Raw genomic sequence first — 115,343 nt, forward strand, 5'->3', positions numbered from 1 at the left:
CGGCCTTGAGCACGGCGGTCAGTTCCGCCTCGTCGCGGCAGCGGACCAGGATCGACGATGCGCCGAACACTTCATGGCCCAGTGCCTCGTCGGCGAGGAATGCCTCGGCCGTGGTCTGGAAGAAGGCGGCGCGACCGGCGGTGATGCCCTCGCCCACCTTGCCCTGCGCGATCGTCTCGACCTTGTCATGGCTGGCGAGCGACTCGGTGCCCTTGGTATAGGCGGCGTGGATGCCCGGCGTCAGCATGGTCTGCGCCGCCGCCTCGGGCAGCGCGGTACGCGCCGCCTCGACGAATGCGTCCAGCCCCTCGCCCTCGATGGCGAGCAGCAGGCCGGGATTGGTGCAGAACTGCCCGGCGCCCATGGTCAGCGAACCGACGAACGCGGTGCCCAGCGCCGCGCCGCGCGCCTTCAGCGCCTCGGGCATCAGCACGACCGGGTTGATGCTCGACATTTCGGCATAGACGGGGATCGGAACGGCGCGTTCCTGCGCGATCTTGACCAGCGCCAGGCCACCCGCGCGCGAACCGGTGAAGCCGACCGCCGCGATGCGCGGATCGCGGACCAGCGCCGCACCCAGTTCGTTGCTCGGGCCGGTCAGGTGGCTGAACACGCCCTTGGGCAGGCCGCAGGCTTCGACCGCCCGCTCGATCGCGGCGGCGACCAGCGCGCCGGTCTGCGGATGGGCGGGATGGCCCTTCACCACGACCGGGCAACCGGCGGCCAGCGCCGACGCGGTGTCGCCACCGGCGGTCGAGAAGGCGAGCGGGAAGTTCGACGCGCCGAACACCGCGACGGGACCCAGCGGCACCATGCGCAGGCGCAGGTCGGGGCGCGGCAGCGGCTGACGGTCGGGCATGGCGGGGTCGATGCGGACCTGCAGATAGGCCCCGGCGCGCAGCACCTTGGCGAACAGGCCCAGCTGGCCGACGGTGCGGCCACGCTCGCCCTCCAGACGCGCACGCGGCAGGCCGCTCTCACGCATCGCCGCCTGGATCAGGTCGTCGCCGATCGCCATGATCTCGGCACCGATCTTGTCGAGGAACGCGGCGCGCTCCTCGCGGCTGGTGGCGCGATAGACGTCGAACGCCTCCTCCGCCGCGGCGCAGGCCGCCTCGACATCGGCCGGTCCGTGCACCGCAAAGGCGTCGCCCACCGGCTGGCCGGTGGCGGCGTCGATCGAACGGAAATCGGTCATAGGGGAAGCTCCTTTATATTACTCCGACATATTAGTTTGACGGAGCGATGGCAATGTTAAAGGTTGTGGGTAAGGATGGGGGCGGAGAGGTACGATCGATGAGTGACAGCATGACGAACGGCGACGCGCCGCCCGAAACCGTCGGAGAGATGGGGTCTGACGAGGCCGCCCCCAAGGCCCGGCGCGGCACCGGCCGCCGCCTGCATGGCGCGATCGCGCACAAATTGGGCGCGGCGATCGTCTCGGGCGAGTATCGGCCCGGCGACACGCTGTCGGGGGAAGTCGCCTTTTCCGAAGCGCTCGACGTGTCGCGCAGCGCGTACCGGGAAGCGGTGCAGGTGCTGAGCGCCAAGGGGCTGGTCGAAAGCCGGCCCAAGACCGGCACGCGTGTCCTGCCGCGCAGCCGCTGGAACCTGCTCGACCCCGATGTGCTGGCCTGGGCCTTTTCGGGCGAGCCGGACATTCACTTCGTGCGCAGCCTGTTCGAACTTCGCGCCATCGTCGAGCCTGCCGCCGCCCGACTGGCGGCCGAGCGTCGCGACAAGACCGACCTGAAGGACATGCGCGACGCCCTGGGGGCGATGCGCCGCCATACGCTGGCCACCGATGCGGGGCGGGCCGCCGACCGGGACTTCCACAATGCGGTGCTCTCCGCGACGCGCAACGACGCGCTGGTCGTGCTGTCCGCCAGCATCGGCGCGGCGGTCGCCTGGACGACCCAGTTCAAGCAGCGGTCGCGCGCGCTGCCCCGCAATCCGGTGCCCGACCATGTGAAGGTCTATGACGCGATCGCCGCGGGCGATGTCGAGGCGGCGGGAGAGGCGATGCGGCTGCTCGTCGATCTGGCGCTGGAGGATACCCGCAGCGCGATGGAGGGATAGAAGGCCCGCCCCCGTAAAGGGAGCGGGCCACCCGAGACGCCGGGTTCGGGAATGAGAGTTTTCCGGCCGAATCGCCATTCTGTGATGCTTTTCCCTCCCTCGCCCCTCATCGAGGGGAGAGGGTTGCGCAGACTTGGTCTTTGCGAAAGCAAAGGCTTAGTCGGAGCTGGGTGAGGGGTGTGCGTTCGCGGGACGCGAGCGCGCGAGCCTTTGGCTCGCTCAACCCCTCACCCGAGCTGCGCTAGCCAGCACGCTGGCAAGCTCCGCTAACCCTCTCCCCTGTCCAGGGGAGAGGAGAAAAAAGGATTCAAATCGCCGCGCGGTGGACCGGCTTGGCGGGAACGGTAACCCGGAAGGTGAAGATGTCGCCCGCCTGGGTCTGTTCTTCCAGTTGCTCTTCCGACAGGCCCTGCCGCGCGGTGGTGGCATAGGCGGTGCGGCCATCGGGGCCGCCCAGCGCGATCTTGGTGATGTTGGACACGGGGAAGCGCACCTCGTCGGTCAGCACGCCGTCCGGGCCGTAGCGCCGCGCGGCCCAGCCGCCGAAGAAACCGACCCACACGCCGCCCTCGGCATCGCAGATCGCGCCGTCGGGATGGCCGTCCGCATCGCCGAAGCGCGCGAACTCGGTCGCGGGGCCGAGCGTACCGTCACCCAGGATCGGATGCGCCAGGATCACCTTGCCCAGCGTATCGACATGATAGAGCGTCGAGTCGTCCGGCGAGATGGCGGGACCGTTGGTGATGCACACCGCATCCGCACTAGTCGGCGTGACCAGTCCTGCGGCCCATTGGAACAGGCGGCCCGACAGCGAGGTCTCGTCATTGTCCATCGTGCCGAACCAGATCCGCCCCTGCCCGTCGACACAGGCATCGTTCAGGCGATTGGCGGGCAGATGCGTGTCGACCTCGGCCAGCCGTTCGAAACCGCCGGTCGCGGGGTCGAAGTGATGCGGCCCCGACTTCAGCCCGGCGACGAAACCACCGCGCTGCGCCGGGACGATCCAGCCGACCATTTCGGGCGAGGCCCATTGATCGAGCGTGCCGGCAGCCGGATCATGGCGGTAGATGCGCTGCTGCTTGATATCGACGAACCAAAGCGCGTCATCGACCCAGATCGGGCCTTCGCCCAGCGTCGCACCCACGGTCAGGCAATGTTCGGCCTGCTGCATCACTCTCTCCTTGCTCTCGCCCGGTTTGTTACCGCCAACCGGCGTCGATGAAATAGTCGTGACCGGTACACATCTTCGCATCGTCCGACGCGAGGAACAGCACCAGCGCCGCCACGTCCGACGGCTGGATACGCCCGTCGAGGCACTGCGCCGCGACGATCTCCGCCTCGCCTTCGGGGGTGTACCATTTTTCCTGGCGCGGCGTCTGCACATTGCCCGGCACGATGGTGTTCACGCGGATATTCTCGCGCCCCAGATCGCGCGCGAGGCTGCGGGTCAGCCCCTCGATCGCGGCCTTGCAGGTCTGGTAGAGGACCAGGTCGTTCAGACCCAGATGCCAGCTGATCGATCCGAAGTTCAGGATCGCGCCGCCGCCTGCCCGCTTCATCGCGGGGATCACCGCCTGCGCGGCAAAGAACTGGTGGCGCAGATTGACGTTCAGCCGCTCGTCCCAATAGGCCGGGGTGACGTCCTCGATGCTGTGGCGATCGTCATTGCCCGCATTGTTGACGAGGATGTCGACACCGCCCAGCGCCTCTTCCAGATCGACGAAGATCGCCTTCAGACTGTCGAGGTTGGTCAGGTCGCAGCGGCGCTGGATCGGCGCATGACGCGCATCGGGGGTCAGCCGGTCGACGAGCGCCTGGGCCGCATCCTCGGCAATGTCGACGAACGCGACGCGCGCGCCCTGCGCCACGAACGCCTCGACCAGCCCCTCGCCGATCCCCGAGCCGCCGCCCGTCACGATGACGCGCTTGTCGATCAGGCTGGGGTAGCGCGCGACCATGTCGGTCGCGGCACTGGTCTTCTGCAACATGGAAGTCTCCGTCACAACAGGCCGCGCTTGGCCAGGTTGCGCATCAGGTCGCCCAGACCGAAGGTCCAGGCGGGGGCATCGGCCGAGGTCATCACCGGATTGACCAGCGTGCCGAGGCGCGGATTGGTGATGACGACCGTGTCGCCGACCTTGTGGGTGAAACCACGCCCCGGCTCGTCACGGTCCTGGGTCGGCGCGAACAGCGTGCCGAGGAACAGGACGAGGCCGTCCGGGTAATGATGCTCGCTGAGCGCCTGACCGAGCAGATCCTCGGGGTCACGGCTGATCTGGTCCATCGAGCTGGCGCCCTCCAGCACATAGCCGTCGGTGCCGGTGATGGTCAGCTTGACCTCGCTCGACCGCACATCGTCCATGGTGAAGCCGTCGTCGAACAGGCGGACGAGCGGGCCGAGCGAGCAGGACGCGTTATTGTCCTTCGCCTTGCCGAGCAGCAGCGCCGAACGCCCCTCGAAATCGCGCAGATTGACGTCGTTGCCGAGCGTCGCGCCGACCGCCTTGCCATGGGCATCGGCGACCAGCACCACTTCCGGCTCCGGGTTGTTCCAGGTCGAGTCGGAACGGACGCCGACCGGCATCCCCCATCCCACCGTCGACAGCACCGGCGACTTGGTGAAGATCTCCGCATCCGGGCCGATCGCGACCTCCAGATATTGCGACCACAGACCTTCGGCGATCAGCGCGTCCTTCAGCTGCGCGGCCTCGGGCGAGCCGGGCACGACCGAGCGGATGTTGCCGCCGAGTGCCGCCTCCAGCGTGTCGCGAAGCCCCGCCGCCTTGGCATGGTCGCCGCGCGCACGCTCCTCGATCACCCGCTCCAGCGCGGATACGGCAAAGGTCACGCCCGCCGCCTTCACGCATTGCAGGTCGATCGGCGACAGCAGCCGATGGGCCGCGCCCGCTTCCGGCGACAGGTTCAGATCGGCCAGTTCGCCCAGCGCCTCGCCCTGCGATGCCTCGACCGTGCCGCTCGCCAGCAGCGCCGAGACGGTGGGGGCCACGCGGCTCATGTCATAGACCTGGCCGTTCTCGACCAGGATCGGGCAAGGCCCCTCACCCCGGTCGATCCGACCGACAAAGCGTCCGTCCCGCCAATCGTCCGGCAAAGCGCCCATCAGGTCGGTATGATTGCTGGCCATAATTCCTCTCCGAAGATTTGTTAGCGGTATCGATTGCTGTCCGGTTCAGGTCAAGAGGCCCCCGGGTCGGCCGCCCCGTTCTGGGGCGTTCCACAAATGCAGGTTGTTCAAATCCTGCCTCTACCCGTCTAGAACCAAAGCAACGGCCCCTGCCCCTCGGCAGCGGCCAGTGAACAGGAATCGCATGCGCATCGAAGATCCCGCGTTCACCGTTACGATGGACGATCGGTACATCATCCACGTTCGCGCACATGGCCAGTGGTCTCCCGAGATCGCGGATCGCTACTGGCTGGCCTTCCAGCCCTTTCTCGACGAATCGCGCCGCCAGTTGGGATATGCCAAGGCGCTGATCGACCGGCGGGGCGCCCCCATCATGTCGATGGCCATGGTGCAGGCCATGCGCGACGGGATCATGGCCCATTACAATCCCGACGATCGCCTGGCCCTGGTCGTCGATTCCAGCCCGCTGAAATTGCAGGTTCGGAAAAACTACCCGCTCGAGCATCTCGACGCCTTCCTGTCGTACGATGCCGCCCTGGCCTGGCTGCAGAATCACTGACGTCGGCGGGTCGACCGGCCGGGCGGGATGATCCGCCCGACCGGTCGCCATGATCGTCAGTGCCCGTATCAGTGGTTGTCGCGCGGCAGGCCCTGGGTCTGGGCGATGCGCTGATACTTCTCGGCGCCTTCCAGGATCGCGCCGGTCGACATCTGACCGACCACCGAACGCTGGATTTCCTGCCATGGGGTCTGCGACGCCGGGTATTTGTACCCGCCCGCCGCCGCCAGGGTCTTGCGACGCTCGGCCAATTCTTCCTCGGAGATGAGGATGTTGGCGCTGCCGGTGTTCAGGTCGATACGCACCCGGTCACCGGTCTGGATCAGCGCCAGGCCGCCCATCGCCGCCGCCTCGGGGCTGGCGTTCAGGATGGAGGGCGAACCGCTCGTACCCGACTGGCGCCCGTCACCGATGCAGGGCAGCGAATGCACGCCCTCGGTGATCAGATAGGCGGGCGGACGCATGTTGACGACTTCCGCCGCGCCCGGATAGCCGATCGGCCCCGCGCCGCGCATGAACAGCAAAGTCTCGGGCGTGATGCCGGTCGCGGGATCGTCGATCCGGTGATGATAATCCTCCGGCCCGTCGAACACGACCGCCGGACCTTCAAAGGCGTTCAGGTCGTCGGGGTTGGACAGATAACGCTCGCGGAATTCGGGCGAGATCACGCTGGTCTTCATGATCGCGGCGTCGAACAGATTGCCCGACAGCACGATGAAGCCCGCTTCCTCGACCAGCGGCTGCGCGAAGGGACGGATGACCTTTTCGTCCTCGATGGCGACGCCACGGCAATTCTCGCCCATGGTCTTGCCGTTGACGGTCAGTGCGTCCTCGTGGATCAGCCCCTGCTCGATCAGCTGGTTGACCACGGCGGGCACGCCGCCCGCACGGTAATAATCCTCGCCCAGATACTCGCCCGCAGGCTGCAGGTTCACGAGCAGCGGCACCTTGTGGCCTTCGCTTTCCCAGTCCTGCACGGGCAGGTCGACGCCGATGTGACGCGCGATGGCGGCGAGGTGGATCGGCGCGTTGGTCGAACCGCCGATCGCCGAGTTGACCTTGATCGCGTTGTGGAACGCGTCCTTGGTCAGGATCTCGGAGGGCTTCAGATCCTCGTTCACCATCTCGACGATGCGCTTGCCGGTGAGATAGGCGACTTCCTGGCGATCGCGATACGGCGCGGGGATCGCGGCCGAACCCGGCAGCGACATGCCGAGCGCTTCGGCCAGCGAGTTCATCGTGGTCGCGGTGCCCATGGTGTTGCAATAGCCGGTCGAGGGGGCCGACGACGCGACCAGGCGGATGAACTCCGCATCGTCGATCTCGCCCGCCGCCAGCATCTGGCGCGCCTTCCACACGATGGTGCCCGAGCCGGTGCGCTCGCCCTTGTGCCAGCCGTTGAGCATCGGCCCGACCGACAGCGCGATCGCCGGGATGTTGACCGTCGCGGCCGCCATCAGCATCGCCGGGGTCGTCTTGTCACAGCCGATCGTCAGCACCACGCCGTCGAGCGGATAGCCGTACAGCACCTCGACCAGCCCCAGATAGGACAGGTTGCGGTCGAGACCGGCGGTCGGACGCTTGCCGGTTTCCTGGATCGGGTGGACCGGGAATTCCAGGACGATGCCGCCCATCTCGCGCACGCCTTCGCGAACGCGCTCGGCCAGCACCAGATGGTGGCGGTTACAGGGCGAGAGGTCGGAGCCGCTCTGCGCGATGCCGATGATCGGCTTGCCCGACTGAAGCTCCTCCAGCGAAAGGCCGAAGTTCAGATAACGCTCCAGATAGAGCGCGGTCATGTCGATATTGTCGGGATTGTCGAACCAGGCGCGGCTGCGCAGCTTCTGGGTGGGCGTGTCGGTCATGTCAGGCTTTCGGTCAGCGAACGGTGGAGAAGCGATAGATCATGGTATGCCGGTAGGGCTTACCCGGATCGACGCGCGGGGAGACGAAGGACGGCTTGTTGGGCGAATCCGGGAATTTCTGCGGCTCCAGGGCGATGCCGTCACCCATGCGGTACAGATGGCCCTTCTTGCCGACATAGGTGCCGTCGAGGAAATTGCCCGTGTAGAATTGTACGCCCGGCTCGGTCGACAGCACTTCGAGCACGCGGCCCGAGGCGGGATCCTCCAGCCGCGCCGACAGCTGCGGCGTGGCGGTCAGGCCCTTGTCCAGCGCGAAATTATGATCGTAACCCTGGCCGTAGCGGATCTGCTGGTCGTTGCCGTCGCGAATGCCGTCGGCGACGACGCGGGCCGCGCGAAAATCGAACACGGTGCCCGCAACCGGCTTCAGCTCGCCGGTCGGGATCAGCTTGGCATCGACCGGCGTGAAGGCGGCGGCCGGAATGGTCAGCTTGTGGAAGGTCGCGCCCAGCGGCGAACCTTCACCGTTCAGGTTGAAGATCGCGTGGTTCGTCATGTTGATGACGGTCGGCTTGTCGGTCTTCGCCTCGAACGCGATGGTCAGCGACCCCGCCTCGTCCAGCGAATAGGTGACGGTGGCGTCGACCTTGCCGGGATAGCCCTGGTCGCCGTCCGCGCTGGTCAGCGCCATCACCACGCTGGCGGTGGCGCCGTCCTTCATCGACACGATCCTCCACAGATTCTTGTCGAAACCCTTGGTCCCGCCGTGCAGCGAGTTGACCTTGTCGTTCAGCGGCAGCTGATAGCTCTTGCCGTCCAGCGTGAAGCGCCCCCCCCCGATGCGGTTGGCGAAGCGGCCGACCGTTACGCCGAAGAAATTGGGATGATTCACATAATCCTCGGCCTTGTCATAGCCGAGCAGGACGTCGGCCAGCTTGCCGTCGCGATCCGGGGCCATCACCGACTGAAGCGTCGCGCCATAGGTCAGGACGCGCGCCGACAGCCCGGCCTTGTTGGTCAGGGTCACCGTTTCGATGGCACCACCCTCGGCCGCATAGCCGGCGGGGGCGCGCTTTGCCTCGCTCGCGAGAGCGGCCGTGGAAGTCATTGCGGAGGTTACCGCTACCAATGTAAGAAAGCTCTTGATTGACGCCATCGACATGCCTCATCCCTCCGTCGCCAGACGCCATTGACGCGCCTTTTGCGTCACTATAGTCAGACAAAATATCAGGAGCAAGCCGGTCAACGAACATCTTTTGATGATGTTCGCCGGCGCGAAGGAGAGGATTTCATGGCCGCACCACCCGTCACGTCCCGCGCCAATGGCGCAACGCCTGTCGGGGGAAAGGCCGCGAACTACACGTCGGCGCTGACTCTCCTCGCCAGCCTGTTCTTCATGTGGGGCTTCATCACCGTCATCAACAACGTGCTGCTGCCGCATCTGCGGTCGGTGTTCGAACTTGATTACGCCCAGACCACGCTGATCGAGTCGGTCTGGTTCATCGCCTATTTCTTCGCCTCCATCCCCTCGGCCAAGCTGATCGAACGCGTCGGCTATCAGAAGTCGATCGTCATCGGCCTGCTGATCATGGCGGCGGGTGCGCTGGGCATGACGTTGGCCGCCAGCCTGCCCTCTTACGGCGTGACGTTGGTCATGCTGTTCGTCATCGCCAGCGGCATCACGCTGCTCCAGGTGGCGGCCAACCCTTATGTGACCGTCATCGGCCCGCCCGAAACCGGCTCGTCGCGCCTCAACTTGGTGCAGGCGTTCAACTCGCTGGGCACCACGTTGGCGCCGCTGTTCGCCGGTTATCTGATCCTCGGCCGCAGCCGCAGCGGCACCGCCGAGGCGGGCGCCGCGCTGACCCAGGCGCAGCGTTACGCCGATGCCCAGTCGGTCATCCTGCCCTATGCGCTGGTCGCCGTGGTGCTGGTCGTGCTGGCCATCATCATCGCGCGCTTCCCCCTGCCCGCCCTGGGTTCGTCGACGCAGCGCGCCGCCAAGGCCGAGCGCAAGCAGCATTCGCTGTGGAAGCATCGCAACCTGACGCTCGGCATCCCGACGATGATCGCCTATCTGCTGGCCGAAATCGGCGTCGCCAACCTGTTCATCAACTTCGTGTCGCAGCCCAACATCGCCGCCGTCACGCATGACCAGGCGTCGCGCTATCTGTCGCTGCTGTGGGGCGGCATGATGGTCGGTCGATTCTTCGGCAGCTTCGTGATGCAGAAGGTCGCGCCGGAACGCGTGCTGACCGTCTTCGCCTTCGGCGCGCTCGTCGTCGTCGCGATCGCCACCTTCACCACCGGCCCGATGGCGATGTGGGCGCTGATCGCGGTGGGCCTGTTCCATTCGATCATGTTCCCGACCATCTTCACCCTCGCCATCCGTGGCCTGGGTCCGCTGACCGAGGAAGGCTCGGGGCTGATGATCATGGCGATCGCCGGTGGCGCACTCGTCGTGGTGCAGGGCTGGCTGGCCGATCATTACGGCCTGCAGAACTCGTTCTTCCTGACCATGGCCTGCGAGATCATCGTGCTCGCCTATGCGCTGTGGGGGTCGAAGCCCGCCAACATCTTCCCGGATGAAGACGCCGCGTAAACCGGCCCGTCGGGAGTAAAACCAAGGGGGGCGGTGCCGCGAGGTGCCGCCCCTTTTGCATGAGAGGCACCCGGGGTTTCGTCATCATATCCGATCTGGTAATGTTACACCGTAACACGAATGATCGAAGATGATGTACATGATCCCCATGGCCGACACCGCCCCGCCCCGTCCCCTGTCCCTGCCCGATCATGTGCGGATCGACAGCGACTCCACGATACTGGCGACGATCGACCAGCCGCAGGTGACGCTGGCCGTCTGGGAGCGTCCCTCGCCCCTGCCTGCGCCCGCTCTCACCGATTTTCCGACGATCCGCTTTGCCGCGAACACGCAGGGCGTCGCCGCCAAGGTCCTCGAAGCGGTGGCAGCCCTTTCCCCTGAGCCGTGGCACGAAACGCTGGCCGCCGATGTCGCGCGACTGGCGATGCTCTATGCGACCTGGACCGGCGAGGAGCGGGTGGAGGTACGGATCGAGCGTGTCACGGGCAATGGCTGCTGGAAATTCCACGCCGATTATGTCGGCCTGCGGTTGATCACCACCTATTGCGGACAGGCGACCCAGTGGTTGCCCCAGGATGCGCCCGACCAAACCGCGCCGCGCGCCCTGTCGGCGGGCGATGTCGGGTTGTTCAAGGGACGCGAGCGTGCGGGCGACCGGGCGATCATCCACCGCTCGCCGCCGATTGCGGGGACCGGCGAGGACCGGCTGCTGCTCGTCATCGACGCGCCCTGGCCGGAGGCGGATGCGTGACCAGCCTGACCCTGCCCCATGACGCCGTGCGCCGGGCTACCCCGCCCGTCTCCGCCGCCGCGCGGCTGGCGAGCATCGATGCGGTTCGGGGGCTGGTCATGGTCATCATGCTGCTCGACCATGTGCGGGATACCTTGTGCACGCATTGGGCGGTCGGCGACCCGATGGATGCGCGCCTCGTCGCGCCTGCCCTGTTCTTCAGCCGGACGCTGGCCTCGCTCTGCGCGCCGACCTTCATCGCGCTGACCGGCCTGTCGGCCTGGCTTTATGGCCAGACGCACAGCCGCGCGGAGACCCGCCGCTTCCTCCTGACGCGCGGCCTGTTCTTGATGCTCCTGGAACTGACGCTGGTCGGCTTTGCCTGGTCGGCGCGGTTCCCGCCGCAGACCATCTGGTTGCAGGTGATCTGGGCGATCGGCGTGTGCATGATCGCGCTCGCCGGATTGATCCACCTGCCGCGCGGCGCGGTTGCGGCGATCGGCTTGGGGATCGTGGCGGGGCACAATCTGCTCGACCCCATCGCCTTCGCGCCCGACAGCCCCTGGTTCAAGCCCTGGGCGCTGATCCACAAGCGCAGTGCGTTCGAATGGATGGGGATCACCATCAAGACGACCTATCCGGTACTGCCCTGGATCGGGGTGATCGCGCTGGGCTTTGCGATCGGACCGTGGTTCACCCGCCCGGCCGGGGAGCGGCGACGCTGGCTGGCGGCGCTTGGGCTGGGGCTGATCCTGGGTTTCATCCTGTTGCGGACGATCAACGGCTATGGCGATGCGCCCTGGGCCATGGTGCCGGGCGACCCGCTGCGCAGCGTGATGAGTTTTCTGGCGCTGACCAAATATCCGCCGTCCTTGCTGTTCCTGCTGTCCACCCTGGGCGTCGCGGCGCTGTTGCTCGCCCTGTTCGAGGGGCGGAGCGGGCCGGTCGCGCGCAAGCTGGCGGTGATGGGCGGCGCGCCGATGGGCTTCTATCTGCTCCACCTCTATGTGTTGCGCGGCCTGTATCTCGGCGCGGTGGCGATCTGGGGCACCAATCAGGGGCAGGTGTTCGGCCTGCCCTCGGTCGGGGCGATGTGGCTGGTCTATCTGCTGCTGATCGTGCCGCTCTATTACCCGACCCGATGGTTCGCCGACCTGAAGCGTCGCCGCCGCGATCTGCGCTGGCTGCGCTATTTCTGACCCATGATTCCTCCCCGGAAGGGGAGGAGTGGTCAGAACCAGGTCCGGATGCCCAGCGCCAGCGCGGCCCCGCCGCCGCTGGCGGGACCATAGCGGCGTTCCCAATGGACCCCGACATAGGGCGCGAACTCGCGCGCGATCTCGTAGCGCAGGCGCAGGCCCAGTTCGAGGTTGGAGACGCCCGCCGCGATCTGCTGGTCGGCTATGTCCTGCGCGGCGAAGTTCACCTCGATGCGCGGTTGCAGGATCGCACGCTGGGTGAGGCGCTGGTCGACCCAGGCTTCGGTGCGGGCCAGCAGCTCGCCCTTGTCCGACAGGAACAGCGCGCCCTCGACATCGAACCAATAGGGGGCCAGCCCCTCGACCCCGACCACGGCATAGGTCCGCCGCGCAGGCCTACCCACATCCTGCCGCACGCCCGCCTGCAAATTCCAATAGGGATCGATCGCCCTGGAATAGAGCGCCTGCACCTCCGCCGCGCCGATCCGGTCGCGGAACGCCCCCTCGCCCTCGGTCTTGACGACCAGCCGGTGGATGTCGCCGCCGAACCAGCCCTCCCCGTCCCAGCGATAGCCGTCGCGCCCGTCACGGACCTGCACCTCGGCCAGGTTGAACAGGATCTGCGAAAAGCGCATGCCGCCATGCTCCATCCGCATCTGCCGGTTGGCGGCGGCCATGGCGGCGGGATCGTAGAAGCGGTCGGCGGCGCGATCGGTCGGAGCGGGAGGTGGCGGCGCGGAACCGACGGCTTGCTGGGACATGGCGCCATGCCCCATCGTTCCATGGTCCATCGCCCCGTGGTCCATCGCCCCGTGGTCCATCGCCCCATGGTCCATCGCCCCATGGTCCATCGCCCCATGGTCCATCGCCCCATGGTCCATCGCCCCATGGTCCATCGCCCCATGGTCCATCGCCCCATGGTCCATCGCCCCATGGTCCATCGCCCCATGGTCCATCGCCCCATGGTCCATCGCCCCATGGTCCATCGCCATGCCCTCCGACATGGATTCCGTCTCCGGCTTGACCTGGCAATGCCCCATGGCGGCATGTTCCGCCGGGCAGGCAGGGGCAGTTCCCTCCTTCGGCATCGGGGCCATGCCGGGCATCGGGTCGGGCTTGCCAAGCGCCGGGGTGCAATGCCCCATCGCCGTATGTTCGGCCGGACAGGCCCGCACAGTCGCACGAGCCTTTTTCCGCACGGGCTTGACCACCCGGCGCTTGGCCGCTTTGCGCGGGGCCGCGGCGGGTTTGGCCGGAGCCATGGTCATGCCGGGCATCGTCATGCCGGGCATCATGTGATGATGCTGCCCCGTCGGATCGGCGAGCAGCAGCAGCGCAAAGGGGATCATGCCGCCGCTCCCGTGTCCGCGTCACGCCGGACGGTGACGACCTGCATCATGCCCGCATGCATGTGATAGAGCATGTGGCAGTGGAACGCCCAGTCGCCCTCGGCATCCGCCGTCAGGTCGAAGGTCGCGGTGCCGCCCGGTGCGACATTGACGGTGTGCTTGCGCGGGGCATGGTCGCCATGCCCCGTCACCAGCTCGAAGAAATGGCCGTGCAGATGGATGGGGTGCGCCATCATCGTGTCGTTCACCAGAGTCACGCGTACCCGCTCGCCCAGCCGGAACGGGATCGGGGCGGTCACCGCGTTCAGCTTCACCCCGTCGAACGCCCACATATAGCGCTCCATATTGCCGGTCAGATGGATGGTCAGCGCGCGCGACGGCGTGCGGGTGTCGGGATTGGCCTTGGCACTCATCAGATCGCGATAGGTCAGGACGCGGTGGCCGACATCGGCCAGCCCCTGCGGCGGTTCGCCGGTGCGGTCGACCGGCATCGGCGCGACCGTCTGGACGACGGGCGTGCGCGGCAGGCCGGGGGCGTTGGCGAAGTCGCGCATCTTGTGGCTCATCTGGCCGTGGTCCATCTGGCCATGATTCATTTGGCCATGATCCATCCGGAGCGCGGCATTCGGCTGGCAATGCCCCATCGCGGCATGTTCGGGGGAACAGCCGCCCGACATGGCGCCGTGCTCCATGCCCCCCATCCCCATATCCTTCATCGTCGCAAGCGGAAGGGGACGCAACGCAGGCACGGGCGCGGCGATGCCCATCCGGGGCGCGAGCGTCCCCCGCGCCATGCCCGATCGATCCCAGGTTTCGGCGACCAGCGTATAGGCGCGGTCCTCGGTCGGCGTGACGATCAGGTCATAGGTCTCGGCCACCGCGATCTGAAGCTCGTCGACCGTCACCGGCCGCACATCCTGCCCATCGGCCTGTACGACGGTCAGCGTCAGGCCGGGGATGCGGATGTTGAAGTTGGTCATCGCCGAGGCGTTGACCAGCCGCAGCCGTACCCGCTCGCCGGGCGTGAACAACCCGGTCCAATTGTCCGTGGGTCCATGGCCGTTGACCAGATAGCGATAGGTCGAACCCGTCACGTCGGACACATCGCTGGGGTCCATCCGCATCCGGCCCCAGTCCAGCCGTTCGCGCAAGGGCTGGTCCTTGCCCGCCAGCAGCCCGGCCAGCGTCTGCTTCTGATAGTTGAAATAGCCGCCCTGCATCTTCAACCGGCGAAAGATCGCATGGGGGTGAAGCGGGCTGTGATCGGACAGCAGCACGACATGCTCGCGGTCCGATGCGATGGGATCCGCCCCGGCGGGATCGATCACGATCGGGCCGTACAGCCCCTCCTGCTCCTGCAACCCCGAATGGCTGTGATACCAATAGGTCCCGGCCTGGACGACGGGGAACTCATAGGTGAAGCGCCCGCCCGCCGGAATGCCCGGAAAGCTGATCCCCGGCACCCCGTCCATCTGAAAGGGCAGCAGCAGCCCGTGCCAGTGGATCGAGGTCTCTTCGTCCAGCGCATTGACCACGGTGATCCGCACCCGCTGTCCCTCGCGCAGGCGGATCAGCGGGGCGGGGGCGGATCCATTGATGCCGATCGCATGATAGGGCTTGCCGTCGATCGTCATATGCTGGCGCGCGATGGTCAGGGTGATGTCGGGACCGGTCAACTCGGCCCGCGGCCCGGTATGGGCCGACAGGCCATGACCCTGCGCCCAAGCGGGCAGCACGGGCAAAGCGGCAAGCGAGGTCAGGCCGACGCCCCCGGCCAGAAGGTCACGGCGGCGTATCGCGGTCGTCGGGTCGATCATGCCCCCTTATACGCATGTAGGCGGCCCTCCCCTCACCTGGCCCCTCACCCGGTCTGCTCGCGCAAGGCGGCACGGGCGCGGCGGATGCGAAGCTCGACCGCCTTGCTGCTCAGGCCCAGCGCCTCGGCCGCCTCGGCCTGGCTCAATCCCTCCACCGCGCACAGGATCAGCGGCTCGCGCAATGCGGCGGGCAAGGCATCGAGCGCGGCCAATGTGCGCGCCAGCGAATCGCGCTCGATCGCCGCCGCCTCGCCCCCGATCCGGTCGTCGGCGACCTCTGCCGCCGCCTCGACCGGCAGCACCCGCGCCAGCATCGCGCGCACCCGCCGCCGCCGCGCCCAGTCCCGGCATTTGTTGAGCGCGATCCGGCTGAGCCAGGCGCGCAAGGACCGCGTCTGGTCGAACCGGCCCAGCGCGCCATGCGCCGCGACGAAACTCTCCTGCACCAGATCCAGCGCCTCATCGGCGTCGCGGACCTGCGCCAGGATCAGGCGATACAGCGCCGCCTTGTGCCGCGTGACGATCGCGGCATAGGCGCCCGGCCGCCCGCCGATCGCCAGCGCGACCAGATCGCCGTCCGCCAGCCCCGCCAGATCGCGCTCCCCCACGCGCCCGGCTATCGGCCTGTGTCGGTCAGCTTGGCCGCCACCAGCCGGTCGAAAATCGCCGCCTGATCGGGGCGAAGGAGGCGACGCATCGCAAAGACATGCGCCAGCGTCGCCTTTTGCAGATCCCCCATGCTGTGATGGACCGCGTCGATGGCTTGCGAGACCTGCGGCCCGTCGCGATGCTCGGCCTCGATCGCGGCGGCCAGCCGGGCATTGTCGCCCCGCAACCGCGCCTCCAGCCCGGCGCGCCGCGCCGCGAACTGCGCCTCCAGCCGGTCGAGCGCGACCCGCTGCCCCGGGTCGAGCGCGATGTCGCGGTGGACCAGCATGTGGATGTCGCTCGCCCGTGGCTCGGCGGGCATCAGCAATCGGCACCCGATCGCCACCCCCGCCAGCGCCGCGACGAACGCGATCACCAGGGTCAGCAAATTCCGACGCATCGCCCCGCTCATCGGCCGAGCAACAGGGTCGAGGGCGCCAGTCCCGTATCGAGCGCGGCGACCTCCACTGGCCGGTCCCGCGCCTCGCTCCGCCCGGCCACCACCCCGCCGCCGACGATCCCCAGCATCAGCGCCGCGCCGCCCGCCAGCGCCAGTCCCCGAACCGACAGACCGCCTGTGTCCGCCCCTCCCGCATCGATCGCGGCCGCCACCCGTCGCTCCAGCGTATCCAGGGTCGCGGGCGGGGTGCTGTGCGCCAATCGGGCAAGATCGCGGTCGAACGGGTCGGTCATCATGAAACCATTACGCAAAAACGGTGGCCGTCCCTCATGGGGCGGATAGGATCAGCATATGGACATGGCCACGCTTCGCAACATCGCCGCTTTCGCGCCCATCCTGGCCGCGCCCGATTTCGTGACGGGCGCATGGACCGAGCCTCGGCGATCCGCCGAGGGGGTCATCACCATGGCCTGGTTCGACCTCTCCGAGCCCGCCTCCGCCTTCGTCGCGGCCATCGCGACCGAGGATGTCGCGGCCCATTACCGCAGACCGGTGGACGAAGAAGCACGCGCCGCGCTGATGCACATGGCCGAGCATCCTTCCGCGATCGCCGATGCGAGCATCGAACAGATCGCCTGGATCCTGACGTTCCAGCTGCGCGCCGACCGGTTCTCGGAAGGGTCGCTGGCACGCGCGTTCGAAACAGGGCTGATGCGCGCCATCGCCGAGCGTGCGGCGGTTCTCGGCGAGATAGACCGGAAAAACCAAAAACCCCGCTAAGCCGATTGGCCTAGCGGGGTTTTCGATGGTGGGCGTGGCAAGGATTGAACTTGCGACCCCTGCGATGTCAACACAGTGCTCTACCACTGAGCTACACGCCCGCCGGAGGCCGGGCAATTAGCAGTTTCGGCGGGGCTGGCAAGCCCTAAATCGCACCATCCGCCGATTCTTTTGCAAAAAGTCGATCCACCTCCATCACCAGGTCGCGCAGGTGGAAGGGCTTGGACAGGACGCGGGCGTTGGGAACCGCCTGCCCCGCCTTCAGCGTGACCGCCGCAAAGCCGGTGATGAACATCACCCGCAGGTCGGGGACCAGCGAGGCGGCGCGCTGCGCCAGTTCGATGCCGTCCATCTCGGGCATGACGATGTCGGTGAGCAGCAGGTCGAACCGCTCGCTTTCCAGCAAAGGCAGCGCCGCCGTGCCGCGATCGACCGCCGTCACCCGGTAGCCGGACCGCGTCAGCGCCCGTGTCAGATATTCGCGCATGACCTCGTCGTCTTCGGCCAGCAGGATATGGAACATCGCGTCATCCCGATTCATGTTGAGGGCCAGCTTAGCGGCCGCGCGGTTAAGATTTCCAGACCATTGCCCACATTGGATTGCCGCCATAGGATCGCCGCCAATGGCCAGCCCGAGCTTCGGCGCATCCTTTCAGAGTTTTGGCGATCCGGTGCCCTCGGGGCCGGTGGTCATCTCGGTTTCGCATGGCGGGCGCGCCTATCCGCCGGAGCTGGTCGCGGCGCTGCGGGTGCCCGTCGCCGCCGTGATGGCGCTGGAGGACCGGTTGATCGATCTGGTCGGCATGGCGGCGCGCGGCGACGAGCCGATGCTGGTGCAGGATATGCCGCGCGCATGGATCGACCTGAACCGTGACGAGCGCGAGCGTGATCCGCTGATCGACGAGGGCGCGCGGATGGCGCCCCGCGCTTCGGCCAAGCTGCGGAGCGGGCTGGGCCTGGTGCCGCGCCGGGTGACGGGGCATGGCGATATCTGGACGCGGCGCTTCACCGATGCCGAGATCGTCGCGCGGATCGAAAACGACCACCGCCCCTATCACCGCACGCTCGCGGAGCGGCTGGCGGCGGCGCGGGCGCGGTTCGGGGTGGCGGTGCTGCTCGACCTGCATTCGATGCCGCCGCTGGGGGCACCGGGACTGGTACCACGCATCGTCATCGGCGACCGGCATGGCACGACGGCGGCCACCCGCTTCGTCCGCCGGATCGAGGCGGAGACGCGCGGGGCCGGTTTCGCCGTCACCCGCAATGCGCCTTATGCCGGGGGCCATATCGTCGAGCGGCATGGCGATCCGCGACGCGGCATTCACGCCATCCAGCTGGAGCTCGACCGCTCGCTCTATCTCGATGCCGCGCTGGAGGCGCCGGGGCCGGGTTTCGACGCCATGGTCATGCTGGTCCGCCGAATCCTGTCTGCGCTGGCCGCGGAAGCGCTGGGCCAGCCGGCCGCGATGGCCGCCGAATAAAAAACCGCCTCGCGCAAGGGGGAAGAGCGCGAGGCGGCCAAGGTTCAGGGAGGAGACACGCTGAAAGCGTGTCATACGACATCGCGAAAGGGGGGACACGACGTCGTACAGGATATAAATAAGAAGGGGCCTATTTGGTTCAACCCCCGCCCCCACAATTCGTCATTTTTTCGTAATGGGTGGTGGCGGAGCGGGCGTGCGGCCAATCCTGCGAGACTCAGTTCTCGGTAAGGTTGTTCAATAAACTGGCGCGCTGCGATCGCTCACGCTGGGCCGTTCAAACTCAAGCTTTGGCTTCCCCATACCGCTGGTCGACACAAACCACCGTTTTGATCCACCCGACATCTCTCAACATGCATTCCAATGGGGAAGTCGTAAGGCCGTCATTGCGCTGTCGTCGTCGACACGTACGATCCTCGGCATGACCCCGACGAACCTGCTCGTTCCGACCTATCGGAATATGCTGCAAACCCTCTCCGGCTTGCTCGACAAGGCACAGCAGCAAATGTCGGCCAGGTCGGAAGCCATGCCGGCAGCGCGGCTGGTGGCCGACATGTTTCCGCTAGCAGCCCAAGTCCGCTTCGCAGCCTTTCAAGCCCAAGAGGCCGTGTTCCGGTTGCGTGATGAGCGCGTGCCCGATTGGCTGAATACCGTCGCTGCCGAAGGACGGAATGCCAGCAGCGCCCCAGGGACGATTGCCGATGCCAAGGCACGGATCGACGATGCCCTCACCTTTCTCGCGGATGTGCCGGGCGACGCCCTCGATGCTGGCCGGGACTTGCCGATTACGATCGAATTGCCGGGGGGCATGACGTTCGACATGACGGGCGAGCAGTATCTGCGCGACTGGGCTTTGCCGCAATTCTACTTCCATGTCGTCACTGCCTACGCGATTCTTCGCAGTCATGGCCTGGAAATCGGCAAGGCAGATTATGTGCCACACATGTTCGCCTATCTGTGCCCCGGATCGATGATAGAGGCGTAGACGACAACGGGCTCACCCCCGCCGGAAACTCATCCGCGCGAGCAGGCCGTCGCGCAACAGGAAATGGTGGCGCAACGCTGCGGCAACATGGATCGCCACCAGCACCAGCATCGCCCAGCCGAGAATCTCATGCGCCTCGTGCCCGACACCGGCGGCGGCCTTGCCGATGGGGAGTGGCGGCACGTCGAACAGGCCGAACCAGCTGACGGGCCGCGGCACGTCGCGGCCGGAGCCCATCGCCCAGCCGGTCATCGGCATGGCGATCATCAGAACATAGAGCGTGGCGTGGAGCGCATGGGCGCTTCCGCGCGCCCAGACCGGGATTTCGGCGGGCAGCGGCGGCGGGCGATGGCCCAGGCGCCAGGCGATCCGTGCCGCCGTCAGCGCCAGCACGGTCAGGCCGATCGCCTTGTGCAGCGGAATGGTGCCGGGCAACAGGCTCTCATGGAGCAGCCCGATGGCGAGGTTCGCCACGACCAAGGCCGCGATCGTCCAGTGAAAGACGATCGCGACCTGGCTGTAGCGCGGACTGGCGGAAACGACCGGCCCGCGCATCGGATCAGCCGACCGGCTGAAGCTGCGGCTGCGGCATCTTGCCCAGCTGCGCCTGACGGGCGAAGATGTCGCGCATCAGCGAGAGCGAGAAGAGGTGCGCATAGAGCAGCGGGAGCATGCCCGACTGGCTCATCTTGCGCAGCTGGTCCCCGCGCAGGTCGACCAGCTTTTCCTCGTTGATCATCTGGAAACCGCGATAGACGAAGGGCTGGTCCGCGCCGTCCGGCTGGATCGAGACTTCGCCGTCCATCAGCAGACCCATTTCGCCCAGTTCCTTCATGAAGTTCTGGGTGCGCGCGCCCGCCTGTTCGAACGATTCGTTGAACTGGAGGATGTTCTTGGTCAGCTCGCTCGGCTGGTTGCCGTCGAACAGCGACTCGCCGTCGTCGAACGCGCCGATGGTCGGCGAGGTCGGGTCGAAGCACAGCGACAGCTCTTCCGATTCCGGGCGCAGCCGCGCCAGCATGTACGGATAGCGGCGAATATAGGCGGGAACGTAGAAGTTCGTCTCGGTCAGGCGGCCTTCGTCATCGACGAAGACGTTCACGCCCTCGTTCAGGCCCATCAGCGCCAGCGGGATCGGCTGGTCGCCGACCGAGAAGACGATCGGCATGAAACGCTGCACCAGCGGGAATTCGTCCACGGTCACGGGAATGGCGTGCTGGCCGACCAGGAAGGGCGCGGTCTCCTGCGGGCGAACCTTGTAGTTCGCATGAGCCTCGCTCGAAAGCGGCTCCAGGCCGTTGTAGAAAAGCGGAAGGGACGGCGCGCTCGCCATGATATTCTCCAAAAAACGCGATCCACGCGAGCCCCCCGGCCGCGTGTCCTGCGTCCGTGTCTATGGGCCTAGCGCCTCATGCGCAAGCGACGAGCTTGCCCGGATTGAACAGACCGTGCGGATCGAGCGCCGTCTTGATGGCGCGGATCGCCGCGACCCGTTCGGGCGACAGGCGGGCGAGTTCGTCGCGCTTCATCTGGCCGATGCCGTGCTCGGCCGAAATGGTGCCGCCCGCCGCCATGACCAGATCATGGACGAAGCGGGTGATGGTCGCGGCATCCTCGGCATAGAAACGGTCGCGATCGGTGCCGGGCGCGGCGCGGACATGGAAATGGATGTTACCGTCGCCCAGATGGCCGAAGCCCGAGGCATGGGTGCCGGGGAAGCGCGCGTCGCAGGTCGCCGCCGCCTCGACCATGAAGCGCGGCATGGCATCGACCGGCACGGCGATGTCGTGCTGCACCGCCGGACCCAGCGCGCGCTCGGCATCGGACAGCGAGTGGCGGAGCAGCCAGAAGGCCTCGGATTGCGTATCCGAGGCGGCGATCACCGCGTCGACAACGACTCCATCCTCCAGCGCACGGGCCAGTTGCGTCTCCAGCATCGCGGCGGGATCGGCCTGGGCATCGCCGGTCACCGCCTCGATCAGGACATGCCAGGGATGCGTGCCCTCCAGCGGCGAGCGCGCGCCGGGCAGATGCGCGACGGCGGCGGCCAGGCTTTCGGCGGGCATGATCTCGAAACTCTCGATCATGTCGGTCGCCGCCTGCAACCGGCGCAGCAGGGTCAGACCGGCGCCTGGATCGGACAGCCCGACCCAGGCGGTCGCCGAGCGCGCGATGCCCGGCGCCAGCCGCAGCGCGGCGGCGGTGACGATGCCCAAAGTCCCCTCCGCGCCGATCAGCAACTGGCCCAGATCGTAACCGCGATTGTCCTTCTTCAACGCCGACAGCCCGTCATGGAGCGTCCCGTCGGGCAGCACCGCCTCCACGCCCAGCGTCAGGCCGCGCATGGTGCCGAAACGGAGCACCTGCGTACCCCCCGCATTGGTCGAGACGAGACCGCCGACCGTCGCATTGCCCTTCGCTCCCAGCGTCAGCGGAAAGCGCACGCCCTCCGCCTCGGCAGCGGCGTGAAGGTCGGCCAGGATCACCCCCGCCTCGGCCACCACCATGCCCGCACCCGTATCGATCCGCCGGATGCGGTTCATCCGCCGGGTGGACAGGATCAGCGCCGATCCGTCGTCAGGCGGCGTCGCGCCCCCGACCATCGAACTGTTCCCCCCCTGCGGCACCAGCTTCACCCGGTGTTCGGTCGCCGCGCGCAGCACCGCCTGCACCTGTCCCGTATCGGCGGGAGCGAGGATCGCCGGGGCGTGGCCGGAAAAGCGCCGCCGCCAGTCCACTTCCCATGGCGCGATCAGCGCGGGGTCGGTGACGATGCCCTTGTCGCCCAAAATGGGGGTCAGGGCCTGGAGCAAAGCGGTCTGGGCGGGAGTCATGACGGGGTTCGCCTAGGCCAGGTTCATAAAGCGTTCAATCATCGGGCCTATGAAGGGATCCTGCTGACATGCTGCGCCGCCATCGAAACCTTGCCGCCATCGCGCTGATGACGCCCGCCCTGCTGGGTGCGGCCGATCGGCGTGAGCCCGTGCATTATGCGCAGGTCGTCATCCGCGAGCGTGTCGTCATCCGCGTCCCCCGCGCCGCGCCAGCGCCCGTCACCCCGATCCGGTGGAAGGAGCGCAAGGGCCCCCGCTGCATCCCCGCCCAGGACCTGGCGGGTGCGCTGCCCGCCGAGGAAGGTGCGGTCGACATCGTGCTGACCGGCGGCCGGCGGGTGCGCGCGCGACTGGTGCGAGCCTGTCGCCAGCTCGATTATTATTCCAGCTTCTATATCCGCCCCGGCCCCGACGGCCAGATTTGCGCCGACCGCGACCCGATCCGCACCCGCGCGGGCCGCACGTGCGAGATCGAGCGGTTTCGATCGCTGGTCCCGGCGCGCTGACTTCTCTCCCGGGCATGGGGAGCATAGGAAATTCGTGCGAATTAAATTTCGACCTAGCCGCCAGCACGCCCCTCCCGCAGGCGAGTTTCAGGTCGGTCATGCCCCCAGCATGACCTAAACGATGCGGGGCATCGTTTACCTGAAACTGGGATGGGGGAGGGAAGCGCCACAAGCGATGCTCTCGGTGAGACTCCTTGCCCTCCCCCGACCCCTCCCGCTTGCGGGAGGGGGGAAGAAGGGAAGATGACGTCGGGATTCGCAAGGTATCGCCCCCTCCACCATGTGGAAAACTTGACATTCGCCACCAAATCCGCAAGCGGCATAGGCTGCTGGGCGAGTGCGGGGCGATTCCCATTCCGCACCAAATTCCGGAAAATTGCATGAGCTTTGCCGATCTCGGCCTCTCCGACGAACTTCTCAAGACGGTCACCGACGCCGGCTATACCGAGCCGACGCCGATTCAGGCCTCCGCCATCCCCTCCGTGCTGATGATGCGCGACATCATCGGCATCGCGCAGACGGGCACGGGCAAGACCGCCTCCTTCGTGCTGCCGATGATCGACATCCTGGCGCATGGCCGCAGCCGCGCGCGGATGCCGCGCAGCCTGATCCTGGAGCCGACGCGCGAACTCGCCGCGCAGGTCGCCGAGAATTTCGAGAAGTATGGTGCCAACCACAAGCTCTCCATGGCGCTGCTGATCGGCGGCGTGTCGATGGGCGACCAGATCAAGGCGCTGGAAAAGGGCGTCGACGTGCTGATCGCGACTCCGGGCCGGTTGATGGACCTGTTCCAGCGCGGCAACATCCTGCTGACCGGCTGTTCGATGCTGGTCATCGACGAGGCGGACCGGATGCTCGACATGGGCTTCATCCCCGATATCGAGGAAATCTGCACCAAGCTGCCCAAGCAGCGCCAGACCCTGCTGTTTTCCGCGACCATGCCGCCGCCGATCAAGAAGCTGGCCGACAAGTTCCTGGAAAGCCCCAAGACGATCGAGGTGGCACGTCCCGCCTCGACCAACACCAACATCACCCAGTTCGTCGTGCCGGTCGCACCCCAGTCGTTCGAGAAGCGCAAGCGCCTGCGCCAGTTGCTGAAGCAGGACGAGGTTCGCACCGCGATCATCTTCTGCAACCGCAAGACGACGGTGCGCGAGCTAAACAAGTCGCTCAAGCAGCACGGTTTCCGCTCGGGCGAGATTCATGGCGACATGGAACAGCCGCAGCGCCTGGCCGAACTGGAGCTGTTCAAGCGCGGCGATATCAACATCCTGGTCGCCTCGGACGTCGCGGCGCGCGGGCTGGACATCAAGGGCGTCAGCCACGTCTTCAACTTCGACGCCCCCTGGCACCCGGACGATTATGTCCACCGCATCGGCCGGACGGGGCGTGGCGGCGCGACCGGCACCGCCTATACCTTCGTCGCGCCCGATGATGCCGAGAATCTCGAGAATATCGAGAAGCTGACCGGCCAGACGATCGACCGTCTCGAACTTCCCGCCCCGGTGGAAGAGGAACGCCCGGCCCGCCGCACGCGCCGCGACCGCGCGCCCCGCACGGCCGAGGTCGAGGCGACCGCCCCCGTGGCGGAAACGGTCGAGGAAGCGCCCCGCGAACGCCCTGCCCGCAGCCGTCGCGAGGAACCACGTCGCGAACAGGCTCCCCGCGAACAGACCCCGCGCCAGGAACCCCGCGAAGCGCGGGGCGACGATCGTCGCCGCGACCGCCGCCGCTCGCACACTGACGAGACGCCCGATGACGGCGGCTGGAACGGCCCGATTCCGGACTTCCTGAAAGTCTCGTTCGGAATCTGACGCCGCCCATGTCGCTCGACATCATCAGCTTTGTCGAACCCCAGCCGGCCAGTGTCGCCAGCCCGTGCGTCCTGGTCTGCACCATGGACAAGGCGACCGGCTGGTGCCTGGGCTGCGCGCGCACCATCCGCGAAATCTCGAACTGGAGCGCGAAGCCCGCCGAGGAACGCCGCGCGATCCTGGCGGCCCTGCCCGCGCGTCAGGCCGAACTGGCGGCACGCAAGGGCTGAGGCGTCCCGCCTCGACGTCCGTTCAGCCTGAATGAAGGGCGGGTGTGCGGGACGCTACCGCCCCGCAAAGCGCCCCGGCCGCCGCTCGGTGACCGCACGCACACCTTCGGCAAAATCCTCGGTCCGCATCAGCTTCGCCTGCTCGGCCAGTTCATGATCGGTCGCCGCCTCGACCAGCGCGCGCAAATCTCCCCGGATCGTGCGCCGTGTCGATGCCACCGCCAACGGCGCGGCGGCGGCGATCTCGTGCGCCAAGGCCAGTGCGGTCGCCTCCAGCGCATCGGGCGATACCAACTGGTCGACCAGCCCCCAGCGCTCCGCTTCCTCGCCCCGGATGCGCCGCCCGGTCAGCAGCATCATCGCCGCGCGCTGGCGCCCGATCACCCGCTCCAGCACCGCCGAGATGCCGAAGCCCGGATGCAGCCCCAGTTGGACGAAGTTCGCCACGAACCGCGCCTCCGGCGTCGCGATGCGGAAATCGGCGACCAGCGTCAGCCCCAGTCCGGCACCGACCGCCGCGCCCTGGACCGCCGCGACCACCGGCGTCGCCACCCCGAACAGCCGTGCCGCCGCCATGTAGAAAGGGCTGCGCTCGCCCGGCGGCAACGGCTCTGCGACCGGGTTCGCATGGACCAGGTCGGCACCCGCACAGAATACCCGACCCTCGGATCGAAGCAGGATGGCGCGAATCGCGGGGTCCGAATCCGCGTCGTCGAACGCTTCCGCCAATTGCGAAATGGTTCCCAGCCCCAGATGATTATTTGGCGGATTCCGTAGGGTCAGGATAGCGACGGCCCCGTCATGGCGGATTTCGATAGTCATGCCCTCCTATTAACCCGGCTTCGACGCCAGTGGCCAGCACCATACCCGTTGCTCGAAAGACACAGCGGCAAGGCATAAAGCGGCCGAGCGTAAACAGGTGCTTGAGCCGGTCGCCCCGCTCGGACTAGACAATGGCCATGTCAGGTGATCGGCCGATAACGGGACGACGCCTAGGCATCGGGAGCCCACGGGCTCCGTGCCGGGAGGGGATGCCGGGCGGCCTGGAAAACGGGCCGCCCTTTCCCCCTTCATCATCCCGCCCAATCTTCCCCATGCGATCCGGTGGAACCCGTCCGCCCGATGCGGATTGCTAAAGACCTGGATCGAACGGCGGCTGGCCGAAGGGATGGCCGCCCCTTTTGGGGATATGGCGATGCCCGACACCATCCTGATCACCGGCGCCTCCGCCGGGCTGGGCGCGGATTTCGCGCGGGCGCTGGCCAAGAAGCCAGTGACGCTGGTGCTGACCGCGCGGCGCACCGACCGGCTGGCGGCGCTGGCGCAGGAACTGGGCACGCGGCCGGATGTCGAGGTGCATGTCATCTCCGCCGATCTGGGCCGACCCGAAGGGGTGAAGACGTTGCTCGACGGGATCGCCGACCGGGGTCTGCGGATCGACACGCTCATCAACAATGCCGGCTATGGCGCGCTGGGTGACTTTGCCGACAGCGATCTGGCGACGCAGACGGGGATGATCGACCTCAACGTGCGGGCGCTGGTGACGCTGACCCATACGCTGCTGCCGCCTATGCTGGCGCGAGGGCGCGGGCGCGTGCTGAACGTCGCCTCGACCGCCGCCTTCCAGCCGGGGCCGTACATGGCGGTCTATTATGCCAGCAAGGCGTTCGTGCTGCACTTCTCCGAGGCTTTGCACGAGGAGGTGAAGGGGCGCGGCGTGACGGTGACGGCGCTGTGTCCCGGGCCGACCAGGACCGAGTTCGCCGATGTCGCGGGCATGGCAGAGACGCCTTTGTTCGAGCGCTTCGCCTCCGGGTCGGAACAGGTGGCGCGCGACGGCCTCGCCGCGCTGGAGCGGGGACAGGCGGTGATGGTGTCGGGGCTGCTCAACCGGCTGACCGCCGCCAGCACGCGGGTGGCACCGCGCGGGGTGCTGCGGCGGGCGGTCGCCAAGCTTCAGAGTGGACGGCAATAGGTGTTTTTCGCGCGGAGGCGCGGAGACGCGGAGGTGTCTGGACGTGACGGACTGGCCTCCTCCCTTTCGATCGGCAGACAAAGCCGAACTGTGGCGAGAATAGGCAGCCTGCGGCTGGGCGATCCCCCTCCGCGTCTCCGCGTCTCCGCGCGAACCTATTCCGCCGTCACCGGCGTCCGGCTGCCCCGCACGCTGTCGAAGGCGTAGAGTGCACAACCGGCCCAGATCAGCACGAAGGTGACGATGTGGACGGGCTTGAGCGGCTCGCCGAACAGCAGCACCGCCTGCGCGAATTGCAGGGTCGGGGCGATATATTGCAGCAGCCCCAGCGTCGCGTACCGCATCCGCCGCGCCGCCGCCGCGAACATCAGGAGCGGCGCCGCCGTCACCGCGCCCGCCAGGATCAGCAGCATGTCGAGATGCCGGTCCACCCCGAACGCCGCCGTGCCATTGCCGCTCGCCTGGAACAGCACGAAAAGCGCGGGGGCAGCGAGCAGCAAGGTCTCGACCGTCAGGCCACCCAGGGCATCGATCGCCGCGATCTTGCGCACGAAACCGTAGAAACCGAAGGACAGCGCCAGTGCCAGCGAAATGCCGATCGCCCCGCCGCCATTGATCGCCAGCACGACCACGCCGATGGCGGCGATGCCCACCGCCACCGCCTGCATCCGGCGAATCCGCTCGCCGAGAAGCGCGACGCCCAGCCCGACATTGACCAGCGGGTTGATGAAATAGCCGAGGCTCGCCTCCAGCACATGGTTGTTTTGGACCGACCAGATATAGACCAGCCAGTTGACCCCGATCAGCGCCGCGCTGGCGCAGAGCAGCAGCAAGGTGCGGCCTCGCGCTGCCGCGATAATCGCCTTGCCCCGCCGCGCGACGAGCACCACGACTATGAGCAGGAGGAGCGACCAGAGGATGCGGTGCGCCAGCACCTGAAGCGCGGGCACGCCCTTCAACAGCTTGAGATAGAGCGGCAATATGCCCCAGCTGATATAGGCCCCGATGCCGAGCAGAAGGCCGGTGCGGGCAGATGAAGCGGTCGTCATGCCGCCCCCTGTTCACGCTTGGGGTTAAGATGGCAAGCCGGGCGTCACCCGGCGACCATTCCCCTCACCTCGACCGCGCCGCCCAGATTGACGACCCGGCCCGATACCATGCCGGTGATCCGCACCGAGGCGCCGCGCTCGACGATGACATCGCCTGCGACCATGCCCTTGATGGTCGCATGGACACCGGAGGCGACGAGGACGTCACCACCGACCATTCCGCGCACCGTCCCGTCCGACGTCACTTCCAGCGAACCCGCCGTCATTCCGCGCATGGCATCCTCCTGTCTCGAAGACAGGACGCTGGGGGCGGGATTTGGTTCAAGGCCACGCCCCCGCCCGGCCGCAGCCTCAATCCGCGAACAGCATCACCGGCGTTTCCAGCAGCCGCTTCAACGCCTGGACATAGCTTGCCGCATCATAACCATCGACGACCCGGTGGTCGCAGCTGATCGACAGGTTCATCAGCTTGGCCCGCACGATCGTCTCGCCGCCGCGCCCGTCGGAGCGGAAGACCGGGCGTTCGACGATGCGGTTCGGGCCGATGATCGCGACCTCGGGGCGGTTGATGACCGGGGTCGTCGCGATGCCGCCCAGCGGCCCCAGCGAGGTCAGGGTGATCGTGCCGCCACCCATGTCGGTGCTGGCGATGCTGCCAGCGCGCGCAGCCTCGGCAAGGCGGCCGATCTCCGTCGCCAGCTGCCAGACATTGCGGCTCTCGGCATTGCGGATGACGGGGACCATCAGCCCGGCGGGGGTCTGCGTCGCCATGCCCATATGCACCGCACCCGAACAGTTCACCACGCCCGCCTCGTCATCATAACGCGCGTTGAGCATCGGAAAGTCGGGCAGCGTCTTGCAGATCGCGACGATCAGCAGCGGCAGCATGGTCAGCTTGGGCCGATTGCCGCGCCCGGCGTTGAGCTGCGCGCGCGTCTCCTCCAGCGCGGTGACGTCGATTTCCTCGACATAGGTGAAGTGCGGAATGGCGCGCTTGGAGGCGGCCATGTTCTCGGCGATGCGGCGGCGCATGCCGATGACGCGCACGGCTTCGTCGGCGCGGGGGCTGCGGGCGGGGGTGTAGCCCTGGCCCGAACCATAGCGAAGAAACGCGTCCAGATCCGAATGCCGCACCCGGTCGCCCTCCGCGGGCTTCACGCTGGCGAGGTCGACGCCCAAATCTAGCGCCCGTGCCCGAACGGCGGGCGAGGCCAAAACCTTCTTCTGCTCCCTCTCCCCTCCGGGGAGGGGGTCGGGGTGAGGGGTAGCCGCAGGCGATTCGTCAGAGGGGGCAGCTTGCGGCGCCCCCTCACCCCGCCCCTCTCCCACAAGGGGAGAGGGAGTTTGCGCTTCTTCGACGCCGGGGTTTTCGGCTTCCAGCACGGCCTCTTCCGTCGCGGGCGAGGCGGCTTCCTCCACCGCATCGGTCTCGATCACCATCAGCGCCGATCCGATCGGCACCTGATCGCCGACTTCGCCCGCCAGCTCGACGATCGTACCCGACACGGGCGACTCCATCTCGACGGTCGCCTTGTCGGTCATCATGTCGGCGACCGACTGATCCTCCTCCACGCGGTCGCCGAGCTTGACGTGCCAGGCGACGATCTCGGCCTCGGAGATGCCTTCGCCGATATCGGGTAGGCGGAAGGTGAAACGAGCCATGTCAGGCGTCCTTCAACAGGGTCTTGAGCGCCTGGCCGATACGGACCGGGCCGGGGAAATAGGCCCATTCCAGGCTGTGCGGATAGGGCGTGTCGAAGCCGGTCACGCGCGCGATCGGCGCTTCGAGGTGATAGAAGCAGCGTTCCTGGACCAGCGCGGACAGCTCCGCGCCGTACCCGCCGGTCCGCGTCGCCTCGTGCACGATCATGCAGCGGCCCGTCTTCTTCACCGACGCCTCGATCGCATCGATGTCGAGGGGCACGAGCGTGCGCAGGTCGATGATCTCGGCATCCACGCCCATATCGGCGACCACCGCGGCACAGACATGGACCATCGTGCCGTAGCACAGGATCGTCACCGCCTCACCTGCGCGCACCGTCGCCGCCTTGCCCAGCGGGATGCGGTAATAGCCGGTGGGCACCTCGCCGCCGGGATGCTTGGACCAGTTCTCGGCCGGGCGATCCCAATGGCCGTTGAACGGGCCGTTATAGATGCGCTTGGGCTCGAAGAAGAGGACGGGGTCATTGTCCTCGATCGCGGCGATCAGCAGCCCCTTGGCGTCATAGGGGGTCGCCGGGATCACCGTCTTGATGCCGGAAACGTGCGTGAAGATGCCCTCGGGCGACTGGCTGTGCGTCTGACCGCCGAAGATGCCGCCACCAAAGGGCGAGCGCACGGTGATCGGCGCGGTGAACTCGCCCGCCGAGCGATAGCGCAGCCGGGCCGCCTCGCTGACCAGCTGGTCGAGCGCGGGGTAGATATAGTCGGCGAACTGAATCTCGGGCACCGGACGCAGGCCATAAGCACCCATGCCGACCGCGACGCCGATGATGCCGCATTCGGTGATCGGCGTGTCGAACACGCGGGTCTTGCCGTATTTCTTCTGAAGGCCAGCGGTGGCGCGGAAGACGCCGCCGAAATAGCCGACATCCTCGCCCATCACGACCACATCCGGGTCGCGCGCCATGACCACGTCCATGGCGGAGTTGATCGCCTGGATCATGTTCATGCGGGTGGTTTCGCCCGCTTGCTCAGTCTCGGTCATAGTGTCGCTCACTGTCCCTCTCCCATCGGGAGAGGGAGGGAGGCGCAAAGCGCCGGGAGGGTGAGGGCGGGACGCGCGGCGAGGACACCCTCACCCTCCCACTCGGCCTTGCCGAGCGGGCCCCTCCCTCTCCCAGTGGGAGAGGGGAAATTCATTTCCGCGCCCATGGCCGTCCGCTCGCTTCTTCCTCGTCGAGCATCTGCTGGCGCTGCTCGCGTAAGTGCCAAGGCATCTCCTCGAACACACCGTCGAACAGGCTGTCGAGCGGCTGGTGCAGGCCGTGACCCAGGATACCGTTCGCCTCGGCCGCCTTTTGCGCGGCGCGGACCTCCTCGGCGACTTCGCGGTCCTGCGCGGCGTGGCGTTCCTCGTCCCATTCGCCCAGGCCGATCAGGTGATCCTTCAACCGCCGGATCGGATCGCCCAGCGGCCAGGCGGTCGGCTCCCCCGCCGAGCGATATTGCGTCGGATCGTCCGAGGTCGAGTGCCCCTCGGTGCGATAGGTGAAATGCTCGATCAGCGTCGCGCCCTGATTGGTCCGTGCGCGCTCGGCGGCCCATTGGGTGGCGGCATAGACCGCCAGCGCGTCGTTGCCGTCGACCCGAAGGCCCGCAATGCCATAGCCGATCGCACGCGCGGCGAAGGTCGTCGCCTCCGCGCCCGCGAAGCCCGAAAAGCTGGAGATCGCCCACTGGTTGTTGACGACGTTCATGACCACCGGCGCCCGGTAGACGGCGGCGAAGGTGCAGGCCGAGTGGAAGTCGCCCTCCGCCGTCGAGCCTTCACCGCACCACACGGCGGCGATACGGGTGTCGCCCTTGGCGGCCGAGGCCATCGCCCAGCCCACCGCCTGTGGGTACTGCGTCGTCAGATTGCCCGAGATCGAGAAGAACCCGGCTTCCTTCGCCGAATACATGATGGGCAGCTGCTTGCCGCCCAGCCGGTCCGCGCTGTTGGAATAGATCTGGTTCATCATGTCGACCAGCGGCCAGTCGCGCGCGATCAACAGCCCCTGCTGGCGATAGGAGGGGAAGCACATATCCTCATAATCCAGCGCATGGGCGGCGGCGACGGCGACCGCCTCCTCGCCCAGCGCCTTCATGTAGAAGCTGGTCTTGCCCTGACGCTGGGCACGAAACATGCGCTCGTCGAAGGCGCGGAGCAGCACCATGTGGCGTAGCATGCGGCGGAGGCGATCGGGCGAGAGCCGGGGGTCCCAGGGACCGACGGCGCGGCCCTCGTCATCGAGCACGCGGACCAGCGTATAGGCGAGTTCGTGGAAGCTGTCGGCGGGCGCGGCGGTGTCCGGGCGGCGCTGGGCACCGGCGGGCGGAACCTCGACACTGGCGAAGTCGACCGCATCGCCCGGCCGGAATTTCGGCTCAGGGACATGCAGCTGCAACGGGGCCAGGTTGGCGCGCGAAATGCCTTCTGGCGGCACGGCCATGCTCTCTCCTCAACGCTTCGCCCGATTCATGTCGGGTCGTTGCTATCTTTCAACCGGATGACATTTTATTTCAAGCGCCTTTTGGGGGCGTTGGTCGGTCGAACGCGTCGAGTGGTGGGGTTTTTCCTCGTCCACCTCAATCACCCTCACCCTTCCGGCGCTTCGCGCCTCCCTCCCTCTCCCACCGGGAGAGGGAAGGGGCCCGCCCGCTGCAAGCGGGTGGGAAGGGTGAGGGTGTTACAGATCAATTCCCCGTGATCACCGCCTCGAACGGCACCACCGGATGCGGGGCTTCGTCGTAAAGGTTGACGACCGGCGCATCGGCCCAGGCATAGCGCACGCGGACATCGCCTGGCCGCGCATCGGCCAGCCGAGCCTCCGCCCCGTTCACGCTTGCATTCGCATACCGACAAGCGCTCGCATCGCACAGCTCGAACCCGATCGGTGCGGCGGCACTCCACGCATGAAGCGCGCCCTGCACCCCGTCGAAGTGCAGCACGACCTCGCCCCCCGCGCGGGTGGCCGAGGCGATCATCGGTCCGGACGCATTGGCGCGGTCGCCCGCCTCCAGGTGGCCTTGCGCAAAGACCAGCCGCTTGGCGAGTTCGTTCTTGTCCGCCGGGTGGATGTCGTTGCGCACGCCGATGTCGATCGTCGTCGCGAGCGCCGCATGCGCATCACGCAGCACCGCCAGACGCTGCGTCTCGCGCAGGGCCGCCCAGGCGCTGTTCTCGATCTTCACCGGCGGCGCACCGAAATTGGCGAGCTGGACGATCAGGAACGGCAGTTCGGGGCTCTGGAACTGCCGTCGCCAGCCGGTCATCAACGCGGCCAGCCGGTCGCCATAATCGGCGCGGCCGACATCGGACTCGCCCTGATACCAGGCGACGCCCTTCAACCCGATCGGCCCCAAAGGCGCGATCATGCCGTTATAGAGCGTTCCCAGCCCCGCATGGCTCTCCCAGGGGCTTCGTGGATAACTCTGGTCGTTCGCCTTGTAGACCGAATAGCGCCAGCCGGTGCCGAGCGGGATCGGCTGGCCGCCTGCGGGGGTAAACTGGATCTTGTCACCGGGGCCGAACATGCCGCCCGGACCATAGGTGTCGCCCAGCCCGATAACGATCTCGTTGCGGCCCTTCTTCAGGGCCGAGCGCGGCACGGTGTAACGCCGCCAGTCGCCCCAGCCGAAGGTCGCGCCGACGACCATGCCATTGACCCACACGGTGTCGAGCTCGTCGATCCCGGCCAGCTCGATTACGCCGTCGCCGGTCGGGGCTTGGGCCAAGTCGAAACCCTGCCGGAACCACACCAGCCCGTTATAGTCGGCCAGTTCGGGCACGCCCCATTCCTCCCACGGGCCGAATTTGGGCACCGGGGTCCAGTTCAGCCGGTCGGGGGCGTTCCACGGCTCCTGCCCGCGTTTCGTCCCGCTCGCCTTGCGCCACCAGTCGCCCCAGCGATCGCCGAACGCGCGCAAGCCCGCCGCATGGTCGCGGGCATAGAGCGCCAGCAGGTCGGCATCGGCGGACAGGCCGGGCAGCTTGCGCGCGTCGGTCGCGTCGATCCAGGGCAGGATCTTGGTCCCACCCCAGCTCGAATCGATGGCGCCCATCGGCACATTCGCCTTGGCTGCCAGATCCTTGACCATCAGATAGCAGGCGGCCGAAAAGTCGGCGACGCTGGCGGGCGAGACGGCCGCCCAGACCGGGCGCTTCTCCAGCGGCTCGTCGGCGGACAGGCCGACATGATGCGCGATATCGAGCAGGCGGATATGGTCATTGGCCGCGCCCTTGACCAGCCCCTCGCCATTCAGCGCCTGCTTGGTCGGATATTCCATGTTGGACTGGCCCGAACACAGCCAGACATCGCCGACCAGCAGGTCGTCCATGGTATCGACAGCGCCGTCCTTGCCGGTCGCGGTCAGCGTCAGCGAGGTGGCGGTCGCCGCCATGGCGGGCAGGGTCGCGCGCCAATGGCCCTTGGCATCGGCGGTCGCGGTAGCGCTGGCACCGCCCAGCGTCACGGTGACGCCCTCGCCCGCATCGGCCGCGCCCTCGACGATGATCGGGCGGTCGCGCTGCAGGACGGCATGGGCGCTCATCGGGGTCAGGATGCGCGGTCGCGCCTCCGCCATGACGGGCCAAGCCGCCGCCGTGCCCAGCAGCAACGCCAAACCCACACGCCGCCCGGCGCCGGACCATGAATGCCCCATCCGCATGTCATCCCTCTCCTATGCCCGGCGAAACCACCATTCCGTGCCGCCAAGGCTCGTTTCGCGATCATAGGAGCGGGCAAATGATAACGCTATCGGGAAACGCGGTGCCCGTTCCCTCCCCTGGAAGGGGAGGAACAGATTTGGTCAGCGCGTCTCATCCTTAAACGTCAGCGTCGCCGCGACCGGGAAATGGTCCGAGGGATAGGTCGTGCCCCGGTGATAGCTATCGGTCGCGATCGCCTGCGGGCGGAAACCGCGTACAAACAAATAGTCGATCCGCCGGTCGGGCGTGCCGGTGAAGTCGTGAAAGGTCATCTCCGGCCCCTCGCGCCGTGCGGCGGCGGGCCAGGCGTCGGTCAGCGTCGCCGCGAAGCGGCGATAGGCCGCCGTGTCGGGCCGCGCGTTCATGTCGCCCGCCACCACCACCGGCAGGTCCTTCGCCAGCGCGGGCAAGCGCGCCAGGATCAGCGCCGCCGCCTTGTCGCGCGCTTCGGCATCCTCGTCGCGGTGGGCCAGATGCGTGTCGAGGAACAGGAAGCGATGCGGCTTCTTCCCCTTGGTCTCGAACACCGCCCAATTCGCCATGCGCGGCAGGTCGGTGCCCCAGCTCTGGCTGCCGACGACGTCCGGCGTCTCGGACAGCCAGAAATCGCCATGTTCGACCAGGGTCAGCCGGTCGGGACGATAGATTATGCCCATATGCTCATTGTCATGCCCGCCCCGCCGGTCACGCCCGAACCAGCGATAGCCGGGCAGCGCATGGGTCAGGTCGTCGCCCTGCCGCTGAAGCAGTTCCTGCGTCCCGATCACATCGGGCGCGGCGCGGCGGATCAGTTCGACCATCACCGGCCGCCGCACTGCCCAGCGCGTCGCACCCTCGTCCGAGGCATAGCGTACGTTAAAGGTCATGACCCTGATCGGTTCTGGGATCGGTTCGGGGATCGGTTCGGCCATCGCCCCCGTCGCCGCCAGCAGCCCCGCCGCCGCCAGCGCCACAGCCCGAATCGTCCGCCGCACCACCATCATTTCGATTATTCCTCATAGACTTACACCATGGCGCAACGCCGCCTGCGGGTCATGGCTGCATCACATGACATGCGCGTGACACGCTTCGTCATCACGCCGCCAAAACCAAAACAGGTCCAATTTCCGATTGAGAGTTATTAGCATTATCGATATTGGCCGCGCCGAAATCGATTGGGGGGCCGTATATGTCGAAGGTGATCTGGCGCGCGATTCTGCTCGCCGGAGCGGCGATCAGCCAGGGTGCGGTGGCGCAGACGCCGGCCGCCCCGGTCGATGGCGGCAGCGACGCGCAGCAGGATATCGTCGTCACCGCCTTGCGTGACGCCAATGCCAGCATCACCGGCACCGACACCGCGCCCAACCGCTATCCCCAGTCCCTGCGCGTCATCGATCGCGCAATCATCGACCGGACCGGCGCGACGCGGCTGGACGATACGATCGACCTGGCGGGCGGCGTGTCGCGGCAGAACGACTTTGGCGGGCTGTGGGACAAATATGCCATTCGCGGCTTTGCGGGGAACGAGAATAGCGGCCCCGACATCCTCATCAACCGCTTCAGCAGCAATCTGGGCTTCAACGCGCCGGTCGATGTCGCCACGGTCGAACGCTTCGAATTCCTGAAGGGCGCCGCCGCCGCGCTGTCGGGACTGGGCGAGCCGGGCGGGTCGCTGAACATCGTCACCAAGGCGCCGACGCCCACCCGCCAAGGCGAGGCCTCGCTCAGCTATGGCAGCTGGAACCGGGTGCGGGCGACCGGCGATATCAGCGGCCCGGTAACGAGCACCCTGTCCGCGCGGCTGATCGGCGTGGCGGAGGAAGGCGACAGCTTTCGCGATACCGTCCACACCGACCGGCTGCTGGTCGCGCCGTCCTTGTCCTTCACGCCGAGCCAGGATCTGCGCTTCCTCTACCAAGGCGAGTTCATGCGCAACCGCGCGCCGATCGACCGCGGCGTGGCGGCGATCAGGGGTAACGCGCGTGCGATGGACCGCGACACGTTCCTGGGCGAGCCCGCCGATGGCCGCATGACCCAGCGGATGCTGTGGCAGCAGGGGAGCGTCTTCGCCGCGTTGAGCGACCGCATCTCGCTGGAGGCCGGACTGTCGAGCCGCGACGGCTTCCTGACCGGCTATGCGACCCAGGTCGATTTCGGCGCGCGCGGGGTGCAGGCCGATGGCCGGACGATCGGCCGGTCGCGGCGTTTCCACGACTTTCGCTGGCAGGACCTGACGGCGCGGGCGGAACTGACCGCCAAGGTCGACTGGCTGAGCCTGTCGCACGACATCCGCGTCGGGGTGGACCGGGTGCGCCATGGCCTGGACTTCCGCATGGACCAGGCGCGCGGGCGGCCGGGCGCGCCGATCCTGACCATCGACGCCTTCAACCCCGTCTACGGCCAGCCGCTGCCGGTACCCACGGCGTTTCAGGATCGTCACCACGCCTTCCGCAGCGAAAGCGTCTATGCGCAGGACCTGATCCGCTTCGGCGACTTCACCGCGCTGATCGGTGCGCGCTGGAACAATTTCCGTGAGACGATGACCAATTATGGGCGCGGCAATCTGGTCCTCGACACGGTCGATCGCGGCATCACCCCGCGCGCCGCGCTGACCTGGGCGGCGAGCCCGCAATTCTCGCTGTTTACCAGCTGGGGCCAGTCGCTGCGGCTCAACCCCTCGGACGGGGTCAGCAGCTTCGATGCCGAGCGCAGCAGCTCAACCGAGGTCGGCGCGAAATACAGCCTCTTCGGCGGCGCGCTGACCGGCCAGACCGCGCTGTTCACCATGACCAAGCGCAACGTGCTGAACCCCAATGCCATCGACGTCTTCGTCAAGACGCAGATCGGTCGCCAGCGGTCGCGGGGCGTCGAGACGGTCGCCGACCTGCATTTGGCTGGCGGGCTGACCGGCACCGCGACCTATACCTATACCGACGCAACGGTGCGCAACGACAAGAATGCCGCGCTGATCGGCACGATGCTGTCCAACGTGCCCAAGCATCTGGCGGCACTCGATCTGCATCAGCGGCTGGGCACGGTGACGCTGGGCGGCGGCATGACGCATGTGGGTGCGCGCAACGGCGATCCGTTCGCCAGCGGCTATCGCCTGCCCGCCTATACCGTCGCGCGGCTGGATGCGAGCTGGGCGGTCAACCCGCGCTTCGACGTGCGGCTCGACCTCGAGAACCTGTTCGACACCTATTACATCGCCAGCAGCTATGCCGATGTGTGGACGATGCCGGGCGCGCCGCGCAACGTTCGCGTGACGCTCAAGGGGCGGTTCTGAACTGATCCTGTTCCTCCCCTTGCAGGGGGAGGAAGGTTAGGCGATCAGCGCCCGAAGAGGCTCGGTCAGAACCTCTTCCACCCCGTCACCCCGACGAACCAGGATACGGGCGGCGACCTGCATCGGCGCCAGCGCCGACAGGTCGGGGAACAGCACCGCGACGGCGGTCGCCAGCGCATCGGCCAGCATCGCGGTTTCGGCGATGACATGGACCGCGATCACGCCGTTGGTCGGCGGGTACCCGGAACGCGGGTCCAGGCCGTGTTCGCCCTTGCGATAGGTCCCGCTGCCCGCCACCGCCATCTTATGCAGCGCCACGCGCATCGGCGGCAGATCGACGCCCGGCGGGGTTTCGAGATCGACCCACCAGGGATCGCCATCGGGCCGCATGCCGCGCCCGACCAGTTCGCCGCCCACCTCGACCAGACAATGGCGGAAGCCCAGCCCCGCCAGCATGTCGGCGACCGCATCGGCGGCATAGCCCTTGGCGATGCCCGACAGGTCGAGCGCGACGCCGCCCGGCTGCCACAGCATCGCCCCTTCGGCATTCCAGCGGAGACGCCGCCAGCCGCTGTTGGACCGGGCCTGCTCGATCGCCGCCGCATCGGGCTCGGGTTGCGGTCCCTTCGGCCCATGGCCCCAGAGATCGACCAGATGGCCGATCGCCGGATCGAAGGCCCCGCCGCTCAGCGCCGCGACGCGCAACCCCGTGTCGATGACCGCCGCGAAATCGGGCGGCAGCCTGCACCAGCTATCCGGTGCCGAACGGTTGAATCGCGAAAGCACGAAATCCGGTGCCCAGTGACTCATCTGCGCGACCAGATCATCGAGCCGCGCCTGGACGGTCGCGCCGACGCCCTGCGCGCCGGGTACGTCGCACGTGGCATAGAGCACCCGCCACATCGTCCCCATCGTCTCGCCGCCCAGCGTGACGATGGCCGCCGGATCGCCGTTCGCCACGGCGTTCGGGTCGATCCGGGGCGGCAGGACGATGCGCATGGTTACGGCGTCATGACTTCAAGGGTGGTGGTGTAGCTCATCCGCCGCTGCGTCGCGCGCGGGGCGGTCGGCTTGTCGTCGATCAACGTCGCGTTCAGCCAGTACATGCCCGCCGCCGGCCAGGCGTAGGACAGCACGCCTTGCGCGTCGGTGGTCACCTCCCTGGCACCCTCGGCATCGCGGTAGCGCTTGCCGCCGGGGACGATCGTGACCTTCAGGTTCGGCGCGGGCTTGCCGTCGACCAGGAAGCGGAACTTCGCGGTCTCGCCCGCGACCAGTTCGTCCGGATGAGTGACGGGATCGAGCTCCAGCCCCTTGCCCTCGGGTTTCAGGACGGTGCGGGTCGGTTCGCCTGCGGTCACGAAAATCTCGTTGCGCGCGCTCGTCTCGGTCAGCGTCACGTCGGTCGCATTGGCGGGAATGTCGGCGACGGTCAGCGGCGGCTGGCGCAGGCCGTTCGGCCCCGGCGGACCGCCGCGACCGCCGACGCGCTTCTCGACGCCGTCGACCTTGAAGCTCCCCATGATGCCCGACATGGCGCTGCCGATCTTCCAGGTGCCGGGCTTGTCGAGCTGCACGTCGAAGACCGAGCGATAGCGCCCGGTCGAGCCGTTCTGAATCCGCCCGGGTGTGCCGTCGGGCTGCCACACCTTCACCCATTCGATCCGGCCGGGCTGGTGGTCGGCATAGAACAGGTCGTTGGAGACGGCACTGTCGACCGTCACCCAGCTATCGGTCCCCGAAAAGATCGTGCCCGAGGGCAACAGCCACATGCGATGCGCCGAGGCGAGGCCGGGGATCGCCAGCAGCGCGGCGGCGGCGAGCAGCTTGATGCGATGGTTCTTCATGATGATCCTCCCCTGTGTCAGCGTGCCGAGACGGTCACGGCGCCCAGTTCATGGCTGCCGCTCGCCCGCGCGTTCGGATTGGGTATGGTCAGCGGCACCTGCACCAGTTCGCGCCCGCCGGTCTCGCGTGCGGCCTCGACGTTCAGGACATACTGGCCGGGCTTCAGGTCGGCGGGCAGCGGGATGGCATGGGTGCCGGGCGCGCGGGTCGCGCCGCTGATGCCGCTGGCGGGCATCGCCATGCTCCGCCCGCCTTTTCGCCACCAGGCGCGCAGGTCGGACAGCCATTTGGTGCCCGGCTCGCCGCCCGTCTTCTTGACGTCGTACCAGATGGCGAGCGTGCGCGCCGGACCACCAGTGGCGGGCTCCAGCCAGACCGCGACATAGGGCTTGTGATATTCGGCGACGTTGAGGCGCGGAATGGTGACGTTCACCGTCGCGGCGCTCGCCGCCCCCGGCAGTGCCACCGCGCCCAGCGCCAGGATAGCGGTCGATCGCATCGTGATATTCTCCATCAGTGCAGGACAAAGACGGCGATCGCCGCCGGGATCAGGAACCCCGCCGCCACCAGCGGCCAGGTCGAGGGCCGGTGCCGCGCGTGCATCTGGAGCAGCAGCAGCCCGGTCAGGGTGAAAACAATGCAGGCGACCGCGAAGACGTCGATGAACCAGAACCAGGCGGTCCCGGCATTGCGCCCCTTGTGCAAGTCGTTGAGGTAGGAGACCCAACCGCGATCGGTCCGCTCCGAGGTGATGGCACCGCTTGCCCGGTCGATGCTGACCCAGGCATCGCCGCCGGGGCGGGGCATGGCGACATAGACCTCGCCGTCCGACCATTCCCCCGGCCGTCCGGCGGGGTTCAAATCGACCGCCCGCTCGACCGCTTCCGCCACGCGGGGCGGCAGCGGTGCGTCGGTCGCCGCCGGATTGGCCAGCAACGGCCGCAGGCCGGGGGCGAGCAGCCCGCTCTTCTGAACCGTCTTCGGGCTGGCCGAGATGCTGGCGGCGTGATTCAACGTCAGCCCGGTGATCGCGAACATCATCATGCCGACCAGCGACACCGCCGCGCTGATCCAGTGCCAGGTATGGAACTGCTTCAACCACCAGCTTCGCCATTTGCGCTTCCTGGGCTTGGGAAGGGTCGCGGCGGCGGTCATGCGTCGGCCCAGCGGCGCAGCAGATTGTGGTAGATGCCGGTCAGCTCGACGACCGAGCGATCCCCCTGCCCCTTGTCCGCGCCGACCCGCTGCACCGCGCGGTCCAGGTCGAACAGGATGCGCCGCTCGCCATCGTCGCGGACCATGGATTGTATCCACAGGAACGAGGCGACGCGCGTGCCCTTCGTGACGGGCTCGACCCGGTGGAGGCTGGAGGCGGGGTAGAGGACCGCGCTTCCGGCGGACAGCTTCACCCGCTGTTCGCCGTACAGATCCTCGACCACCAGCTCGCCGCCGTCATAGGCGTCCGGGTCCTCGAGGAAGAGGGTCAGCGACAGGTCGGAGCGCATCCGGAAGTCGCTGCCCCGCTTCAGCCGCACCGCATTGTCGACATGCACGTCGAACGCCTGTCCGCCCGCATAGCGGTTGAACAGCGGCGGATAGACCTTGAGCGGCAGGGCGGCCGCCACGAACAGCGGCGACCGCCCCAGCGCATCGAGAACCATCCGCCCCGCCTCGACCGCCGCCCCCGAATCCTCCGGCAGCTGCTCGTTGCGCTTGGCGAGCGCCGCCTGCGGGCCGGAGGTGGCGTTGCCGTCCGCCCAAGGCCCGCCGTCGATGACGCGGCGGACCTGGGCGACCCCGGCGGGATCGAGGATATCGGGAAGGACGATCAGCATCGGCGAAGGCTAGTCCGATCAGAAGTTGTAGAACAGGCTCAGCGTCGCCTGACGCCGGTCGCCGGGGACTGCCCAGCCGCCGGTGATGTTGCCGGTCGTCGCGTTGATGTTGTTGCGCACGCCCGTGACATATTTCTCGTCGGTGAAGTTCTGGACGTTGAGCTGCATCGTCCAGCGCTGGGCGATGGTATAGGCCAGGAAGGCGCGGTGGATCAGATAATCATCCACATGGAACTGCACCCGGTTGCCCGCGACGGGGACGTTGGTCGCGAACGATCCCTGATAGGTCAGGCCGTAACCGACCTCCAGGCCGAAGGGCAGCTTGTAGGTGGTGAACAGGCTACCCGAATGCTCGGGCGTCTGGATAAGCTGGCTGCCCGCCTGCGGATCGAGCACGCCCGCCGCCTTGTCGCGGTTGGAGATGCTTTGCAGCACCTTGCCGTCGAGATAGGTATAGTTGGCGAAGATCGTCCAGGCCGGGGTGATCGATCCCGACGCACCCAGCGCGATTCCGTCCACCCGGCTGCGCCCGTCCAGCACCTGCAAGCCCACCGGCAGCGCGGGATCGTTGGAGGGCACGCGGTAATTGGTCCGCTCGTTGCGGAAGATCGCGGCGGTCAGCTCCAGGCGACGGCCGAACAGGCCGGCCTTCACCCCCGCCTCGTAGTTCTTCGCGGTTTCCGGTGCCACGGCGCAGGGGTTCGCGGCGGTCGCGGTCGACGGCACGCCGCAGCCCAGCCGGACGGTCGTCGAGGACGGCGTCTTGGCATTGCCATAGCCCGCATAGACGCTGACATTCTCGACCGGGTGGAACACCGCGCCCGCCCGCCAGGAGAACAGCTTCTCACGGCTGACCTGCGGCGCGGCCTGAAGCGCGGTCAGCGCAGTCGTACCCGGCGGCACGATGGTCAGCGGCAGCGCGCGGAAGCTCGCCTCCTGATACTCCCAGCGTACGCCGCCGTTCAGTTCGAAAAAGCGGTTCAGCGCCAGCGTATCGAACGCATAGACCGCCAGGTTGCGCGTCTCGCTGCGCGACTGGGCCGTCGTCGTGAAGTTGACCGGGCCGGTATAGTCGGTGTTCGGGTTGGCGATGTTGATCAGCGGCAGCGGCGACACCGCGCTGCCGTCCGCATTGCGCAGCAGCGAGCCTTGGGTGATCCGGTAACTCTCTATCATGCCCGACATGCCGATGTTCAGGACATTGTGAAAACCGCCCTTCGCGCCCACTTCGTGGCGCAGGTCGATCTGGTTGGTCAGCATCTGGTTCTGCTGATCGCGCACCAGTCCGCGCGGACCGGACGGCAGGTAGAAGCCCGCCGGAACATTGGCGGGGCATGCCGCACCGATGGTGGCGCCCGGCGTCGTCGTCACCGGCTGGCGGTTGGTCGCGGCGAGACAGAAGGTCCCCTGCGGTGCGGAGGTGACGCTATCCTGCGTCACCTGCTGCCAGCGGGTCAGGTTACGCACGCTCCAATGCTCGTCGATCTGGTGGCGGAAGGTCGCGGTGAAGCGGTCGACAATGCTGTCCTGCCGGTCGAGATTGGCGATCCCGAAATAGCTGGAGCGCTTGGCCCCCGGCACGAAGCCGTCGACCAGGCCGTTGTCGAACCAGGGAATGCCGTAGACCGGCGTGTTGCGATCCTCCTGATGGACATAGGCGAGCGTCAGGCTGGTCGGCCCGCCGATGCCGATCGTGACCGAGGGCGCGATGCCCCAGCGCTGCATCTTCTCGACATCGCGGCCGGGTACGTCGTTATGGTGGTACGCGCCGTTCAGGCGCACCGCGACCAGATCCGACACGCGGACATTGCTGTCGATGGCGCCGCGATAATAATTGTCGGTGCCGACCGAGCCCTGCATGATGGTCAGCGTCTCGGGCGTGGGTACCTTGGAGACGAGGTTGATCGTGCCCCCGACCGAGCCCGATCCGTTGAAGACGCTGTTCGCGCCGTTATAGACCTCGACCTGTTGCAGGTTGAACGGGTCGGTGCGGCTATACTGCGCACTGTCGCGCACCCCGTCGATGGTGATGTCGTTGCTGGCCGAATAGCCGCGCAGGTTGATCGAGTCGCCATAACCGCCGCCGCCCTCGCCCGCGCCGAAGGTGATCCCCGGCAGCGTCTGGAGCACGTCGCGCAGCGTCTGGAGATTTTGCTTACGGATGGTCTGTTCGCTGACCACGGTGATCGTCTGCGGCGTGTCGAGCAGCGCGGCGGTGGCCTTCGGGCTCTCCAGGGCCGCAGCCCCGGTGCCGCGCTGGCCGGTGACGATCACGTCACGCGCGCCGGTCGAATCCTGGGACTTGGCCGTAGCGGCGGGCGGCGGTGCGCTGTCGGCCCTGGGGCCGGTCTCTGCGGCGGCGACATGCGGCGCGGTGGCCAGAAAGCCCACGCATGACAATGCGATGAACGAATGCGACATGAATGTTTCCCCTTCAAGGGGACCGGCTATTGCGAAACATTCGCACTGTCAATGCAATTGCTAATGATTATCATGCCGAAGTTATCGCCCGTGCATCGACCATACCGTGGCATGTCGGATCGCCCCACCGTCACTGCCGAAAATGGCCAATGCGCCGCGTCCCCGCGCAACCTCCTTCAGGGACGGCAAAGTTCAGGAATTGCTTCTGCCGAAACGAAAATTTTACGACACGATGGTAAGATTTCCGGGATGAACGAGCAGCCGACCACGAATCGATACATCCAGATCGAGAGCCGACAGGTCACGCTCGGCATGTACATCCATGCGTTGCACTGCTCGTGGATTCACAATCCATTTTGGCGAAAGTCCTTCCTCCTGACCGAGCCGGACGATCTGGAGAAGATTCGGGCGTCGGCGTCGTCCGTCACCATCGACCTGACCAAGGGGCGCGGCCCCATGACGATCGCTGCCATCGATACGCCCGAGCCTCCTCTCGCGCCCGTCGTCGAGGCGATCACCGAACCGATCGTCACGACCCTGCGCCGGCGTCGCGCCAGGCCCGTGACCGAGGTCGAGCGGGCCAGCGCCGTATCCGCGCGCGCCGCCGCCGCCGTCGCCCAGCTGTTCGGCGAGGCGCGGCTCGGCCGCACCATCCGCAAGAGCGACCTGGTCCCGATCGTCGAGGACATTGCCGAGACGACCGCCAAGTCCGCCGCCGCGATGATCGCGGTCACGCGGCTGAAGGACCGGGACCAATATATCTATATCCACTCGGTCGCGGTCGGCACCCTGATGATGAACCTCGCGCGTCATCTGGGCCTGAGCGAGGAGGATGTGCGCGTCGCCGGTATGGCCGGACTGCTGCACGATATCGGCAAGATGCGGATCGACGCCGATGTCCTCGACAAGCCCGGCCGCCTGACCACCGCGGAAATGGTGGAGATCCGCCGCCATCCGGGCCTGGGCCACCGCATTCTGGGCGACATGGACGATCTCGACCCGCGTATCCTGGACGTATGCCGCCATCATCACGAGCGGATGGATGGCGCCGGTTATCCCGATGGCCTGCGCGGCGACGAGATCAGCCAGTTCGTCCGTATCTCGTCCGTCTGCGACGTCTATGACGCCGTGACCTCGATCCGTCCGTACAAGCGCGCCTGGTCGCCGCACGAGGCACTGGCGCAAATGCTGGAATGGGACGGCCATTTCGCCCCGGAGACGCTGCGCGCCTTCATCGCCAATCTGGGCATCCAGCCCTTTGCCGCGCTGGTCCGGCTGCGGTCCAACCGGCTGGGTATCGTGGTGCGCGAAGGGGAATGTCCGACCATGCCGGTCGTGCGCGTCTTCTTCGACATTCCCAGCCACGGGCCGATCGCGATCGAGGATGTCGCGAGCGCACACGACCCGATCCAGCGCGCCGAACGCGGCGATTACTGGTTCGGCGAACGCTGGCCCGCGCTCCAGGCCGAAATCCTGGCGGAACCCACCTTCCCCGAAACCCCGCTGAGCCACGCCGTCGGCGCGCGGTAATTCCGCCCAAGCCGCCGCCGCACAGCGCGATGGCGGGAGCGCGTGCAATTCTGTATGGCGCGCGGGATGATCCGCCTCAGTGAATTGAAACTGCCTCTCCACCATGCGGACGAGGCCCTGCCCGCCGCCATCTGTCGCCGGTTGCGCGTGACGCCGCGCGAGCTGGTCCGATTCGTGATCGCCCGGCGCGGGCATGATGCACGCGACAAGAACAATATCCAGCTCGTCTATTCGGTCGATGTGAACCTGAAGAACGAGGCCGCCGTGCTGGAGCGGTTCCGCCGCGACCGCGATGTCCAGCGCACGCCCGACACCCGCTATCACCTGCCCAGCGCGCCGCCGCCGGGCACCAAGCGCCCGGTCGTGATCGGCGCGGGCCCCTGCGGCCTGTTCGCCGCGCTGGTGCTGGCGCAGGCGGGATATCGCCCGATCATCCTGGAGCGCGGCAAGGTGGTGCGCGAGCGGACCCAGGACACCTGGGGCCTGTGGCGCAGGAGCGTGCTCAATCCCGAATCCAACGTGCAATATGGCGAGGGCGGCGCAGGCACCTTTTCGGACGGCAAGCTCTACAGCCGGATCAAGGACCCGCGCCACCTGAACCGCAAGGTGCTGACTGAGTTCGTCAAGGCGGGCGCGCCGCCCGAAATCCTGACCGAGGCGCATCCGCATATCGGCACCTTCCGCCTGGTCACGATGGTCGAGAGCATGCGCGCGACCATCGAGGAACTGGGCGGTGAATATCGTTTCTCCACCCGGGTCGACGGACTGGACGTCGAGACCGACGGGTCGGGCACCCGCCGGGTGCGCGGGCTGCACCTGAACGGCGGCGGCTATCTGGAGGCCGATCACGTCGTCCTCGCCATCGGCCATAGCGCACGCGACAGCTTCGCGATGCTCCAGGCGGCGGGCGTCTATGTCGAGGCCAAGCCCTTTTCGATCGGCGTGCGCATCGAACATCCGCAAGGGTGGATCGACCGCGCGCGCTTCGGGCATCAGGCGGGGCATCCGATCCTGGGGGCGGCCGAATATCACATCTCACACCACTGCCAGAACGGGCGGACGGTCTACAGCTTCTGCATGTGCCCGGGCGGCACGGTGGTCGCCGCCACGTCCGAAGAGGGCCGCGTCGCGACCAACGGCATGAGCCAATATTCGCGCAACGAGCGTAACGCCAATTCGGGCTTCGTCGTCGCGATCGATCCCGAACGCGACTTCCCCGGCGATCCGCTGGCGGGACTGGCGCTGCAACGCCATTGGGAGGAGCGCGCCTATGTCGCGGGCGGCTTCAACTACAAGGCCCCGGCGCAGCGGGTCGGCGACTTCCTGGCCAAGCGCCCCTCGACCAGCCTGGGTTCGGTCACCCCCTCCTATCGCCCCGGCGTGACGCCGACCGACCTGTCCGAATGCCTGCCCGATTTCGTGGTCGAGGCGATGCGCGAAGCGATTCCGGTCTTCGGCCGCCAGATCGCCGGTTACGACCACCCCGATGTGGTGATGACCGGCGTCGAGACGCGCACCTCCTCGCCGGTCCGTTTCACGCGCGGCGAGGACGGGCACAGCCTGAACACCTATGGCCTCTACCCGGCGGGCGAAGGCGCGGGCTATGCGGGCGGCATCCTGTCGGCGGCGGTCGACGGCATCAAGACGGCCGAGGCGGTCGCGCGCAGCATCGGCGCCACGTGAAGATCTTCTTCGACGGCGGCTATCGCCCCGGCGGGATGGAATATGCCGTGGTGATCGGTGGCCGCGCCCGGATCGTCCGCGACCTGGGGCCCGGCACCAGCATGACCGCCGAATGGCTGGCGCTGATCGCCGCAACCAAAGCGGCGCAGGAGGCCGGGCTGATCGACGTGCTGCTGCTAGGGGATGCGGCGGCGGTGGTGGCGCAGGCAAACGGCAAGGTGCGGGTGCCGCCCGCGCATGTCGCGCATTTCGCGGAGTGGACGGCCCTCCCCCGCCCGCCGCGCTTCCGGCTGCGTCATATCAAGCGGACGCAGAATTTGGCGGGCATCGCACTGGGTCGGGTCCATCAAGGCCTCCCTCTCCAGTAGGAGAAGAATAGCGGATCACCGCATCGCGAAGGTGCGCGACAGACCGTGGTACAGCTTCTCGCGGCACACCAGCTGGCTGACCCCGTCGGCGATGAAGGCGGTGGCGAACATCGGCAGCATCAGGCCGCGGCTGGCGGTCGTCTCGGACAGGATGATCACGGCGGTCAACGGCGCGCGGACCACGCCCGCAAAATAGCCGACCATGCCCAGGATCACGATCGCCGAGGCGGGGGAGTCCGGAAAGACCGAATGGAGCAGATTGCCCAGCCCCGCGCCCACCGACAGCGACGGCGCGAAGATACCGCCGGGCAGCCCGGCGACGGCGGTCGACAGGGTCGCGAGGAACTTGGCCGGGCCGTACCAGAGCGGCGCATCAACCCCGACGATCATCGCCCGCGCCGCGCCGTAGCCGGTACCCCAGGTCAGGCCCGTACCGACGCCCAGCCCGGCGACCACGACGCCGCACAGCGCGGCGAACAGGATGGGACGCCGCTTGCTCCACAGGGTCACGCGGTTGGTGCCGGTCGCCATCATCAGCATCAGCCGGGCAAAGCCGCCGCCCGCCAGCCCGCCGACGATCCCGGCGACGGGTGCTGCGACCAGTGCGGTGACGATCGGCATATGCGCGCCGATCAGCCCGAAATAGACATAATCGCCCTGCGCCGACTGGGCGACCATGCCCGCGATCGCGATGGCCGCGATGACCAGCAGCGTGACCTTCTGCTCATAGGCGGACGCCAGTTCCTCAATCGCGAAGAGCAGCCCGGCCAGCGGCGTGTTGAACGCCGCCGCCACACCCGCCGCGCCGCCCGCGATCAGCACCGCACCGCGGAGCGGCACGCCCAACAGGCGGTGGGTCAGCCCCATGATCGCGGCGGCGATCTGCACGGTCGGTCCCTCGCGCCCGACCGACGCACCGCCCAGCACCGCCGCCAGCGTCAGCCCGGCCTTGGCGACGACGGTGCGGATCGACACCAACCCGCCGGTCGCCCGCTCGGGATCGGCTTGTGCGGCCATGACCTGCGGAATGCCCGACCCGCGCGCGAGCGGCGCAAACCGGCGCGTGATCCAGACCAGCCCGGCGAACAACAGCGGCGTCACGACCAGCGGTGCCCAGGGATAACGGTGCGCGAAGTGATTGAAGATCTCGCCCGCCGCATCCGCCGCCTCGGCAAAGACCGTCGCGGCCAGACCGATCGCGACGGCACCGATCAGGATCGCCAGCCGGGTGCGGAACTTGACCGATCCCGGCCCCTGCGCCCGCAGCAACGCACGATAACGGGCGGGCGTCCATTTGCGGAATGACGGGAAGGGCGGACTCTGCTCGGCCATGGTCCGCCCCTACACCCTTATCGCTTCGTAAAACCAGCCATAGCGCGCCCCCCGATCAGGGCAGCGGCACCGCGCCCTTCGCCGGTATCCTGCTCGACACCGGCTTGCCCGGCACGACGATGCGGCCGATCATCCGCGCGCCCTGTTCATCGCGCTTCAGTTCGATATCGATGCTGTCGACCGTCTCGTTCGCCCGCCCGAAATTGCGGAACAGGTGCGCGGTCAGGATGGTCGCGCCATTGGGATCGATCCGGTCGGGCGCGAAGACATTGGCCTGCGCCGTATAGGTGCCCGGCGGCGCGGCACGGATCATATATTCCTCCGGCCCATATCCCTGCGTCATGTCCCGTGACAGCCGCCCGCCGATGGCGGTCCGGTTGTTGTCGTAGATCGCCCGCTCGCGCGTCGGCTCGTCGACCCACAAATCCATGTCGGAGCCATCGGTGGTCCAGTCGATGACGACGCGGACATCGACATCGAGCAGCATGACCAGGCGCGGGTCCATCTCCACCTTGCCGCCCAGCTTGCGCAAGCGCGGCAGCATCGCATTGGCCTCGTTCAGCGCGATCAGGTCAATGCCGTCCCATGCCTCGGCCTGCGGACTGGTCGCAACCTCATAGAGCAGGGTGATCGCGCGGGTCAGGTCGGCCTTGGCCTGGGCCGGACGGACGGCGGCACGGCGCGCGAGGGTCAGCGCGAGCAGGCGGCGCGGCTGCGGCCGGTCGGGGTCGAGCACCGCCTGCCGCTCGCGCAGTTCGACCGCGCGGTCCCAGTCGCCATACCGCTCCAGCCGGTCGGCGACCATGCCCAGCGTCGTGTCGTCGGCGGTCGGCAGGTCCAGCGCCGACAAGACCATCTCGCTGGCCTCGACCACACGGCCCCGCCTGGCGAGCCAGGCGGCGGTGTCGAGATAGAAGATCGGCAAGGCCCCGTGACGTGCCTCCGCCTCGCGGAAGCGTTCGGCGAAATCGGCGGGCTTGCCGTCATACAGCTCCAGATAGGGCCGATCGGGCTGCCACGCGTCGATCTGGACCGAAGGTGTCGCCGGGGTCGTGCGCGACATGCTTCCCGTCACCACCATATCGCCAGTCGCCTGGCTGACGCGCGGGGCCGGGGGAGCAGCAGGTGCCAGAGGGGCTCCAGCTGCCGGGGTGATCACGATGGCGGGCGGCAGGGTTGTCGTAGTTGGCGGGGGCGGGGGCGGGGGCGGGGGCGGCGGCGGCGGCGGCGGGGGTGGCGGCGGCGGCGGCGGCGGGGGTGCCGCTTCGGTCCGGTTGAAACTGCGCGACGTCGCGATCCGCTTGGGCTGCGCGGCTGAGTCGAACTTGGTCTTCCACCAGGCAACCTCGTCCTGCCAGCCCCTTAGCAACTGATCGAAATGGCGCTGCGCGATACGGGCGTCATCCGCCTCCATCGCCTTGCGCTGGCGGGCATAATCGTCGCGCCATTCGGAGGGCAGGGTCGCGGGCGGATCGATCTTGGCGTTCAGATAGTCGCTAACGCTCTCCAGCACGAGGAAGGACAGGCTGGGGCTGGCAATGCCATAGCGGCGACTGAGCGCCACATAGGCGTCGCGCTGCTCGGTAGCGCCCAGCGTCGCCAGCGCATCCTGCGCCAGGAGCGCCGCCGGACCGTCAAAGGCCGGAGCCTCGCCGCCGCCATCGATGGCGCGGACCAGTTCCTGCCCCGCACCCAGCCGGATCTTCACCGGCCCGAAGCCCGGCGCACGGACCAGCACCGCCCAGCGTCCCTGGGCGGCGGCCAGCGGCACGAAGGGCAAGGGGCGGTCGTCGCGGTCGGTGACGGCGATCACGCCGGGCGCACCGGCCTGCAACAGCGCCAGCGTCGCCGCCGGATCGTCGCCCAGCGAGATCAGTCGCCCGCCATGCGCGCGCGCCAGATGGCCGAGCCAGGCACGGTCGTCGCTGCCCGCACTGCTGACCACATCCAGCGGGCAGCGCGGGGTGATCGCGGCATCGCGGTCGATGGTCGCGCGGCCATCGGTGAAGATCAGGCAGCGGTCGGCGGGGCCGCCCAGCGACAGCGGCGCGAAGCCCGTCGCCCCGCGATAGTCGAGCGCGCCCAGCCACGCCGCCGCTTCACCGGCGGTGGTGACGCTTTTGGTCTGCGCCCCGCTGCTGTTGAAGGCGACCAACTCGACCTTGGCGGGGTGCCAGCGGTCGATCGTCGCGCGGACCAACGCGATCTCGCGGGCCGTGTCGGCCTTCAACCGCGAGCGCGAACGATCCCAATAGATGCGCAGATGCGACGGAGCCGCCTCGTTCCCGGTAACGGCGGGCAGGTCGCCGCCCAGTTCCAGATCCCGCTCGCCATTATGATGGGTGCTGGCGACCAGATCGGCGGCGCGAGCGGGCGCGATGGCCAGCGCACCCGACAGCGGCCTGTCCTTGCCGCTCACCGCGCCGCCCCAGCCCTCGCCGTCCGTCGTGATCGCCAATGGCGTCTCGCCCAGCGTCACCAAAGGCTTTGCCAGGGTGCCGCTGCCATGAACGCGGATCGACCAGTCGCCGACCGCGCTATCGAACCCGAGCGGCAGGCGCCAGCCCTCCGCCCCCACGGGCGCGACGAAACGCACCCGGATCGTCCGCCCACGGCCGGGCCAGATCGGATAGACGCGCGTCGAAAAGACATTGTCCGCGCTCACTTCGGCCAAGCCGGGATCGATCCGCTGGCGGACCCGCGCTTCATAGACCGCCTTGGCGCGCGGACGATCGACCAGCACGCCGTCGACCATCTGCCCCCCGATATCCAGCGCATAGCCGGTGACGACCGCGCCTTCGGGCAGGGTCAGGCGGAAATCGCCTTCCAGCTGCTCCGCCTCGGGGTTGAGGAAGGCGGCGGTGATGGTCGTCTCGACGACGCTGCCGCGCTGTTCGACCGCGATGTCCAGACGTCCCAGCGACACATTGCGCTCATGCGCGGCGTCGCGAATGCCCGCCGCATGGGCCTTCAGCATGGGGTTGGCGGTCTGCGCCCACGTCTCCTGCCCCGTCACAAGGGCAAGCCCCAGCGCCACGAGTCCCCGCCACCGTGCCAGCATCTTCGCCCCCCTCCGATCCCCGGAGGCTAACCCGCGGCCGGCCCCCGAACAAGCTAATCCAGCGAATAGCCGGTCAGGGCGGGCGCGAATCGGGCATTATGCAGCTGGCGCAACCGTTCGACCTGCGCCAGCGAGGCGGTCAGGACGGCGGCGGGGGCCAGCCGGTCGGCGCGGTGGAGCGCGATCACATCGGCATCGGGCAGCGCCTGCACCGCCGCCTCATCGATCGTGTAGAGGCCCGCCAGATCATGCGCCCCCCCATCCGCCTTGGCCAGCGAGAGGCCCAGCGGGCGGATCAGGCCATGCGCGGCCCAGGCATCGACCAGCACCTGTGCCGCCTCGACATCCGCTACCAGCCGTTCGAGCGCGCGGGCGATGTCATGCGCCAGCGGCGTCGGCTTCTCCCCCGCGAACAGCGGCTCTCCGGCATCGCCCAGGCTGGGGTCCGCCGGATCGATGGCCAGCCCCGCCGCCCCACGCGCATCGAGCCGGAACCCGCCCAGCATCACCGCGCGCGGCACATAGGTCGCCTGAAACCCGCCGCCGAAGACGAAGAGGTTGGCGGGCTCGACCAGGCTCATCAGCGCGATCAGGTTGAAGCGCCCGGTCTGGCCGTCCTTGGCGAGGCACAGGGGCATGTCGGCGGCGGCGACCGCGATTTCCGACAGGCCGATCCGGGCGAAGCGGCGCGTCCCGCCTGCGGCATGGCGGTCATAGCGCAGCCCGCGATGCGCGGCCGGGGAAAGCGGGATGATGCCGGTCATACGCGTTGCAGACCATGTTCGCGGATCGCGCGCAACAGGTCGCGGTGGCGCGGGGCGCGGGCACGCAGATCGTCCCTGGCGCGCGCCATCCGCGTGACGAAACGCTGCGCCAGCGCCGTGTCGGGGGCTGCCGCGTCGATGCGTGGCTGGCGGCTGTCGAAACCCATGCCGTGCAGGACATATTGATAGCTGGGCCAGGAAAACACTTCGCGCGCATGGTCGAAATCCTGCGGGCCGGGCGAGTGATGCCGCCACAGCGCCAGGCGCTCGGCCAGGCCGTCGGGGATGGAGGACGCCGCCACATTGTCGCGCCAGAAATCGGTATCCGTGCGCCGGGTCAGCACATAATGCAGCTTCAGGAACTCGATGATCCGCATCCAGTGATGGGTGAAGGTCGCGTTGAACTGGCGTGCCATCACATCCATCGCGGCGCGGGTGCGCGGCAGGCGGTCGGCGATCGCATCCATCGACGCCTCGATCAGCATCAGCGCCGACGCCTCCAGCGGCTCGATAAACCCGGCGGACAGGCCGACCGCCACGCAGTTATTCTGCCAGAAGCGCGTCCGGTGCCCGGCATCGATGGTGATCCGGCGCGCGCTCAGCCCCTCGGCGGCGGGACCGACATAGCGGCGCAGGGCCGCCTCGGCCGCATCGTCGCTGGTGTGGGCGCTGCTATAGACATGGCCGACGCCGCGCCGGGTCCACAGCCCGATGTCCCAGATCCAGCCCGCGTCTTGCGCGGTCGACACCGTATGACAGATGATCGGCGCGTCCTCATCCGCATAGGGTACCTGAAGCGCCATCGCCCGGTCGGCGAACAGCACATCGCCGCAGCGGCGGAACGGCACCTGATAGACGCCACCGATCAGTCGCGCGGCAAAGCCGGTGCAGTCGATGAACAGGTCGCCCGCGACCGTCCGCCCATCGGCCAGTTCCAGATGCACGATATCGCCATGGTCGCTCATCTGCGGGCGCACCACATCGCCCAGCACATGGTCGATGCCCATCGTCCCGACGCCGTGTTCGCGCAGCAGCGTGGCGAACCTGCCCGCGTCCAGATGATAGGCGTAATTCGCATGACCCGCATATTCGGGCATCACGATCGTCTTGGGCCCCAGCCCCGCGTCGCACAGCATCGCCTGGTAATCCACCCAGTCGGCGAAGCTGGCATTTTCCGCCGCCCCGTGCAGCCAGTGCGGCGCCAGATCGATCTCGGTCGCGCCCGCAGGCGGGTTGAGCGGATGGTAATAGCCGTCCTGCGGCGTCCCGTCGGTCCAGCCGACGAACCGCGCGCCCTGTTTGAACGCGGCGTCGCAGGAGCGGATAAAGTCGGTTTCGGTGATGCCGATCTTCGCCAGCGTGTTGCGCATCGTCGGCCAGGTCCCCTCGCCCACCCCGACCGTCGGCACATGGCGCGACTCGACCAGCGTGACCCGCACCCCGCTGCCGATTCGACGGGCCTGCGCCGCCAGTCGACAGGCCGCGATCCACCCTGCCGATCCGCCGCCGACCACGACGACGCGCCGAACTTCCGTCTCGCCCACCTGTGCCTCTCCCGCTCCGCTCTTCGCCTTTTATACCGAAACTTCCGATACCTAGAAGAACTGCCCACCCTTGTACTTGTCAGACATAGCTTCTAACAAGAGCGCCATAGATGCTCGCCAAGAAGCATCGGACACCGGTTTCATAGGGGAGAGCTATGCTGAAGAAAGCCCGGAATCCAAAGACCAGCGCCCGCTACGCCGCCCAGGGGCTGGCCAGCGCACTTGTCGCACTTATCGTGGCCACTCCGGCCCTGGCGCAGAGCCAGACGCCACCGGCGGACCAGACCGCCACCCTGCCCAGCCAGAGCGAAGCCGACGGCACCTCGGCCGACATCATCGTCACCGGCATCCGCCGCAGCATCGAATCGGCCGCCGCGATCAAGCGCGACGCCGCCGGTATCCTCGATGCGATCTCCTCCGAAGACCTGGGCAAGTTCCCCGACGCCAATGTCGCCGAATCGCTCCAGCGCATTCCGGGCGTCGCGATCGACCGCAGCAACGGCGAGGGCGCGTCGGTCAGCGTGCGCGGCCTCGGCCCCGCCTTCAACACGGTGTTGTTCAACGGTCGCAGCTTCGCCTCGGACAATTACAACCGCGCCTTCTCCTTCGACCTGATCCCCGCCGAACTGATCAGCGGCGCGCAGGTCTATAAGAGCTCGCAGGCCCCGCTTCAGGGCGGCGGCATCGGCGCGACGATCAACGTTCAGACGCCGCGCCCGCTCGCGCTCAAGGAATTCAAGGGCGTCTTCACCGCCAAGGCGCTGTACGAGGGCAACAGCAAGAAGGTCACGCCGCAGCTCTTCGGCCTGCTCAGCGACACCTTCGCCGACGGCAAGCTGGGGCTGCTCGCCTCGCTGTCCTATCAAAAGCGTATCGCCTCGATCCGGGCGATCAGCACCGACGGTTATATCCCCGGCACCTCGGTCGGGCCGAACAACGCGCCGCTCTACACCAATGTCTATGCGCCGCGTAACCAGGACGTGAACGAGACGCGCGACGACCGCACCCGCCTAGGTGCGACGCTGGTCGCGCAATATGCGCCGACCGACGAACTGACCTTCACCGTCGACGGCCTCTACAACCGCTTCAAGAGCGACACGACGACGCGCGGCCTGGGCAGCTGGTTCGAGCCGACCAGCTATACGGCGGCAGGCATCGATTCGAACCGCACCGTCACCTCGCTGACCACCAACGGCAATGCCGACTTCATCGCCTCGGGCGGGGTGCGCGAGACGACGACCTATGAGGCCGGATTCAACGCCGAATGGCGCCCGGCTGACAATGTCCGCATGGTCTTCGACGCCACCTATTCGCAGGCCAAGAATGCGGGCGGCGGCAAATCCTATTTCACCGTGATCGGCGTGCCGACCCAGTATTCGTTCAACGCGGCGCAAGGGAACGGCATCCCCTCGACCTCGGGTTATGCGAACGGCGTGCTGACCAACCCGGCACTGGGCCGCACCCATATCGCCGGGCGCAGCGGCAACGACGTGACCGAGAAGGTCCAGGAATATCGCTGGAACACCGAATGGAAGCCCGGCTGGGACATCGTCACCGCGCTGCGCTTCGGCCTGACCGGCACCTCGCGCGACAAGCGCAACGTGCCCTTTTCGTCCGACCCCAATATCGGCTGCCTCTATTGCGGTTATCCGACGCTGGCCGATCCGTCGCTGCTCTCGCCCTTCACCCTGGGGTCGCTGGGGCAGAAGGGCGGCAGCGTGCCGACCACCTTCCTGACCTATAATCCGCAGGCCTATTTCAACTATCTGACCAGCACCGCCGCCACGACCGCGCTCGACCTGGCGCGCGGCCAGCCGGTGGGCACGACGGCGGCGATCTTTGCGCGTACCAACGGTTATGCGGTCACCGAGCAGCCCTCGGCACGGGTGCGCGAGAAGGTCTTCGCCAGCTATGCCGATGTCGATCTGGAGGGCACGGTCGCCGGGCTGCCCTGGTTCATCAATGTCGGCGGGCGTTACGAATATACCGAGCTGGTCTCAGCCGGGCAGCAATTGCAGCTGACCGACCTGCTGCCGGTGCCGGGCGATCCGACCACCTATACCGGCGTCTTCGCCAACAACCGTGCGGCGGTGTCGGTCGACCGGCGTTCGTCCTACAGCAACTTCCTGCCCAATCTGAACGCGAAGCTGAACCTGACGCCCAAGCTGCAGGCGCGCTTCGCCGCCTATAAGACGCTGACGCGCCCCGCCATCGGCGATCTGGCGCCCAGCCTGGACATCGGCACGCTGCGCCCCGCCACGCTGACCGCCAGCGGCGGCAATCCGGCGCTGAAGCCTTACCGTGCGACCAATTTCGACCTGTCGCTCGAATGGTATCCGACGTCGACCACCACCGTGTCGGCGGCGGTGTTCCACAAGACGGTCGACGACTTCATCGTCCAGACCTTTGGCGAGGAACTGTTCACCATCGCCAATGCGGGCAATCTGCCGGTCGGTGGGCTGATCGTCGGGCAGAACACCGCGAAGTTCAGCGTCCGGCGCCCGCGCAACGCGGAATCGCTGAAGATCAAGGGGCTGGAGCTGAACCTGGTCCATACGCTCGACTGGCTGCCTGGCGTGCTCAGCGGCTTCGGCGTACAGGCCAACGCGACCTTCGTGACCACCAATCGCGAGTTCGACGTCAGCCAGGTCGGCCAGTCCTTCGCGGCGGAGGGCATCGGCAATTCGCAGAACGCGACCCTGTTCTACGAAAAGTTCGGCGTGTCGGCGCGCATCGCGTACAACCGCCGCGAACGTTTCCTGCAACAGTTGGCGGGCGGTCCGGGCAACGAGCCGGTGTTCGTGCGCGATTATGGTCAGTTCGACGGCAGCGTGGCGGTGAACATCACCCCCTTCGCCCAGGTCTTTGTCGAGGGCACCAACCTGTTCAATGCCAAATACTTCGCCACCGGGCGGTTCGACAATCAGCTGCTGCGCTACCAGAATTTCGGGCCGCGCTACGACGCGGGCGTGCGCTTCTCGTTCTGATGCGCGGGCCGTGCGGGAGGGTTTCGACGCTCCCGCACCGATCCGTTATTTTGTCCTTTCTTCATGCATTTGAATACGCCACCGTCCCGGCATCAGGGATGAGACGGAAGGGGAATGCATGACCGATCTGACGCGACGCGGCGTATTGGAAGCGGGTGCCTTCGCCATGGCGGCCGGCGGGATCGGCGCCCTGCCCCTGCGGGCGCAGCCGGTTGCGGCCGATGATTCCCACCGCCTCTGGTTCGATGCGCCCGCATCCCGCTGGGTCGACGGATTGCCGGTCGGCAATGGGCGACTGGGCGCGATGGTGCGCGGCGGCCCCGCGCGCGAGATCATATCCCTGAACGAGGACAGCCTGTGGTCCGGCTATCCGGGCAGCGATGCCAAGCCGGATGCGCAAGGATCGCTGGCGGAGGTGCGGCAGGCCGCGCTGGCGGGCGATTACCACGCCGCCGACACACGCGTGAAAAAGCTGCAGGGCGCCTATTCCAACAGCTATGCACCGATCGGCGATCTGGTGATCGAACTGCCCCATGACGGCGCGACGCACGACGCCTATCGCCGGGTGCTCGACCTGGACCAGGCGGTGGTCGACATAGCCTATACCGCGGGGCGGACGCGTCACCGGCGCGAGGTGTTCGTGTCGCACCCGGCGCAGCTGGTCGTGGTGCGGATGACGGCGGAAGGCGGGCCGATCGACGCCGACGTCTCGCTGGCCACGCTGCTGAAGGGGTCGGTGCGGGCGGAGGGCAACCGGCTGATCCTGCACGGCAAGGCCCCCTCCTATGCCGCGCCCAATTATCATTCGGTCGCCGACCCGGTCCGTTATGACGATGCGGCCGGACGCGGCATGATGTTCGCCGCCGTGGCCGACGTCATGAACGAGGGCGGGCGGGCCACGGTGTCGGGCGACCGGATCGTGGTTCGCGGTGCCCGGAGCATCGAGATCCGCCTCAACGCCGCCACCGGCTTTCGCGGTTTCGACCAGTCGCCCGACCTGCCGATCGAGGCGATCGAGGCCAAGGCGGTGGCGGCGCTGTCGGCGGCGCGGGGGACCGACCATGCGACGTTGCGGGCGGCGCATGTCGCCGACCACCGGACCCTTTATCGCCGGGCCGGATTGCAGCTGGCGGGCGGCATGACGGGCACGACGGCGGAGCGCCGCGCGGGCAATGCGCGGGCCAGCGATCCGGGTCTGGCCGCGCTGCTGTTCCACTTCGGCCGCTATCTGCTGATCGCCAGCTCACGCGCCGGGACCCAGCCCGCCAACCTCCAGGGCATCTGGAATGCCGAGGTACGGCCACCCTGGAGCAGCAACCACACCACCAACATCAATACCGAGATGAACTACTGGCCCGCCGAGGTCGCCAATCTCGCCGATTGCCATACCCCCCTGTTCGACTGGCTGGAGCGGGTGGCGGTGCGCGGCAGACGGGTCGCGCAAAGCTATTACGGGATGCCCGGCTGGTGTCTGCATCACAACAGCGACATCTGGGCGATGGCCAATCCGGTCGGCGAAGGCAGCGCCGCGCCGATCTGGGCCAATTGGCCGATGGGCGGGCCCTGGCTGATGCAGCACCTGTGGCAGCACTACACCTTCGGCGGCGACCGGGCATTCCTGCGCGATCGGGCCTGGCCGCTGATGCGCGGCGCGGCCGAGTTCTGCGCGGCATGGCTGGTGGCGAACGGCACGGACGGGCGGCTGACCACCGCGCCCTCCATCTCGCCCGAGAACGAGTTCCTCGCCCCCGACGGCAAGCCCGCCTCGATCAGCACGGGCTGCACCATGGACCTGGCGCTGATCCGCGAGCTGTTCGCCAACTGCATCGCCGCCAGCGCCCTGTTGAACACCGATGCTGCCTTCGCGACCAGGCTGCGCGGACTGGTCGAGCGGCTGGAGCCGTATAGGATCGGCAGCCACGGCCAGTTGCAGGAATGGTCGCGCGACTTTGCCGAGGCGGAGCCGGGCCATCGCCATATCTCGCACCTCTATCCCCTTTATCCCGGCGACGAGTTCACGCCCCGCCGCACGCCCGCATGGGCCAGGGCAGCGGCGACATCGATGCAGCGGCGCGAGGACAATGGCGGGGCGCAGACCGGATGGAGCCGCGCCTGGGCGACCTGCATCTGGGCGCGGATGGGCGATGCCGCCCGATCCGGCCGTTCGATCGACGCCTTCTTCCAGGGCAGTACGCTCGACAATCTGTTCGACACGCATCCGTCCAACAAGGGTCCGATCTTCCAGATCGACGGCAATTTCGGGATCACCGCCGCCATCGCCGAGATGCTGCTGCAAAGCCATGACGGCGCGATCGCCCTGCTGCCCGCCCTGCCCCCGGCGTGGCGCGACGGCCGTGTCCACGGCCTGCGCGCACGCGGCGGCGTGACCGTCGATCAGCGCTGGGCGGCGGGGCAGCTGGAACAGGCCGAGCTGCTGTCGGCGCTGGGCGGCGAACTGGTCGTTCGCCTGCCCGCCGGTCGCCGGGTCCGCGCGGCCATGCTTGGCGGCCGGGCCGTGGCGATCCGTACGGCCAAGGACGGCATGCGCATCGCCACCCGCCCGGGGGACCGGATCGCATTGACCATCGGCGCCGCCTGAGCGCGGCCCCTTATTGGCGGCGGAACTGCCAACGGTCGAAGTCGAACAGTCCGCCGCCATCGCCGTGAAAGACCAGGAACAGGTCGTGCACGCCGTTCGCCCCGGTCACCGCCGTGGCCTGCGTCCCCCAATCCGGGCCGTCGCCGCCGGTCAGGGCCAGCGTCCCGATCTGCGGCCCGTCGACCCGGTCGAGATGCAGCGTGATCGTCGGGCGACCGCGCACCCGCGCCACGCGGGCGGCGAAGCTGGCCGCGCCGCGTCCGAAGTCGACGCCGCCGATCTTGATATAGCTGCGATCGGCGATGCGGGTGACGTGAACCCGCCCGTCCGCTCCGCTCGCGGTCGTGACGCCCGGTGCCCAGCGATAGGGCCGGTCGCGGTCGCGGCCGATGCGCGAGGTCCAGGCGATCGTCTCCGCCTCCACCCAGCGATAGGGATCGAGGGTTGCGATCTGCGCCACGCCCTCGTCGGTCCACCAGGGCAGGCGCGGAATGGTGCCGTCCGGATTGTAGCGGAACTCGCGCAACGTCACCGATCGCCGCTCGTGATGGATCGGCGTCAGGGCGAAGTTCAGCTCGTAGTGAAAGCCGAACAGATAGGAATGCCCCTTATAGTCGATGATGCCGGGGTGATTGCCGGTCGAGGCGGCATTGGGGTCCATAATCGGCCCCTTGTGGACCCAGGGGCCGGTCGCCCGGTCGCTCATCGCATAGCCGATCCCCTCGGGACAGCAGCTGGAGGCATAGGCCATGTAGTAATGCGGCCCGCGCTTGTAGAACCAGGGGCCCTCCTGATAGTCGATCGGCTTGGCGACCCTGGTGATCTCTCCGGCATAGCTGGTCATGTCGCGGTTCAGCCTGACATACCACAGGTCGGGATTGCCCCAGTAGAGATAGGCCTGCCCGTCATCGTCGATCGCCACGGTCGGATCGATCGCCCCACGCCGCGCAGCGATCAGCGGCTTGCCCAGCACGTCGCGAAACGGTCCTTCGGGCCGGTCGGCCACCGCCACCGCGATCGCCGTCTTCGGATCGCCCGCGACGCTGATCGGGGCGTAGAGATAGAATTTGCCGTCGCGCGCGATCACCTGCGGCGCCCAGGCGTCATTGTCCTGCCGCGCCCAGGGAAAGGTCTTGAGCGAGGCGGGCGAACCCCGGTCGGTCCAGTTGACCATGTCGGTCGAGCTGTAGAGCCGCCAGTCGAGCATCCGAAACCCTTCGGCATCGTCCTCGTCATGGCCGGTATAGAGATAGACGACGCCGTCATGGACGAGCGGCGCCGGATCGGCGGTGAAGCGCGTCTGGACGATCGGATTGTCCGCCTGCGCGCCACCGGGCACGACCCCCGTCGCCATTACGGCCAATGCCGCCAGTCCCGCACGCCATCCCTTTTTCATGTCACTCCCCTTTTCCCGAACCCTTTTCCTCCCGAGACGGCCCGTCCTTACAGGGCCGCCCTCAGGGCATCGGCGTGATGGCGATCCGGTCGATAATGGGCGCATAGGCCGAGCGGAGCTGGACGCCCGGCCAGGTCTGCGACGCATAGGTGAGGCCGTCCCAATTGGGCTGTTCCTCGCCCGCGATGCGGATGATGTTGGCCCCCGCCTTCAGCGCCACCGGCACCGTCATTTCCCACCAGTTATTGGCATTGAAGCTGTGCGGCGCGCTGACCAGCATCGGCTTGCCGCCGTTCACCGAGATGCGCGCGATGCGGGCGAGCGGATCGGGATTGTAGTGCGTCGCCTTGGCCTGTTCCTCGTTCGAGAAGCGCAGGGTCAGCGCATAGGTGCCCGCGCGCGGCGCCATCACCCTGGGGAAGGTCAGCATATTGCCATTGCCCGGTGCACCGCCGATGGCGAACACCGCCCGGCCGCCGCTGGCCCGCGAGGCCGCACCGATCCGTGCGGTCCCGGCGACCTGCGCATCCTCCGCCTCGTAGAGATGGGGCGCGGGGCCGTTCTCCGGCGTCACCGACAGGCCGCGAACAGCCCCCGATCCCGTGGTGGTCAGCACCACCTTGTTGATCCCGCCGAGCAGGAAGGCGCGGCCCTTCGTCGCGCGGCCGTTGACCGCCATGCGCACCGCGCCGCCGCTGACCTCGGGGCTCAGGCGCGCCAGTCCGTCCTTCGCGGCATAGACCCAGAAGGTCGCGCTGCCGCTCTTCACCACGGCATCCGCCACGTCATAGCGCGTGGCGGTCACGGCGGGATCGGCGGCGGTCAGGGTGATGCGGTCGACCATTGCATTGCCCTGCGTCCTACGCGTGCCGTCCAGACTGCGGGTGGCGAGCGTCAGGACATGGCGGCCGCGCGTCAAATTGACGACCGTATCGGCATGGTCGAGCACGGCGGGCTTGTAGCCCAGCGGCAGGAACAGCTCGGTCTCGCCTCCCGGCTTGCCGTCGATGCGCAGGAAGACGTTGGTCGCCCCCTGCGGCTCGACCAGCGGATCCTTGTTGAAGCTGTTGGCGAGGACGCGCAGGTCGTAGCGGCCGTCGCGCGGCACATCGACCGCGAAGTCGAGCGCGGCGTCGGCCCCGGTCTTGAACCCCTCGACCAGATAGCCGTTCGAGACATGGAAGCGGTCGACATGATCGGGCGAACCCTCCGGCCCGCGCACGGTCAGGCCCTGCCCCTGCCGGGTCGCCTTTTCCGCTTCGTAATCCTGCCGCCAGCGGGGGGCGACGGCGGCGGGGCGTACGCCCTGTCCGGGGGACAGGACCAGCTCATAGGCCGCCTCCTCGCGCAGGGCGGGCCAGCCATCCCGGCCGAAGGTCAGGTCGATCTGTCCGTCCTTCACCGGCACCAGGCGGTCACCGACCACCACCGGCGGCGAAGCGTCGCCCAGCTGCCCGGTCCAGTCGATCTCGCGCACGCGGACGCGCGCCGTCCCGCCGAAGCTGGCGGGCACATGGGTCAGCGCGATGGTGGCGTCACCCGACTTGCCGCCGAACAGCAGCCGCATCTGGCGGCGCGCGGGATCGAGCGTCGCGACACCTTGCAAGGTATAGCTCTGGTCGGGATGCGGCGGGGTGACGGCCAGGGTGTGGCCGCTCATCGTCGCATAGGCGTTCAGCAGCCACCATTGCCCGTTGCCGCGATTGGCCTGGACGGCGGAGTCGCTGAGATTCCCGTCGATATTCCAATAGGCGATATCGGCATCGACCTTGGAATCCTCGATCGCGGCGACCCACTGCACCATCTGGCCAGGGACCGAGGTGTGATAGTTATAGGCATATTCGTTGATGTTCACCGGCAGATGGCGGCCCTGCCACTTCGTGCCCTTGAACAGCCGGTCCTCCCATTCGCGATATTTGCGCACGCTGGTCCGCACCGCCGCCGGGTTGCTGAGTTCGTGCCAGGTCACGATGTCGGGCATGGTGTCGGCGGCGATGGCGTGGCGCAGGAACCCCTCGACCTCCGGATAGAGGATGCTGGTGTTCGGCCCGGCGATCCGCGCGCCGGGCAGTTCCTGGCGGATCATCCGCACCGCCCGGTCCCAGGCGTCGTTGAACGCGGTCGGGTCCTTCTGCCAGCGCACATTGTTGCAGCTCTTGGGTCCTTCGGCGAACATGTTGCCGTCGGGCTCGTTGAAGGGGACGAAGACGATCCGGTCGCGGTAGCGCGGCGCCATGCCCTTCACCTGACGCACCTGCGCGCGCAGCTTTTCGATATAGTTGGTCACCGACTGGGCGCAGTCGCCGGTCTTCCAGTCATAGGGAAATTCGCGGTTGATGTCGGTCATGTAGATATAGGTGTCGCCGCCCGACGCATCGGTCAGCAGCGTCGACACCTCCAGCGCATCGGCGCCGGGATGCTGCGGCCCGTCCTGCGCCTTGGTCGAAACGGTCCGCAGCCCGATACCCTCGACCAGATTGGGATGGGGCAACCGCGCATCGTAGAGGCCGTACAGCGTGCCCGACGCGCCGCCGTGAAAGGCGCCGGTGTCGCTCGCCAGATCGACCGTCATCCGCTCCTGCGCCAGCGCGGGCATGGCGACCGAGCCGAGCAGCACGGCGACCCAGACGGAGGCGGAACGGCGAAGCGGCTGGATCATGAGGCGGGGCTCCGAAATAAGGGTCATAGGGCGCGGGCGGCGGTCATGCGCGCGATCGTGTCGCGGTTCAGGATCAGGCGGGAAATCGCAAAGGCCAGTGCCAGGTGCATCAGGCCGGGGATGATCGTCGACAACAGGCGGATGCCGGTCAGCGACAACGGCGTCTGGTTGCCCACGCCCGCTTTGTACGACACGGCGACCAGTACTCCGCTGATCAGCGCACCCGCCACCGCCCAGGCCAGCTTCACGAAGAACTGGTTGAACGCAAAGCTCATGCCCGAGGAGCGCATCCCCAGCTTCCACTCGCCATATTGGTCGGCCAGCTGAATCAGGGTGAAGTGCAGCGGCAGGGTACAGCCCAGCACGATGCAGCACAGCCCGACCAGCACCAGCCACAGGGTCGGATACTCGCCCGGCACGAAGAAAGCGGCGAAGTGCCCGGCGACCAGGATCAGATTGACCCAGATATAGATGCTGCGCACGTCGTATCGCCGGGTGAACGCCTGCACCAGGATCGAACCCAGGAACCCGCCCGCCGTCGCGGTGCCGAAGAACAGCGCCTGATAGGTCGCATCGCCCTTCAGCACATAGGTGATGAAGTAGAGCGCCGCGCCGCCCTTGGTATTGAAGATCGCGATCAGCAGCAGCGTCATCAGGAAGGTCCAGCGCAGCTGGTCGTTCTTCAGCGTGTTGGCGATCGCGACCTTGAGCGGCACGTCCGCGGTATCGGCGGCCACCACCCGCTCGCGCACGAACAGGAAGCAGATCAGGAACATGACGACCGCGGCGGCGCTCAGAATCGCGACCCCGTCGCGGTAACCGCGCGCGATGTCCGCGCCCCCCAGATGGCGCACCAGGATCGGCAGCCCGACCGAGACGCAGAAGGACGCGATCGCCACCATCGCGAAGCGCACCGACTGGCACGACACCCCCTCGCGCTCGCTGTCGGTCATCCGGGTGATCAGTGCGCAGTACGGCACGTTGTTGAGCGAATAGGACAGCGCGAGCAGGAAATAGGTGATCGCGGCATAGGCGACCTTGCCGTCATAGCTGAAGTCGGGGGCCTGAAAGGTCAGGAAGCAGCTGAGCCCCACCGGAATCGCGGTCCAGAGCAGATAGGGCCGGAACCGCCCCCAGCGGGTGGTGGTGCGGTCCGCCATGATCCCGATCAGGGGATCGGATACAGCGTCGAAGATGCGCAGCGACAGGAACAGGACGCCGACGATGCCCGGCGCCAGCCCGAAGACATCGGTGTAATAGAAGGTCAGGAAATTGGCGATCAGCCCGGTGACGATGGTGCCGCCCGCATCGCCGAAGCCATAACAGATCTTCTCGACGAACGGGATGCGGGAGCCCTGCGCGTCGCCGCGCGAGCGCCCTTCCCCGTCCCCTTCCCCGGCCCCTACCGCCGTCTCCATGCCTTCCTCCTTTATCCTCGGCCCGCCTTGTTGACGGTGCCGTTCAGTCGTTCCCGTCGAAAGCCTGCGCCACGACGGCACCGTCGCGCACGAAGACCGGAATCTTCTCGACCGGCGCATGACAGGTCACGTCGCCGCCGCCCTCGACCCGCTCGCCGGTCCAGGCGTCGCGCCAGAGCCCCTTGGGCAGGTAGACGCTCCGCTCGCCGACGCCCGCCTCGGTCACGGGCGCGACCAGCAAATCGGGGCCGAACATATACTGATCGTCCACCGTCCAGCAGCGCGGATCGTCCGGATAGTCGTAGAATATCGGCCGCATCAACGGATCGCCGCGCTCATGCGCCGCCCGCATCAACCCGGAGACATAGGGCCGCAGCCGCTCGCGCAACGCCGCATAACGGCGCAGCACGGCAAAGACCGTCTCGCCGAAACTCCACAATTCATTGCCCGCGCCTGTATCGCACTGGGCGACGCCGTCGCGGAACGGCTCGGCGGGCGGAGTCACCGGATCGCGGTGGCCGTGCATCCGAAGGACGGGGGTAAACACCGCCCATTGGAACCAGCGGATCATCAGTTCGTGAAAGGCCGGGTCGTCGACATGGCCGCCATGGAAGCCGCCGATATCGGTCGTCCACCACGGGATACCCGCCATCCCCATGTTCAGCCCGGCGCTCAGCTGGTTGCGCATCGCCTCGAACGAGGAATGGATATCGCCAGACCAGACGAGCGCGCCGTAACGCTGGCTGCCCGCCCAGGCGCAGCGGATCAGGCTGACGATCTCGCGCTCGCCCTCGGCCGCCAAGCCCTCGTAAAAGGCCTGGGCGTAATGGAGCGGATAGGCGTTGCCGACCTCCAGCACGCTGCCCGCATGATAGCGATAATTGTCGAAGTCATAGGCGCTGTACTCGGGCTCGGCCTCGTCCAGCCAGAACAGCGCCACGCCCTTGTCACGGTAATTGCGCTTCGCCCGGTCCCACAAAAAGGCACGCGCGCCGGGATGGGTGACGTCGATGAAGCGGGTGTTGCCCAGAAACTCCTGCTGCACGTCCAACCCGCGCGCGGAGCGTACCAGATAGCCCTTCTCGACCATCTCGGGATAATTCTCCGACCGATGATCCACCGTCGGCCAGATCGAGACGAGCAACTCGGTGCCCATCGCCTTCAGTTCGGCGGTCATCGCGGCGGGATCGGGCCATTCGCGCGGATCGAACCGCCAGTCGCCCTGCACCGGCCAGTGGAAGAAGTCGGCGACGATCACCGCCAGCGGAATCCCGCGCGCATGATAGTCGCGCGCCACCGCCAGCAACTCGTCCTGGGTGCGGTAGCGCAGCTTGCTCTGCCACAGGCCCAGCGCATAGTCGGGCATCATCGGCACCGTACCCGTCACCTGGGCATAGTTGCGCACGATGTCGGCGGGGGTGTCGCCCGCGGTGATCCAGTAATCGATCTCGCGCGCGGCCTCGGCGGTCCAGGTCGCGCCATTAGCGGCGAAATGCACCGCGCCGACCGCGGGCATGTTCCACAACAGGCCATAGCCATGGCTCGACACGACGAAGGGCACGCTGGCCTGCGAATTGCGCTGCGCCAGTTCCAGCGTACATCCGGCGAGGTTCAGATTGGGCTGCTGATACTGGCCCATGCCATAGAGCCGTTCATCAGCCTTGGCCTCGAACCGGACGGTGATGCGCGCGGTGTCGCCGGTCAGCGGCTTGAACTCACGCCCCGCCAGCCCGAGCGCGCTGATCGTGCGCACCTCGTCGGTGCCGACGGTCCAGAATTTGCTGATCGTGTCGCGCTGCCGCCATTTTTCCTCCAGCAGCAACGCTCCGTCCGCATTCAGGAAACGGACGCGCCCCTGCAGGTCGACTTCGGCGGTGATCCGGCCTTGCGTGATCCGCGCGGTCGCGCCGTCCCGCGTGACGATCGGATCGGTGCCCGCAGCAGCGCCGTCATCGAGCAGCGCCCCGGCGCGTGCCCCGGAATCGGGAAAGGGCGATGCGCGCAGGCGCAGGCCGTGCGGCCCATGCGCCTCGATCCGCAACCACCCCCCATTATAGCTCCACGCAATCGCGCGGGCTTCCAGAACAAGCGTGTCCAAGCGACCCGATCCTCTTGCCGCCATTCTTTGATGGCCGTAAACGTTTACGGATATCCACCCATTCCGTTCTTCTGTCAACGATCTTGTTTGCAGGCTGCGCGCCCCGGCCCGCAGGGGGAGCATTTGGAGGGCTTGTGCGAAACGAGGTGCGCCGCGATCAAAGGGCGCATGGATATACGCGAACTTGCCCGTCACTTGGGGCTATCGATCGGCACGGTGTCGCGTGCGCTGAACGATCGCAAAGACGTCAGCCCGGCGACCCGCCAGCGGGTGGTCGAGGCGGCGGCCAGGCACGGCTATATCCCCAACCAGTCGGGACGGACGCTGCGCAGCGGGCGCACCGGCACGGTCGGCTTCATGCTGACGCTGGAGCATGACAGCGCGATCCATGGCGACCCCTTCTTCATGGCATTGCTCGAAGGATTGCAGAACGGCCTGAGCGAGCACGACCTCGATCTCGTCGTGCTGCTGGCGCGCAAGGGCGAGGACGCGCTGACCTTCCTGCGCCGCCATGTCTCGCGCGGAACGGTCGATGGCTGGGTGCTGTCGGGGACGCAGCATGACGATCCGCGCATCCCCTTCCTGCTCGACCGCACTATCCCCTTCATCGCGCTGGGCCGCACCGCGATCGCGCGGGACTATGCCTGGATCGATCTGGATTTCGAGGGCGTCGTGGCCGATGCGATGACGCTGCTGACCGAGGCCGGGCATCGCCGCATCGGCCTGGTCGCGCCGCCCGCGACGATCAACAACAGCCATATCGTGGTCGAACGCTATCGCGATGCGCTGGCCCGCGCGGACATCCCTTTCGACCCTGCGCTCGTCCATCATGGCGAAACCGACGAAAGCGACGGCGAGGCGACGGCCAGCGAATTGATGGCCATGCCCGACCGCCCGACCGCGCTGCTGCTGATGGGCGAGACCGCGCCCGTCGGAGCCTATCGCGCGCTGCGCCGCCTGGGCCTGGAGCCGGGGCGCGACGTCGCGGTGATCGGCCTGCGCGACAACCCCGCTTGCCGCGCCCTGTCCCCCGACCTCACCTGCTTCTCGCTCGACCTGGGCGATCTGGGACTGGCCCTGGCACGCGGACTGGTCGCGATGCTGCCCGGCCAGACGGAGGATAGGGGCCCTGCAGTCCAGGCCCTGTGGGGCATGACGCTGCGCCTGGGGCAGAGCCACAAGGTCGAGCGCTGAGGCGAAACTTTTGGGGTAATGGCGGAGCGGGAGTCTGCCGACATACTGTCCAAAGCAAACCAGCGCATTCCAATTTCACGTTTTATTACAACCATATAAACAAGCATTAGGTCCAGCATGGTCCAAGCCGGATCGAGGTATTCCCAACATTTTTGTTGGTTGGTATGTTGGTCGACATGACAGGCATCAAGCCCACCGGGCAGCACAAAGAGAAGCGTCTTAGCGCCGCGTTCGTTCGGACGATGAAGGAGCCCGGCTTTTACGGCGACGGGCACGGCCTATACCTCAAGGTCGATGCCTCCGGGGCACGGCGTTGGGTTCAGCGCTTGATGATCCATGGCAAGCGGCGCGACATAGGGCTTGGATCAGCCAGCCTTGTCAGCCTTTCAGAAGCCCGCGAAAGGGCCCTAGAACAGCGAAAGGTCGCACGGGCAGGTGATGACCCCATTGCCCTTAAAAGGCGCTCTACGGGCATCCTGACGTTCGAAGAGGCGGCGCGTAAGGTTCACGACCTTTCAAGACCCACATGGCGCAATGAAAAGCATGGCGATCAGTGGATTAACACCATGACGACCTATGCCTTTCCCGCCTTGGGGTCGAAGCGCATCGATCAAATTAGTGGCTCGGACGTTCTAGAGGCCGTATCGTCCATATGGAACGAAAAGCCAGAGACTGCGCGTAGGGTCAAGCAGCGCCTTAGCACCGTGTTCAAATGGGCGATGGCAAATGGCTGGCGTACCGACAACCCGGCAGAGACGATCACCAAAGCGCTTCCGAAGCACGACAGGTCGAAGACCGAGCATCGCAAAGCCCTGCCCTACGACCAGGTCGGCGGCGCGATTGCCAGAATACGGAATAGCGACGCTGGCATTACCACAAAGCTGGCGTTTGAATTTCTCGTTCTGACCGCCACCCGATCATCGGAGACGCGCGAAGCGGTATGGAGTGAGTTCGACCTAGAAAAGGGCGTATGGACGATCCCAGCGGCTCGTATGAAGGCGAAGAAGCCGCACCGCGTGCCATTGCCACCCCGGTGCCTCGCCATTCTTGCCGAAGCCAAGTCGTTGAAGCGCGATACAGATGATTTGGTGTTCCCCGGCACGAAGGACACCAAGCCCCTGTCCGACATGACGCTTTCCAAGCTCATGAAGGATTTGAAGATCGCAGCGGTTCCACACGGCTTCCGATCTTCCTTCCGCGATTGGGCTGGGGAGACGACCGCACATCCGCGCGAGGTCATCGAGTTCGCTTTGGCCCACGTCATTAAGGACAAGGCGGAAGCTGCCTATGCGCGGTCCGACCTGTTCGACAAACGCCGCGCCCTGATGACCGATTGGGCAGAGTATGTCGAAAACGCGGAATGACTATGGACAGGGACGGCGGGCCTAAAACGAGTTGGAGAGCACCACCAGCCATATGGGTAAGTACATCAGCAACGGTGGCTTACCGACCGGTATCATGGACACCATTGAGAATATTATCATTGTATATCAATGATCTGCGAAGAGCGCCTATTGCGGATCGCTTGCTGACGAGCCTCTAAACTCCAACCGGCCTTATTGCGACACTCTCGCCGGTCGGCATTTTAGGGCGATGACCACCGATCAGACATTTACCGAAAGAATCCTCCGCTGTGGCGAGGTCCTCAAGATTACGGGACTAAGTAAGTCCACCTTGTACGCACAGATAGCGCGATCCGAATTCGCGCGCCCCGTAAAGATAGGGCGGCGGGCAGTCGGTTGGCGTCTAAGCGATATACAAGCATGGCTTAAACTAATTGCCGAAAAAACCTAACAGGATGGAATATCATATGAATGATAGCACGCTGGACTACAGCATAATTGATGGTCTAATCTCCGCCCTTGAACGCGAAGCGACACTCCTTGCTCACGAATCATGTGGGGATTCACCCGACATGGCTGCAATTGGGCGTCGCCGACGCTTGAAAAAGCTCAATAACAAAGTTATTAAAGTGCGGGAATCATATCAACAACTCGTTGCATACGAAAAAATCATGGATCAACATGTTGAAGATATGAAATCTTTGAAAGAAGATTTTGGCGACCTACTTAAGGATCGTTAATGGCTCTGACGGGGCGTAATATATGGATTGCGCCCCCTTAAATTGCGCCAGACACACCTCCCCCTCCGTTAAGGGTGATACCAGTAAAGATATTGAATAATAATCATATCTATTATTTACTGATATTTTACACGGATTCTTACACCCAAGATACTTTTAACGATTCCTAATATAGCCTAACTACTTATTGCCTATTCCCTTGAAAGGATAGGGCGGGAGCCACACCGCGTGATACCTAGTGAAGCCACTAGGAGCATATATCAGCCCATTTTTACGTTAGGTTGTTCCATCGGACTATCTCTGTCCAGCCGGCGGGTCGGAGGTCAGCCTTACGGCCTAAAAGTTCCCCAAAGAAATCAACTTGGCACCGCTCCAAGGATATACGGTGGCAGGCATCGGTCCATGTAGGTCTGCTGCATATCGGCTTTTGGGCCTTCGCCAAGCAAGATTGCTATCGATGTATGATACCCATGTGATCCGGCCCACATGGAAGGCACTATAGCTTAGATGGTTTATAGACGTTCTAGCCGCTGGCAATCGTCGTCTCGCATAATAATCGTACCAAAATTCAATTTATTTTGCAATGTCAGGAAACAGAAACCAATGTTAACTTATCTCTATGCCTTAACATGATTAAACACTAGTAAATTTAAGGAAGCAGCTCTGCCTTAAATTTATCTAAATATGGACTTCTGTTGAGTAGGCAGGATGGGCGAGCATTCCGCCTAATCGGGTCGTACCACGGCAGTGGAACGCCTCAAACCCTTAGTACCAGGTTTATTGGCTGGGGTTTTAACCGGGTTACTGTGAGGACCTAGTTTTTCTAACAGTCGGCTGAACACAGAGCCGTACCAACTATTCACAAACTGGCCCAGACATACCCCCCCCCCATTAATCCTGATGACGCCATAAGCTGCGATGGGAAAGGCGCGGCTAGCCCGAAGGCATCCTCAATAGGAGCGGTTAGCCAGCGCTCGTAGTCATCATCATGCAGGATGACGGGCATGGCCTTGGGGTGGATGGCTCCAACCACATGGGCAGCCGGATCACCTTCATAGCCGGTGGTCAGACGAGGCAAAGATTTTCTCTTCCTCTACAGCTGTTGTCATGTATCTTTCGTACGATGGTAAAGCAGCAGGCCATAATGTCGCGACCAGCGACCTCCTCATTAACCGCAAAAGCGCCATCCACCGCTAATGCTACCACCCCCCAGGTGATACAGCTTGTCGTTGGGAAGCTTGAAAAGGCAGATGATGGCATGAGCGGTTTAGAATTTACTTCTGCTGCTATTTCGTCGTTGGCATGGCCCCTTGCCGCCATCGTCATTGCCATTCTCTTTCGAGCGCAGATTTCCGCTTTGCTGAACAAAATCACGAAGCTAACTTGGGGCGACAAAGCAGTTGATTTTGCCCATAAATTGGACAAGGTAGAAAAGACTGCTGAGACGATCCCAGCTGAACCTGATGCACCGCCTGCCAATCCTGCCGATGGCCTGACCGATGAGCGTTTCGAACAACTCGTAGCGCTGTCACCCAACGCTGCCATCATCGAAACGTGGGGCAAGGTGGAGAAGGCAATAAACGACCTTGCTATAGATTATAACGTCGACACCTCCAAATCCAGAAATGTCGCCGAAATGATGAAAGCGCTTAAGTCACACGGCTTAATAAATATCCAAACTCTTGTTACGGTTGACGAGCTTCGGTCACTTCGAAATGCCGCCGCTCATAACCAACCAATCACTACGACGGATGCTTTTAGATTCAAGGAATTAAGCGATAGAGTATTATCCGTCATGGTTAGGTCGCTTTAACATAAACACGCAAGCGGCAGATTGGCTACGACCTATAACGTGATACCAACCGCTTCCATGTTATATCATCAGGATAGGGCGGCTGGTCATCGTCTGGACGATCACGGGTTATCCGCCAGCGTATTGCCCCTCTATTTGCCGTTTTAGGGCAGCTAGAGCATCGAAAGCGCTTGGCGGCATCCGTTAGGCCATCATCCCAATGCCGCCTCTGAAAGAGCCACCACAGGGCAACGGCATCGAACCGCTTAACCCGGCTACACCGCAAACACGTAACCTCAATCGTTCGCCGATGAAGGGCGCAATGCTCTAGGTTCCGCAGCTTCCGGTTTAGATGATCGTATTCTTCGTCGTTCAGCACATCGGCTTACAGGACGGCGGTTAGCTGCAACTGCACCCCGGCATCGGACAATACCGCCCTTGCCCGCTGTGCTGCCCCTACCGCCTGTCGATAGTGGATCGTGCCGTATCGTTCGGCATCCTCGAACGGCAATGGACTCCAATCGTCCGAGGGATAGACCTCATTATAAATTGCCTCTGCCGCCGCCCTTAGCTGCATATCGTGGTGCATGGCCGAACCTCCTTTGCTCTAACCAACGTAGAACAAAGAGTGAACGATTCGCAATGGGTTAGCGGTGCCGATCGTCCGCCTGCTGATGGGCGGAACGTCCGAAATCAACGTGACCGCAACCTTCCGCTACCAATATGATTACAGGGTCATAGCAAAGGAGCGACCATGGCGGACGAAGCCGTAAACGTGAATGCCGTTGAATTAGCGACCGAATTAACCGTGGCGTGGTTGGGCAACCCCAACACCCGGACCCCTGCCAATGAGGTTCCCGCCTTCCTTGGCAAGATGCACGAAACGGTTTCAGCATTGCTAGGCGGCGGCGACACCCAAGCCACCGAACAAACGGCTCCTACCGAATACACCCCGGCTGTATCGATTCGGAAATCGTTGGCGTCCAAGGATCACATTATCTCGATGATCGACGGCAAGCCCTACAAGACGCTACGCCGTCACCTTGCCACCAATGGCCTGACCCCGGAAGAATACCGGGATCGCTATGGCCTTAAGCCTGATTATCCGATGGTCTCCGAAACCTATTCGGAAAGCCGTCGAGCGATGGCGAAGAAGATTGGTCTTGGTCGTAAGCCCGGTCAAAGCCCGAAGGCAGAGCAAGCTAGTAAGGCCGGTGCTAAGCCCGTTCGTAAGGGTAAGTCGATTTCGGATGCTAAGGCTGCTGCCCAAGCGCATCTAGGCGGTTCGGGTGATTGATATAGAAAGGGGCAGGATCGTTCCTGCCCCCATCGTCCGTAGCTCATATGGGCATCACTGCTTCCGCTGCCCATCTTCGCTAGCCTGAGCATCGATACGGCTTATTTCGTCACGATAAGCCTGCCATACGGACCGCCGATCCGTACCCGATTGGTCACCTTGCCCCGTGCGGACCACATCGAAAGCGTGAAGTACTACACCGGACAGAAAAAGCGCAGCACCGCATACAACCATCGTCATTTGCTGCTGTTGTAAGGCTAGGTTGACGACCCTGCCCCCGAACATTCCTCCCGATACGGAGGTATCAAATACAAATGTGGCATAGGCGACCAGCAATGCCCCTCCAAGCCACATGATAACACCCAAGACACGCATAGCCCGTCCCCCAAAAACGTATCAGCGCATGGCGTAGTCAGACACCATCTTTGCCTTTGTATCCTTCACATTGGCATCGAACCGTTCGACATGATAATCCTGATTAGGATTTCTCTCCATGCTAAGCACGTACAGGGCTCGGAGGGTTTTGATCTTGTCAACGCAAGCGCCATCAACCGCGGCCTTATAGCTATCTACGGACAGTTTCTTCGCCTTTGCCTTCATGTCGAAATCGGAAAGACACTGATTGGCACGGTCGAAAAACTGGTTAAGGCTAGGATTGTCGCCAGAATTAGTGATTTGTGCCGTGCCAGGCACTGACAGGCACGCAGCTACGATAGCCACGACGGACTTCCGCATATGTTTATCCCACGTTCGACCGCTCCGGCCCGACAGTCGGGACGGTTGATCGCGCGGGAACACAGGGAACCGCGCCCTGCGTATTCCCTTTCGGTGTTATATTCGGCAGGCCGCCCGACCTGTCTGGTCGAGTGCCTGTGTTCACCGCCGATTGCGGGCCAATCCTCACGATCAAGATCGGACTGACACATGCTTCGTATGCGCAGTCGCTACGGGTGTCTAGCAGCTACTATGCCGTCTGCTGAATAGCGGTACGGGAGACACCGCCCCCTCCCCCGCCACGCTTCAATCTTCCTCGGCAGCAACCAGCGCATCTATCAGTTGCCCCCTCAAACGGGTTCGACCTGCCACGCTTCGGCAATAGGCATCATCGGCAAAGGCCCGATAAACGCTGGCACGACCGATACCCAACCGCTTTGCAATTTCGGTAGCGCCAATACCCTCGGCACGGAGGGAGTTGATTGCAGCGATATCAACCGAAGGTTTGCGCCCCTTGTAGACGCCAGCGGCTTTAGCCTTCGCGATACCTTCGGCTTGGCGTTCCTTACGGATTGCCGTTTCGAATTGTGCGAATACGCCAAGCATTTGAAGAAAGGCAACGCCAGCAGGGGTGGAGGTATCGATTGGCTGTTCCGTTGCCCGGAGGAACGCCCCACGCTCTTTCAGAACGGCAACGATCTTCTCCAAATCCGCTACCGATCTAGCCAAGCGGTCAATCCGGGTGACCATGAGCGTATCGCCAGTGCGGATGAACGACAGAACCGTGTCTAACTCGACACGCCCCTCTACGGTCGTGCCCGTCCGCTTCTCCGAACGAATGATCGAACACCCAGCGGCACGCAACGCTGCCTCTTGGATTTCACAATCCTGATCGTCGGTCGAAACACGGGCGTAACCGATGATGGTCGACATAGTGGAATGTCCCAATTGCCTCTTAGACATTCCAATCCTGATGTCTCAACATACCGGAGTCAACCCTATTGAGACGATTCGTTTGTCTCGTTCGATTGTCCCGCTAGGGTTTACCCTATTAGACCTACCCCGAACCACTCATGGTCAAGCTTCATGTTGGTCAAATGGATACGTCGTTTCGTAAAGTGCCGAGATAGTCACCCCCTGGAATGTCCAGTGCCGTCCAGGCTGAACCGCGTAGTCCGCTGCCGTCACTTCCTGTTGCGCCCGAGTGAGTGAGACAACCGATCCCCGGAATAGAACCTTTTTAGGCTCAACGACCTCGACCGTCTCTCTTGTGGCTAGGTGGACAAGAGTCGACCCGATCGGCACCCCCATTTCCACAAAATTAAGCGGGGGACGACGCTTGCGCTCGAATTCACGCGCGGCCGCCAGCGTACCCGGCTCAGACGCTTCAACCGCGCGCTCTACAGCGCTTTCCGTCTGCGGAGTGAGTTCCACGCCGGGGAACGCATTTATTATCGCTACCGCACGTTCAGGGGCGATGCTGAAAAACTCCCGCGACGGGTTCACGCGGTCTGGTCCAAAAGCGATGTGTAAGGCGCGCTCGACGACACGTGCGTCGTGTACTGATCGCGCGACCGCAACCTTAAACGGTAAGGGAACGCCGGTTGCGCGACTAAGTTCTGCAACGCGACGGTCCACCCCTTCGCCCGACGTGCGCCCAATTTTGACCATGTGCGGCATCGCGTCATTCGTCAGGACGTATATAATTCCTCCATCGTTCTCGGCTTCACTCACGCATCATACTCCTGTCGAGCCCGCCCCAAGCGACTACGCAGTAACGAAATTGAGGTTCGCTAAAAGTGGCGATCGGCATGGCCGCAACCGTAATTTGCGAGCGCCCTTCCAGCGAGCGTTCAAATACGATCGTTTTGGAGCAAACAAACTGACTGAGCTTCCCCGATGAACGTACAGACACATAGTGAACGTCTTCCGCGTTTCCGGGAATCTGCTGAACGCTTCGGTCTTACATCCTAGCGCTCAGTTGCTTAGGCATTCGCCGGTAAGCGACCGATAGGATGCGCGCGGGGATATGGCGTACCTGGAAACGTAGCAAACAATACACGATCACCCACCAACGGGGGCGTATCACCGTAAAAACTGTCTATATGGAAAAAAGCAGTCGTACCGCTCGCCGTTCGGATTCTACCCGTATTCCCGCTGACCGAGCTAATTTTCCCATGCCTATTTGAAGAGCAAAAACAAAGGTTTTCGCACTCCTTAACAATATCATCTGCAGTTGGCCGATGCGTCGGATCCTTAGCCGTACATCGGTCGATGATCGCTTGTAGCTCTCTTACCAAGGCAGCAAATTGTACCTTTGCTACCATGCCATCTGGCCAATCAGCTCGTGTACCGTTGCTGATATTAACCGGAACCATCATATTCACGCCAAAAGGATAAATTCCGGTAAGAATCTTAAACATCATCGATCCTAGTGACCATATGTCACTAGGCTTCCCGGGATGGTCCCCCGGCTGTCGAAACAACATTTCGGGAGACATGTACGGCATTGCGCCCTTAACTGTACCGGATGTCGATTTCGTGAGATCGCCCGACAGCGCCTCTTGCGCAAATATTTCATCCGCTAAGGTAGCAATACCAAAGTCAGTGATTTTCACCTTGTTCAACAAAGAGCCACGTTCACAGACTATGTTGCTCGGCTTCAAATCCCTATGAACGACACCTGCCTTGTGCGAAGCCGCAATACCTTTGGCAAGTGCAAGCATTATATGGGCACCCGTATTTGGGTCAACAAATGTGCCTTCTGGGAAAATGTCTTCTAAATTACACCCATCAACCAATTCTTCAATCAGGTATGGTTTATCGTCATGCTCGAAGTAGTCATAGGTCTTTGCAACGTATGGGTTGTTTACACGTGCTGCAATAACCGCACTATTAACGAACTTTTTTGCCACTTGCCCGGGGAGGGGAGTCTTTAGAGCCACTTCTCGATCAACCAGTGTATCGTGAGCCTTAAAGACAGACTGCATACCACCATCGCCGATCTTTTCAATGATGACATATCGACCCTGTAGCTTTTGCACTTTGCTCATACCGATACCTCCGGGCTGGATACATCAAAAGTCACAAACCCTCGCGATCCCCCCACCATGCCAAATGTTATAAGACAAGAAGATTCAAGCTTTAGCCCGGCAGAAACCGCGCTGTTGTTCACTGTTACGCTGCCTGAAACATTTTTAACTATGAAATCATAGCCATCATATTCGACTTTAATTTCAGAGTTTCCCGATCTTATTGTGCCCGTATTGGAGCTGGCATTTACCTCCGTAATCTTCCCATTTACATTGATCCAACCACGCCTACGATTCTTTAGTAGTTTCTTTAATAATAAATCCCGGACCTTAGAAATGTCTGGCCGACTGGAAGGATTCACAGAGACGGAGGCGAATATTAATTGCCGCAAATCCTCATCCGCCCCGGCAATCACTTTATCCACAAATTTTTGTGAAAAAGGCCCATCGTGCTTAGCAACAGGCAATATCAGAGATAGAGCAGTTACGCCAAAAGCATATACATCAGCGGCTTTTGCAATATTAATTTCGCCGCTTCCCAATAACTCAGGTGCCATGTATCCGTATGACCCGATAATTGACTTGGTCTTATCGTCTATATCTTTTTCTCTAGACAAGCCAAAGTCGATTATCTTCAAAACATCGTTGCTATCGCGCCTAACGTTAGCAGGCTTAATATCTCTATGAATAATATTGCGTTCGTGAATATCCGAAATACCGGACGCAATCTGCCAAAGCGTCTTTAAGTAATTCAACCCATACACGAAAGAACCCTCTGACAAATCCTTTCCGTCAATATATTCTAAGATAAGACCTTTCTCAGCATTACCCATGTAGTCATATTGCACGATATCGAGTAGTTCAACGACGTGAGGCGAACGGACCTTAAGCAACGATTTTAGTTCATCCTCAAGCCTACTGAAATCCTTGGCCTTTTTAACTCGTTTGAGAACGACATGCCGCTTGAGGTGCTTATCTTCGCAGGTGTGGACCTCTGCCATTCCACCCCAAGCCATCGCTCCTGTAGGCTCATAACGATTAGCGATCAGCATCAGCACCCCCGTCCTTTGTCACTTCTACGTCGATAGTTAACTGCTCGCCAACATCTTCCGATTTAACGGGCTTCTTACGACGCCTTGTTTTTGTAGGAGACTTATCAGCTTTTACCTGACGAACGTCAGCAGCCGATGCCTTTTCTAGCCCTACTTGTTGCTTTTCCACCGGCTCCGAAGCGGGGGCTCGCCTACGCGATGCATCGACATTGGCAAAGTATATCGGCCCATCGCGACCACCACTCCATAACTCCACACAATCACGCAAGTTGTCAGTATGCGATTTTGCCAATGCTCTAAGATCAACCGCTGCGACCGAACTGTTATCAGGCGCACCAAGCCACCTAGACAACGCTATTGCTCTTTCGACAATGGCTTTCGGATCAGGCGATCGGCCAATTATCTCCGAAAATATTTTTTGATCTACAAAATGGGCGCCATCTGTAGTCAGCGCAATCAAAGATTGACTGTCTATATCAAATATATGGGGCCTGATACCACCGCCAACGCCTATGAATTGAAGGAGCCCATTCCCCTCACTCCCAAACGCTTCCTTCATCGTGTCATCAACCGTCAGTCGCGCCACTTTAAATTCAGGTTGCGTTTTGATTGACGCGTATATCCGGCTGTCGCCAACGTTTACGCCAATAGCCGAGCCGTCAGACGACACCACCACCGCCGACAAGGTTGCTCCACCCTTACCACGATACTTCTGATAAACTGCTTCGTTTGCCTCCCGTACGGCTAGCTCAATTTCGTGCATCATTGAGGTTGACCGCGTAACCAGCAAAGATGCTATGAAATGGGCGACCGTTGAAGCAGCACATAGCGCGCCGTCTTGAAGGCCTCCCATACCATCGCTTACGATGATAGCAGTCGTTAGGCCTTCGTCAGTTCCTGCGGTGCGGTGCCAGCGAGCAACGGCAACCCGGTCCTGATTTTCTTCCCTTCGTAGCCCTACGTCGGTGCCGAAATATATTGCGCCTCTATCCAAGGTGCGGAAGGCGCGAGTGGGCGATTGGTCAAGCGCCCGAAGAAGCAATGATAGCGACACGATGATGCAACGATCCTCTTTCCAGCATCAGAGCAGTCCGCGATGCAATTCGCAACCCTCTCCAATCCGCTGACCTTGTTGGTCAGTATGTTGGTCGGCATAGCCAGTAATGCGCTAACTATTTGAGAAGCGTGGATATTTTTAGGGATTTGGCGGAGCGGGAGGGATTCGAACCCTCGATACGGTTTTGCCGTATACTCACTTTCCAGGCGAGCGCCTTCGACCACTCGGCCACCGCTCCGCATGAGTCCATGCCTGGAAGACGCGGCCCTAATGCGCTTCATCGCGGCGCGCAAGCGATTGCGTGTATCGGTCGGCTGGGGCAGTCTGTCCCGCGATGACGATCGCGCTTCTGCTCGCCGCGCTTCTGGCGCAGGCTTCGCCCTCCCCCGCCCCCGCCCTTGCCCCTGCCGCGCAGGCGGGCGATCCGCTGCCCGGCGACTGGATCGCCGTGCCCGATGACGAGTTGCTGGTCTTCACCCTGGCCAATGGACGGACGGTGACGCTGCGGCTGGCGCCTGCCCAGGCGCCGGTCCATGTCGCCAATATCCGGGCGCTGGCGCGGGCGCATTGGTGGGACGCAGGGACGGGCGTGTACCGCGTGCAGGAGAATTACGTCGCGCAATGGGGTGACGCGACCGAAAAGAAGCCGTTGCCGACCGGCATCGTCGCCAATCCACCGGCCGAATATGTCCGCTCCGGCAACAGCGCGGTGGCGCGGCTGAGCAGGCCCGATCCCTATGCCACCTGGGCGGGCTATAGCCGTGACGGCTGGCCGCTGGCGGGGGATGCGACCAGCGAATGGGTGCCGCATTGCTATGGCATGGTCGGCGTCGCGCGCGATCTGGCGCCCAGCACGGGGTCGGGGGCCGAGCTCTACACGATCATCGGCCACTCGCCGCGCGGGCTGGACCGCAACATCGCGGTGGTCGGCCGGGTGGTCGACGGGATGGATGCGCTCTCCACCCTGCCGCGCGGGACGGGGGATCTGGGCTTCTACAAGGAGGAGGGGCAGCGGCTGGGAATCGTCTCGGCGCGACTGGCGAGCGATATCCCCGCCGCCGAGCGGCCGCATTTCCAGTATCGCGAAACCGTGTCGCCACGCTTCGCCGCGTGGATCAAGGGGCACGAGAATCGGAAGAACGACTTCTTCACCGTGCCCGCGGGGGGTGTGGATATCTGTGCGGCCCTACCGCCGGTTCGGAAGACGCCCTGAGGTTGGCGTCGGGGCGTGGCCTTCGACTTCGGCGCTATGCTCCGAAGTTTAGCCTGAGCGGCTGGCTTGCCAGCCAGCCGAAGGGCTCAGGCTGAACGGAGGTCTGTATGAGAGGCCTTATTCCCTCGCTCCGTTCAGCCTGAGCGAAGTCGGAGGCCAGGGGAATTGCGGGACTGCTGGATAACCAGCAGCCCCGCCCCACATCACGCCGCTTTCATGCCCGGTTCGATCCGGTTGGCGACCAGGTGATCCACCACCGCCGGATCGGCCAGCGTGGAGGTGTCCCCCAGCGCATCGACCTGATTCTCGGCGATCTTGCGCAGGATGCGGCGCATGATCTTGCCCGAGCGGGTCTTCGGGAGTCCGGGGGCGAATTGCAGTGCGTCGGGCGTGGCGATCGGTCCGATCTCGCGGCGGACCCACTGGACCAGTTCGGCGCGCAGCGCCTCGTCTTCCTCGACGCCCGAGTTCAGCGTGACGAAGGCATAGATGCCCTGCCCCTTCACGTCATGCGGCATGCCCACCACCGCCGCCTCGGCGACCTTGGCATGGGCGACCAGCGCAGATTCGACCTCGGCGGTGCCCATGCGGTGGCCGGAGACGTTGATGACGTCGTCGACCCGGCCGGTGATCCAGTAATAGCCGTCCTCGTCGCGGCGGCATCCGTCGCCGGTGAAATATTTCCCCGGATAGGTGGTGAAATAGGTCTGGAAGAAGCGGTCGTGATCGCCCCAGACGGTGCGCATCTGTCCCGGCCAGCTGTCGGCGATGACGAGATTGCCCTCCACCGCGCCGTCCAGCACCTTGCCCTCGGCATCGACGATCTGCGGCAGCACGCCGGGCAGCGGCAGGGTGGCCGAGCCGGGCTTGAGTGCCACCGCGCCGGGGATCGGCGCGATCATGTGGCCGCCGGTCTCGGTCTGCCACCAGGTGTCGACGATCGGGCAGCGCCCTTCGCCCACCACCTTGTGATACCATTCCCAGGCTTCCGGGTTGATCGGCTCGCCGACCGAGCCCAGCACGCGCAGCGACGAACGATCGGTCTTCTTCACCCATTCGTCGCCCTCGCGCATCAGCGCGCGCAGCGCGGTCGGCGCGGCATAGAAGGTCGCGACCTTATACTTGTCGACGATCTGCCAGAAGCGGCTGAAATCGGGATAGTTGGGCACGCCCTCATACATCAGCGTCGTCGCGCCGTTGGCGAGCGCACCATAGACGACATAGCTGTGCCCCGTGACCCAGCCCACATCGGCGGCGCACCAGAAGATTTCGCCCTCGCGGTAATCGAACACGTGGCTGTGGGTGTAGGACGCCCAGAGCAGATAGCCGCCGCTGGTGTGCAACACGCCCTTGGGCTTGCCGGTCGAGCCGCTGGTATAGAGGATGAATAGCGGGTCCTCCGCCCCCACGGCCACGGGCGCGCAGTCGGTGGCGGCCGCGTCGACCAGATCGCCATACCATTGGTCGCGACCGTCCTTCATGGTCACGTCCACGCCGCTGTGGCGGACGACGACGACATGATCGACGGTCACGCCGTCATGCTCCAGCGCGGCATCGACATTGGCCTTCAAGGGCACCGCCTTGCCCCCGCGACAGCCGCCGTCCGCCGTGATCACGATGCGCGAATCGCAATCGACGATACGGTTGGCGAGGCTTTCGGGCGAGAAACCTCCGAATACGATCGAATGGATCGCGCCGATCCGCGCACAGGCCAGCATCGCAAAGGCGGCCTCGGGGATCATCGGCAGATAGATGGTGACGCGGTCGCCCTTGGCGACGCCCAGCCCCTTCAGCGCATTGGCGAGGCGACAGACCTGCTCGTGCAGCTCGCGATAGGTGATGCGGCGATCGGTGCCGGGGGCATCGCCTTCCCACAGGATGGCGACCTGATCGGCGCGGGTTTCGAGATGCCGGTCGATGCAGTTGGCCGCGACGTTCAGCTGGCCGTCGGCGAACCAGTTGATGCGGAAATCCGCCTCGTCGAAGCTGGTGTCCTTCACGCTGGTGAAGGGCGTGATCCAGTTCAGCCGCTCGGCCTGTTGGCGCCAATAGCCGTCGGGATCGGTCTTCGCCGCCTCATAGGCCCGGGCGTAGCGTTCCGCATCCATGGACGCGCTATCGGCCCATTCGGGAACGGGGTGAACATGAGCGCTCATGCCTGTCTCTCCTTTGTCTTTGTCCGACCTTTAGCAGTCCAACATCACAATTGCCTATCGGCTCCGTGACAAAGTGCGTCCTGCGATCGGCTCGGGTGCCCGGCCAAAATGTCGTCGCCGTGACGACCGTTCGTCATAATGTCGGGGAGGTTGCGGCAAGACCAAGGGCAGGCCGGGAACATTTACATCCATCCAGAGCAAGATACCGCCCACCCCCTCTATTCCTGCCGCCAAAGCAACGCTACAGCGGCAGACATGCCAGGTTTCGAGGGGGACGGACCGAGGATGATCGCGACTGCCCACGACCCTGCCGATATACCCGCCGGTTTTGCCGCTGTTCTGGCGCGCAGCGGCGAGATGGGTCGGCTGATCGCGGGGCATGACTGGGCCGCGACGCCGCTGGGGCCGATCGCCACCTGGCCGCAGAGCCGGTTGACGGCGATCGCCATCGCGCTCGCCTCCTCGATCCCGATCGCCACTATCTGGGGCCCCGAGGGTATCCTGATCTACAATGCGGGCTATGCCGAATTTTCCGGCGACCGGCACCCGGCGATGCTGGGCACGCCCCTGGTCGGGGTGTGGCCCGAAGCGGCGGCGTTCAACGCCCAAGTCATCGCCGAGGGGATGGCGGGCCGCACGCTGGCCTATCGCGACCAGGCGATGATGCTCGATCGCAAGGGCATGTCCGAGCAGCATTGGCTGGACCTGGACTATACCCCCATCGCCGACGAAAGCGGCCGCCCGGCGGGAATTCTGGCGACCGTGATCGACAGCAGCGCCCGGATGCGCGACCGACAGGACCGCGAGATCGCACTGTCCGCCGCGCGCGAGAGCGAGGCGCGGTTCCGCAACGTCGCCGACCATGCGCCGATCGTCATCTGGGTCACCGACACCGACGGCCATTGTACCTATATCAACAGTGCCTGGCAGGTGCAGACCGGGCAGGACGTCGCGCAGGGCCTGCATTTCGGCTGGGCCGAGATGCTCCATCCCGACGACCGCCAACCGGCGGAGCGGGCATTCCGCGAGGCCATGGGTGAACCGCGCGCCTTCCAGATCGAATATCGGCTGGCGCAGGCGCAGGGCGGCTATCACTGGGTGATGGCGTCCGCCGTGCCGCGCTTCGACGATGACGGCGCCTTTCTGGGCATGATCGGAACGGTCGTGGATATCGACGAGCGCCGCCGGGCCGAGGCGACGCTGCGCGACGTCAACGCGGTGCTGGAGCGCCGGGTGATGGAGGCGCTGGCCGAGCGCAAGCTGTTCGCCGACATCATCGATTCCACCGGCACGCTGGTCCAGGTGCTGGGCTTCGACCATCGGTATCTGGCGATCAACCGCGCCGCCGCCGAGGATTTCGAGCGCATCTTCGGCACCCGCCCGCAGATCGGCCAGCACAAGGCCGAGGCGATGGCCGACCGGCCCGAGATCCTGACGGTGATGCGCGATTACTGGACGCGCGCGCTGGCGGGCGAGGAGTTTTCGGTCATCCAGGCGCTCGACGACCTGACGGGCACGCGGCACCATTACGAGCTGCGCTTCAGCCCGCTGGTCTCGGCCGAGGGGACGCCGATCGGCGCCTATCAGTTCGCGACCGATGTCTCGGAACGGCTGGCGCAGCAGGAACGGCTGCACGACATGGAGGCGCAGCTGCGCCAGAGCCAGAAGATGGAGGCGGTCGGCCAGCTGACCGGCGGCATCGCGCACGACTTCAACAACCTGCTCCAGGTCGTGGTCGGCAATCTGGAGATGCTCGACCGGTTCCTGCCGGAGGGCGAGCATCCGCGCGCCAGACGGTCCGCGACCAATGCGATGACGGGCGCGCGGCGGGCCGCCACGCTGACCCAGCGACTGCTCGCCTTTTCGCGGCGGCAACCGCTGGCGCCGCAATCGGTCGATGCACGGCGGCTGGTCGACGGCCTGTCCGACCTGCTGACCCGGACACTGGGCGAGCAGGTGCGCCTGTCGGTCGAATCCGCGCCCGATCTGTGGGTCACGGAGGCCGATCCCAACCAGTTGGAAAGCGCGATCCTGAACCTGGCGGTCAATGCGCGCGACGCGATGCCGCATGGCGGCACCCTGTCGATCACGATGCGCAACGCCACGCTGGACGGGCTGGCGACGATGGCGGCGGGGCCGGTGCCCTATCCCACCGATCCGGGCGATTATGTCGCCATCGACGTCAGCGACACCGGCACCGGCATGGACCGCGCGACGCTGGGCCGCGTGTTCGAACCGTTCTTCACCACCAAGGAGGTCGGCAAGGGCACCGGCCTGGGCCTGTCGATGGTCTATGGCTTTGCCAAACAGTCTGGCGGGCAGGTGCAGATCGAGTCGCGCCCCGGCGAGGGCACCTGCGTCACCCTGTTCCTGCCGCGCTTCCAGGGCGAGGTGACCGCACCGCTGGACCTGCCCCAGGTCGCCGCGCATCCCGTTCGCGGGTCGGAGACGATCCTGGTGGTCGAGGACGATGCCGATGTCCGCAGCTATTCGACCGAGGCGCTGCGCGAACTGGGCTATGACGTGATCGAGGCGGAGGACGGGGCCTCGGCGCTCGCCCTGCTCGATGCGCCCGACGCGTCGCGGATCGCGCTGCTGTTTTCCGACGTCGTGCTGCCCGGCGGGATGACGGGGGCCGACCTGGCCTCGGCCGCGCGGTCGCTGCATCCCGAGCTGAAGGTGCTGTTCACCACCGGCTATGCCCGCGACGTGATCGTCCATGGCGGACGGCTGGACGCCGGGGTGGCGCTGATCACCAAGCCGTTCGACTTTGCCGACCTGGCGGCACGGATCAGGGCGATGCTGGACGGCCAATAAGCCAGACCGGGGCGTGAAGGCGGACGGCCGCCCGCCAAACCATCGGCGTCAAACGGCCCGGCAACACCTTCAAAATCCCCCATTCTTTCGGGCCGATGACGGTGCGCTTTCCCGGACGCACCCGAGTCGGCGGGTTGCGCGTTCAGCGCGACGGGACGAAAGGACGGGGATGGCATCGCGGTTTCGGCAATTCTGGAGCGAGGAGGAATGGTCCTTCGCTCCCCATGAGCGGCCGACCATTCCCGGCTCGCCCGGCAATTTCGATCATCCCAACCGGCGGCGCATCGCATATGGCGTGATCGCGGTCCTGATCGGCCTGACCGGCGGGCTGGGCAATGCGCTGGTCCAGGTGAATACCATCCAGCTCCAGGGTGCGCTGGGGCTCGACCCGACCGAAATCGCGTGGCTGCCCATCGCCTATGTGATGACCAACGCGTCGATCAACCTGCTGCTGATCAAGTTCCGCCAGCAATTCGGCCTGCGCCCGTTCGCGCTGCTGTTCTCGGGCCTCTATACGATCCTCGCCTTTGCCCATCTGTTCGTGCGCGATTTCGCCACCGCCATCGCGGTGCGCGGGGCCAGCGGCATGGCGGCGGCGGCGCTGTCGTCGCTGGGCCTCTATTACATGATGCAGGCGCTCCCGGCGAAGTGGCGGCTGAAGGCAATCGTGCTGGGCATCGGCGTGCCGCAATGCGCGACACCGCTGGCGCGGCTGTTCTCGCCCGAACTGCTCGCCATGTCGCAGTGGCGCACGCTGTATCTGTTCGAATTCGGGCTGGCGGCGATCAGCCTCGCCTCGATCATCGCGCTGCGCCTGCCGCCGACTCAGAAACTCAAGGCGTTCGAGCCGCTCGATTTCCTGACCTTCGTGCTTTACGCGCCCGCCATCGGCCTGTTCTGCGCCGTGCTGGGCCAGGGGCGGCTGGTCTGGTGGACGCAGGCCGCGTGGATCGGCTGGGCGCTGGTGATCGCCATCCCGCTCCTGGCGCTCGCCCTGTGGATCGAGCATCACCGGGCCAATCCGCTGCTCAACACACGCTGGCTGGGCTCGATCGACATCGTGCGCTTCGCCATCGTCACGCTGATGGCGCGTATCGTGTTTTCAGAACAGAATTTCGGCGCGGTCGGCCTGTTGACCGCGCTGGGCCAGAATAACGACCAGTTCGGCACGCTGTTCACCATCGCCTTCATCGCCTCGGTCGCGGGTGTCGTCATGAGCGCGGTGACGCTGAACCCGACCAAGCTGACCCACCCGATCATGTATGCGATCGGGCTGGTCGCCATCGCCGCCTATGCTGACAGCTTCTCGACCAACCTGACCCGCGCGCCCGAGCTGTACGCGACCCAGGCGGTGATCGCCTTTTCGACCACCTTCTTCCTCGGCCCGTCGCTATTGTTCGGCATGACCCGCGCGCTGCAACAGGGGGCCGGACATGTCATCAGCTTCATCGCACTGTTCGGGATGCTCAATTCGGTCGGCAGTCTGGGCGGCACCGCCCTGCTCGGCACCTATCAGGTGGTCCGCGAAAAGGCGCACAGCGCCGCCATCGTCCAGAATATCGATCCCACCGACCCGCAGGTGACGCAGCGTATCGCGGCGGGCGGCGCGCGGGTGTCGGGTGTGGTCGGCGACCCCGCGCTCGCCCGGGCGGAGGGCGCCGCGCTCCTGTCGCAGGCCGCCACGCGCGAGGCGAATATCCGGGCCTATAACGACGTCTTCCGACTGGTCGCCGCACTGGCGGCCGCCGTTACCCTTTTCCTCGCGCTGCTGACCTGGCGGCGTGCGCGCCGCGCCCGTGCGGCGGCCAAGGTGCAGTCATGACCGACACACGATCGCCCGTCTCCCCCACCCCGATGACCGAGCAGGCCGCCGCCGAAGCGGGGGTGCCGCCACCGACACCCACCCCCGTGCCGCCGCCCGCGCCCGCGTCGGGCTGGCGACCGCCCTCGGGCGGATGGCGGTCGCGCGCGCTGATCGCGCTGCTGGTCATCGGCGGTATCGCGGCGGTGCTGGCGGCGTGGCGGCTGCCGCCCTTTTCCAGCGATCGCCAGTCGACCGACAACGCCTATGTGCGCGGCCGGACGACGGTGATCGCACCGCAGGTCAGCGGTTACGTCACCGCGGTGCTAGTCAAGGATTTCGAGACGGTACGCGCCGGTCAACCGCTGGTGCGGATCGACGACCGCATCTATCGACAGCGCGTCGACCAGGCGACCGCACAGGTGGAGGCGCAGGCCGCCACGCTCGCCAACAGCCGCCAGGCCCAGGCGTCGCGTACCGCCAGCCTCGCAGCCCAGGACGCCGCCGTCGCCAATGCCGAGGCGCAGCTGATGCGCGCCCAGGCCGATATGGCGCGGGTCAACGACCTGGTCACCGACGGCTCGGTATCCTTGCGCGAACGCGACCAGACGCTCGCTGCGCTCCGCCAGGCCCAGGCGCAACTTCGTCAGGCCAAGGCGGCGCGGGAGATCGCCCAGCAGGATGTCCGCACCGTCCAGGTCGGACGCGGCGGGCAGCAGGCGGGCGTGTCGGGCGCGGAAGCCGCACGGCGGCTGGCACAGATCGACCTCGCCAACACCGTCGTCCGCGCGCCCGAGGATGGCCGCCTGTCCGAAGTCGGCGTGCGGCTGGGCCAATATGTGACGGCGGGCTCGCAGCTGATGTTCCTGGTGCCGCCCGAAACCTGGGTCATCGCCAATTTTAAGGAAGCGCAGACCGCGCGCATGGCGGTAGGACAGCCCGCCAGCTTCACCGTCGACGGCCTGAGCAATGCCCGGCTGAAGGGTCATGTCGAGCGGATCTCGCCCGCCGCCGGGTCCGAATTCGCAGTGCTGAAGTCCGACAACGCCACCGGCAACTTCACCAAGGTGCCGCAGCGTATCGCGGTGCGGATCCGCGTCGATCCGGGCCAGCCCCTGGCCGCGCGCCTGCGCCCCGGCATGTCGGTGCAGGCGAGCGTCGACACGGCGGGCGGGCCGCAGGTGCGATGAGGCACGCCGCTCTCCCCATCGCGGCGGCGCTGCTGCTCGCCGGATGTATCGGGCCGCGTCCCACCGCCCCGACGGCCAGCGCCGTGGTGCCGCCGCCCGCCTGGCGCACCACGCTGGGGCCGGGCAGCCCGATCGCGGCCGATTGGTGGCAGGCGTTCGGCGATCCGCAACTGACTGCGCTCGTCACCCGCGCGCTGGCCGACAGCCCCGATCTGGGCAGCGCGGCGGCACGGATCGAGGAAGCGCGCGCCCAGGAACGACTGGCCCGCGCGCAGCTGTCACCGAACGTCACGGCGGGCCTGCCGCTGACCGAGGGGCGCACCGTCACCGCCTTCGGCACCGGGCTCGACCAGTTCGGGTCGCAGCCTGTGATCCAGGCGAGTTACGATTTCGACCTGTTCGGCCGGCTGCGCAATGCCCGTGCCGCCGCACGGGCGCAGCTGCTGGCGACCGAGGCGGCGCGGGATACCGTGCGCCTGGCGCTCGCCGCCGGGGTGGCGAGCGGGTACGTTACGCTGCGCGCGCTCGACCACCGGCTGCACATTGCCGAGGAAACGCTGGCGGCACGGGCCGACGCGCTGCGCATCGCGCGGCGGCGGGCGACGACGGGCTATACCTCCAACCTGGAACTACGACAGGCGGAGGGCGAGTATCGCGCGACCGAGCAGCTGGTCGCCGCCGCCCGGCTGGCCGTCACGCGGCAGGAGAATGCCCTGAGCGTCCTGATCGGCGGCGCGCCCGGCGCGATCCCGCGTGGGCTGCCGATCGATCGGCTGGTCCGCCCCGCCATCCCCGATGGATTGCCGTCCGACCTGCTGCGCCGCCGCCCCGACCTGTTCCAGGCCGAACAGGCGCTGGTCGCCGCCGACCGCTCGCTCGACAGTGCGCGCGCGGCGATGCTGCCCAGCCTGGGGCTGACCGGCTCGGCGGGCGTGGTGCTGTCCAGCGCGCTCAAGAATCCGATCACCATCTTCTCGATCGGCGGCAGCGTGCTGGCCCCGATCTTCGACGCCGGGCGGTTGCGGGCGCAGGCCGATGCCAGCGCGGCACGGCGGGACCAGGCCGCCTTTGCCTATCGCCGCACCGCGCTGACCGCGTTTCGCGAGGTGGACGACAGCCTCGCCTCGGTCCGCCGCTCGGGCGAACAGGCGGTGGCGCTCGCCGGGCAGCGCGCGGCCCAGGCGGATGCGCTTCGCATCGCCTCCAACCGCTACCGCGCGGGCTATTCCTCCTATCTCGAACAACTGGATGCGCAGCGCGGTCTGCTGAACGCCGAACTCGCGCTGGCCGAGGCCCAGGCCAATCAGCTCACTGCCTATATTACCCTGTATCAGGCGATGGGCGGCGGCTGGTCGGCGGGTGCCATTCAGGCGACGGCGCGGTAATCGGATCGCGATGGAACGCACCGGGCCTTGACGCGCTGACGCCATCGAACCGATTCTTGACCCGATGACCTACAGGAGAGCAACATGGGCGTGAATGTGATCTACAAGACCAAGGCGACGGCTACCGGTGGTCGCGACGGCGCGGCGCGGTCGGAAGACGGCTCGGTCGACGTCAAGCTGGTCGTGCCGAAGGAAATGGGCGGCCCCGGTGGCGAAGGCGCCAACCCGGAAAAGCTGTTCGCGGCGGGCTATTCGGCCTGTTTCCTGGGCGCGATGAAGGCGGTGTCGGGCAAGGAAGGCGTGAAGGTTCCGCAGGATGCGACCGTCACCGCCGAGGTCGGCTTCGGCCCGCGTGAGGAAGGCGGCTATGGCATCACCGTCGACCTGCTGGTGAACCTGCCCGGCGTCGACCGTGCCGAGGGCGAGAAGCTGATGCATGCCGCGCATGAGGTCTGCCCCTATTCCAACGCGACCCGGGGCAATGTGGATGTCGGCCTGACGCTCGCCTGAGCCGTCGCGCTTCGCGCACTCCGAGGCCCTTCGTCCCCAGCGGCGGAGGGCCTTGCCGTTTTCCAAGGACCCCATGATGACGACCCGCCCCGCCGGAACCGAGAGCTTCGCGCTCAACCAGACGATGCTGCGCATCCGCGATCCCGAGCCGTCGCTCGCCTTCTACCAGGACGTGCTGGGCATGACCCTGCTCCAGAAGCTGGACTTCGAGGAGATGCGCTTCTCGCTCTATTTCCTCGCCTATCTGGGCGAAGGCGAGACGATCCCGCAGGACCCCGCCGAGCGCGCCCGGTTCATCTTCAACCGGGAGACGACGCTCGAACTCACCCATAATTGGGGCACCGAGTCGGACCCCGACTTCAAGGGCTATCACGACGGCAACGGCGATCCGCGCGGCTTTGGCCATATCGGGATCAGCGTCGACGATGTTGCCGCCGCCTGCGAGCGGTTCGAGTCCCTGGGCGTGACGTTCAAGAAGCGGCCCCAGGACGGCAAGATGAAGGATATCGCGTTCATCACCGATCCGGACGGCTATTGGATCGAGATATTGTCGGCCCATGGCATGGCCCCGAGCATTAATCCAGATCAATAATCTATTGAAATTCCTCCGGTGTCGTGACGCGGCTGAAACGGGATGTTTACCGTTTCTGCCCATTATGGACAGACGCCGGAGGCTTTGGTGACCGTCTCGATCCTCCGTTGCGACCAGCGAGTGCGTTCGCTCGCTCAAGGTTTTTGGAGGTTACGCCGCTATGTTGTCCTGGTTTGCCAAGACGGCACCGATTCGTCTCAAATTCGACGTGTTGACGGGTCTTTACGGAATGCTCGCCACGGTCGGACTGATGGCGACGATCGTCGCGCAGGGCGGCTTTTCGCTGTCGCTGCCGGTCGTCGCCGCCGCCGTGGCGCTGATCCTGTCGCTGGTGGCGATGCGGGTCGCGCGCAAGCTGATCTGCGACCCTTATGTCGGCAGCGTCGTGATCATGGAGCAGCTGGCCGCAGGCGACGTCCATCACGAGATTGCCTATGACGGGTATCGTGACTGTGTCGGCCGGATGGCCCGTGCGATGCACGTCTTCCGCCGCAACGCCGCCGAGGTGAAGAAGGCGGGCGAGGCGCAGAAGATCGTCGTCAACCTGCTCGGCAAGGGCCTGGGCGAACTGGCCGACGGCAACCTGACCGAGACCATTCCCACCCCCTTCCCGCCCGAATATGACAAGCTGCGCGTCGACTTCAACCGCGCGATGGAATCGATGGGCCGCGCCATGAGCGCCGTCACGGCCGCCACCCACGGCATCAATTCGGGGGCCAGCGACATCCGCCAGGCCTCGGACGACCTGTCGCAGCGCACCGAACAGCAGGCCGCCAGCCTGGAGGAAACCGCCGCCGCGATGGACGAGATCACCTCGACCGTCCGCCGGACCGCCGAGGGCGCCAATCGCGCCAACCGCGCCGTCGCCGATGCGCGGATCGAGGCGCAGCAGTCGGGAGAGATCGTCCGCCGTGCGGTCGACGCCATGGCCGGAATCGAACGCACGTCGAGTGAGATCTCCGAGATCATCAGCGTCATCGACGGCATCGCCTTCCAGACCAATCTGCTCGCCCTGAATGCGGGCGTCGAGGCGGCGCGTGCCGGTGACGCGGGCAAGGGCTTCGCGGTCGTCGCCTCCGAAGTCCGGGCGCTGGCCCAGCGTTCGGCCGACGCCGCCAAGGATGTAAAGTCGCGAATCCTCGCCAGCTCCGAACAGGTCGAATCGGGCGTCAGCCTGGTCAGCGAGACCGGCAAGGCGCTGGAGCGAATCATCGGCCAGATCGCCGAGATCAGCACGCTGGTCGAGAACATCGCCAGCTCGGCCGAGAAGCAGGCGATCGGGCTTCAGGAGGTCAACACCGCCGTGTCCGCGATGGACGGCGTGACTCAGCAGAATGCCGCGATGGTCGAACAGGCCACCGCCGCCGCACGCTCGCTGGCAGTCGAGGCCGATGGCCTGGCACGCGAAATCTCGCGCTTCCGCATCGAGAACCAGCCCGGCCCTTTCCCCGCCCCCGTCCAGCCGGTCCATCAGCTACAGCAGCGCGTGGCCGCCGCCAGCCGCCGGATCGCGCAAGGCGGGCGTTCCGCCGCCGCTCCGGCGCCGATTCAGGCCCCGCCCGCCTCGATGGGGAATGCCGCTCTGGCGGTCAGCGACGACGACTGGACCGAATTCTGATCGGCTCGCCCCCGGCATGGCGCAGGCGGGCCGGCCGGGGGCAAAGCGTAAAATTCGGTTAACCCACGCTTTCTTAACGACCTTCGCGCCATGCTGCCCCCCGAAACCCGCGACTGGAGTCTCGCCGTGACCGCTCTGTCCCTTGCCCCCGTGCTCGACACCGCCGCCGCCGTTCCGCTGCGCCAGGCGCTGCTCGACCTGATCGCGTCGGGTGACCCGATCACGCTCGACGGGTCGCAGGTGGCGCAGGCAGGCCAGGCCTGCCTCCAGGTGCTGGCCAGCGCCCAGGCGATGGCGGCGTCGATCCCGACCGATTTCGAACTGAACAGCCCATCCGAGCCGCTGGCTTCGATGATCGCGCTGGCGGGGCTCGACAGCCTCGTCGCCGCCGCCTGAAAGGCCTGACCGATGAACCTCGACGAGATTCAGCAGATTTTCTTCCAGGAATGCGAGGAAGGTCTCGGCGCGCTCGAAACCGCCTTTGCCGACCTGAAGCGCGACCGCCACGATGACGAGACGATCAACACCGTCTTCCGGTCGGTCCACTCGATCAAGGGCGGCGCGGGCGCCTTCGGACATGAGCGGCTCCAGCATTTCTCGCACCATTACGAGACCCTGCTGGACCTGATTCGCAACGGCACGCTGCCGCTGAGCGAGCCGCTGATCGACCTGATCGTCGCGGCGTTCGATACGCTGGCGGACCATGTCGCCGCCGCGCGCGGCGAGGGCGGCATGCCCGCCGACCAGGCGATGCTCGATCGGCTGGCCGCCGCCGCCCAGGGCGAGATCGGTGGCACGGTGGCTGCCGTCGCCGAGCCGGAACCCGTCGCCGATATCGCTTTTGCCGCCCCGACCTCCGATGTCGCCGCCGCCGCGCTGGACGATTTCGACGCGCTGTTCGCGATGCTCGAGGATCCGGCCCCCGCCGCCGAACCCGCCGGCCCGGCCGAGTGGATCGTCTCGGTGCATCCCGGCCCGCGCGCCTTCGACCATGGCGCCGAGCCGATGCTGGCGCTGCGCGAATTGTCGCGCATGGGTGGCCGCACGCTGGCGGCCGACCTGTCCGAACTGCCGCAGCTCGACGGGCTGGATGCCGAGCGTGCCTATATCGGCGTGACCATGGCGCTGCCGGGCACGCTGGACGAGGAGGATATCCGCGCGGTCTTCGACTTTGCCGATCCGCAATGCCGCCTGACCGTTACCCGCGCCGATCCCGCAATGGCCTTCGCCGAGCCCGAGCTTGTGGTCGAACCGGCCATCGCCGAGCCGATGGCCGATGTGATCCCGTTGCCGGTCGCGGCCCCTGCGCCCGTGTCGCCGCCGGTCGCTGCACCGACGCCCGCGCCCGTCATCGCCGCGCCTGTTCCGGTGGCGGCCCCCGCCCCGGCCCCCGCTGCGCCGCCCGCACCCGTCGTGTCGGTGGTCGAGGCGGCGAGCAGCCCGCGTGTCGCCGCCGCTGCTGCCCAGACGATCCGGGTCGACCTCGACAAGCTGGACCGGCTGGTCAACCTGGTCGGCGAGCTGGTCATCACCCAGGCGATGCTGGCGCAGCGCCTGTCGGAAAACGAGATGGGTTCGATCCCCGAGCTGTCCGACCTCGACCACCTGACGCGCGAGCTTCAGGATTCGACGATGGCGATCCGTGCGCAGCCGATGAAGACCGTCTTCAGCCGCGTGCCGCGCATCATCCGCGAACTGGAGGTCGAGACCGGCAAGCGTGTCCGCCTGGAAGTCGAGGGCGAGATGACCGAGGTCGACAAGACCGTGGTCGAGCGCATCGGCGAGCCGCTGACCCATCTGATCCGCAATGCCGTCGACCATGGCCTGGAAACCCCCGCCGATCGCAAGGCGGCGGGCAAGGACGGCGAGGGCGTCGTCACCCTGTCGGCCGCGCATCAGTCGGGCCGGATCGTCATTACCGTGGCCGATGACGGGCGCGGTATCGACCGCGCGCGCGTCAAGGCCAAGGCGATCGAGCGCGGCATCATCGCCCCCGACGCGCAGTTGTCCGAGGAGGAGATCGACAATCTGATCTTCGCCCCCGGCTTCTCGACCGCCGCCGTCGTCTCCAACATTTCGGGCCGCGGCGTCGGCATGGACGTGGTGCGCAAGAACATCCAGGCGCTGGGCGGCCGCATCGGCATCCAGTCCGAACTGGGCAAGGGGTCGAGCTTCTCGCTCAGCCTGCCGCTAACGCTCGCCGTGCTCGACGGCATGATCGTCACCGTCGGCGACCAGACCTTCGTCATTCCGCTGACCCATATCGTCGAAAGCCTGCGTCCGGGCATCGACGAGGTGCATGTCGTGGGCGGCCAGTCGCCGCTGCTCGATGTGCGCGGCACCTATGTCCCCGTTCACCGCGTCGGCGAGCAGCTGGGCGTGACCGGCGCGATCGCCAAGCCCGAAAATGCGGTGCTGATCGTGGTCGAAAGCGACCAGGGCCAGGCGGTGCTGATGGTCGACTCGATCCAGGACCAGCGTCAGGTCGTCGTGAAGAGCCTGGAGGCGAACTACCGCGCCATCCACGGGCTGGCCGGTGCGACCATCCTGGGCGACGGCCGGGTCGCGCTCATTCTCGACGTCGATGCGCTGATCGGCCGCTGGCGCCGTGACGGGCGCGGGCCGAGCGCCTTCCTCGAGGACATGGCCGCGTGAACGCGCTGGCCGCCCTGGCGTCGCGCGAACCGCAGCGGGAGATGGAGTTCGCCTTTTCGGCGTCCGACCACCGCGCGATCGCCGACATCATCTATGCCGAATCGGGCATCCTGCTGCCCGAGAGCAAGGCGAAGCTGATCTATGGGCGGCTGGCCCGTCGCCTGCGCGCCTGCGGGTTGAGCAACTTTCCCGATTATCTTGCGCTGATCGCCAGCGATCCGGCCGAGCGGGCCCGCGCGGTCGACTCGCTGACCACCAACCACACCTCCTTCTTCCGCGAAAATCATCATTTCGAACATTTCCGCGACCAGCTCTGGCCCGGCTTCTCGCAGCGTCTGGCGAGCGGCGGGCGGGTGCGGGTCTGGTCCGCCGCCTGTTCCAGCGGCGAGGAACCCTATTCGCTGATGATGACGATCGCGGGCCAGGATGTCCGCGCCGCCGAGAAGCTGGCGACCCAGGATTTCCGCGTGCTGGCGACCGACCTGTCGCCCAGCGTGATCGCGACCGCGCGCGCGGGCCGCTATCCGCTGGACACCACCCGCGCCATGCCCGCCGCGATGCGATCGACCTGGTGTCGCCGCGTCGGCGATACGGACGAACTGCTCCCCGCGCTGCGCAACCCGATTGCGTTTCGTGAACTCAACCTGCTTCGCAACTGGCCGATGCGGCGGCCCTTCGATGTGATCTTCTGCCGCAACGTCATGATCTACTTCGACGACCCGACCAAGGCCCAATTGCTCGCCCGCTTCGCCGACCAGCTGGTCGACGGCGGCACCCTTTATATTGGTCATGCCGAGCGCATCCCGCCGGAAGTATCGGCGCGCTTTCACTGCATCGGTCGCACCGCTTTCCAGAAAGTATCCTGATGGCCGTACGTACCCTGATTGTCGACGACTCCCCCACCATGCGTGCGCTGATCGCGGGCATGCTGAGTCGCGACCCCGATATCGAAGTGGTCGGCGCCGCCAACGGCCCGCACCAGGCGCGTGAGATGATCAAGGCGCTCGATCCCGATGTCATCACGCTGGACGTCGAGATGCCCGACATGAACGGCCTCGACTTCCTCGAGCGCGTGATGCGGCTGCGCCCGATGCCGGTCGTCATGCTCTCCACGCTGACCCAGGCGGGCGCGGACACCACGATCCGCGCGCTGGAACTGGGCGCGGTCGAATGCTGCGCCAAGCCCGCGACCAACTGCATCGATCCGCGCATCGCCGAAAGCGTGAAGGCCGCCGCCAGCAGCCGCCGGATCCGCGTGCGCGACATGGCGCCCGCCGCGCCCGCGCCGATGGCCGATTTCAAGCCGATCCCCGGCTCGCTGATCGCGATCGGCGCGTCGACCGGCGGCGTCGAGGCGCTGATCCAGGTGCTGAGCGGCTTTCCGGCCAACTGCCCGCCGACCGTCATCTGCCAGCATATGCCCGCCACCTTCACGACCAGCTTCGCCGCCCGGCTCGACCGGCTGTCCAAGCCGACCGTGACCGAGGCGCGTCACGGCCAGCCGCTGGTGGCGGGCCATGTCTATCTGGCGCCCGGCGGCACGCATCACATGGAGGTGGGCGGCGTCGACGGCCAGTATCGCGCGCGCCTGATCCCCGACGATCCGGTCAGCGGCCATCGTCCCTCGGTCGACCGGCTGTTCCACAGCGTCGCCAGGACGGTCGGGGCCAAGGCGGTGGGCGCCATCCTGACCGGCATGGGCCGTGACGGGGCCGACGGCCTGCTCGCCATGCGCGGCAAGGGCTGCATGACCATCGGACAGGATCGCGACAGCTGCGTCGTCTATGGCATGCCCGGCGTCGCGCAGGATATCGGCGCGGTGACCAGGCAGCTGACGCTGACCCGGATCGCGCCCGCGCTCATCGACCGGTGCCGGGCGTGATCCAGGCCATGCCCCATCAGCCCCCGCCCTTCGCCCCGCCGCCGCAGCCTTCCCCGCTGACCCGGCTGGCGAACCGCGACGGGCTTCGCCGAATCAACGTCATCCAGGGCGAGACGCGAGTCAGCCAGGACAAGGACGTGGTGCTGACGACCGTGCTCGGCAGCTGCATTTCGGCGTGCCTGTACGATCCGATCGCCGGAATCGGCGGATTGAATCACTTTTTGCTCGCAGAACCGGGCGTCGCGGAAACCGATCCTAAATCCATGCAGCGCTATGGTGTGTATGCGATGGAAGTTCTGATCAACGCGATGATGGCGCTCGGCGCACAGCGGCACAGCCTGAAGGCCAGGCTGTTCGGTGGTGCGATGATGCGCGACGGCTTTCGCGACATCGGCACCGCCAATGCGCAATTCGCCCGCCGCTTCCTGGCGGACGAGCGGATCGCGCTGGTCGGTGAGGATGTCGGCGGCGTCAGCGCCCGTCGCGTCGAGTTCCGCCCGGCACTCGGCCTGGCCCGGTGCCGCCACGTGACCGACACGGCCGTGCCGCTGCCGCGTGTCGCGCGCCCCGCTCCGCCCCCTCCACCCGCCGCGACCGGCGACGTGGAATTCTTCTAATGTCTCTCGATCCTCACCGGAAAGGCCAGTTTGTGTCCCAAATCATCATGACCGTGGACGATTCGCCCAGCATGAGAATGCTTCTGCGCGCCGCGCTCACCGATATGGGATATCGGGTGCTCGAGGCCGAGGACGGCGTCCATGCGCTCGACACGCTGGATGCGGTGACGGCCGATACCGCGCCCGACCTGGTCATCACCGACATCAACATGCCCCGCATGGACGGTTTCGGCCTGATCGAGGCGCTGCGCCGCCAACCCGGCCACCGCAACCTGCCGATCCTGGTGCTGACCACCGAAAGCTCGGACGAGAAGAAGGCGCGCGCACGTGAAGCGGGCGCCACCGGCTGGATCGTCAAGCCGTTCAATCCCGAAAAGCTCGCGGCGGCCATCCGCCGCGTGCTGCACTGATCCCCTTTTCCTGAGGAACCCGACCATGTCGCGTCAGCTCATCACGTTCCAGCTCGGCGACCAGATCCTGGGCGTCGACATCATGGCCATCCGCGAAATCCGCGCCTGGTCGCCCGCGACCCCGCTGCCCAACGTCCCCGCCCATGTGCGCGGCGTGGTGAACCTGCGCGGCGTGGTCCTGCCGGTGCTCGACCTGCGCCACCGGCTGGGTTGGGGCGTGACCGATCCCAGCGCGCGCCATGTCATCATCGTGGTGCGGATCGGCGAGCAGCTTCAGGGCCTGATCGTCGATGCGGTGAACGACATCGTGACCATTCCCCCCGAAGCGATGCAGCCGCTGCCCGACATGGGCGACGCGACGGCGGCGCATTATCTGGAAGGGCTGGCTACGATCGAACAGCGGCTGATCCTGATCCTGGCGCTTGATCGCCTGACCGATAGCGTGACATTGACGGCCGAAGCCGCGTAATCGCATGTTTTTCAAGACGTAACGGCGTTTCCGTTGGAAGGTATTGAGTAATGGCGGACGTTAAGGTTCTGGTCGTGGACGACTCGCTGACGATGCGGGTCCTCATCTCGGGCGCGCTCGAACGCATCAAGGGCGTGCAGGTGGTGGGGGCCGCCGACGGTGCGGCCGAAGCGCGCAAGATGGTCGACCAGTATCGCCCCGAGGTCATGACGCTGGACGTCGAGATGCCCGGCATGAGCGGCCTGGAATATCTCGCCGAGATCATGGAGGAGCGGCCGATGCCGGTCATCATGTTCTCGACCCGGACCGCCGCGGGGGCCGCGGAATCGGTCGAGGCGCTGCGCCTCGGCGCGATCGACTGTTTCCCCAAGCCTAAGGTCGCGGTGCAGGCCGAACTGGACGCGATCATCGGCAAGCTGGGCAAGCGCATCAAGTCGGCCCGCAACGCCGATCTGAAGCGCGGCAAGGCCGCCAAGGGCCGCAAGGGCCCGGTCGCCGACATCAATTGGAACGGCCGCCTGCTGGCGATCGGCGCGGATGCCGCCAACACCCAGGCGCTGTTCGACCTGTTCCAGAACTTCCCCGCCAACTGTCCGCCGACCCTGGTCGTGCAGCAGATGTCGCCGGGCCTGCTGACCCCGATGATCGAGCAGCTGCGCGAGCAGATCGCGCCGAAGGTCGTCGAGGCGACCGACGGGATGAAGGTGGAACAGGGCACCATCTATTTCGCGCCGCAGGGCGATACGCACATGGTCGTCGACACCTGGCCGAACGGCACACTGCGCCTGCTGGCACGCGAGCCGGTGGCGGGCGAGCGGCCGTCCATCTCGCTCCTCTTCGCCTCGGTCGCCAAGGCGGCGGGCGGCAACGGCCTGGGTGTGCTGCTGGCGCTCGACGACGAGGACGGCTCGGCGGGTCTGCGCGCGATGCTGGCGGGTGGTGCCTATGCCATCGGCCGCAACGGCACCGACTTCACGCTGAACAAGGGCGCGGTGTCGCAGCCGGTGGCGGGCGACGCGATCTTCGCCAACATCGCGAAGCTGTGCAGCAAGTGACGGAGGGGGCCATGGAACCGGCCCTTGCCCGGGCGCTGGCGGACGAGCTGGTCGAACTGACCCGTTCGCTCGCCGACCTGGCCTATGAGCTGGGCAGCGATCCCGACACGCTGCGCCGCCATATGGTCAGCATCCAGGCGGTCGACCGGATCACCCAGTCGCAGCTGGCGATCGCCGACATCCTGCGGTCCGACGCGCCGGTCGCGGCGCGGATCGACGGGGTGACGCTGGAGACGCTGGCCGACCGGCTGCGCACGCGGATGGCCAAGGCGGCCTGACACCGCCGCCCCGGCCCGCGCCTCTATCCGTCAGGCGACGGGTTTGGCGGCCATCGCCGGGCGCGTCGCGATCCGCTCGACCAGCGGGCGCAGGCCCTCCAGCCATTGCCGGACCGAGGCGCGCGTCCCCTCGCTCAGGCTCAGCAGCGCCAGCCGACGATCGGTCGGATGCGGCGTGCTGTAGAACATCCCCATCGACACCAGCATGTTGATCCAGCGCACCGCCGTGGTGCGTGGCACGCCCGAGGCGCGGTAACAGGCGCTGGTTTCCACGCTGCGTCCCGCTTCTTCCTCCAGGAAGACGAACAACAGCATGTCGAAGGCCGGGTCGGCGAACAGGTCCGGGTTGAAGAATCCCCCGATCCCCTCCCGCGCGGCGCGCAGGATCGAACCGATATCGGCCGAACTGATCCGCTTTTCATGGTCCTGACGAACCATCGACTCCACGGCGGCGAGTTCGTCCCGAATCCGGCGAAGGCGATCGTCGATCGCATCCCCCAGATCGTCGACCTGCCCGTCATAGCGGTCACTCATGACCTCTCCGCCCCGATCCATGTACCCCCCGCTATCGACGCTGGCCGACATCACTTCATGGAATTTATTCCGTTTCCGTCGCAGCGCCGCAATTCCTAAGGGCGCGGGATGCCAGCGAAATTAGTATAGGTTAACCAAAATCTTGCGGCCGTGATCCCAAATTGATCCCGTTCCGGATGTGTTTTTCATGCGAAAGGGCGTGATGTTTCAAAAGAACAGCTTGCGGATCGACAATCGGACGGTTCGGCCGAGCGGATCGAGATAGCCCGGCTGATAGCCGATCGGCACGGTACCGTTGGCATCGGTCACACGCTGGCGCTGGTTGAACAGATTGTCGAAGGACAGGCTGACCCGCGTCCCACGCAGCCAGGGATGCGCCTTCAGCAGGTCCAGCCGCTGGCCCAGATCGGCGAACAGACGAAGGTCGACCGTCGCCAGGCTGCCGAAATCGAGCGCCTGCGGATTGGCGGGGGTGCCGCCATTGACCCGCGTCGCACTCTGCCAATTGCCCGACAGGCGTACGCCGATGCCGTTGTTGGAATAGCCCGCCTGCGCTTCCAGCTGATGGCGCGAGGTGCCGCCGCTCGACCCGATCGCATCGCCGCGCAGCAGATCGAGGACCGGGCCGCCCTCGGCCACCGTCACCCGGTCGGCAAAGGTCCAGGTGTGATAGAGCGCGAATTGCACGCGCCCGCCGCCGCCGCCGCGTCCGCCACCAAAGCCGCCGCCCCGGAAACCGCCGCCGCCTGGGCCGCCACCGGGTCCGCCCGCGCCGGGACCACCCGGACCGCCAGGCCCGCCCGCACCCGGACCACCGGGGCCACCCTGCCCCTCGCGGCGCGGACCTTCGCCATCGCCACGACGGCCGGGAAAGTTCAGCCCGGCAAAGGGATTGGGGCCGGTCCCGGCGCGGAACGCCTCCAGCTCCTTCTGGATCTTCGACTTGATCGGCCTGGAGAAGTTGAAGCCCCAGCGCAGCTGCGACCGCTCGGTGTTCGCAAAGTTGATCGGGCGCGAATCGACGCGCAGCAGGTTGCCCGCAGCATCGCGCGTGAAACGGTCGGGGAACGCCGCCTCGATCGCGGCGGTCGGCGTCGGGAAGGACGCGATCGGATCGTCGGTGTCGATCCGGTAATAATTGGCGGTCAGGTTGACGTCGCGGTCGCGCCACGGCTTCAGCGTCAGGCCCAGCTTCATGACATGGCGATTGTCCGCGACCAGATTCGGATTGCCGCCCGTCACCGCCGTGATCGTCGCGGTCGTGCCGCGCACATAGTCGAACAGGCGGACATTGGGCGTGGTGATCGACGGGTTGCCGAGCTGCTGCGCGGTCGGGGCATCCTCCTGATCGGTCCAGGAGGCGATGACGCGCACGCCCTCCAGCGGCGACCAGTTGGCGCCGTAACCGACCGTGGTCAGCGTGCCGAAGTCCGACAGGTGATCCGCCCCGACATTCAGGTTCAGCGACAGGTCGCCGATCGCGCTCAGGATCTGGCGGTTACGATTGGCGATCGGCAGGTCCAGATTGGCCTGGCCGTTGACGATGTCGCGCGACACGTCCCCCTGCTGGAAAATGCCGAACCGGGTCGAGCTGCTGGAGAAATCGCTGGTCTGCCCGCCGACCTTCACGCTGGCCTGCACATCGCCCGCGGGCAGCGCGAAGACCCGGCCGTTGAGCAGCGCATCGACCTGCCCCGACGAAGAGGTCGACCGCGCGAAATTACGCGCCACCAGACCCAGCCCGTCGAGCGGTCCGTAAGGATTGGCGGTCGGATCGCCCGCGTTCAGCCTGGCCTGCAACCCCGCCACGTCCAGTCCGGTATCGGTGGCCACCCGGCTTTCGGCCCGGTCATAGGCGCCCGTCACCGACCAGCGCCACCGGCCCAGATCGCCGTTGAACACCGTGCCCAGATGCGCGGTCAGCCCGGTATTGTTCTGGACCAGCGGACCATAGGCATCGGTCAACCGGCTGACCGTCGCGGTCGTCCCGAAGGGCGAATAGGGATTGCCCGCAGGCAGCACCAGATTGGCCGAGGGCAGGCCGTTCCAGCTGTTGCTCTGCGTCGTCTGCACCTCGGCATTGAACGAGGCGGACACCTTGTCGAAGATGTTGCGCGAATAGACGACATTGGCGTCCCATTGCCGCTGCGCCGATTGCAGCGTGCGATAGGGGGTGACGTCGGTGCCGGTCGCCGGGCTGCCCGCGAGCTGCGCCAGCGACGGCGCGGCGGTCAGGCCGCCGGGCACGCCCACTACGCTGGGGCTGGTGCCGGTCAGCGCGGCGAGGCCGGGATCGGCGGTAACGATATTGCCGCCCAGCGACGCATTGGACGAAGGCGCGACGATGCCGCGCTCCGCCTCGGTCAGGCGCGAGGTTTCGGAATAATCGGTGTGGATGCTCAGTCGCTTGTCGCGCCGGATCTGCAACCAGTCGAGCTTGCCCTGCCCCGTCGCCGAGCCGCCCTCGGTCGGTACCTTGCCCACCGCCTCGGCCGCCAGCGAGCGGAAGCGCGGGCGCAGGACAAAGTTCACCACCTTCTGGTCGGCGCGATAGCCGTATTTCAGCGCGACTTCCTCGGGGAAAATATCGACGCGCTGGATCGCCTCGGTCGGCAGGTCGCGGATTTCCTGGAAGCCCGCGATACGGCGACCGTTGAGCAGGATCACCGGCGATCCGCCGCGCCCGCTGGTCGTCTGCGGCGCGAGTTCGGTGAGCAGGTCGGAGACACTCGACACGCCGTAAGAGCGGATATCGGCGGGGCTGAGTTGCTGGTCGGGCGGGATGTCGCCGATCACCTTGCCCGGTTCGCGCCGCGCGGTGACGACGACGTCGGGTTCGGCCTCCTCGCCTTCCTCCTCAGCCTCGGGCTGCACCTGGGTACGGGGCGGGCTGGCCGTTTGCGCTTGCGGTGTCGCGGTCGCGGAGACGGCGGGGGTGGAAGCCGTCGAGGGGGCCGGGGCCTGCGAGGCGGGCTCGGTCGAAACCTGCGCCTGCGCGATCGCCGGCATCGCACTCGCCAGCATCAAACCCGCCCAAAGCCGCATGTCCGTCCCTTTTCCCTTGTCCAAGGCTTGGGCGTTAGGACGCAAATGTCGCACAAATGTGCCGCCTGCGATGACAAATGTCGCGGGAGTGGTGCAGACAGCAGGCTGGGAAACACGCCCATTCCTCCCCTGTAAGGGGAGGGGAACCAGCGAAGCTGGTGGAGGGGTGTCGCCGGTTGCGAGGAACCTATCCATCACAACGGGTTACACCCCTCCGTCAGGGCTTCGCCCTGCCACCTCCCCTTCCAGGGGAGGAAAGGGTGTTACCCAGCGAACGCCTTCTCGATCACATAGGCGCCCGGCTGCGCGTTCGAGCCTTCGGGGAAGCCCATTTCCTCGAACTTGGCGCCCAGCGACTTGATCATCTCCATGCTGCCGCACATCATGATCCGGTCGGTTTCCGGGTTGAAGCCATGCGCGCTGGGCAGCCCGGCGAACAGGCGGCCGTCCTCGATCAGCGCATCGATGCGGCCGGTCGTGTGGAACGGCTCGCGCGTGACGGTCGGGATATAATGGAACTTCTCCTGCGCGACGTCGCCGACCAGCGGGTCCTCGGCCAGCTTGCCCGCCAGTTCGTCATGGAAGGCCAGGTCGCTGACCCGGCGCACCGAGTGGACGATGATGACCTCGTCGAACATGTCATAGATGTCCGGGTCGCGCGCGACCGACAGGAACGGCGCCAGGCCGGTGCCGGTCGACAGCATGAACAGCCGCTTGCCGGGCAGCAGCGCGTCGGCGACCAGGGTGCCGGTCGGCTTGCGGCCCAGATAGATGTTGTCGCCCGGCTGCACCTTTTGCAGCTTGCTGGTCAGCGGGCCGTCCTCGACCTTGATCGACAGGAAATCCAGCTTCTCATCATAGGACGGGCTGGCGACCGAATAGGCGCGGAGCAGCGGCTTGCCGTTGTCGCCCTGCAAGCCGATCATCACGAACTCGCCCGAACGGAAACGGAAGCTGTCGGGGCGCGACACCGAGAAGGAGAAGAGATGCTCGTTCCAGTGATGGACGCTCTGAACCGTCTCGACGCTCAGCGCCGTGGTCGGGGTCAGTTCGGGCAGGGCAGTATCGGTCGACAAACCTCAAAACTCCTTTGCGCCCCTTGCCCGCCGATCGGTCGGCGGGACGGGCGGATACGTCAAATGCGAATGAATCGGGTGCGCCTTACCAAGAATAGCGCAGGCTGCCTACAAAGGTCCGCGATGCCCCGTAATAGCAGCCATTGTTGAAGAAACAGCTGGTGATGTGCCGCCGGTCGAACAGGTTGGCGACATTGGCGGTCAGGCTCAGCCCCTCCATCGCCGGGCTGACCTGGCCGAGATCGTAACCCAGCATCAGGTCGGCCAGCCAGTAGTCGGGCGACTGGAAACGGCGGACGACGGTGCGGCCCGCAGCCACCGTGGTCGCGGTGCCATCCGATTCGCCGACATAGCGCACCCCTGCCCCCAGGCTCAGGCCGCCCAGCGCGCTGCCGACACCCGCCTTGCCCAGATCATAGGACAGGAAGCTCGACGCGCTCCATTGCGGCACGCCCAAGGGCCGCGTGCCGGTGACGCCGCTCATCTGGTCGCCGGTGCCGACCACGGGCGTACCCTGCCGGACATAGGGGCCGTTATAGGTGGCGGCGACGACCACGTCGAAGCCGGGGGCGACCGTGCCGCGCCCGTCCAGCTCGATCCCGCGCACCGAGACTTCGCCGATCTGCACCTGCGAATTGCTGGGGATATTGCCGGTGCCCGCGCGCGGATCGGCGACCGGCACGTTGCGGCGGCGCAGGTCGAAGGCGGACAGGGTGAACAAGGCGGTCGTGCCGCGCGGCTGGTATTTCAGCCCGGCCTCATATTGGCGGCCAGTGACGGGAATGAAGTTGCTGCCATCCCAGGTGCTGCCCGCCTGCGGCTCGAAGCTTTCCGAATAGCTGACGAAGGGCGAGAGGCCGATCTTCGTTTCATACAGCGCGCCCAGCCGGGTGGTGAACGCCGTCTGGTTCAGCCGGGTGACGGCATTGGTGTTCAGATTCTGTGTCGTCTGGTTGTAGGTGTCCCAACGCCCGCTGGCGATCAGTTGCAGGCCGCCGATCGCGATCTGGTCCTGCAGATAGACGCCGACCTGATCGCGCTTGGTGTCATTGTGCGTCTGGGAGATCGGGAAGCTGGGCAGCGGCACGCCGTAAACCGGCGCGAACAGGCTGAGATTGGGGATGTTGAACACCGGGTTCGCATTCTGCCCGGTATAGAAGGCCTGGTAGTTCTCGCCACGATTATGCTGCCAGTCGACGCCGCCCAGGATGGTGTGCTTGACCGGACCGGTGTCGAGCTTGCCGACCAGATGATTGTCGATCGTGAAGGTCTGGAACGCCTCGTCCGATCCGCCGCCGCCGCGCTGGAGCGTCGAGAGATCGCTATTCCCGCCGCGCGTGACATAGCCCGAGCCATAGATCTGCCGGTAATGCAGTCCGATCGCGAGATAGCGGGCGTTGGTGGTCCAGCTCAGCCGGTCGTTCAGGTCATGACGGAACAGGATCGTCGCCGATTTCTGCGTCCGGTCGAACGCCTCGTAGGACGGCTCCGACGTGTTGAAATCGACCGGCAGCACGCCGAACGGATTGGGCAGCGCCGAGCCATAGACGGGCACGCCGCTATACGACCCCGACTCGGGATCGCGCTGATAGTTGAGGATCAACGTCACGCTGGTCGCCGTGTCGGGCGCGAAGGTCAGCATGGGGCGCGCATAATAGCGGCGATTGGCGGTGTTGCGGATGAAGCCGTCCGATTCCTCGGCGCCTGCGATCATCCGGAACAGCCAGCGGTCATTCTCATCGAGCGGCTGATTCACGTCGATGCTGGAGCGCAGCAGCGCATAATTGCCCGCCGCCAGCTCGATCCGCCCGCCTGCCCCCGCATAGGGCAGCTTGCTGGTCAGGTTGACGAGGCCGCCGGGCGTGCCCGAGCCATAGGTGACGCCCGCCGGGCCCTTCACCACATCAACCGACTCGACCAGATGGAAATCGATCTGCGGGCTGGCATAGACGCCGCCCATCAGCCGCATCCCGTCCATGAACACGCCGGGCGCGAAGCCGCGCAGGAACAGCTGGTCGTAGCGGGTGGCGACATTGCCGCGCTGGTTGGGGGCGACACCCGCGACATAGCCGAGCGCCTGGTTGATCGACAGCGCGTTGCGCCGGGTGAGTTCTTCCTGGTCGATCACGGTGATGCTCTGCGCCGTCGCGATCAGCGGCACGTCTGTCTTGGTGCCTGAGGACGCGCTCTTCTTCTCGCGCTGCCCCTCGACCACGATGTCCTCGTTGCGCAGCCGCTGCTGGTCCTCCTCGGACAGGGTCATCGCATGGGCAGGAAGCGCGCTGCCCAGCATTCCCCCGGTGGCGCACGCTGCCAGCAGCGCTCCGCGAAGTGCGCGCATAAATTTACTCCCTGCTATTGATAGTGACTCTCAAATGCTGCTAAAGCGATGCCATTGGGATGACAAGGGGAAAGCGCGGGTGGCATCGGGCCAGGCCATTGACGAACAAGGCGGCGGCCGTTGGCGGAGCGGCGTCGCCATGGCGTGGCGGTGGATCACGGCGATTCTCGGTGGTTATGCCTTTGCCGTCGCCGCCGCGATGCTGACCGCGCGCCTGCTCCCCGCGCCCGATGCGACGGCGCGGGTCGAGGCGACCGGCTGGCCGATGATCCTGTCCTTCCTGCTCTATGCCGGGATCGGCCTCTGGGCGCTGCACGAGGTCCGGCTGGGCCGGGTCAGCGCGGTGATCTGGGGCGGCGCACTGGCGATGGCGGTAACGCTCAAGCTGCTGGGCGTGCGGCCGTGAGCGCGACGGCGGCGCGGCGCGGGCTGCGACAGACCATGGCCTGGGCGCATGGCTGGCTGGGTCTGATCGCCGGGTGGATCCTGTTCACCATGTTCCTGACCGGCACCTCGGCCTATTTCCGGCCCGAGATCACCCGCTGGATGCAGCCCGAAATCCGTGCCGAGGCCGCGTCACCGGCGCAGGCGGCGGACTCGGCGGTCCGCTACCTGTCGCGGGTCGGGCCGGACGACCTGCAATGGTATATCTACCTGCCCGACGCGCGCACGGTCGCGACGCGCATCTTCCGCATCCCCGCCAAGCCCGATCCCAGGATACGTGGCGACGAACTGGACCTCGATCCGGTCAGCGGCGCCCCCCTGACCGCGCGCGAGACCAAGGGCGGCGAGCAATTCTATCGTTTCCATTTCCAGCTTCAGCTGCCGCACCCCTGGGGTCGCTGGTTGGCGGGGCTGTGCGCGATGGCGATGCTGGGCGCGATCATCTCGGGCGTCATCACGCATAAGCGCATCTTTGCCGACTTCTTCACGCTGCGCTGGAACAAGGGGCAGCGCAGCTGGCTCGACGCGCACAATGTCTCGGCGGTGCTCGGCCTGCCCTATCATGCGATGATCACCTATACCGGGCTGATCACGCTGGTGACGATGTACATGCCCTGGCCGGTGCTGATGAACTATGCCTCGCCCGCCCAGTTCATGCAGACCGCCTATGGCACCCCGGCCGACGTGCCCGCCAGCGGCGTACGGCGTCCGCTGGTTGCGATCGCACCGCTGGTGCGCGATGCCGAACAGCGGCTGGGCGGCCCCGCCACCCGCGTCATCGTCCAGAATCCCGGCGATGCGGCGGCGCGTATCACCATCGCCCAAGCCAAGCGCGGCGCGATCAATTCGCGCACCCCCATCGCCACCTATGACGGCGCGACCGGCCGCCTGCTCAGCCGCAGCGGCGATGCCGCCGTCGCGATCGACACGGCGGGCGTCATGCTGGGCCTGCACATCGCCGGTTTTGCTGGCCCCGCCTTGCGCTGGGCCTATTTCGTCATGGGGCTGACTGGCGCGGCGATGGTCGGCACCGGCCTGCTGCTGTGGACCGCCAAGCGACGCAAGCCGGGTGCCGCGCCCTTCTTTGGCCTGAAGCTGGCGGAGCGGCTGAACATCGCGGTGATCGCCGCCTTTCCGGCGGGCATGGCCGCCTATCTTCTCGCCAACCGGCTGATCCCCGCCACGCTGGAGGGCCGCGCCGATATGGAAGTGTCGGCGATGTTCTGGACCTGGGGCCTGCTGGCGCTGGCGCAGCTCGGCCTGCCCGCACGCCGCGCCTGGACCGTGCTGTTCGCCATCGCCGCCGCCTTCTGGACCGCGATTCCCGTGGTCAACGCGCTGACCACCGCGCGCTGGCTGGTCCCTTCGCTGCTCGACGGCGACCAGCTGTTCGTCGCCTTCGACCTGTCCTGTCTGGCCATCGGCATCGGCTTTGCCGCCGCCGCCCGGATCAGCGCTCGCCCCGCCCCCAAAACCCCCGGCCGGTCGCGCCGGACCATGGAGCCTGCCCATGCTTGATACGATCGCCCTTTGCTTCGTCGGCTTCTGGCTGCTCGCGGCCGGGTCCTATCGCCATGCCAAGGAGGCGGGGACGCTGCATGACGCACGGCTGCGCACCGGATTGAAGCTGCTCGGCGGCGCGGTGCTGCTGCTGGCGCTGTCGGGTTGCAGCACGGCGGTCACGGGCGAGCGGATCGTGCGCATGTTCGGCGCCGCCTCGATCGCCGGGATCGCGCTCAACCTGATCCTGTCGGTGCGCGCGCAGGTGGCCTTTGCCCCCCTGCGGGCGGTCAACCGGCTTGCGGGTCGAACACGGACCATCCCGTCCGCTGCACCAGCCGTTCGAGCGCCAGCGTACCAAGCTGCGAATTCCCGCGCGCGTTAAGGCCGGGCGACCAGACGGCGATCGAGGCGCGACCGGGCACGATCGCCAATATGCCGCCGCCCACCCCCGACTTGCCCGGCAGGCCGACGCGAAAGGCGAACTCGCCCGACCCGTCATAATGGCCGCAGCTCATCATCAGCGCATTGATCCGCCGCGCCCGCTGCGGCGACACGACCGAGCGCCCCGTCCCGGAATTGACGCCCCGCGCCATCAGGTAACGCCCCGCCAGCGCCAGCTGCCGACAGCTCATCGCCAGTGCGCAGAAGTGGAAATAGACGCCCAGCACGCGCTCGACGGGGTGATGCAGATTGCCGAAGGCGCGCATGTAATGGGCCAGCGCCTGGTTGCGGTGGCCGGTCTCCATCTCGGCTTGCGCCACGGCGGCGTCGATGACGATGTCGTCCTCCCCCGTCAGCGCACGCACGAAGCGCAGCATCTCGCCGATCGCCTCACGCGGTTCGTGGTTGCCCAGGATCACATCGGCGACGACGATCGCACCCGCGTTGATGAACGGATTGCGCGGGATGCCATGCTCGGTCTCCAGCTGCACGATCGAGTTGAAGGCGGTCCCCGACGGCTCGCGCCCCACCCGCCGCCACAGCTGGTCGCCGACCGCGCCCAGCGCCAGGGTCAGCGCGAAGACCTTGGAGATGCTCTGGATCGAGAAGCTTTGCTCGGCATCGCCCGCCAGATGGCACGCGCCGTCCGCCTCGACGATGGCGATGCCGAAACGCTGCGGGTCGATGTCCGACAGCGCGGGGATATAATCGGCGGGCGTGCCCCGGTCGGGGGCTTCGGCCATTTCGGCGGCGATATCGGCGACGATCGCGGACAGGTCCATGGCCCCGTGGTGCCGTGCGCGGGCCGCTTTGTCGAGCGCCGCGAACCCGTCACATACCGACGCTAGGGAGCCGTCGCTTCCTCCCCAAGCCCCGAGACGGACCGACATCGACATCATGCGCGAAAGGGACACCGCCCCGCCCGCCCCCGGTTTCTGGACGCTGGCCAGCGTCGAGGGATGGGAGCGTTGTGCGATTCAGGGCGCGAAGTCACTACTGACCCTGTTCCTGGTCACCGACCTGCTGGTCCACGGCCGGGGGGTGATCGGGCTGTCCGCCCTGCGCCGCGGGATCGAGGGCGTGACCGGTGCGCATGGCGACATCGCCTTCGCCTCGCAGCTTTACGGCCTGTACGGCGCGCTCACCTATCTGGTCCTGCCGCTGGGCGGCTGGATCGCGGATCGCAGCGGGCGGCGGCGGTTCGCCATGTATGTCGGCGCGATGCTAATGACGTTGGGTCTGCTCGCGCTGGCCAGTCGCAGCTGGGCGCTGCCGGGCCTGGCGCTGCTGATCGGCGGGATCGGGCTACTCAAGGGCAATCTGGCTGCCGAAGTGGGGGCGCTGCGGGGACGCGCGGCGGGCGAGCGGCTCTATGCGGCCTATCTGGCGTTCCTGAACGGCGGGGCACTGTCGGGGCCGCTCATCGGCGGCTGGCTGGCGTTGCGGTTCGGATTTGCCGCCGCCTTTGTCGTCATGGCCGCCAGCATGGTCGCGGCGATGCTGACCCTGCGCACCGCACCGCCGGTTCGCCTGATCGACGCGCGCGAGGCGGATCAACACCGCACCGACTGGCCGCGCGTGATCCTCGCCATCATCGCCGTGACACTGTGCTTCTGCGCCTATGAGCAACTCAACAACATGGTGCTGCTCTGGGCCGAACAGCGCGTCGACCTGACGCTGGGCACCATGACGGTCCCGCCGAGCTGGCTGGCGGCGGCGGACGGGCTGTTCACCATCGCGCTGGCGCTGCTCGCCTATCGCCTCTGGCCCCGTCTCTCACGAGAGCCGAGCGCGGCGCATAAGTTGGCGGCCGGGGGAATGGCGATGGTGCTGGCCTATGCACTGCTCGCCTGGTTATCGGGCGGCGCGATGCAGGTCGGGCTGATCGGGCCGGTCTGCGCCATCGCATTGCTGGCGGTCGGGGTGGTCCTGTCCTGGCCCTCGGCGCTGGCGATCGTTGCCGCCGCCGCGCCGCCGTCACGGCGCGGGCTGATGACCGGGCTGTTCTATCTCCACGGTTTCGTCGCGCATCTGGTGGTGGGACAACTGGGCACGCTCTATCCGCGCATGGAGCAACCGCATTTCTGGTTGATCCATGCCGGTTTCGGGATGGCGGGCGCCATGATCGCGCTGCTGATCCCGCGGGGTCAGGCGACGACCACCTCCACCCCGGCCAGCGCCTCGGCATAAGCGGGCGACAGGGGCGCGTCGGTCACGAGCATCGCCACCGCATCCAGCGCCGCCACCTGGATGGTGCCGGGCCGGTCGAACTTGCTCTGGTCGGCCGCGATCAGCGTGCGGCGCGAGCGGGCGATCATCATCCGGCACAAGGCCGCCTCGCCCGCATGATAGTCGGCGAAACCATGGTCGAGATTGACCGATTCCACCGACAAGATGGCGAGCGCGGGCGTGAACATGCTCAGATACTCGCGCGCGGTGGCATCGAAACAGGCGCGATACTCGTAATCCATCTCGCCGCCCGCCAGCATGATGCGATTGTCGTTGCGCCCGCCCAGCTCGGCGGCGACGCCGACCGCATTGGTCACCACGGTCAGCCCCTGATGATCGCGCAGGGCGCGCGCGACATAATGCCCGGTGGTGCTGGCATCGATATAGATGGCCTGCCCGTCCGCGACGACCTCCGCGACGGCGGCGGCGATGCGCTGCTTGGCCTCGGCATGGCGTTGCAGGCGGGTGGCAAAGGAGCCCTCGGTCTCGACCTTGGCGATCCGCACCGCGCCATGCGCGCGCACGACCGCGCCCGATGCCTCCAGCACCCGCAGCTCGCGCCGCACCGTCTCCTCGGACACCGACAGCGCCTCGGCCAGTTCGCCGATCCCGTGGAACCCGCCCTCGGCAAGATACGCCACGATCTCATGCTGGCGGCGTTGGCGTTTCATCATGTCTGGCAGGTCCTCTCTTCGGGATCATGCTAGCGTGTGACCATGTGGTCAGGAACCCCACACAAAATCGCCGACGGCACAAAGATGCGCCGTCGGCGTAGGTGCGCTCCGGCGCCCATGGGGGTGGGCACCGGATCGGGGAGAGGGTAGGATCAGAAGGCGTAGGTCAGGTTGAGCATGTAGATGCGCCCCGTCTCGACATAACCGCCCTTGCGGTCGTTCGAGAGGTACGCCTTGCGCTCGCTGGTCGTCGCCCAATAGCTGTGTTCGTCGAACAGGTTCTGCACCGACGCGCCGATCGTCAGGCCCGAGGGCAGGACATAGTTGACGATCAGGTTCGAGATGGTCGTCGGCTGGATATAGGTGTCCGGACGGCTGGAGCGCAGATCGTACAGCCGGTCGCCGGTATAATTGTAGTTCCATTCCGCCGACAGCGGGCCATGGGCATAGAACAGCGCGGCATTGTACATGATCTTCGGCGCCTGGGTCATGCGCTGGTCGCGCATCTGGCCGTTGACGAAGACCCGCGCCTGCGCGCGCTGCACCGTGACATTGGCCTGGAGACCCAAGCCGTCGAGCAGCCCCGGCAACCCCTTCAGCGAGTAACGGCCGAACAGTTCGACGCCGTAGATCTTGCCCGTGGCGTCGGTGGTCAGCTTCGACACCTCGACCCCGCCCTGCTGTTCCGACTGGGGCGCGCCCCAGATGTTGTAGTCGCCGCTGGCATTGGTGGTGCCGGTCGCGAACAGGACGTGGTTCAGATCCTTGTAGAAGGGGCTGATCGAGAAGAAGTCGGTGCCCTGGCCCTTATATTCGATCGAGGCGTCGTAGTTCCACGAGGTCTGCGCATCGAGGTTCGGGTTCGGGATGAACACCCCCGTCACCTCGCCCAGGTCGTTGCGCGACACCTGCGTCGGCCCGAGCAGCAGGTCGAAAGCGGGCCGCGAATAGCTCTTCCGGATCGAGGCGCGGACGACCATCGCATCGTTGGGGCGATAGTTGGCGATGACGCTCGGCAGCCACTGGTCGTAATGGCGGTCGGAGGTCACAAACGCGCCGCTATTGCCCTGCTCTTGGAAATAGGTGCCCTTGAAGCGGTTGTATTCGTAGCGGACGCCCGGCACGACCTCCAGGTCGCCGAACCGCAGCGTCGTCATGACATAGCCCGACAGCCGGTTCTCGCGCCCGTCGAGACGGTTTTCCTTCAGCTTCACCGGGTCCAGTCCGGCGATCTTCGGGCTGGACAGCTGGCGGACCTGATTCTCGATATAGTCGGTGTCGATCAGGTAGATCGGCACCTGCGCGGCGTTGTTCATGAACCCGCCGAGCAGACGGCCCGGCAGCGAGGTCAGGACCGGGCCGGTCGCGGCATAGCGCGGCGAGTTGCTGCCGTCCGCATTGGGGAAGGTATATTGCAGCGCGCCGTCGTCGCCCAGCGCATTGGCATAGCGCTTGGCGTCCTCGACCTTGGCGCCCGCCGAGATCGAGACGAGGCCCTGGTCGGCATGATGCCAGGTCGTGTCGAACTGACCCTCCAGGCGGCGTTCCCAGGTGTTCTCGAACTGCTGGGTGACATACCACTGGCGCAGCTTGCTGAGGTCGGTCAGGTACGCCCGCGCCGCGTCGGTCAGGACGACCTGCGGGAAGGTGCGCTGGCCGATCGAGGTGACCATGCGATAAGCCGCCGTGCCCGTGTTGTCGGCGGTGCCGATATAGGGACGGCCCGCAAAGCCCGACTGGATACGCAGCGGATAGTCCTGCGACCCACGAGAATAGGCGCCGTGATAGTCGAAGGTGAAGTCGCCCGAGCGGGTCTGGCCGCCCAGCTTGGTCGTCACCAGTTCCTGCTTGCTATGCTCGGTGCGGAAATAATGCGTCGCGGTCAGGCCGTAATCGGCGCGATACCCGGCGGCGTCGTACGAGCCCTTGTTGGGGTTCGGGTTGATCTGGTCCGGCGCCAGGCTGGTCTGGCGCAGCGCGGTCTGGTCCATCCAGCTCTTCAGATTGTACCGGCCATAGGTGGAGTGCAGGTACAGGTCCGTACCCTCGCCCTTCCAGTCGAGGTTCAGCGTGCCGCCCATCCGCTCGATGCGGTTGCGGAACGACTGCCACTGGGCACCGCGCACGAACAGATTGTCGAGATTGTCGCGGATCATGCCGGAGATGTTGTTGTTATACTTCTCCCAGTCATGCTGCACGGCCGTCGACTCGCCCAGCACATGCTTCAGGCCGTAATAGGCCGAGGCATAGACGCCGAAATCGCCGAAGCGCTGGGCGGTCTCGACCTGTGCGGTGCCGCCCCAGGGGTCCTGGCGACGCGCATCGGCACGGCCCGCCAGCTGGCCCTGGAGGCGGATCTGGGTGCGGTGGTTGGGCAGGTCGAAGGCGGTGATCGGCACCATGTCGATGATGCCCGCGATCGCGTCGCCATCGTACTTGGCGGTCGGCGCCTTGTCGACGCGCACCGTCTGGAGCGAGAAGGGCGACAACAGGTTCATCGAGATGGCGCGGGTGCGCGCATCGGTCTGCGCCAGGCGCACGCCGTCCAGCGAATAGGCGTTGTACGAGGTATCGAGACCGCGGATCGAGACATATTGCGCCTCGCCCGTCGCCGCCGCGTTGCGCGACTGGTCGACCGAGGAACTGATGCCCGGCAGGCGGGTCAGCAGGTCGGCCAGGTTCTGCTGCGGCTGAAGCCGCAATTCCTCGCCCGAGACGACCGTGGCCAGCGACTGGCTGCGCAGCTGTTCGTCCTGCGCGTCGACCACCGCCTGGCGATGACCCTTGACCACCACGTCCTCACCGACCTGCGGATCGGCGGCCGCGACCGCCGGTTCGTCCGGCGTTACGATCGGATCGGCGGCGAAAGCCGGTGCGGCAATCAGGAAGGTCGCGGCGGTGCCGCACAACAGGCGCACGA

The 115,343-nt window shown here is 66.0% G+C and carries 98 protein-coding genes and 2 tRNA genes (2 of these 100 cut by a window edge); 45 read left to right on the top strand and 55 right to left on the bottom strand.

The annotated features are described in order from the left end of the window. Positions 1-1,198 carry the 5' portion of an aldehyde dehydrogenase (NADP(+)) gene (locus ACQR50_RS15935; RefSeq protein ID WP_058746693.1) on the bottom strand. The gene continues 326 nt to the left of window position 1, outside the view, so the window shows 1,198 of its 1,524 coding nt (coding positions 1-1,198); its start codon is at positions 1,196-1,198; its stop codon lies beyond the left edge, outside the window. A 149-nt stretch (positions 1,199-1,347) separates the two neighbouring features. Between ACQR50_RS15935 and ACQR50_RS15940 the strand changes: the two genes are divergently transcribed. Further along, entirely contained in the window at positions 1,348-2,079 is a 732-nt protein-coding gene (locus ACQR50_RS15940) for a FadR/GntR family transcriptional regulator (RefSeq protein ID WP_056431939.1), read from the top strand. 307 nt (positions 2,080-2,386) lie between these two features. On the opposite strand, the gene ACQR50_RS15945 is transcribed toward ACQR50_RS15940, so the two are convergent. From ACQR50_RS15945 to ACQR50_RS15955, 3 genes are read right to left on the bottom strand one after another with little or no spacing between them, the layout of a single operon-like run. Further along, the gene (locus ACQR50_RS15945) at positions 2,387-3,250 is read right to left on the bottom strand and encodes an SMP-30/gluconolactonase/LRE family protein (RefSeq protein WP_428969050.1); all 864 of its coding nucleotides are present in this window, start codon (positions 3,248-3,250) and stop codon (positions 2,387-2,389) included. A gap of 28 nt (positions 3,251-3,278) precedes the next feature. Continuing rightward, the gene (locus ACQR50_RS15950; RefSeq protein WP_428969051.1) at positions 3,279-4,067 is read right to left on the bottom strand and encodes an SDR family NAD(P)-dependent oxidoreductase; all 789 of its coding nucleotides are present in this window, start codon (positions 4,065-4,067) and stop codon (positions 3,279-3,281) included. Positions 4,068-4,078: 11 nt separating this feature from the next. Then, positions 4,079-5,224 carry a fumarylacetoacetate hydrolase family protein gene (locus ACQR50_RS15955; RefSeq protein WP_428969052.1) on the bottom strand — a complete coding sequence of 382 codons (1,146 nt, stop codon included), beginning with the start codon at positions 5,222-5,224 and terminating at the stop codon, positions 4,079-4,081. 184 nt (positions 5,225-5,408) lie between these two features. On the opposite strand from ACQR50_RS15955, the gene ACQR50_RS15960 reads away from it, so the two are divergent. After that, positions 5,409-5,783 (top strand): hypothetical protein, encoded by a 375-nt coding sequence (locus tag ACQR50_RS15960; RefSeq protein ID WP_428969053.1) that lies wholly within the window; start codon positions 5,409-5,411, stop codon positions 5,781-5,783. A gap of 68 nt (positions 5,784-5,851) precedes the next feature. Here ACQR50_RS15960 and ACQR50_RS15965 read toward each other — a convergent pair whose 3' ends face one another. Both ACQR50_RS15965 and ACQR50_RS15970 read right to left on the bottom strand, forming a co-directional pair. Beyond that, entirely contained in the window at positions 5,852-7,648 is a 1,797-nt protein-coding gene (locus ACQR50_RS15965; RefSeq protein WP_428969054.1) for an IlvD/Edd family dehydratase, read from the bottom strand. A 13-nt stretch (positions 7,649-7,661) separates the two neighbouring features. Further along, positions 7,662-8,756: an aldose epimerase family protein gene (locus tag ACQR50_RS15970; protein ID WP_428969055.1), complete on the bottom strand. Its 1,095-nt coding sequence runs from the start codon at positions 8,754-8,756 to the stop codon at positions 7,662-7,664. Positions 8,757-8,939: 183 nt separating this feature from the next. Between ACQR50_RS15970 and ACQR50_RS15975 the strand changes: the two genes are divergently transcribed. The 3 genes from ACQR50_RS15975 to ACQR50_RS15985 all read left to right on the top strand — a co-directional run bounded on the left by ACQR50_RS15975 (position 8,940) and on the right by ACQR50_RS15985 (position 12,179). Beyond that, positions 8,940-10,250 (top strand): sugar MFS transporter, encoded by a 1,311-nt coding sequence (locus ACQR50_RS15975; protein WP_428969056.1) that lies wholly within the window; start codon positions 8,940-8,942, stop codon positions 10,248-10,250. A gap of 130 nt (positions 10,251-10,380) precedes the next feature. Beyond that, positions 10,381-11,001, top strand: coding sequence for a DUF1826 domain-containing protein (locus ACQR50_RS15980; RefSeq protein ID WP_428969057.1), 621 nt, complete (start codon positions 10,381-10,383; stop codon positions 10,999-11,001). Beyond that, the gene (locus ACQR50_RS15985; protein ID WP_428969058.1) at positions 10,998-12,179 is read left to right on the top strand and encodes a DUF1624 domain-containing protein; all 1,182 of its coding nucleotides are present in this window, start codon (positions 10,998-11,000) and stop codon (positions 12,177-12,179) included. Before ACQR50_RS15980 ends, ACQR50_RS15985 begins: the two co-directional genes overlap by 4 nt. Positions 12,180-12,211: 32 nt before the next feature. Here the strand turns inward: ACQR50_RS15985 and ACQR50_RS15990 are convergent, their stop codons facing one another. Genes ACQR50_RS15990 through ACQR50_RS16010 form a run of 5 tightly spaced genes read right to left on the bottom strand, consistent with a single transcriptional unit; the run spans position 12,212 to position 16,689 of the window. After that, the gene (locus ACQR50_RS15990; RefSeq protein ID WP_428969059.1) at positions 12,212-13,528 is read right to left on the bottom strand and encodes a copper resistance protein B; all 1,317 of its coding nucleotides are present in this window, start codon (positions 13,526-13,528) and stop codon (positions 12,212-12,214) included. Further along, positions 13,525-15,345, bottom strand: coding sequence for a copper resistance system multicopper oxidase (locus ACQR50_RS15995; protein WP_428969060.1), 1,821 nt, complete (start codon positions 15,343-15,345; stop codon positions 13,525-13,527). The genes ACQR50_RS15990 and ACQR50_RS15995 overlap by 4 nt, the downstream gene beginning before the upstream one ends. A gap of 44 nt (positions 15,346-15,389) precedes the next feature. Beyond that, positions 15,390-15,953: an RNA polymerase sigma factor gene (locus tag ACQR50_RS16000; RefSeq protein ID WP_056431821.1), complete on the bottom strand. Its 564-nt coding sequence runs from the start codon at positions 15,951-15,953 to the stop codon at positions 15,390-15,392. A gap of 8 nt (positions 15,954-15,961) precedes the next feature. Then, a complete protein-coding gene (locus tag ACQR50_RS16005) occupies positions 15,962-16,393 on the bottom strand; it encodes a periplasmic heavy metal sensor (RefSeq protein ID WP_428969061.1) in 432 nt (143 codons plus the stop codon). A gap of 8 nt (positions 16,394-16,401) precedes the next feature. Beyond that, positions 16,402-16,689, bottom strand: coding sequence for a hypothetical protein (locus tag ACQR50_RS16010; RefSeq protein WP_428969062.1), 288 nt, complete (start codon positions 16,687-16,689; stop codon positions 16,402-16,404). Positions 16,690-16,750: 61 nt separating this feature from the next. Here ACQR50_RS16010 and ACQR50_RS16015 point away from each other — a divergent pair, with 61 nt between their 5' ends. Beyond that, entirely contained in the window at positions 16,751-17,173 is a 423-nt protein-coding gene (locus ACQR50_RS16015; protein ID WP_428969063.1) for a DUF6508 domain-containing protein, read from the top strand. Between the two features lie 26 nt (positions 17,174-17,199). Here ACQR50_RS16015 and ACQR50_RS16020 read toward each other — a convergent pair. Both ACQR50_RS16020 and cpdR read right to left on the bottom strand, forming a co-directional pair. Further along, positions 17,200-17,274: transfer RNA gene (locus tag ACQR50_RS16020), tRNA-Val, on the bottom strand. A gap of 44 nt (positions 17,275-17,318) precedes the next feature. Next, a complete protein-coding gene (gene cpdR / locus ACQR50_RS16025; protein WP_056431930.1) occupies positions 17,319-17,696 on the bottom strand; it encodes a cell cycle two-component system response regulator CpdR in 378 nt (125 codons plus the stop codon). Between the two features lie 100 nt (positions 17,697-17,796). Between cpdR and ACQR50_RS16030 the strand changes: the two genes are divergently transcribed. Both ACQR50_RS16030 and ACQR50_RS16035 read left to right on the top strand, forming a co-directional pair. Continuing rightward, complete coding sequence (locus ACQR50_RS16030) at positions 17,797-18,654, top strand: N-formylglutamate amidohydrolase (RefSeq protein ID WP_428969064.1); 858 nt, start codon at positions 17,797-17,799, stop codon at positions 18,652-18,654. Positions 18,655-19,075: 421 nt separating this feature from the next. Continuing rightward, entirely contained in the window at positions 19,076-19,639 is a 564-nt protein-coding gene (locus tag ACQR50_RS16035; protein WP_428969065.1) for a DUF1993 domain-containing protein, read from the top strand. 12 nt (positions 19,640-19,651) lie between these two features. Here the strand turns inward: ACQR50_RS16035 and ACQR50_RS16040 are convergent, their stop codons facing one another. The 3 genes from ACQR50_RS16040 to ACQR50_RS16050 form a co-directional block, all read right to left on the bottom strand. Next, complete coding sequence (locus tag ACQR50_RS16040) at positions 19,652-20,194, bottom strand: cytochrome b (RefSeq protein ID WP_428969066.1); 543 nt, start codon at positions 20,192-20,194, stop codon at positions 19,652-19,654. 4 nt (positions 20,195-20,198) lie between these two features. Beyond that, complete coding sequence (locus ACQR50_RS16045) at positions 20,199-20,972, bottom strand: SapC family protein (protein WP_056431924.1); 774 nt, start codon at positions 20,970-20,972, stop codon at positions 20,199-20,201. A 76-nt stretch (positions 20,973-21,048) separates the two neighbouring features. Beyond that, positions 21,049-22,473: an FAD-binding oxidoreductase gene (locus tag ACQR50_RS16050; RefSeq protein WP_428969067.1), complete on the bottom strand. Its 1,425-nt coding sequence runs from the start codon at positions 22,471-22,473 to the stop codon at positions 21,049-21,051. 68 nt (positions 22,474-22,541) lie between these two features. On the opposite strand from ACQR50_RS16050, the gene ACQR50_RS16055 reads away from it, so the two are divergent. The 3 genes from ACQR50_RS16055 to ACQR50_RS16065 all read left to right on the top strand — a co-directional run bounded on the left by ACQR50_RS16055 (position 22,542) and on the right by ACQR50_RS16065 (position 25,023). Then, positions 22,542-22,979 (top strand): hypothetical protein, encoded by a 438-nt coding sequence (locus ACQR50_RS16055; RefSeq protein ID WP_428969068.1) that lies wholly within the window; start codon positions 22,542-22,544, stop codon positions 22,977-22,979. Positions 22,980-23,359: 380 nt separating this feature from the next. Next, complete coding sequence (locus ACQR50_RS16060) at positions 23,360-24,793, top strand: DEAD/DEAH box helicase (RefSeq protein WP_428969069.1); 1,434 nt, start codon at positions 23,360-23,362, stop codon at positions 24,791-24,793. 8 nt (positions 24,794-24,801) lie between these two features. Then, positions 24,802-25,023 carry a DUF1289 domain-containing protein gene (locus ACQR50_RS16065; protein ID WP_058746016.1) on the top strand — a complete coding sequence of 74 codons (222 nt, stop codon included), beginning with the start codon at positions 24,802-24,804 and terminating at the stop codon, positions 25,021-25,023. 54 nt (positions 25,024-25,077) lie between these two features. Here the strand turns inward: ACQR50_RS16065 and ACQR50_RS16070 are convergent, their stop codons facing one another. Further along, on the bottom strand, positions 25,078-25,845 hold the full coding sequence (locus ACQR50_RS16070) for an enoyl-CoA hydratase/isomerase family protein (protein WP_428969070.1): 768 nt from the start codon (positions 25,843-25,845) through the stop codon (positions 25,078-25,080). Positions 25,846-26,218: 373 nt separating this feature from the next. Between ACQR50_RS16070 and ACQR50_RS16075 the strand changes: the two genes are divergently transcribed. Then, the gene (locus tag ACQR50_RS16075; protein ID WP_428969071.1) at positions 26,219-26,998 is read left to right on the top strand and encodes an SDR family NAD(P)-dependent oxidoreductase; all 780 of its coding nucleotides are present in this window, start codon (positions 26,219-26,221) and stop codon (positions 26,996-26,998) included. A gap of 155 nt (positions 26,999-27,153) precedes the next feature. Here ACQR50_RS16075 and rarD read toward each other — a convergent pair whose 3' ends face one another. The 7 genes from rarD to ACQR50_RS16110 all read right to left on the bottom strand — a co-directional run bounded on the left by rarD (position 27,154) and on the right by ACQR50_RS16110 (position 35,442). Then, entirely contained in the window at positions 27,154-28,047 is an 894-nt protein-coding gene (gene rarD / locus ACQR50_RS16080) for an EamA family transporter RarD (RefSeq protein WP_428969072.1), read from the bottom strand. Between the two features lie 44 nt (positions 28,048-28,091). Continuing rightward, complete coding sequence (locus tag ACQR50_RS16085; RefSeq protein ID WP_056431785.1) at positions 28,092-28,322, bottom strand: hypothetical protein; 231 nt, start codon at positions 28,320-28,322, stop codon at positions 28,092-28,094. A 76-nt stretch (positions 28,323-28,398) separates the two neighbouring features. Beyond that, complete coding sequence (locus ACQR50_RS16090; protein WP_428969073.1) at positions 28,399-29,709, bottom strand: dihydrolipoamide acetyltransferase family protein; 1,311 nt, start codon at positions 29,707-29,709, stop codon at positions 28,399-28,401. Position 29,710: 1 nt separating this feature from the next. Beyond that, positions 29,711-30,718, bottom strand: a complete 1,008-nt coding sequence (locus tag ACQR50_RS16095; protein ID WP_428970726.1) for an alpha-ketoacid dehydrogenase subunit beta — start codon at positions 30,716-30,718, stop codon at positions 29,711-29,713. A gap of 187 nt (positions 30,719-30,905) precedes the next feature. Continuing rightward, on the bottom strand, positions 30,906-32,201 hold the full coding sequence (locus ACQR50_RS16100; RefSeq protein WP_056431780.1) for a 3-methyl-2-oxobutanoate dehydrogenase (2-methylpropanoyl-transferring) subunit alpha: 1,296 nt from the start codon (positions 32,199-32,201) through the stop codon (positions 30,906-30,908). 244 nt (positions 32,202-32,445) lie between these two features. After that, on the bottom strand, positions 32,446-34,419 hold the full coding sequence (locus ACQR50_RS16105) for a sialate O-acetylesterase (RefSeq protein WP_428969074.1): 1,974 nt from the start codon (positions 34,417-34,419) through the stop codon (positions 32,446-32,448). Between the two features lie 141 nt (positions 34,420-34,560). Continuing rightward, positions 34,561-35,442, bottom strand: a complete 882-nt coding sequence (locus tag ACQR50_RS16110; protein ID WP_428969075.1) for an endonuclease/exonuclease/phosphatase family protein — start codon at positions 35,440-35,442, stop codon at positions 34,561-34,563. Positions 35,443-35,627: 185 nt separating this feature from the next. Here ACQR50_RS16110 and ACQR50_RS16115 point away from each other — a divergent pair, with 185 nt between their 5' ends. Then, positions 35,628-37,724 carry a TonB-dependent siderophore receptor gene (locus ACQR50_RS16115; protein ID WP_428969076.1) on the top strand — a complete coding sequence of 699 codons (2,097 nt, stop codon included), beginning with the start codon at positions 35,628-35,630 and terminating at the stop codon, positions 37,722-37,724. A gap of 36 nt (positions 37,725-37,760) precedes the next feature. Here ACQR50_RS16115 and ACQR50_RS16120 read toward each other — a convergent pair whose 3' ends face one another. Genes ACQR50_RS16120 through ACQR50_RS16145 form a run of 6 tightly spaced genes read right to left on the bottom strand, consistent with a single transcriptional unit; the run spans position 37,761 to position 43,828 of the window. Further along, positions 37,761-38,723 (bottom strand): FAD:protein FMN transferase, encoded by a 963-nt coding sequence (locus tag ACQR50_RS16120; protein ID WP_428969077.1) that lies wholly within the window; start codon positions 38,721-38,723, stop codon positions 37,761-37,763. Between the two features lie 2 nt (positions 38,724-38,725). Beyond that, entirely contained in the window at positions 38,726-39,571 is an 846-nt protein-coding gene (locus ACQR50_RS16125; RefSeq protein WP_428969078.1) for a DUF4198 domain-containing protein, read from the bottom strand. 17 nt (positions 39,572-39,588) lie between these two features. Beyond that, the gene (locus ACQR50_RS16130) at positions 39,589-40,071 is read right to left on the bottom strand and encodes a DUF2271 domain-containing protein (RefSeq protein ID WP_428969079.1); all 483 of its coding nucleotides are present in this window, start codon (positions 40,069-40,071) and stop codon (positions 39,589-39,591) included. Positions 40,072-40,085: 14 nt separating this feature from the next. Continuing rightward, complete coding sequence (locus ACQR50_RS16135; protein ID WP_428969080.1) at positions 40,086-40,727, bottom strand: PepSY-associated TM helix domain-containing protein; 642 nt, start codon at positions 40,725-40,727, stop codon at positions 40,086-40,088. Next, on the bottom strand, positions 40,724-41,407 hold the full coding sequence (locus tag ACQR50_RS16140; RefSeq protein WP_428969081.1) for a Fe2+-dependent dioxygenase: 684 nt from the start codon (positions 41,405-41,407) through the stop codon (positions 40,724-40,726). Before ACQR50_RS16140 ends, ACQR50_RS16135 begins: the two co-directional genes overlap by 4 nt. A gap of 18 nt (positions 41,408-41,425) precedes the next feature. Further along, positions 41,426-43,828 (bottom strand): TonB-dependent receptor, encoded by a 2,403-nt coding sequence (locus ACQR50_RS16145; protein WP_428969082.1) that lies wholly within the window; start codon positions 43,826-43,828, stop codon positions 41,426-41,428. Between the two features lie 249 nt (positions 43,829-44,077). Between ACQR50_RS16145 and ACQR50_RS16150 the strand changes: the two genes are divergently transcribed. The 3 genes from ACQR50_RS16150 (at position 44,078) to ACQR50_RS16160 (ending at position 47,409) form a co-directional block, all read left to right on the top strand. Then, positions 44,078-45,358: an HD-GYP domain-containing protein gene (locus ACQR50_RS16150; RefSeq protein ID WP_428969083.1), complete on the top strand. Its 1,281-nt coding sequence runs from the start codon at positions 44,078-44,080 to the stop codon at positions 45,356-45,358. A 66-nt stretch (positions 45,359-45,424) separates the two neighbouring features. Continuing rightward, positions 45,425-47,041 (top strand): NAD(P)/FAD-dependent oxidoreductase, encoded by a 1,617-nt coding sequence (locus ACQR50_RS16155; protein WP_428969084.1) that lies wholly within the window; start codon positions 45,425-45,427, stop codon positions 47,039-47,041. Then, positions 47,038-47,409: a reverse transcriptase-like protein gene (locus ACQR50_RS16160; protein WP_428969085.1), complete on the top strand. Its 372-nt coding sequence runs from the start codon at positions 47,038-47,040 to the stop codon at positions 47,407-47,409. Before ACQR50_RS16155 ends, ACQR50_RS16160 begins: the two co-directional genes overlap by 4 nt. 15 nt (positions 47,410-47,424) lie before the next feature. Here ACQR50_RS16160 and ACQR50_RS16165 read toward each other — a convergent pair whose 3' ends face one another. Genes ACQR50_RS16165 through ACQR50_RS16180 form a run of 4 tightly spaced genes read right to left on the bottom strand, consistent with a single transcriptional unit; the run spans position 47,425 to position 54,110 of the window. Next, positions 47,425-48,741: a chloride channel protein gene (locus ACQR50_RS16165; RefSeq protein WP_428969086.1), complete on the bottom strand. Its 1,317-nt coding sequence runs from the start codon at positions 48,739-48,741 to the stop codon at positions 47,425-47,427. A 55-nt stretch (positions 48,742-48,796) separates the two neighbouring features. Next, on the bottom strand, positions 48,797-51,802 hold the full coding sequence (locus ACQR50_RS16170) for a VIT domain-containing protein (protein ID WP_428969087.1): 3,006 nt from the start codon (positions 51,800-51,802) through the stop codon (positions 48,797-48,799). Positions 51,803-51,855: 53 nt separating this feature from the next. Next, complete coding sequence (locus ACQR50_RS16175; protein WP_428969088.1) at positions 51,856-52,566, bottom strand: SapC family protein; 711 nt, start codon at positions 52,564-52,566, stop codon at positions 51,856-51,858. After that, entirely contained in the window at positions 52,563-54,110 is a 1,548-nt protein-coding gene (locus tag ACQR50_RS16180) for a tryptophan halogenase family protein (protein ID WP_428969089.1), read from the bottom strand. Before ACQR50_RS16180 ends, ACQR50_RS16175 begins: the two co-directional genes overlap by 4 nt. Before the next feature lie 155 nt (positions 54,111-54,265). On the opposite strand from ACQR50_RS16180, the gene ACQR50_RS16185 reads away from it, so the two are divergent. Both ACQR50_RS16185 and ACQR50_RS16190 read left to right on the top strand, forming a co-directional pair. Continuing rightward, entirely contained in the window at positions 54,266-57,097 is a 2,832-nt protein-coding gene (locus ACQR50_RS16185; RefSeq protein WP_428969090.1) for a TonB-dependent receptor, read from the top strand. 118 nt (positions 57,098-57,215) lie between these two features. Next, positions 57,216-59,696 carry a glycoside hydrolase family 95 protein gene (locus ACQR50_RS16190; RefSeq protein WP_428969091.1) on the top strand — a complete coding sequence of 827 codons (2,481 nt, stop codon included), beginning with the start codon at positions 57,216-57,218 and terminating at the stop codon, positions 59,694-59,696. A 10-nt stretch (positions 59,697-59,706) separates the two neighbouring features. On the opposite strand, the gene ACQR50_RS16195 is transcribed toward ACQR50_RS16190, so the two are convergent. The 4 genes from ACQR50_RS16195 to ACQR50_RS16210 all read right to left on the bottom strand — a co-directional run bounded on the left by ACQR50_RS16195 (position 59,707) and on the right by ACQR50_RS16210 (position 67,267). Beyond that, entirely contained in the window at positions 59,707-61,092 is a 1,386-nt protein-coding gene (locus tag ACQR50_RS16195) for a glycoside hydrolase family 43 protein (RefSeq protein WP_428969092.1), read from the bottom strand. Between the two features lie 61 nt (positions 61,093-61,153). Next, positions 61,154-63,751: a cellulosome protein gene (locus ACQR50_RS16200; RefSeq protein ID WP_428969093.1), complete on the bottom strand. Its 2,598-nt coding sequence runs from the start codon at positions 63,749-63,751 to the stop codon at positions 61,154-61,156. Between the two features lie 23 nt (positions 63,752-63,774). Further along, complete coding sequence (locus tag ACQR50_RS16205; protein ID WP_428969094.1) at positions 63,775-65,169, bottom strand: MFS transporter; 1,395 nt, start codon at positions 65,167-65,169, stop codon at positions 63,775-63,777. Between the two features lie 43 nt (positions 65,170-65,212). After that, complete coding sequence (locus ACQR50_RS16210) at positions 65,213-67,267, bottom strand: glycoside hydrolase family 31 protein (RefSeq protein ID WP_428969095.1); 2,055 nt, start codon at positions 67,265-67,267, stop codon at positions 65,213-65,215. A 168-nt stretch (positions 67,268-67,435) separates the two neighbouring features. Here ACQR50_RS16210 and ACQR50_RS16215 point away from each other — a divergent pair, with 168 nt between their 5' ends. From ACQR50_RS16215 to ACQR50_RS16230, 4 genes are all read left to right on the top strand, one after another. Next, positions 67,436-68,461, top strand: a complete 1,026-nt coding sequence (locus tag ACQR50_RS16215) for a substrate-binding domain-containing protein (RefSeq protein WP_428969096.1) — start codon at positions 67,436-67,438, stop codon at positions 68,459-68,461. 176 nt (positions 68,462-68,637) lie between these two features. Next, positions 68,638-69,825 (top strand): tyrosine-type recombinase/integrase, encoded by a 1,188-nt coding sequence (locus tag ACQR50_RS16220; RefSeq protein ID WP_428969097.1) that lies wholly within the window; start codon positions 68,638-68,640, stop codon positions 69,823-69,825. Positions 69,826-70,054: 229 nt separating this feature from the next. After that, positions 70,055-70,255, top strand: a complete 201-nt coding sequence (locus tag ACQR50_RS16225; RefSeq protein ID WP_428969098.1) for a helix-turn-helix transcriptional regulator — start codon at positions 70,055-70,057, stop codon at positions 70,253-70,255. Positions 70,256-70,271: 16 nt separating this feature from the next. Continuing rightward, positions 70,272-70,544: a hypothetical protein gene (locus ACQR50_RS16230; RefSeq protein WP_428969099.1), complete on the top strand. Its 273-nt coding sequence runs from the start codon at positions 70,272-70,274 to the stop codon at positions 70,542-70,544. 859 nt (positions 70,545-71,403) lie between these two features. Here ACQR50_RS16230 and ACQR50_RS16235 read toward each other — a convergent pair. After that, the gene (locus tag ACQR50_RS16235; RefSeq protein ID WP_428969100.1) at positions 71,404-71,622 is read right to left on the bottom strand and encodes a hypothetical protein; all 219 of its coding nucleotides are present in this window, start codon (positions 71,620-71,622) and stop codon (positions 71,404-71,406) included. Between the two features lie 135 nt (positions 71,623-71,757). Here ACQR50_RS16235 and ACQR50_RS16240 point away from each other — a divergent pair, with 135 nt between their 5' ends. Beyond that, positions 71,758-72,357: a hypothetical protein gene (locus ACQR50_RS16240; protein ID WP_428969101.1), complete on the top strand. Its 600-nt coding sequence runs from the start codon at positions 71,758-71,760 to the stop codon at positions 72,355-72,357. Between the two features lie 364 nt (positions 72,358-72,721). Here ACQR50_RS16240 and ACQR50_RS16245 read toward each other — a convergent pair whose 3' ends face one another. Next, positions 72,722-72,925: a hypothetical protein gene (locus ACQR50_RS16245; RefSeq protein WP_428969102.1), complete on the bottom strand. Its 204-nt coding sequence runs from the start codon at positions 72,923-72,925 to the stop codon at positions 72,722-72,724. A gap of 165 nt (positions 72,926-73,090) precedes the next feature. Between ACQR50_RS16245 and ACQR50_RS16250 the strand changes: the two genes are divergently transcribed. Then, positions 73,091-73,633 (top strand): MucR family transcriptional regulator, encoded by a 543-nt coding sequence (locus tag ACQR50_RS16250; protein WP_428969103.1) that lies wholly within the window; start codon positions 73,091-73,093, stop codon positions 73,631-73,633. A gap of 396 nt (positions 73,634-74,029) precedes the next feature. Here ACQR50_RS16250 and ACQR50_RS16255 read toward each other — a convergent pair whose 3' ends face one another. The 7 genes from ACQR50_RS16255 to ACQR50_RS16285 all read right to left on the bottom strand — a co-directional run bounded on the left by ACQR50_RS16255 (position 74,030) and on the right by ACQR50_RS16285 (position 79,726). Further along, positions 74,030-74,368: a hypothetical protein gene (locus ACQR50_RS16255; RefSeq protein ID WP_428969104.1), complete on the bottom strand. Its 339-nt coding sequence runs from the start codon at positions 74,366-74,368 to the stop codon at positions 74,030-74,032. 285 nt (positions 74,369-74,653) lie between these two features. Further along, positions 74,654-75,280: a recombinase family protein gene (locus ACQR50_RS16260; RefSeq protein WP_428969105.1), complete on the bottom strand. Its 627-nt coding sequence runs from the start codon at positions 75,278-75,280 to the stop codon at positions 74,654-74,656. A 144-nt stretch (positions 75,281-75,424) separates the two neighbouring features. Continuing rightward, positions 75,425-76,081: a GIY-YIG nuclease family protein gene (locus ACQR50_RS16265; protein WP_428969106.1), complete on the bottom strand. Its 657-nt coding sequence runs from the start codon at positions 76,079-76,081 to the stop codon at positions 75,425-75,427. Between the two features lie 251 nt (positions 76,082-76,332). Then, entirely contained in the window at positions 76,333-77,400 is a 1,068-nt protein-coding gene (locus ACQR50_RS16270; RefSeq protein WP_428969107.1) for a serine/threonine-protein kinase, read from the bottom strand. Continuing rightward, entirely contained in the window at positions 77,397-78,431 is a 1,035-nt protein-coding gene (locus ACQR50_RS16275; RefSeq protein WP_428970727.1) for a serine/threonine protein kinase, read from the bottom strand. The genes ACQR50_RS16270 and ACQR50_RS16275 overlap by 4 nt, the downstream gene beginning before the upstream one ends. Then, positions 78,418-79,197, bottom strand: a complete 780-nt coding sequence (locus tag ACQR50_RS16280) for a PP2C family protein-serine/threonine phosphatase (protein ID WP_428969108.1) — start codon at positions 79,195-79,197, stop codon at positions 78,418-78,420. The genes ACQR50_RS16275 and ACQR50_RS16280 overlap by 14 nt, the downstream gene beginning before the upstream one ends. A 438-nt stretch (positions 79,198-79,635) precedes the next feature. After that, positions 79,636-79,726: transfer RNA gene (locus ACQR50_RS16285), tRNA-Ser, on the bottom strand. A 96-nt stretch (positions 79,727-79,822) separates the two neighbouring features. Here ACQR50_RS16285 and ACQR50_RS16290 point away from each other — a divergent pair. Continuing rightward, positions 79,823-80,701, top strand: a complete 879-nt coding sequence (locus ACQR50_RS16290; RefSeq protein ID WP_428969109.1) for a peptidylprolyl isomerase — start codon at positions 79,823-79,825, stop codon at positions 80,699-80,701. A gap of 203 nt (positions 80,702-80,904) precedes the next feature. Here ACQR50_RS16290 and acs read toward each other — a convergent pair whose 3' ends face one another. After that, positions 80,905-82,857 carry an acetate--CoA ligase gene (acs, locus tag ACQR50_RS16295; protein WP_428969110.1) on the bottom strand — a complete coding sequence of 651 codons (1,953 nt, stop codon included), beginning with the start codon at positions 82,855-82,857 and terminating at the stop codon, positions 80,905-80,907. Positions 82,858-83,142: 285 nt separating this feature from the next. On the opposite strand from acs, the gene ACQR50_RS16300 reads away from it, so the two are divergent. The 16 genes from ACQR50_RS16300 to ACQR50_RS16375 all read left to right on the top strand — a co-directional run bounded on the left by ACQR50_RS16300 (position 83,143) and on the right by ACQR50_RS16375 (position 100,136). Continuing rightward, positions 83,143-85,674 carry a PAS domain-containing protein gene (locus tag ACQR50_RS16300; protein ID WP_428969111.1) on the top strand — a complete coding sequence of 844 codons (2,532 nt, stop codon included), beginning with the start codon at positions 83,143-83,145 and terminating at the stop codon, positions 85,672-85,674. Positions 85,675-85,843: 169 nt separating this feature from the next. Further along, on the top strand, positions 85,844-87,496 hold the full coding sequence (locus ACQR50_RS16305) for an MFS transporter (protein WP_428969112.1): 1,653 nt from the start codon (positions 85,844-85,846) through the stop codon (positions 87,494-87,496). Continuing rightward, entirely contained in the window at positions 87,493-88,665 is a 1,173-nt protein-coding gene (locus ACQR50_RS16310; protein ID WP_428969113.1) for an HlyD family secretion protein, read from the top strand. The genes ACQR50_RS16305 and ACQR50_RS16310 overlap by 4 nt, the downstream gene beginning before the upstream one ends. After that, positions 88,662-90,050, top strand: coding sequence for an efflux transporter outer membrane subunit (locus ACQR50_RS16315; protein ID WP_428969114.1), 1,389 nt, complete (start codon positions 88,662-88,664; stop codon positions 90,048-90,050). Before ACQR50_RS16310 ends, ACQR50_RS16315 begins: the two co-directional genes overlap by 4 nt. A gap of 84 nt (positions 90,051-90,134) precedes the next feature. After that, the gene (locus ACQR50_RS16320) at positions 90,135-90,560 is read left to right on the top strand and encodes an organic hydroperoxide resistance protein (RefSeq protein ID WP_428969115.1); all 426 of its coding nucleotides are present in this window, start codon (positions 90,135-90,137) and stop codon (positions 90,558-90,560) included. Between the two features lie 76 nt (positions 90,561-90,636). Further along, positions 90,637-91,152 (top strand): lactoylglutathione lyase, encoded by a 516-nt coding sequence (gene gloA / locus ACQR50_RS16325; protein WP_428969116.1) that lies wholly within the window; start codon positions 90,637-90,639, stop codon positions 91,150-91,152. 160 nt (positions 91,153-91,312) lie between these two features. After that, the gene (locus tag ACQR50_RS16330) at positions 91,313-92,770 is read left to right on the top strand and encodes a methyl-accepting chemotaxis protein (protein WP_428969117.1); all 1,458 of its coding nucleotides are present in this window, start codon (positions 91,313-91,315) and stop codon (positions 92,768-92,770) included. 90 nt (positions 92,771-92,860) lie between these two features. Then, on the top strand, positions 92,861-93,166 hold the full coding sequence (locus ACQR50_RS16335) for an STAS domain-containing protein (RefSeq protein ID WP_056435631.1): 306 nt from the start codon (positions 92,861-92,863) through the stop codon (positions 93,164-93,166). Between the two features lie 12 nt (positions 93,167-93,178). After that, on the top strand, positions 93,179-95,425 hold the full coding sequence (locus ACQR50_RS16340; protein WP_428969118.1) for a chemotaxis protein CheA: 2,247 nt from the start codon (positions 93,179-93,181) through the stop codon (positions 95,423-95,425). Next, on the top strand, positions 95,422-96,291 hold the full coding sequence (locus ACQR50_RS16345) for a CheR family methyltransferase (protein WP_172839597.1): 870 nt from the start codon (positions 95,422-95,424) through the stop codon (positions 96,289-96,291). Before ACQR50_RS16340 ends, ACQR50_RS16345 begins: the two co-directional genes overlap by 4 nt. Further along, positions 96,291-97,307: a protein-glutamate methylesterase/protein-glutamine glutaminase gene (locus tag ACQR50_RS16350; RefSeq protein WP_428969119.1), complete on the top strand. Its 1,017-nt coding sequence runs from the start codon at positions 96,291-96,293 to the stop codon at positions 97,305-97,307. The genes ACQR50_RS16345 and ACQR50_RS16350 overlap by 1 nt, the downstream gene beginning before the upstream one ends. A gap of 8 nt (positions 97,308-97,315) precedes the next feature. Then, complete coding sequence (locus ACQR50_RS16355; protein ID WP_428969120.1) at positions 97,316-97,924, top strand: chemotaxis protein CheD; 609 nt, start codon at positions 97,316-97,318, stop codon at positions 97,922-97,924. 32 nt (positions 97,925-97,956) lie between these two features. After that, positions 97,957-98,334: a response regulator gene (locus tag ACQR50_RS16360; protein WP_428969121.1), complete on the top strand. Its 378-nt coding sequence runs from the start codon at positions 97,957-97,959 to the stop codon at positions 98,332-98,334. A 25-nt stretch (positions 98,335-98,359) separates the two neighbouring features. Further along, on the top strand, positions 98,360-98,803 hold the full coding sequence (locus ACQR50_RS16365) for a chemotaxis protein CheW (RefSeq protein ID WP_042485432.1): 444 nt from the start codon (positions 98,360-98,362) through the stop codon (positions 98,801-98,803). Positions 98,804-98,853: 50 nt separating this feature from the next. Then, positions 98,854-99,858 carry a chemotaxis protein CheB gene (locus ACQR50_RS16370; protein WP_428969122.1) on the top strand — a complete coding sequence of 335 codons (1,005 nt, stop codon included), beginning with the start codon at positions 98,854-98,856 and terminating at the stop codon, positions 99,856-99,858. 11 nt (positions 99,859-99,869) lie between these two features. After that, entirely contained in the window at positions 99,870-100,136 is a 267-nt protein-coding gene (locus ACQR50_RS16375) for a hypothetical protein (protein WP_236697066.1), read from the top strand. Between the two features lie 30 nt (positions 100,137-100,166). Here the strand turns inward: ACQR50_RS16375 and ACQR50_RS16380 are convergent, their stop codons facing one another. From ACQR50_RS16380 to ACQR50_RS16395, 4 genes are all read right to left on the bottom strand, one after another. Beyond that, a complete protein-coding gene (locus ACQR50_RS16380; RefSeq protein WP_428969123.1) occupies positions 100,167-100,670 on the bottom strand; it encodes a hypothetical protein in 504 nt (167 codons plus the stop codon). 207 nt (positions 100,671-100,877) lie between these two features. Continuing rightward, complete coding sequence (locus ACQR50_RS16385; RefSeq protein ID WP_428969124.1) at positions 100,878-103,715, bottom strand: TonB-dependent receptor domain-containing protein; 2,838 nt, start codon at positions 103,713-103,715, stop codon at positions 100,878-100,880. 263 nt (positions 103,716-103,978) lie between these two features. Then, positions 103,979-104,791 (bottom strand): ferredoxin--NADP reductase, encoded by an 813-nt coding sequence (locus tag ACQR50_RS16390; RefSeq protein ID WP_056435650.1) that lies wholly within the window; start codon positions 104,789-104,791, stop codon positions 103,979-103,981. 85 nt (positions 104,792-104,876) lie between these two features. Further along, positions 104,877-107,132 (bottom strand): TonB-dependent siderophore receptor, encoded by a 2,256-nt coding sequence (locus tag ACQR50_RS16395; protein ID WP_428969125.1) that lies wholly within the window; start codon positions 107,130-107,132, stop codon positions 104,877-104,879. Positions 107,133-107,211: 79 nt separating this feature from the next. Here ACQR50_RS16395 and ACQR50_RS16400 point away from each other — a divergent pair, with 79 nt between their 5' ends. From ACQR50_RS16400 to ACQR50_RS16410, 3 genes are read left to right on the top strand one after another with little or no spacing between them, the layout of a single operon-like run. Next, positions 107,212-107,538 (top strand): iron transporter, encoded by a 327-nt coding sequence (locus ACQR50_RS16400; RefSeq protein WP_428969126.1) that lies wholly within the window; start codon positions 107,212-107,214, stop codon positions 107,536-107,538. Beyond that, complete coding sequence (locus ACQR50_RS16405; RefSeq protein WP_428969127.1) at positions 107,535-109,094, top strand: PepSY-associated TM helix domain-containing protein; 1,560 nt, start codon at positions 107,535-107,537, stop codon at positions 109,092-109,094. The genes ACQR50_RS16400 and ACQR50_RS16405 overlap by 4 nt, the downstream gene beginning before the upstream one ends. Continuing rightward, positions 109,087-109,461: a DUF3325 family protein gene (locus tag ACQR50_RS16410; protein WP_428969128.1), complete on the top strand. Its 375-nt coding sequence runs from the start codon at positions 109,087-109,089 to the stop codon at positions 109,459-109,461. The genes ACQR50_RS16405 and ACQR50_RS16410 overlap by 8 nt, the downstream gene beginning before the upstream one ends. Here ACQR50_RS16410 and ACQR50_RS16415 read toward each other — a convergent pair. Next, on the bottom strand, positions 109,367-110,302 hold the full coding sequence (locus ACQR50_RS16415) for a glutaminase (RefSeq protein WP_428969129.1): 936 nt from the start codon (positions 110,300-110,302) through the stop codon (positions 109,367-109,369). The genes ACQR50_RS16410 and ACQR50_RS16415 overlap by 95 nt on opposite strands. A 115-nt stretch (positions 110,303-110,417) precedes the next feature. On the opposite strand from ACQR50_RS16415, the gene ACQR50_RS16420 reads away from it, so the two are divergent. Then, entirely contained in the window at positions 110,418-111,710 is a 1,293-nt protein-coding gene (locus tag ACQR50_RS16420) for an MFS transporter (protein WP_428969130.1), read from the top strand. Here the strand turns inward: ACQR50_RS16420 and ACQR50_RS16425 are convergent. Together ACQR50_RS16425 and ACQR50_RS16430 are read right to left on the bottom strand one after the other, a co-directional pair. Beyond that, entirely contained in the window at positions 111,668-112,423 is a 756-nt protein-coding gene (locus ACQR50_RS16425) for a DeoR/GlpR family DNA-binding transcription regulator (RefSeq protein WP_184105586.1), read from the bottom strand. The genes ACQR50_RS16420 and ACQR50_RS16425 overlap by 43 nt on opposite strands. A gap of 152 nt (positions 112,424-112,575) precedes the next feature. Next, positions 112,576-115,343 carry the 3' portion of a TonB-dependent receptor gene (locus ACQR50_RS16430; RefSeq protein ID WP_428969131.1) on the bottom strand. It continues 28 nt past the right edge of the window, so 2,768 of the gene's 2,796 nt are visible here — the last part of the coding sequence; its start codon lies beyond the right edge, outside the window — the gene reads right to left on this strand; the stop codon is at positions 112,576-112,578.

The sequence above is a fragment of the Sphingomonas sp. Xoc002 genome, assembly GCF_050408055.1.
In the GTDB taxonomy this organism is placed as follows: domain Bacteria; phylum Pseudomonadota; class Alphaproteobacteria; order Sphingomonadales; family Sphingomonadaceae; genus Sphingomonas; species Sphingomonas yabuuchiae.

What these genes read in the sequence shown, in the direction of transcription:
- ACQR50_RS16030 (WP_428969064.1), top strand. Translation starts at nt 17,797, where the DNA reads ATGGCCAGCCCGAGCTTCGGCGCATCCTTTCAGAGTTTTGGCGATCCG.
- ACQR50_RS16100 (WP_056431780.1), bottom strand. Translation starts at nt 32,201, where the DNA reads ATGGCCGTGCCGCCAGAAGGCATTTCGCGCGCCAACCTGGCCCCGTTG.
- ACQR50_RS15975 (WP_428969056.1), top strand. Translation starts at nt 8,940, where the DNA reads ATGGCCGCACCACCCGTCACGTCCCGCGCCAATGGCGCAACGCCTGTC.
- ACQR50_RS16330 (WP_428969117.1), top strand. Translation starts at nt 91,313, where the DNA reads ATGTTGTCCTGGTTTGCCAAGACGGCACCGATTCGTCTCAAATTCGAC.
- ACQR50_RS16300 (WP_428969111.1), top strand. Translation starts at nt 83,143, where the DNA reads ATGATCGCGACTGCCCACGACCCTGCCGATATACCCGCCGGTTTTGCC.
- ACQR50_RS16065 (WP_058746016.1), top strand. Translation starts at nt 24,802, where the DNA reads ATGTCGCTCGACATCATCAGCTTTGTCGAACCCCAGCCGGCCAGTGTC.
- acs (WP_428969110.1), bottom strand. Translation starts at nt 82,857, where the DNA reads ATGAGCGCTCATGTTCACCCCGTTCCCGAATGGGCCGATAGCGCGTCC.
- ACQR50_RS16125 (WP_428969078.1), bottom strand. Translation starts at nt 39,571, where the DNA reads ATGAAGAACCATCGCATCAAGCTGCTCGCCGCCGCCGCGCTGCTGGCG.
- ACQR50_RS16220 (WP_428969097.1), top strand. Translation starts at nt 68,638, where the DNA reads ATGACAGGCATCAAGCCCACCGGGCAGCACAAAGAGAAGCGTCTTAGC.
- ACQR50_RS16250 (WP_428969103.1), top strand. Translation starts at nt 73,091, where the DNA reads ATGGCGGACGAAGCCGTAAACGTGAATGCCGTTGAATTAGCGACCGAA.
- cpdR (WP_056431930.1), bottom strand. Translation starts at nt 17,696, where the DNA reads ATGTTCCATATCCTGCTGGCCGAAGACGACGAGGTCATGCGCGAATAT.
- ACQR50_RS16035 (WP_428969065.1), top strand. Translation starts at nt 19,076, where the DNA reads ATGACCCCGACGAACCTGCTCGTTCCGACCTATCGGAATATGCTGCAA.
- ACQR50_RS16115 (WP_428969076.1), top strand. Translation starts at nt 35,628, where the DNA reads ATGTCGAAGGTGATCTGGCGCGCGATTCTGCTCGCCGGAGCGGCGATC.
- ACQR50_RS16195 (WP_428969092.1), bottom strand. Translation starts at nt 61,092, where the DNA reads ATGAAAAAGGGATGGCGTGCGGGACTGGCGGCATTGGCCGTAATGGCG.
- ACQR50_RS16175 (WP_428969088.1), bottom strand. Translation starts at nt 52,566, where the DNA reads ATGACCGGCATCATCCCGCTTTCCCCGGCCGCGCATCGCGGGCTGCGC.
- ACQR50_RS16420 (WP_428969130.1), top strand. Translation starts at nt 110,418, where the DNA reads ATGCGCGAAAGGGACACCGCCCCGCCCGCCCCCGGTTTCTGGACGCTG.
- ACQR50_RS15950 (WP_428969051.1), bottom strand. Translation starts at nt 4,067, where the DNA reads ATGTTGCAGAAGACCAGTGCCGCGACCGACATGGTCGCGCGCTACCCC.
- ACQR50_RS15945 (WP_428969050.1), bottom strand. Translation starts at nt 3,250, where the DNA reads ATGCAGCAGGCCGAACATTGCCTGACCGTGGGTGCGACGCTGGGCGAA.
- ACQR50_RS16120 (WP_428969077.1), bottom strand. Translation starts at nt 38,723, where the DNA reads ATGCGCATCGTCCTGCCGCCCCGGATCGACCCGAACGCCGTGGCGAAC.
- ACQR50_RS16355 (WP_428969120.1), top strand. Translation starts at nt 97,316, where the DNA reads ATGCCCCATCAGCCCCCGCCCTTCGCCCCGCCGCCGCAGCCTTCCCCG.
- ACQR50_RS16350 (WP_428969119.1), top strand. Translation starts at nt 96,291, where the DNA reads ATGGCCGTACGTACCCTGATTGTCGACGACTCCCCCACCATGCGTGCG.
- ACQR50_RS16145 (WP_428969082.1), bottom strand. Translation starts at nt 43,828, where the DNA reads ATGTCGCATTCGTTCATCGCATTGTCATGCGTGGGCTTTCTGGCCACC.
- ACQR50_RS16225 (WP_428969098.1), top strand. Translation starts at nt 70,055, where the DNA reads ATGACCACCGATCAGACATTTACCGAAAGAATCCTCCGCTGTGGCGAG.
- ACQR50_RS16110 (WP_428969075.1), bottom strand. Translation starts at nt 35,442, where the DNA reads ATGATGGTGGTGCGGCGGACGATTCGGGCTGTGGCGCTGGCGGCGGCG.
- ACQR50_RS15960 (WP_428969053.1), top strand. Translation starts at nt 5,409, where the DNA reads ATGCGCATCGAAGATCCCGCGTTCACCGTTACGATGGACGATCGGTAC.
- ACQR50_RS16255 (WP_428969104.1), bottom strand. Translation starts at nt 74,368, where the DNA reads ATGCGGAAGTCCGTCGTGGCTATCGTAGCTGCGTGCCTGTCAGTGCCT.
- ACQR50_RS16215 (WP_428969096.1), top strand. Translation starts at nt 67,436, where the DNA reads ATGGATATACGCGAACTTGCCCGTCACTTGGGGCTATCGATCGGCACG.
- ACQR50_RS16190 (WP_428969091.1), top strand. Translation starts at nt 57,216, where the DNA reads ATGACCGATCTGACGCGACGCGGCGTATTGGAAGCGGGTGCCTTCGCC.
- gloA (WP_428969116.1), top strand. Translation starts at nt 90,637, where the DNA reads ATGACGACCCGCCCCGCCGGAACCGAGAGCTTCGCGCTCAACCAGACG.
- ACQR50_RS16320 (WP_428969115.1), top strand. Translation starts at nt 90,135, where the DNA reads ATGGGCGTGAATGTGATCTACAAGACCAAGGCGACGGCTACCGGTGGT.
- ACQR50_RS16310 (WP_428969113.1), top strand. Translation starts at nt 87,493, where the DNA reads ATGACCGACACACGATCGCCCGTCTCCCCCACCCCGATGACCGAGCAG.
- ACQR50_RS16170 (WP_428969087.1), bottom strand. Translation starts at nt 51,802, where the DNA reads ATGCTGGCACGGTGGCGGGGACTCGTGGCGCTGGGGCTTGCCCTTGTG.
- ACQR50_RS16365 (WP_042485432.1), top strand. Translation starts at nt 98,360, where the DNA reads ATGTCGCGTCAGCTCATCACGTTCCAGCTCGGCGACCAGATCCTGGGC.
- ACQR50_RS16070 (WP_428969070.1), bottom strand. Translation starts at nt 25,845, where the DNA reads ATGACTATCGAAATCCGCCATGACGGGGCCGTCGCTATCCTGACCCTA.
- ACQR50_RS16155 (WP_428969084.1), top strand. Translation starts at nt 45,425, where the DNA reads ATGATCCGCCTCAGTGAATTGAAACTGCCTCTCCACCATGCGGACGAG.
- ACQR50_RS16370 (WP_428969122.1), top strand. Translation starts at nt 98,854, where the DNA reads ATGGCGGACGTTAAGGTTCTGGTCGTGGACGACTCGCTGACGATGCGG.
- ACQR50_RS16015 (WP_428969063.1), top strand. Translation starts at nt 16,751, where the DNA reads ATGGCCACGCTTCGCAACATCGCCGCTTTCGCGCCCATCCTGGCCGCG.
- ACQR50_RS16130 (WP_428969079.1), bottom strand. Translation starts at nt 40,071, where the DNA reads ATGCGATCGACCGCTATCCTGGCGCTGGGCGCGGTGGCACTGCCGGGG.
- ACQR50_RS16055 (WP_428969068.1), top strand. Translation starts at nt 22,542, where the DNA reads ATGCTGCGCCGCCATCGAAACCTTGCCGCCATCGCGCTGATGACGCCC.
- ACQR50_RS15955 (WP_428969052.1), bottom strand. Translation starts at nt 5,224, where the DNA reads ATGGCCAGCAATCATACCGACCTGATGGGCGCTTTGCCGGACGATTGG.
- ACQR50_RS15995 (WP_428969060.1), bottom strand. Translation starts at nt 15,345, where the DNA reads ATGATCGACCCGACGACCGCGATACGCCGCCGTGACCTTCTGGCCGGG.
- ACQR50_RS16045 (WP_056431924.1), bottom strand. Translation starts at nt 20,972, where the DNA reads ATGGCGAGCGCGCCGTCCCTTCCGCTTTTCTACAACGGCCTGGAGCCG.
- ACQR50_RS16200 (WP_428969093.1), bottom strand. Translation starts at nt 63,751, where the DNA reads ATGATCCAGCCGCTTCGCCGTTCCGCCTCCGTCTGGGTCGCCGTGCTG.
- ACQR50_RS16305 (WP_428969112.1), top strand. Translation starts at nt 85,844, where the DNA reads ATGGCATCGCGGTTTCGGCAATTCTGGAGCGAGGAGGAATGGTCCTTC.
- ACQR50_RS16185 (WP_428969090.1), top strand. Translation starts at nt 54,266, where the DNA reads ATGCTGAAGAAAGCCCGGAATCCAAAGACCAGCGCCCGCTACGCCGCC.
- ACQR50_RS16315 (WP_428969114.1), top strand. Translation starts at nt 88,662, where the DNA reads ATGAGGCACGCCGCTCTCCCCATCGCGGCGGCGCTGCTGCTCGCCGGA.
- ACQR50_RS15965 (WP_428969054.1), bottom strand. Translation starts at nt 7,648, where the DNA reads ATGACCGACACGCCCACCCAGAAGCTGCGCAGCCGCGCCTGGTTCGAC.
- ACQR50_RS16010 (WP_428969062.1), bottom strand. Translation starts at nt 16,689, where the DNA reads ATGATGACCGACCCGTTCGACCGCGATCTTGCCCGATTGGCGCACAGC.
- ACQR50_RS16230 (WP_428969099.1), top strand. Translation starts at nt 70,272, where the DNA reads ATGAATGATAGCACGCTGGACTACAGCATAATTGATGGTCTAATCTCC.
- ACQR50_RS16270 (WP_428969107.1), bottom strand. Translation starts at nt 77,400, where the DNA reads ATGAGCAAAGTGCAAAAGCTACAGGGTCGATATGTCATCATTGAAAAG.
- ACQR50_RS16415 (WP_428969129.1), bottom strand. Translation starts at nt 110,302, where the DNA reads ATGGACCTGTCCGCGATCGTCGCCGATATCGCCGCCGAAATGGCCGAA.
- ACQR50_RS16085 (WP_056431785.1), bottom strand. Translation starts at nt 28,322, where the DNA reads ATGCGCGGAATGACGGCGGGTTCGCTGGAAGTGACGTCGGACGGGACG.
- ACQR50_RS15980 (WP_428969057.1), top strand. Translation starts at nt 10,381, where the DNA reads ATGATGTACATGATCCCCATGGCCGACACCGCCCCGCCCCGTCCCCTG.
- ACQR50_RS16335 (WP_056435631.1), top strand. Translation starts at nt 92,861, where the DNA reads ATGCTGCCCCCCGAAACCCGCGACTGGAGTCTCGCCGTGACCGCTCTG.
- ACQR50_RS16135 (WP_428969080.1), bottom strand. Translation starts at nt 40,727, where the DNA reads ATGACCGCCGCCGCGACCCTTCCCAAGCCCAGGAAGCGCAAATGGCGA.
- ACQR50_RS16075 (WP_428969071.1), top strand. Translation starts at nt 26,219, where the DNA reads ATGCCCGACACCATCCTGATCACCGGCGCCTCCGCCGGGCTGGGCGCG.
- ACQR50_RS16410 (WP_428969128.1), top strand. Translation starts at nt 109,087, where the DNA reads ATGCTTGATACGATCGCCCTTTGCTTCGTCGGCTTCTGGCTGCTCGCG.
- ACQR50_RS16260 (WP_428969105.1), bottom strand. Translation starts at nt 75,280, where the DNA reads ATGTCGACCATCATCGGTTACGCCCGTGTTTCGACCGACGATCAGGAT.
- ACQR50_RS16380 (WP_428969123.1), bottom strand. Translation starts at nt 100,670, where the DNA reads ATGAGTGACCGCTATGACGGGCAGGTCGACGATCTGGGGGATGCGATC.
- ACQR50_RS16060 (WP_428969069.1), top strand. Translation starts at nt 23,360, where the DNA reads ATGAGCTTTGCCGATCTCGGCCTCTCCGACGAACTTCTCAAGACGGTC.
- ACQR50_RS16165 (WP_428969086.1), bottom strand. Translation starts at nt 48,741, where the DNA reads ATGGCCGAGCAGAGTCCGCCCTTCCCGTCATTCCGCAAATGGACGCCC.
- ACQR50_RS16245 (WP_428969102.1), bottom strand. Translation starts at nt 72,925, where the DNA reads ATGCACCACGATATGCAGCTAAGGGCGGCGGCAGAGGCAATTTATAAT.
- ACQR50_RS16290 (WP_428969109.1), top strand. Translation starts at nt 79,823, where the DNA reads ATGACGATCGCGCTTCTGCTCGCCGCGCTTCTGGCGCAGGCTTCGCCC.
- ACQR50_RS15940 (WP_056431939.1), top strand. Translation starts at nt 1,348, where the DNA reads ATGGGGTCTGACGAGGCCGCCCCCAAGGCCCGGCGCGGCACCGGCCGC.
- ACQR50_RS16395 (WP_428969125.1), bottom strand. Translation starts at nt 107,132, where the DNA reads ATGCGCGCACTTCGCGGAGCGCTGCTGGCAGCGTGCGCCACCGGGGGA.
- ACQR50_RS16090 (WP_428969073.1), bottom strand. Translation starts at nt 29,709, where the DNA reads ATGGCTCGTTTCACCTTCCGCCTACCCGATATCGGCGAAGGCATCTCC.
- ACQR50_RS16150 (WP_428969083.1), top strand. Translation starts at nt 44,078, where the DNA reads ATGAACGAGCAGCCGACCACGAATCGATACATCCAGATCGAGAGCCGA.
- ACQR50_RS16005 (WP_428969061.1), bottom strand. Translation starts at nt 16,393, where the DNA reads ATGCGTCGGAATTTGCTGACCCTGGTGATCGCGTTCGTCGCGGCGCTG.
- rarD (WP_428969072.1), bottom strand. Translation starts at nt 28,047, where the DNA reads ATGACGACCGCTTCATCTGCCCGCACCGGCCTTCTGCTCGGCATCGGG.
- ACQR50_RS16205 (WP_428969094.1), bottom strand. Translation starts at nt 65,169, where the DNA reads ATGGAGACGGCGGTAGGGGCCGGGGAAGGGGACGGGGAAGGGCGCTCG.
- ACQR50_RS16425 (WP_184105586.1), bottom strand. Translation starts at nt 112,423, where the DNA reads ATGATGAAACGCCAACGCCGCCAGCATGAGATCGTGGCGTATCTTGCC.
- ACQR50_RS16340 (WP_428969118.1), top strand. Translation starts at nt 93,179, where the DNA reads ATGAACCTCGACGAGATTCAGCAGATTTTCTTCCAGGAATGCGAGGAA.
- ACQR50_RS16040 (WP_428969066.1), bottom strand. Translation starts at nt 20,194, where the DNA reads ATGCGCGGGCCGGTCGTTTCCGCCAGTCCGCGCTACAGCCAGGTCGCG.
- ACQR50_RS16385 (WP_428969124.1), bottom strand. Translation starts at nt 103,715, where the DNA reads ATGCGGCTTTGGGCGGGTTTGATGCTGGCGAGTGCGATGCCGGCGATC.
- ACQR50_RS16140 (WP_428969081.1), bottom strand. Translation starts at nt 41,407, where the DNA reads ATGCTGATCGTCCTTCCCGATATCCTCGATCCCGCCGGGGTCGCCCAG.
- ACQR50_RS15970 (WP_428969055.1), bottom strand. Translation starts at nt 8,756, where the DNA reads ATGACTTCCACGGCCGCTCTCGCGAGCGAGGCAAAGCGCGCCCCCGCC.
- ACQR50_RS16105 (WP_428969074.1), bottom strand. Translation starts at nt 34,419, where the DNA reads ATGCGGATGGGGCATTCATGGTCCGGCGCCGGGCGGCGTGTGGGTTTG.
- ACQR50_RS15990 (WP_428969059.1), bottom strand. Translation starts at nt 13,528, where the DNA reads ATGATCCCCTTTGCGCTGCTGCTGCTCGCCGATCCGACGGGGCAGCAT.
- ACQR50_RS16280 (WP_428969108.1), bottom strand. Translation starts at nt 79,197, where the DNA reads ATGATGCACGAAATTGAGCTAGCCGTACGGGAGGCAAACGAAGCAGTT.
- ACQR50_RS16095 (WP_428970726.1), bottom strand. Translation starts at nt 30,718, where the DNA reads ATGAACATGATCCAGGCGATCAACTCCGCCATGGACGTGGTCATGGCG.
- ACQR50_RS16275 (WP_428970727.1), bottom strand. Translation starts at nt 78,431, where the DNA reads ATGCTGATCGCTAATCGTTATGAGCCTACAGGAGCGATGGCTTGGGGT.
- ACQR50_RS16375 (WP_236697066.1), top strand. Translation starts at nt 99,870, where the DNA reads ATGGAACCGGCCCTTGCCCGGGCGCTGGCGGACGAGCTGGTCGAACTG.
- ACQR50_RS16050 (WP_428969067.1), bottom strand. Translation starts at nt 22,473, where the DNA reads ATGACTCCCGCCCAGACCGCTTTGCTCCAGGCCCTGACCCCCATTTTG.